Consider the following 115343-nt stretch of genomic DNA (forward strand, 5'->3'; position numbering starts at 1 on the left):
CGCAACACGCGGCTGCTGCAGGAAGCGGTGATGGCAACGCGGATGCTGCCGATGGAAGCAGTGTTCAGCCGCTTCCCGAGAGTGGTGCGCGATCTCGCCACCAAGCTCAACAAGCAGGTGCGTCTGGTCACCGTTGGCGAGCAGACCGAACTCGATAAATCGGTGATCGAGAAGATTACCGATCCGCTCAATCATCTGGTCCGCAACAGTCTCGATCATGGTCTGGAAACAGCGGCCGATCGCATCGCCAAGGGCAAGGACGTCACCGGCACCATTCGCCTCAGCGCGTCGCACCAGGGCGGCAACATCGTCATCGAAGTGTCCGACGATGGCCGTGGTCTGGATCGCGCCCGCATCCTCGCCAAGGCGCAGGAGAAGGGCATTGCCTGCAGCGAGACGATGGCCGATGCCGAGGTCTGGCAGCTGATCTTCGCGCCGGGTTTCTCGACCGCCGAGCAGGTCACCGATGTCTCCGGCCGCGGCGTCGGCATGGACGTGGTCAAGCGCAACATCCAGGCGCTCGGCGGATCGGTGGATCTGTCATCGCCGGCTGGCAGCGGCACGCGGGTGATCATCCGTCTGCCGCTGACCCTGGCCATTCTCGATGGCATGTCGGTCGCCGTTGGCGACGACGTCTACATCCTGCCGCTGGGCTCGGTGATCGAATCGCTGCAGCCGCTGCCGGAGCAGGTCAAGCGCATGGCCGGGCAGGGCACTGTGGTCCGCGTGCGCAACGAATATCTGCCGCTGATGGATCTGCGCGAGTGGTTCGGCCTGCCGGGCCAGCGCCGCCTGCCTTCGGAGGCGATCGTGGTCATCGTCGAATCCGAAGGCCGGAAGCTGGCGATGCAGATCGATGAACTGGTCGGCCAGCAGCAGGTGGTGATCAAGAGTCTGGAAGCGAATTACCGCCGGGTTCGCGGCGTCTCCGGCGCGACGATTCTCGGCGATGGCCGGGTGTCTCTGATCATCGACGTCGGCGCCATCGTGCGGCTGTCCAGCCAGTCCAGTCAGGTGGCGGCTGCGGCCTGAAGAACTTGCGACGCCAGCCTTGGCACTCCACCCACAGCATCCCGAGAGTCATCCCATGAACACTGCAGCAGGCGACTACGCCACGATCAACGCACAGGCCGATGGCAACGGTCAGCCCAATGAGTTTCTGACCTTCACGCTGGGCGACGAGGAATACGGCGTCGACATCCTCAAGGTTCAGGAGATTCGCGGCTACGACACCGTGACCCGCATTCCCGATGCGCCGGATTTCATCAAGGGCGTGATCAATCTGCGCGGCACCATCGTTCCGGTGATCGACATGCGGATCAAGTTCCGGCTCGGCAAGGTCGAGTACAACTCGTTCACGGTGATGATCATCCTGAACGTCGCGCGCAGAGTCGTCGGCATGGTCGTCGACGGTGTTTCCGACGTCATGCAATTGACTCCCGAACAGATACGACCGGCGCCGGAATTCGGCAGCGCGGTGAACGCCCGCTTCATCACCGGCCTCGGCGCCTTCGATCAGCGAATGCTGATCCTGATCGACATCGAAAAGCTGCTGTCCGGCGCCGACATGGCGCTGATGGCCGGCCCCGAAGCGCAGTCGCAAGCACTCCAGTAACACCCCGAACCAGCATCCCAATAAGCCTGTTTCCCGGCACCACGCGCGGGAACCGGAATTGCAGAAACCCGACGACACCTGTCCCTGTCTCTCATTCAGGACCCGACTCATGAAACTCCTCGACTCCCTGTTCTCCCGCTCAGCCGATCGCAAGCGGATCGCCGATTACGCCAGCCGCATCGAGGCGATCGACAAGGTGCAGGCGGTCATCGAGTTCACGCTCGACGGCCAGGTGCTGACCGCGAACCAGAATTTCCTGGCGCTGACCGGCTACCGACTCGACGAGATCGTCGGCCAGCATCATTCGCTGTTCGTGACGCCGGAAGAGCGCGCCAGCATCGACTACCGGCTGTTCTGGGAAAAGCTCGGCAAGGGCAATTTCGATTCCGGCCAGTACCGGCGCATCGCCAAGGGCGGCCGCGAGGTCTGGATCCAGGCTACCTACAACCCGGTCCACGGCCCGGACGGCCAGCTGGTCAAGGTGGTCAAGTTCGCCACCGACATCACCGAGTCGAAGATCAGGGCGGCCGATTACGAAGGCCAGCTGAACGCCATCGGCAAGGCTCAGGCGGTGATCGAATTCACCCTGGGCGGCAAGGTCATCCAGGCCAATGACAACTTCCTGAAAACGGTCGGCTACACGATCGAGGAAGTGCGCGGCCAGCACCATTCGATGTTCGTGACGGCGGAGCAGAAGAGCTCGATCGACTACCGCCTGTTCTGGGAAAAGCTCGGCCGTGGCGAGTACGACGCCGGCCAGTATCGCCGTGTCGGCAAGGGTGGCCGCGAGCTGTGGCTGCAGGCTTCCTACAACCCGATCTACGGCCCGGACGGCAAGGCCTTCAAGGTGGTCAAGTACGCCACCGACATCAGCGAAGCCAAGCTGAAAGCCGCGGACTACGAAGGCCAGTTGTCGGCCATCGGCAAGTCACAGGCAGTGATCGAATTCTCGACCAGCGGCAAGATCATCCACGCCAACGACAACTTCCTGAAGGCGGTCGGCTACACGCTCGATGAAGTGCGCGGCCAGCACCACAGCCTGTTCGTCACCGCCGCCGAAAAGGACAGCGAGACCTATCGCAGCTTCTGGGACAAGCTCGGCCGTGGCGAGTACGACGCCGGCCAGTACCGGCGGATCGGCAAGAACGGCAGGGAAGTCTGGATCCAGGCCAGCTACAACCCGATCCTCGATCCTTCGGGCAAGCCGTACAAGATCGTCAAGTACGCCACCGACATCACTGAAGCCAAGATGCAGGCGGCCGATTTCCATGGCCAGATCGCGGCGATCGGCAAGGCCCAGGCGGTGATCGAATTCACGCTGGACGGCCGCATCCTCAACGCCAACGACAACTTCCTGGCGGCCACAGGCTACCGGCTGGACGAGATCAAGGGCCAGCACCATTCGATGTTCGTCGATACCTCCGAGCGCAACGGTGCGGAGTACGCGGCGTTCTGGGTCAAGCTCGGCCGTGGCGAGTACGACGCGGGCCAGTACCGGCGGGTCGGCAAGGGCGGCCGCGAACTGTGGCTGGAAGCCAGCTACAACCCGATCCTCGATCCGGCCGGCCGGCCGTTCAAGGTGGTCAAGTACGCCACCGACATCACCGATGCCAAATTGCGCGCCGCCGATTACGCCGGCCAGCTGAACGCCATCGGCAAGGCCCAGGCGGTGATCGAATTCACCCTGGACGGCAAGATCGTCCAGGCCAACGACAACTTCCTCGACGCACTCGGCTATCGCGCCGATGAAGTGGTGGGCAAGCATCATTCGATGTTCGTCGAACCGCTGACCCGCGGCAGCGCGGAGTACGCGAACTTCTGGGCCAAGCTCGGCCGCGGCGAGTATGACTCGGGCCAGTACAAGCGCATCGGCAAGGATGGCCGTGAAGTCTGGATCCAGGCCAGCTACAACCCGATCCTCGATCCGTCCGGTCGGCCGTTCAAGGTGGTCAAGTACGCCACCAACATCACCGCCGCGAAGATGCAGGCGGCCGATTACGAAGGCCAGCTGAACGCGATCAGCAAGGCTCAGGCGGTGATCGAATTCACCCTCGATGGCAAGGTGGTGCACGCCAACGAAAACTTCTGCAACGCGCTCGGCTATCGGCTGGACGAGATCAAGGGTCAGCATCATTCGCTGTTCGTCGATGCCGCTTCCCGCAACAGCCCGGAATACACGCAGTTCTGGACCAAGCTGGGCCGCGGCGAATTCGATGGCGGCATCTACAAGCGCATCGCCAAGGGCGGCCGCGAAGTGTGGATCCAGGCCACCTACAACCCGATCATCGGGCCGGACGGCAAGCCGCTGAAGGTGGTCAAGTACGCCACCGACATCACCGAAGCCAAGCTCAAGGCCGCGGTCTACGAAAGCCAGCTCGACGCCATCTCCAAGACCCAGGCGGTGATCAAGTTCACGCTCGACGGCAAGGTCCTCGACGCCAATCAGAACTTCCTCAACGCCACCGGTTATGCGCTCGACGAGATCGTCGGCAAGCATCACGGCATGTTCGTCGACCCGGCGCTGCGCGGCTCCTCCGAGTACAAGCAGTTCTGGGAAAAGCTCGGCCGCGGCGAAGCCGAAACCGGCCAATACCGCCGCTACGGCCGGGATGGCCGCGAGATCTGGCTGAACGCGTCGTACAACCCGATCGTCGATGCCGCCGGCCGTCCGACCCAGGTCATCAAGTACGCCACCGACATCACCGCGCAGAAGGTCAAGGACACCGATGCCGCCGGCCAGATGGCCGCCGTCTACCGCGCCCGCTGCGCGATCCAGCTGACCCTCGACGGCACCATCACCCTCGCCAACGACAACTTCTGCCGCGCCACCGGCTACACCGCCGAAGACCTGATCGGCCGTCATCACGACATGCTGCTGGAGCAGACGCCGCAGGCGCTCGCCGAAGGCCGCGAGCTGGTGGCCCGGATCAATCGCGGCGACAGCCCGAACGGCCAGTTCAAGCGCATCGGCAAGGACGGCAAGGTGGTCTGGTTCCAGGCCAACTACAACTCGATCCTCGATCTCGCCGGCAAGCCCTGCAAGGCGGCGATCTTCGCCACCGATGTCACCGATCAGGTCAATGCCCAGCTGGCGCTGAACCGCGCAGTGGAGCAGACGCAGGCGGTGGCGATCGCCGCGAAGGAAGGCGATCTCACCCAGCGCGTGCCGCTGGACGACAAGTCCGGCCAGATCCGCGAACTGTGCGGCGGCGTCAACGCGCTGGTCGAGAACATGGCCAGCGTCGTCACCCGGATCAAGGATTCCACCGAAGCGATCAACACTGCGGCACGGGAGATCGCCAGCGGTAACAGTGACCTCTCGGCGCGCACCGAGCAGCAGGCCGCTTCTCTCGAAGAGACCGCCAGCTCGATGGAAGAGCTGACCTCGACGGTCAAGCAGAACGCCGAGAACGCCCGCCAGGCCAATCAGCTGGCGCTGGGTGCATCGGATGTCGCGCTCAGAGGCGGCAAGGTGGTCGGCGAAGTGGTCGGCACGATGAGCGATATCCAGGCGTCGTCGAAGAAGATCGTCGACATCATCAGCGTCATCGATGGCATCGCTTTCCAGACCAACATCCTGGCACTTAACGCCGCGGTGGAAGCAGCACGCGCCGGTGAACAGGGCCGAGGCTTCGCGGTGGTGGCTGCCGAAGTGCGTAGCCTGGCCCAGCGTTCGGCCGGTGCCGCGAAGGAGATCAAGAGCCTGATCGGCGATTCGGTCGAGAAGGTCGGCAACGGCACGCGCCTGGTCGAGAACGCCGGCAAGACGATGGAAGAGATCGTCACCAGCGTTAAGCGGGTCACCGACATCATGGCCGAGATTTCCGCGGCTTCGCAGGAGCAGAGCCAGGGCATCGAGCAGGTCAACCAGACCATCACCCAGATGGACGAAGTGACCCAGCAGAACGCCGCGCTGGTCGAGGAAGCCTCGGCCGCCGCCCGTTCGCTGGAAGCGCAGGCCAATGGCTTGAGCGAAGCGGTGGCGGGCTTCCGGGTCAACGAGCGCGATGCGGAAGTATCGCCACGCGCATCGGCCCCGATGACCACCACCGTGCCGCTGCGGGCCGCTGCGCGACCGAAGCCGGCGCCGCGTCGTACGGCTGCTGCTGCGGCACCGGCACGAGCCGCCGGTGGCGAACAGTGGACCGAGTTCTGAGACGCCTGCGATGAGCCTTGCAGCCAGTCATCTCGATAGCGTTGAAGCCACGGACGATCGTGACTTCAACTTCACCGCCCGCGATTTCGATCGCGTGCGGAGCTTGATCCACGCCAAGGCCGGCATCGCGCTGTCGGAATCGAAGCGCGACATGGTCTACAGCCGCCTGGGCCGGCGGCTGCGGGCCTTGTCGCTCGACAGCTTCAAGACCTATCTCGATCAACTGGAAGCACGCAACGATGCCGATGAATGGCAGGCGTTCACCAATGCGCTGACCACCAATCTGACCTCGTTCTTTCGCGAGGCGCATCACTTCGAAGTGCTCGCCGAACTTTTGAAGGCGCGTGGTCGGCAGACGCCGATCAAGATCTGGTGCGCGGCGGCCTCGACGGGCGAGGAGCCGTATTCGCTGGCGATCACCGCCGCCGAAGCGCTGGATTCGCTGACGCCGTCGGTGAAGATCCTGGCCACCGACATCGACACCCAGGTGCTGGAAACCGCGCAGGCCGGCGTCTATCCGGAGGAGCGTGTCGACAAGCTCGACGATGCCCAGAAGCGGCGCTTTTTTCGCCGCGGTGCCGGCGCCAATGCCGGCCGTGTGCGGGTCATCGACGAGCTGCGCGAGATGATCAGCTTCCGGCCGCTGAATCTGCTCGATGCCCGTTATCCGATGCGCGGCCCGTTCGACGCGATCTTCTGCCGCAACGTGATGATCTATTTCGACAAGCCCACGCAGCGCGACATCCTCGGCAAGATCGCGCCGCTGCTGAGCCCGGACGGCCTGTTCTTCGCCGGCCACTCGGAAAGCTTCTTCCACGCCACCGACATTGTCACGTCGATCGGCCGCACCGTGTACCGGCGGACAGCCCGCTAGCCATGTACGCGATCCGCAAGGTACGCGACAAGGTGCAGGCGATCGCCGATCCGACGACCTATTTCGACCCCAAGTTCGGCGCCCACGCGATGAAGGTGCTGCCGGGCGAATACGTGGCGACCGATCGCGACGTGATGCTGGTGACCGTGCTCGGTTCCTGCGTCTCGGCCTGCATTCGCGATCCGCTGGCCAAGGTCGGCGGCATGAACCATTTCATGCTGCCGGACATCGAGAACGCCGGCGCCGCCAATGAAAGCGCGCGCTACGGCTCTTACGCGATGGAAATGCTGATCAACGAACTGCTGAAGCGCGGTGCCGCGCGCAGCCGTCTGGAAACCAAGCTGTTCGGTGGCGGCGCGGTGCTGGCCGGCTTCACGGTCTCCAATGTCGGCAAGCGCAACGGCGAGTTCGTGCTGCGCTATCTGGCCACCGAAGGCCTGAGCGTCGCGGCCCAGGACTTGTACGACACCTGCCCGAGGCGGGTTCACTACTTTCCGCTCACCGGCCGCGTGATGGTCAAGCGCCTTGCTTCCGCCAACGACACCGAAGTGCTGGCCAGCGAGCGCTTGTACCGCCACAAGCTCACCGAATCCCCGAACACTGGCAGCGTGGAGCTTTTCTGATGCCTGCAATCCCGAACAAGATTCTCAAGGTGCTGATCGTCGACGACTCGGCGCTGATGCGTCAGTTGCTGACCGAACTGCTGTCCGGCGACCGCGAACTGGAAGTGGTCGGCGCCGCGCCGGATCCCTACATCGCCCGCGATCTGATCAAGGCGCTGAATCCCGACGTGCTGACGCTCGATGTCGAGATGCCGCGCATGGACGGCCTGAGCTTCCTCGAGAACCTGATGCGGCTGCGGCCGATGCCGGTGGTGATGGTGTCGTCGCTGACCGAGAAGGGCGCGGAAGTGACCTTGCAGGCGATGGAACTCGGCGCGATCGATTTCGTCACCAAGCCGAAGATCGATGTGCAGGCCGGTCTGCGCCTCTATGCCGAGGAGCTGGTCGCCAAGATCAAGATCGCGGCGCGCGCCAAGGTCCGCGGCCGGATGCCGGCACCGAGCGGCTCGCGCACCGCTGCCGCAGGCGGGTCGCGGATCTTCCGCACCACCGAAAAGCTGATCGCGATCGGCGCCTCGACCGGCGGCACCGAAGCGATCCGCGAAGTGCTGGAACGGATGCCGGCCGATTCGCCGGCCATCGTCATCACCCAGCACATTCCGGCGCTGTTCTCCGGGCCATTCGCGGCGCGCATGGATCGGAGTTCGGCGATGTCGGTCTGCGAAGCCAGGGATGGTCAGCAGATCGTCCCCGGCCACGCCTACATCGCGCCCGGCGATCGCCATCTGGAAGTGCGCCGCGATGGCGCCCGCTACATCTGCAAGCTCACCGATGCGCCGCCGGAAAACCGCCACCGGCCGAGCGTCGACGTGCTGTTCAAATCAGTGGCCCAGCACGCCGGTGCCAATGCCGTCGGCGCGATCCTGACCGGCATGGGTGACGACGGCGCGCGCGGCTTGCTGGAGATGCGCAAGGTCGGCGCCTCGACCGTGGTGCAGGACGAAGCGAGCAGCGTGGTCTGGGGCATGCCCGGCGCCGCGTTCAAGCTGGGCGCTGCCGATCGCGTACTGCCGCTCGATGCGATCGCCACCGAGTTACTGCGTCAATGCAGCACTGATCGACGGGCCGCTTGAGAGTGCTTGGCGGCGCTCCAGTCCTGTCCTCTACGGCCGATAACCCTGCAATGAACCTTTCGTTGAATTCTTGATTCCGCTCACCTGGACCCTCCGACATGAACACCCTCGATCAACAAGCCTGGCTGCTGCCGTTATCCGGCACCGTGGTGGGCGCTGCGCTGCAGATGGTGGCGACGCCAGCGGCAAGCTGGATCGGCGGGGCGCTCGTCGTCGCCGGCTGGGCTGCATTCGCCTGGCGCAATCGGCGCAGCACCGGCAACCAGCGCCAGCTCGCAGCGATCCACGACGGCCAGTTGCAACACCATCGGCAATTGCTTGAGGAACTGCGCAGCGGCCTGGTCAACGAATCGGCCGGCGTGCAGCACGAAGTCGAACGAGTGCGGACGCTGATCCTCGAATCGGTGCGCACGCTCGGCAGTGCCTTCGAGCAGATGAACAAGCAATCCCGCGCTCAGGAAACGGCCGTCGGCCGCATCCTGAGTCGTGCCGAAAGCGGCGCCGGCGGCAATGGCGTCGACGTGCAGCACTTCGCCCGCACGGCCAGCCAGTTGATGGAAGGCCTGGTCGACATCCTCGCTGGCGTCAGCAAGCAGAGCGCGAACTCGGTGCAGCACATCGATGCGATGGTCAAGCATCTGGATGCGATCTTCGAATTGCTCGGTGATGTGAAGACCATCGCCGATCAGACCAACCTGCTAGCGCTGAACGCAGCGATCGAAGCGGCACGCGCCGGTGAAGCCGGACGCGGTTTCGCCGTGGTCGCCGAGGAAGTGCGCAACCTGTCCGAGCGCTCGACCAGCTTCAACGAACAGATCCGCAAACTGGTGTTCAGCTCCAAGGATTCGATCGCCAAGGTCCGCGAAGCGGTCGGCGAGATGGCGACCCGCGACATGGGTGCGAGCCTCCACGCCCGCAACGAAGTCGGCCGCCTGATGGCCCAGGTCGAAGAGATCAACGTCGCCGTTGCCGGCAGCGCCCGCGAAGCCCACGCCGCCGGCGAACAGATCGGCATCGCCGTCGGCCAGGCCGTGCGCTGCCTGCAGTTCGAGGACATCGCCACCCAGGCACTCGGCGCGGCCCTGGTCCACGTCCGCCACCTGCACCAGATCGGCGACGAAACCCGCGGCCTGCAGGCCGTGCTGGTCAACGAAGCTCGGCCGGAGCCGATCCGCCAGCCGCTGCCAGCCGCAGCACCCAGCTATGTCGCACCGAAGCCTGCTCCGACGCCAGTGGCTGAAGCCGCCAACGATGATTGGCGAGTGCCGGCCCACAAGCCGGTGGCGCAGTTGTCGATGCAGGCGGGGGCGGTGGAGTTGTTTTGAGCCGCTGAAACAGCCAATCGGTTCAATGCCAGCGGCGTGGCAGGAACGCTCCCGTCGCGTCGCGGTACCGGGCGTAAGCCGCTGCCAGCACGCTGGTCTCGAACTTTCCTTCCTCGACCCGCGCCGCCGACACATAGATCGCACCCATCGCCAGTAGCGGCATCAGCATCAGCGGCTGAAGTGTGGCGACGGGAACGGCGAGCCAGGCCAGCAGGTAGGCGCTGTAGAACGGATGGCGAATCCAGCGATACGGGCCGGTGCTGACCAGGTGACTGGGTTCGTCTTCGGAGAACGCGAAGCTCAGCGGGCGGGTCCGGTTGGCGCGGATGGCCCACCAGAACAGGGCGAGGCTTGCGGCACAGAGCAGCAAGGCAGTCAGGCCGCCGAGCGCCGAGGCGATGCCGAACAGGGGAATGCCACTCAGGCTGATGAAACCCAGCGCGGTACCGAGCAGCTTGATGGTGTCGATGCCGCTGTTGCTGCCGCTGGGTTCGGTGAAGAAGCGGTACATGCCCCAGTTGAAGCTGAGCAGGCAGGTGGCGAAGGCGATCAGCAGGCTGACCGTCCAGATATCGAAAGTGAATAGTTCGGCCATCATGCAGTCCTCCGTCGCGTGCGGCGGTTACGGCTCATCAGCGCCAGCATCGAGGCGCGCGACAGGGCGGTGCCGATCTGGGCCGGGGTACGGGCGATGAAGATCAGGCGGTCTTCGCGGGCTTCATCGATGTCGAGCTGGGCGAACAGCCCGAACTGCTTGCGTTCGACGATCCGGGCGATGCGTTCGCGCTCTGCGCAGGAGTAGCGCGTGGAGGTGGCGATGCCGCGCAGGGCGAAAGGGTGTTCGCCTTCTGCAGCAGCCGGTGCGCCGAGGCGTTCGCGCAGCCAGTGCGCAAGGCGGGCGCCATCGCTGCTGTAGCTGCCGTCGCAACGTGGCTCGACGTTGGCGAGGTAGCGCGATACGCCGAGATAGATCGTCGGTGACGCAGTGGTCGACCACAGCAGCGCGCTACGGCCCAGTTTGTGTTCCCAGACTTGGGTATCGACGATGCAGCGTTCGAACAGCGCCATCGTCGCACCGCTGTTCTTCAGATCATTCCGACAGGCGCTCCAGCCGACATGGACCAGCGCCAGGTCCAAGGGCAGGCCGTGGACGGCGCTCAGATCTTCGCGGCTGGTCATGAAGAAGCCGGCAAGCTGTCCCTGGCCCTCGCGGCCGATGTAGAGGTGGCTGCAGGCGGCGACTTCGCGGGCCAGGATCGCGCTGGCGTCGTCGTAGCTCGGTGCGGCGAGCAGGGCCAGTTCGGTGCGTAGCCAGGCGTTGCGACGCAGCTCGTCGCCGCTGATCACTTCGATGGCGAGCTGGGTCATGACCGTGCCTGGCCGCTTCCGCCTGTGTCGTCGTCTCTCGGGGGCGGGAGCGGCGTGGTGTCGTTCGGCGCCTGCTCTGGTCCTGGTTTCGGCGCTTCGGTCGTTACCGGCTCGCTGCCCGGGGGAGGTGGCGACGGCCACCACTGGACGCCGCTGTCGGTCGGCGACGGCAGCCAGTTTTCGTAACGGATGGCGGAAGCGCCCATGACCACGCCCTGCTGGAAGGTGTGGGGCAAGGCTCGGGTCCGGACTGGCTGGCAGTCCTAACGCAGTTCCATCGGATTGCTAACGAATTCGCATTGCCGTTGCGAGCGATTGAAAACAAGGCGTTTCTTCGTGCCGAGCCCTGCGGGTGTGATTTTCGGCATCGGCTCCGAGCAGATATCCCGGGGCCGTATAGGGGCGCGCCTTCATAGCGTTCGGGCCAACGGCTCGGCGATGATTCCGCTTGCCACCCAGCGGGTTCGTCGTGAACCGGCACGGCAGCGATGATGACGAGGAGAACGCCGATGGCCGATGGACGCTTCGATGACCGACAGATCCAGTGGAGCCGCCTCGACGGCATCGCGCATCTCGAATACACCGTGCTGAGCATCGATCCGCCACGCCAGACGGCCGATGTGCTGTTCCGCTTCGCTGCCAACGAGCAGATTGTCCTGCACCGGCACCTGGCCCTGAATCACACCTTCGTCGTGCAGGGAGAACATCGCCTGTACGAGCCCGACGGCCGCATCAAGGAAATCCGGCCGACCGGCAGCTACACGATCAGCCCGCCCAATCCGGAACCGCATCGCGAAGGCGGTGGTGCCGAAGATGTCATCGTGCTGTTCAGCATCCGTGGCAGCGATGGCTTGCTGTACGAATTGCTCGACGATGCCCGCAACATCATCGGTACCTTGACGATGCAGGATCTGACGGCGCTGTACGCCGCGCAGCGCGGCTCGAGATAGCCGCGGCTTATTCTTGGGCGGCGACCAGTTCGAGGAATTTTTCCGGCGTCACCGTCGGATAGAACAGCCAGCCCTGGGCGTAGTCGACGCCGATCTCGCGCAGCGCGGCGAGCTTGCGCGGATCGTCGACGAACTCGGCGACCGTGCGCTTGCCGGTGGCGTGGGCGACCTGGTGGATGGCGCGGACGATTTCCTGCGAGGCGCCGCTCTGCGCCACTTCCTTGATGAAGCAGCCGTCGATCTTGACCTCGTCGACCGGCAGCCGCTGCAGGTAGCCGAACGAACACAGGCCGGAGCCGAAGTCATCGAGGCTGAAGCTGACGCCTGCGGCGCGGAAGGTGCGGATCACGTCGGCGGCGATATCGAGGTTCTCGATCGCCGCAGTTTCGGTGATTTCGAAACAGAGTTTTCCCGGCGGCAGGCCCGCGTTCTTCACGTCGCGCAGCAGCTCGTCCATGAAGCGGCCGTCGACGATCGAGCGCGCCGACAGGTTGATCGACACGCTCTGCAGGCGACCGAGCGCGCCGCGGTTGTCGGCCAGCCAGTCGAGGATGAACTGGGTCGAGAAGCGATCGAGTTCGTTGATCAGGCCGAAGTATTCAAGTGTTTCGATGGTGCCGGCGGGCACCGGCATGAAGACGCCTTTCTTTTCCATGCGGAGCAGGAACTCGGCCTTGCGCAGGCGCGGCTCGCCGCGGCGGATATCCATGATCGGCTGCGGATGCAAGGACAGCCGGCCGGCGGCCATCAGCTTGCGGAACTGGGTGACGTCGCCGGCATTGACCGGCGGCTTGCGCAGCGCCGTGCCACTCGCGTTATGCAAGGCGACCTGATTCAGACCGAGATGCTTGCTCTGCTCGCAGGCCTCGCCAGCCTCGCTCAGTGCTTCGATCCAGTTGATGCCCGGGCGCACGACCCGGACGCCGATCGATACCGAAACCGGGCTTTCGCCGAGCGGCGCGCGGAAGCGCAGCGCGGTCAGTCGATCACGCAGATCGATGGCATCGTCGATCGCCATCTGCGGGTGATCGATGATCCGCGCGGCGACGAACTCGTTGCTCCACAAACGGCCGGCGATGCCGTGCTTGCCGATCCATTCATGCAGCAGTTGTTCGACCTGGGCGATCACCGCATCGCCCTCGGCCGCACCAGCGATGCGATTCACCGAACGCAGATGGCGGATGTCGATCACGAACAATGCGGCGCAGGGCTCGCAGGACCAGGCACGCAGGCGCTCGATCAGCGTGTCGTGGCTGGACGGGGTCATGGCGAAGCGTGGAAGAAGGCTCATCCACCGCTATCGGCACCGCCATTCGCTTTCTGCAACCGCCTGGCGGTCGTCGGCAGCCTTTGGCGCCAACGACCACCGACAGCAGACTCAGACGTTGAAGCGGAAGTGCATGACGTCGCCTTCCTTGACGATGTATTCCTTGCCTTCCAGACGCCAGCGGCCGGCTTCCTTGGCGCCCGGTTCGCCCTTGTATTGGACGTAATCGTCATAGGCGATGACTTCGGCGCGGATGAAGCCGCGCTCGAAATCGGTGTGGATGACGCCGGCCGCCTGCGGGCCGGTGGCACCGACCTTGACCGTCCAGGCGCGTACTTCCTGCACGCCGGCAGTGAAGTAGGTCTGCAGGCCGAGCAGCGCATAGGCGCTGCGGATCACGCGGTTCAGGCCCGGTTCTTCAAGGCCGAGGGATTCGAGGAAGTCCTTCTTGTCGGCGTCGTCGAGCTGGGCGATTTCGGCTTCGATCTGGGCGCAGACCACGACCACGGTGGCGCCTTCCTTCGCCGCAAGCGCCTTGACCCGATCGACGTACTCATTGCCGCTTAAGCCCGCTTCATCGACGTTGGCGATGTACAGGCCCGGCTTGGCGGTGATCAGCTGCAGTTCCCTGACGATCAGTTTCTCGTCGGCATCCAGCGTCATGCCGCGCACCGCTTCGGCATTGTTCAGGTGCGCCTGCACGCGGGTGAGGCAAGCGCTGCGGGCGATCGCTTCGGCGTTGCCGGACTTGGCCAGCTTGGTCGAGCGCTCCAGCGCCTTGGTGACGCGCTCGAGATCGGCGAGGGCGAGTTCGGTGCCGATCACTTCGATGTCGCGGATCGGGTCGACGCTGTCCATCACGTGGATGACGTCGTCATCGACGAAGCAGCGAACGACGTGGGCGATCGCATCGGTATCGCGGATGTGCGACAGGAAGGCATTGCCCTTGCCCTTGCCTTCGGCAGCACCTTCGACCAGTCCGGCGATGTCGACGAACTCGACGGTGGCCGGAAGGATCTTCAGAGGCTTGACGATCTTCGCCAGCGCCTCGAGACGCGGATCAGGCACGCCGACCACGCCGACGTTCGGATCGATCGTGCAGAACGGATAGTTCTCGGCGGCGATCTGCGCCTTGGTCAGCGCGTTGAACAAGGTCGACTTGCCGACGTTCGGGAGACCGACGATGCCGCATTGAATGCCCATGGTTTCGAATCCTGTGTGCGGCGTGATGACTAGTTGGAAGGGGGCTTGGAAACGGGCGCGGCTGGCGGCGCGCTGTGCAGCTTCTGCATGGCTTTTTCCAGCGTCTGGTCGAGCCAGACCGGTACTGCATTCATGGCGTCGATCAGACCGTCGCGGATCAGCTTGTCATCGGCACTGTTCGGCCTGCCGAGCACATAGCCGAGCACCTGATCCTTGGTGCCTGGATGACCGATGCCGATACGCAGGCGCAGGTATTCCTCGCCCAGATGCTGATGCACGCTGCGCAAACCGTTATGACCGCCGTGACCGCCGGCGCGCTTGAGTTTCATCGTGCCGACCGGCAGATCGAGTTCATCGTGGGCGACCAGGATGTCGCCAGGCGCGATCTTGTAGAACGCCGCCAGCGGCTGGATGGCCTCGCCGCTCTTGTTCATGAAGGTCATCGGCTTGAGCAGCAGCACCTCATCGTTGCCGATGCGGATGCGCGCCACTTCGCCCTTGAACTTCGGTTCGCTGCGAAAGCTGCCGCGATACGCCGACGCCAGCGCATCGACGAACCAGAAACCGGTGTTGTGTCGCGTGCGCTCGTATTCCGCACCCGGATTGCCGAGTCCGACGATGGCACGCAGGCGCTGTTCCGACATCGCTCTCGTCTCACTCGTCTCATGAAAAACCCGCCCGTTCGGCTGGCGAACGGACGGGTCGGTTGCTGCCGGGACGGGGACCGTCCCGAAGCCTTACTTCTTCTTCGCTGGGGCGGCCTTGGTGGCAGCCGCCGGTGCTGGCGCCTTGGCGGCAGCCTTGGCCTTGCCGACCGCGGCCGGCGTTGCGGCAGCAGCCTTGGCGGCGTCTTCAGCCAGTTCTTCTTCGGTCGGCAGACGCGGCAGATGCACGGCGGCGACCGAGATGTCGTTGCCACGCACCAGTTCGACGAACTGCACGCCTTCGCCCAGGCTCAGCTGCGACAGATGCACGGCGTCGTTGAGGTTCAGCTCGGACAGATCGACTTCGATGAACTCCGGCAGGTCCTTCGGCAGGCACTCGACTTCGACTTGGATCTGCTGATGTTCGACGATGCCGCCGCCGGTCTTCACGCCAGGGGCCACGTCGCCGCCCTTGAAGTGCAGCGGGATGTGCATGCGCAGCAGCACATTGGCGAGCACGCGCTGGAGATCCATGTGCATCACGTCGTTGCGCACCGGGTGGCGGTGCAGATCCTTCAGCACGGCCTTTTCGGCCTTGCCGGCGATTTCGACGTTGAGGATCGCCGAGTAGAAGGCCTCGTGCTTCAGGCTCTTCATCAGCTCGTTGGCGCTGACCTGGATGGCCTGCGGATTCTCGGTGCCACCGTAAATGATGGCGGGTACCTTGCCCTCGCGACGCAGGCGGCGGCTCGCACCCTTCCCGTGCATCGTGCGGACTTCGGCACTGATGGCAAATGACTGTTTCATGTGAATCTCCGGGTATTACAACAAAAGCCGCGTCCGCGACCAGACGCAGCGAGCCGCGCACTATACAGAGGCCGGGCGCGGCCTGCCAGATGAGTGGACAGACCGGCTGGAAGAGGGTCAAGCCGGACTTGCCCGGCGCCGATCAGGCCACTTCGATGATCAGTTTCCCGAAGTTCTCGCCGCGGAACAGCTTCAGTAGCGTGTCTGGAAACTGCTCGATGCCTGGCACGATGTCCTCGCGCGACACATAGCGGCCTTCGCGCATCCAGCCGGCAATCGCTGTGATCGCTTCCGGATAGCGATCGGCCCAGTCGAAGACGACGATGCCTTCCATCCGCGCCCGGTTGACCAGCAGCGACAGGTAGTTCTTCGGCCCGGCGATCGGCGTGGTGTTGTTGTACTGCGAGATCGCGCCGCAGACGATGATGCGGGCACGCATGCGCAGACGCGCCATCACCGCGTCGAGAATGTCGCCGCCGACATTGTCGAAATAGATGTCGACGCCGTCCGGACAGTGCTTGGCCAGGCCGGGGAAGATCGGCCCGCGCTTGTAGTCGATGCAGGCATCGAAGCCGAGTTCGTTGACCACGAAATCGCACTTCGCCTCGCCACCGGCGATGCCGACGACCTTGCAGCCCATGATCTTGGCGACCTGGCCGACCACCTGGCCGACGGCGCCAGCCGCCGCCGACACGACCACGGTTTCACCGGCTTTCGGCTGGCCGACGTCGAGCAGGCCGAAGTAGCCGGTCATGCCCGGCATGCCGAGCGCGTTCAGCCAGGTCGGCAGCGGTGCGGCGGTCGGATCGACCTTGTTCAAGCCGCGGCCGTCGGAAATCGCATAGGCCTGCACGCCCTGCGTGCCGGTGACCCAGTCGCCGACCGCGAACCCGGCATGCTTGGAAGCGATCACTTCGCCGAGCGTGCCGGCGCGCATCACTTCGCCGATCGCCACCGGCTTGATGTAGCTCTTGCCCTCGTTCATCCAGCCGCGCATCGCCGGATCGAGCGAGATGTAGCGGACCTTGATCAGCAGTTCGCCGTCCTGCGGCGCCGGCACGGCAACTGTTTCGTACAGCCAGTCGCTGGCCTTGGGCAGACCGAACGGGCGCGCGGCGAGTTTGTAGAGACGGTTGACGAGATCGGGCATTGCAGAAGACATCGGGCACCTCGGAAGATCGCAAGAACGTGGGCCGGATTGTCCACGATCCGGCGCGAACCTTGCTCGTTTGAATCATTGGTCATGCTGTTGGCAGCCGTAGACTCCAGCCACCCTTCTTATTAATAGAGACGCTCATGCCCCTGCCTGTGTCCCGGTGGACTGCGGCTGCTGCCGTACTGCTGATGTCCGTTGCTGCTACTGCGGTGGCTGCCGATGAAGAACCGTCGGCGACCCAGGGGCGCATCGCGGTGCTGGCCGATCTGCGCGATGCCGCACTGCGCAGCGATTACGCGATGGATCAACTGACCGTGCTCAGCGACACCATCGGTCCGCGCCTGACCGGATCGAAGCAGGCCGCCGCCGCCGTGACGATGGTTGCCGACGCGATGCGGGCGCTCGGTGCCAAGGTGAGCCTGCAGCCAGTCAAGGTGCCGCATTGGGTGCGTGGCGAGGAACGCGCGGAGCTCGTCGAATATCCGGGCCGGCCGGAAGGCATCAGTCAGCGCATCGTGCTGGCCGCGCTCGGTGGCTCGGCGGCGACACCGGGCAAGGGCCTGAAACGCGAAGTGCTGGTGATCCACAGTCTCGCCGAGCTGAGCTTGAACGAAGCCCGGGTGCGCGACCGCATCGTGCTGATCAGCGTGCCCTTCGACCAAAGCCTGGCCGACAACGATCAGGCAGGTGCCGCGTACGTGCAGGGTCTGGTGCCTCGTCTACGTGGCCCGGCGGCCGCAGCCAAGCTGGGGGCAGCGGCAGTACTGGTGCGCGCGATCGGCGGCGCCCACTACCGCCAGGTGCATGCCGGCGACACGCGCTGGGAAGAAGGCGGACGGCGGATTCCGGCGGCGGCGGTGACCGTCGAGGACGCGCTGCTGATCGAGCGTCTGGCAGCAAAAGGCCCGGTGACGATGCAACTGCTGTTGACGCCGAAAACTTTGCCGGACGCCGACAGCTACAACGTGATCGCCGACTGGCCCGGCCGCGAGCGGCCGGACGAAGTGGTCGTCGTCTCTGGCCATCTCGATTCCTGGGATCTCGGCACCGGCGCGATCGACGACGGTGCCGGCGTCGTCGTGGCCATGGCGACCCTCAAGCTGATGAAGGATCTCGGCCTGCAGCCACGGCGCACGATTCGCTTTGTCGCCTTCATGAACGAAGAAAACGGCCTGCGCGGAGCGGCGGCCTATTCTGCTGCCCGCAAGGACCAGCTTGCCAATCAGATCGCGGTGATCGAAAGCGACACCGGGGCAGGGCGGCCGCTCGGCTTCGATGCCAGAGTTACGCCGGCCTCGATGGCGCGTCTGGAACCGCTCCGGCAGGTGCTGGGTTCGATTGGCGCACCGGTGATCGATCGCAGCGATCGTTCGCTTGGTGCCGATATTTCACCGCTGCAGGATGCCGGCGTGCCCGGCTTCCAGCCGAAACTCGATACCCGTCATTACTTCGACTACCACCATAGTGCTGCCGATACGCTCGACAAGGTGGAGCCGGAGAATCTGCGCCGCAATGTGGCGGTGACGGCGGCGTTGGCTTGGTGGCTGGCTGACATGCCGGAGCCGCTGGAGCGTTTGCCGGTGGCTCCTTAGTGGAGTCCTGAGCCGGCCCTACCGTGTGCTGCGAGCGTGCCAGCGCCGCAGCGTTTCAATATTGGCTTGAGTCGCCGTGCCGGCATCACCGGCAATGCAGTGGAAAGCGGCCGTCGGTGTGCCGAGATCGGACAGCACGATCTCGGCATCGCCGAAATCCTGATCTTCGGTGTAGGGATTGACGGTGACGATGGTCGTCAGCCCCGCACCTCGTGCGGCGCGCAATCCATTTTCGGAGTCCTCGAACGCCAAGCAGGCCGAAGCCGGCAATTGCAAGCGTTCAAGCACCCATTGATAGATGTCCGGTGCCGGCTTCTTGGCCGGCACGACATCGCCGGCGCCGATCACTTCAAACCAGGCGCTGCTGCCCGGCGCCAGTGAATGCTCGAGCAGGATTGCGACGTTTTCCGGCGTCGTTGTAGTGGCGATCGCCAAGCGCAGGCCAGCAGCGCGAGCTTCGGCAATCAGCCGGGCAACGCCGGGCCGCAGCGGCAGAGCGCCGCCCGCCACGAGTTTCGAATAGAGCGCGGTTTTCGCCTTGTGCAGCTGGGCGATACGCTCGTCAATACCCGCTTCATCCAGCAGGGCCGGATAACTTTGCGTCAGGTAATAACGGATGCGTTCCTTGCCGCCGGTGACTGCAAGCAGTTCGCCGTAGCGCGCCACATCCCAATGCCAGTCCAGTCCCGCTGCCTCGAACGCTCCATTGAAAGCGATCCGGTGCCCGTCTTGTTCGGTGTCGGCCAGCGTGCCGTCGACATCAAAAATCAGGGCCTGCAGCGGGACTGGAGTCATCGCATCAGCTTCTGCCGGAGAGACGGCTCAGGTCGTCGATGACCGACTTCAGAATGCTCGACACCGGACCTGGCAGCGAGCCGGCCAGCTGGTTCAGCACCATCAGCTTCTCGTCGACCTTGTCGATCGGCGCGAGGCGCGCCATCAGCACGCCGAGTGCGCCCTTCAGATCGCCAGCAGCCGGAGCAGCGGCATTCTTGTTCTTGCTGCCGGCCTTGCGGCCCGGCTTCTTGCGAATCTTGCCTTCGCTGGCAACCACGACGCTGCCTTCGCTGGCAGCGGCACCGGTGAGCGTGTAGCGCACCGAACGGCCTTCACGAGTGGTATCGACCACACCTTCCGACTTCAGCGCCTTCAGATTCAGATACAGCGAAGCCGGCGAAAAGCCGCCGCGCTCGAGAATGTCCTGGGCGAGCATCGGGCCCGTGCCGAGCATCTCGACAATCCGACCGCGAACTCCACTCTGACGCTTGCGACGAGGGGAGGAGGTTTCCGATGTCATTACTTTGCCTGCCTTTTTGGAACGGGTTTTGGTTTTCAAGCTTGACTCCATGGGATGGACGCAACACGGTGCGTGCCTATTCGATTTCGAGCATCCGCGTTGAATGGTATCTCACTCCAAACATAAATATTGCCGATGGCTATTAAATGTGCTTGGGAAAAAGATCGGATTGATCAGTGATCAGGGGCGCCGAACGCGGGTGTCAGACTCTCTGACTGAACATCCGGAGCATCCGTTCAGCAGCTTTGTCGTTTTTTTGCACAGCGCTTGCGCAGGGAGCTTTGTCAGGCCATGACCCGCGGGCAGGCCCTAAGTCGGGGGTCGTCGACGCTCCCTGTGCTGTAATAAGTGCGGATGGCAGATGTGGCTGTGCCTGGTCGCGTCACAAGCCTGTCCAACGATCCACAACAGAAATCAAAGGGACTCAAAAAGGACTATGTCCATCCGCAAGCTGCTGGTCGCCAATCGTGGCGAAATCGCGATCCGGGTGATGCGCGCTGCCGCTGAAATGGGTGTGCGCACGGTATCGATCTACGCCCACGAGGATCGCTTTGCGCTGCACCGTTTCAAGGCCGATGAAAGTTATGTAGTGGGCGCGGGGCAGAAGCCGATCGCCGCCTACCTCGATATTCCGGACATCATCCGGATCGCCAAGAATGCGGGTGTCGATGCCATCCATCCGGGCTACGGCTTCCTGTCGGAGAACCCGACGTTCGCCGAAGCCTGCGCGGCCGCCGGCATCCTGTTCGTCGGCCCGAAGCCGGAAGTACTGCGCGCGCTCGGCGACAAGGTGGCGGCGCGCGCTGCCGCCGAGGCCGCGAAGGTGCCGGTGCTGTCGGCCTCTCAGGCCTTGCCGCGCGACATCGAGGAAGTGAAGAAGATCGCCGCCGCGATCGGCTATCCGGTGATGCTGAAGGCGAGCTGGGGTGGCGGTGGCCGCGGCATGCGGGCGATCGAGAACGAAGCGGAGCTGCCGTCGGCGGTGGAATCGGCGCGCCGCGAATCGCTGGCCGCGTTTGGCAACGATGAAGCCTATTTCGAGAAACTGATTCGCCGCGCGCGCCATGTCGAAGTGCAGGTGCTCGGCGACCAGCACGGCAATCTGATCCATCTGTTCGAGCGCGATTGCTCAGTGCAGCGCCGCAACCAGAAGGTGGTGGAGCGCGCGCCGGCGCATTACCTGACGCCGGAACGGCGAGTGGAGCTGTGCGATGCGGCGGTGCGCCTGTGCAAGCAGGTGGGCTACACGCATGCCGGCACCGTCGAATTCCTGATGGATGCCGACACTGACAAGTTCTACTTCATCGAAGTCAACCCACGCATCCAGGTCGAGCACACGGTGACCGAGGAGGTCACCGGCGTCGATATCGTCAAGGCGCAGATCAGAGTGTCCGAAGGTGCCGAGATCGGCGCCGACGATGGCCTGCTGCCAGCACAGGACAAGGTCAAGCTCGATGGTTTCGCGCTGCAGTGCCGCGTCACCACCGAAGATCCGGAGAACGGCTTCACGCCGGATTACGGCCGGATCATGGCCTACCGCAGCCCGGCCGGTTTCGGTCTGCGTCTCGATGGCGGTACCTCCTATTCGGGGGCGGTGATCACGCCGTACTACGACTCGCTGCTGGTGAAGGTGACGGCCTGGGCGCCGACCGCGCTGGAGGCGATTGCGCGCATGGATCGTGCGCTGCGCGAATTCCGCATTCGTGGTGTTTCGACCAATCTGCAGTTTCTCGAAAACGTCATCCTGCATCCGCTGTTCAAGTCCGGCGATTGCACCACGCGTTTCATCGACACCACACCGGAACTGTTCCGCTTCACCGCCCGCCGCGATCGCGCCACCAAGGTGCTGCGCTTCATCGGTGATGTCGCGATCAACGGCAATCCGGAAATGAAGGGCCGCAAGGCGCCGGAAGGTGTGCTGGCGCTGCCGCTGAAGCCGAAAGTGGATCTGATGACGCCAGTGCCGAAAGGCCTGCGCGATGAACTGAAGACGCGTGGCCCGAAGGGCTTTGCCGACTGGATCAAGGCGCAGCCGAACGTGCTGCTGACCGACACCACGATGCGCGACGCGCATCAGAGTCTGTTCGCAACTCGCATGCGTACGCGGGACATGGTCGACATCGCGCCGTATTACGCGCGGCTGGTGCCGGGCCTGCTGTCGCTGGAATGCTGGGGCGGTGCCACCTTCGACGTGGCGATGCGCTTCCTCAAGGAAGACCCCTGGCAGCGTCTGGCGATGCTGCGCGCCGCCGTGCCGAACATTCCGTTCCAGATGCTGCTGCGTTCGGCCAACGCGGTGGGCTACACCAACTATCCGGACAATGTCGTCGAATACTTCGTTCAGCAGGCGGCGAAGAATGGAATCGACATCTTCCGCGTGTTCGATTCGCTGAACGCCGTCGACAACATGCGGGTGGCGATGACTGCGGTCATTGCCAGCGGCGCTGTCTGCGAAGGCACGATCTGCTACACCGGCGATCTGTTCGACAGCGCGCGGCCGAAGTACAACCTCAAGTACTACGTCGACATGGCGAAGCAGCTCGAGAAGGCCGGCGCGCACATTCTCGGCATCAAGGACATGGCCGGCATCTGCAAGCCGCGTGCGGCGCGCGAGCTGGTCAAGGCACTGAAGAACGAGATCGGACTGCCGATCCATTTCCATACCCATGACACCAGCGGCATCGCTGCTGCCAGCGTGCTGGCTGCGATCGAAGCCGGTTGCGATGCGGTGGATGGCGCGATGGACTCCATGTCCGGGCTCACCTCGCAGCCGAATCTCGGTGCGATTGCCGCGGCGCTGTCCGGTTCCGAGCGCGATCCGCGGGTCGATTTCGACGCCATGCAGTCGCTCTCCGATTACTGGGAAGGCGCGCGTCGTTACTACGCGCCGTTCGAGGCCGATATCCGCTCCGGCACCGCGGATGTCTATCGTCACGAAATGCCGGGCGGCCAGTACACCAATCTGCGCGAGCAGGGCCGGGCGCTCGGTCTCGAAGCGCGCTGGCCGGAAGTGTCGCGTGCCTACGCGACGGTGAATCAGTTGTTCGGCGACATCGTCAAGGTCACGCCGACTTCGAAAGTGGTCGGTGACATGGCGCTGTTCATGGTCGGCAACGGCCTGACCGCGGACGACGTCAACAACCCGGATCGCGACATCGATTTCCCGGAATCGGTGGTGTCCCTGTTCAAGGGCGAACTCGGCGTGCCGCCGGATGGCTGGCCGAAGGCGCTGCAGACGAAGATCCTCAAGGGCAAGCCGCCGCTGGTGGGACGACCGGGTGCGTCGATGCCGCCGGTCGATCTGGTGACCGCCAAGATCGAAGCCGAGAAGCTGGTCGGCGAAGAGATGAGCGATGCCGATCTCGCGTCCTATCTGATGTATCCGAAGGTGTTCCGCGACTTCGCCGAGCATCGCAAGCTGTACGGCGATGTCTCGACCTTGCCGACGCCGACCTTCTTCTATGGTCTGAAGGACCAGGAAGAAATCAGCGTCGACATCGACACCGGCAAGACGCTGGTGATCCGTCTGCAAAGCCGCACCGAGTTCGAGGACGAAGGCATCGTCAAGCTGTTCTTCGAGCTGAACGGCCAGTCGCGACTGGTGCGCGTGCCGAAGGCCGGCGCGACCGCGCAATTCGAGACGCCGAAAGCCGATGAGGGCGATACCAGCCACGTTGGCGCGCCGATGCCGGGCATGGTGGTCCGGGTCGCCGTGCAGAAGGGGCAGGTGGTCGCCAAGGGCGAGCCGCTGCTGGCGCTCGAAGCGATGAAGATGGAGACCGTGCTCGGCGCGCCGCGCGACGGCAAGGTCAAGGCCATCCACGTCAAACCGGGTGCGACGGTGAACACTCGTGACCTGCTGATCGAGCTCGAATGAGACTTCTTGATGCCTCAGCGATCCTCGGCCGCACGGTAAACTTGCTTACATGACCTACTCACGCATCGTCGGTACCGGCAGCTATCTGCCGAAGCGCATCGTCACCAATCGCGAACTCGAAGACCGGATCGAGACCAGTGACGACTGGATTGTCAGCCGTACCGGCATCGAGGCGCGCCACGTTGCCGCCGACGATGAGCTGACCAGCGATCTGGCGCTGCACGCCGCGCAGGCCGCGATGCTCGCGGCCGGCGTGACCGCCGACGATATCGATCTGATCATCGTCGCGACGACGACGCCGGACATGGTGTTCCCGTCGACGGCCTGCCTCGTGCAGGCCAAGCTCGGGGTCACCAAGGGCGCGGCTTTCGATGTGCAAGCGGTCTGCACCGGCTTCATCTACGGGCTGGCGATCGCGGACAAGCTGGTGGCCTGCGGGCAGCACAAATGCGCGTTGGTGATCGGCGCCGAAGTGTTCTCGCGGATTCTCGACTGGAACGATCGCCGCACCTGCGTGCTGTTCGGCGACGGTGCCGGTGCGGTGGTGCTGAAGACCTCGGAGGCGCCGGGCATCCTGTCCTCGCATCTGCATGCCGATGGCAGCTTCAGCCACATCCTGAAGGTGCCGGGCGGCATCAGCGGCGGCCAGCTGCGCGGCTCGCCGTATCTGGAGATGGACGGCCAGGCGGTTTATCGCGTCGCCGTGAAATCGCTGACCGAGTGCGCGCAGGAAGCCTTGGAAAAGAACAACCTCAAGGCCTCGGCGCTCGACTGGTACGTGCCGCACCAGGCCAATATCCGCATCATCAACACGCTGGCCGACAAGGTCGGCGTGCCGAAGCACAAGGTGGTCATCACCGTGGCCCAGCAGGGCAATACCTCGGCGGCTTCGGTGCCTTTGGCGCTGGACGCGGCGGTCAAGGACGGCCGCATCAAGCCCGCCGATCTGGTGATGCTGCAGGGCGTTGGCGGCGGCATGACCTGGGGTACGGTGCTGCTGCGCTGGTAAGTCAGAACAACTGACGTCCGATCATGATCGCCGTCAGCACGCCGAGACTGACACTGAGCAGGCCTATTGCGATCGTCAGCAGCCGATGCAGGCGCAGCATCGAACCTGCCGACAGTCGCAAAGGCACCGCGATCAGAGTCGACAGCACGGCCATGCCGGCCATCGCGCCAATCCCGAACAGCAGGATGTAGAGCAGGCCGGCGGCCAGCGATTCCGCCGCGCCGATGCTGAGCGCGATCAGCGCTGCGGAGCCGGCCATGCCGTGCATCATCCCGACCAGCAATGCCCGCAGCGGCAATAGCGGAGGATGACGGTGCACATGCGGCAGCGCTTCATGCGGCCGGGCGGCGAGCGGCCTGAACTGCATCGCTGCGAAGGACGCGCTGCCATCGCCGCCGAGCGACTGGCGATGACTGTGCTCATGCAGATGCGCCGGCTCACCGGGTGCATGGCGATGCGCGTGGAAATGCGGGCGCTCGATGAAGGTGCGGCGCAGCACGTCGGCGCCGAGTACGACCAGCATCAGACAGACCCCCAGCTCCAGCACTTGCTCGAAGTGCGGCGGCAGCGCCTGTTCCAGCACCAGCACGATGCTGCCGATCAGCAGCAGGGTCAGCGTGTGACCGAGGCCCCAGGCCAGGCCTTGGCGCAGCGCTTCCGGCAAGGTGCCGTGGCGAGTCGCCAAGGTGGCGACGGCGACCAGATGATCGGGCTCGGTCGCGTGGCGCAGGCCGAGCAGGAAGCCGAGAACGAGAGTTGAAGTACCAGTCACGGTTTGGGGAATCGTTCGGCAGCGAAGGGGCGGCTCCTGCGGCTTGCTGCCGTAATGACCGTGAGCCGCAGCATAGCGTCAATGTCGGCCGGTTCCGGGCGACGGCGGCAGATTGGATGAGGACAGATCCGGGTTCAGGATGTCCCGATCTTTCCGGCCTGTTTGACCTCTCGAAGCGGCAAAACTAGAATGCCGGGTTCACGGGGCTGCTCGCGTTGGCGTGTCGTTGCGTTCGAGCCTTACAAAAGCAAATAGACAGTCGCAATTTTCTTTGGAGTATCAAGCATGTACGCAGTCATCAAGACTGGTGGCAAGCAGTACCGGGTCACCCCGGGCGAGTCCCTCAAGGTTGAAACGATCGTCGCCAACGTCGGCGATACGATCAGCTTCAGCGAAGTGCTGATGGTTGCCGATGGCGAAGCCATCACGATCGGTGCGCCAATCGTCACTGGCGCCATCGTCAAGGCGGAAGTCACGGCCCACGGCCGCGGCGACAAGATCCGCATCATCAAGCACCGCCGCCGCAAGCACTACCACAAGGAAATGGGCCACCGGCAGAATTACACGGCGATCACGATCACGGAGATCGTCGCCTAAGGGCGGCGCTCTCGAAGCAGGAGTACAGCAATGGCACATAAGAAAGCAGGCGGATCAACCCGTAACGGTCGCGATTCGAAGTCCAAGCGCCTCGGCGTCAAGCGCTTCGGCGGCGAAGCGGTGATCGCGGGCAACATCATCATTCGTCAGCGTGGCACCCAGGTGCACCCGGGCGTGAACGTCGGTATCGGTACCGATCACACGCTGTTCGCGAAGGCGGATGGTCATGTGAAGTTCGTTACCCGTGGTCCGAACAGCCGCAAGTTCGTCGACATCGTCGCGGCCTGATCCGCACCGGTGTTGCGACAAGGCCCCGCACGACGGGGCCTTGTCATTTGCAGCACCTGAAGCTGCATCCCCAAGCTGAACCATAGATACCTGCAGACATGAAATTCGTTGACGAAGCCACCATCCGCGTCGAGGCCGGCGATGGCGGCAACGGTTGCGTCAGCTTCCGGCGCGAGCGGGCCATCCCGTTCGGTGGCCCGGACGGCGGTGACGGCGGTGACGGCGGCACGGTCTGGGTGATCTCCGAGCCGAACCTGAATTCGCTGGCCGATTTCCGCTTCAATCGGACGTTCAAGGCCAAACGCGGCGAGAACGGCACCGGCTCGGACTGCAAGGGCGCTGGCGGCCCGGACATCGAAATCCCGATGCCGCTCGGCACTCAGGTATTCGATGTCGATACCGAAGAATTGATCGGCGAGCTGACCGTCAAGGGCCAGCGGATCAAGGTTGCCGCCGGTGGTTTTCACGGCCTCGGCAACACCCGTTTCAAGTCGTCGACCAACCGCGCTCCGCGCCGTGCCAGCCCCGGCTCGCCGGGCGAGCGCCGTGAACTGCGCCTGGAACTGAGCGTGCTCGCCGATGTCGGTCTGCTCGGCATGCCGAACGCTGGCAAGTCGACCCTGCTCGGCTCGGTTTCAGCCGCGCGTCCGAAGATCGCCGATTACCCGTTCACGACGCTTTACCCGCAGCCCGGCGTGGTGTCGGTCGGCATGAATCGCAGCTTCGTGATGGTCGACATCCCGGGGATCATCGAAGGCGCTGCCGAAGGCGCGGGTCTCGGCATCCGCTTCCTGAAGCATCTGCAGCGCACCCGCTTGCTGCTGCATCTGGTCGACATCCTGCCGCCGGACGAAGGCGACATCGTCGAGCACATCGAAACGATCAACAACGAGCTGAACGAGTTCAGCGAGGAACTGGCCGGCCGCGAACAGTGGCTGCTGTTCAACAAGATCGATCTGATGACCGACGAGGAGTCCGACGCGCTGATCGACGACGCCCTCGAACGCCTCGGCTGGACGGGCCGTCATTACCGCATCTCGGCCGCCGCGCGCCGCAATCTGGACCCGCTGTGCAAGGACGCGATGGAGTGGGTGGAAGCCCACGCCCCGGTCCGCACCGTGCCCGATTACACGCTGCTGGAAGACGCGCCGCCTGCCGCAGCAGAACCCGATCTCGAAACCGACGCTGACGACGACAACGCCGCAGGCTGAATCCATGACGCAGAACAAGAGCCGTGAGGCGCTGAACACCAGCCGTCGCTGGGTCATCAAGGTCGGCAGCGCGATGGTCACCGCGCGCGGCCGTGGGCTGGATCGGGAAGCGATCGCCGACTGGTGCGCGCAGATCGCCGTGCTTCGGGCCCAGGGCCGGCAGATCGTGCTGGTGTCTTCCGGCGCCGTCGCTGAAGGCATGGCGCGGCTCGGTCTACCGAAGCGGCCGACCACCTTGCACGCGCTGCAGGCCACGGCCGCAGTCGGCCAGATGGGTCTGGTTCGAGCGTATGAAACCGAGTTCGAGAAGCACGGCATCCGCGCCGCACAGATCCTGCTGACCCATGAGGATGTCTCCGATCGCGGCCGTTATCTGAACGCGCGCGGCACCTTGAACACCTTGCTGGAGCTTGGCGTAGTGCCGGTGGTCAATGAGAACGACACGGTCGCCACCGACGAAATCCGCCTCGGTGACAACGACACGCTGGGCGCCTTGACCGTCAACCTGATCGAAGCCGATCTGCTGGTGATCCTGACCGACCAGCAAGGCCTGTACGACTCCGATCCGCGCAGTAATCCGGATGCCAAGCTGCTGTCCGAAGCCGATCTGTCCGACCCCAACCTCGGCGGCATGGCCGGCGACAGCAAGGGCGAACTTGGCCGCGGCGGCATGCGTACCAAGCTCACCGCGGCACACTGGGCGGCGCGCTCGGGTGCTTCGACGGTGATCGCCTATGGCCGCGAGCCGGACGCGCTGCTGAAGATCGCCGGCGGCGTGCCGATCGGCACCCTGCTGAAACCGGCGCAATCGGTGATGGCCTCGCGCAAGCGTTGGATCGCCGGACAGCTGCAGGTCCGCGGCCGCCTGACCCTGGATGATGGCGCCGTGAAAGTGCTGCGCGAACAAGGGCGCAGCCTGCTGCCGGTCGGCGTGCGCCATATCAGCGGCGAGTTCGATCGGGGCGATCTGGTGCTCTGCCTCGGTCTCGACGGCCGCGAGATCGCTCGCGGCCTGAGCAACTACGGCGCCAGCGAAGCGACCCGCATCATCGGCGCACCGAGTACCGAGATCGAAAGCCGCCTCGGTTATCCGGGCGAGCCAGAGCTGATCCATCGCGACAATCTGGTGCTGACTGCCTGAGATCGCAGGAAATTCGGCCTCTCAGGCTTCTGCGATACGCTGGATCAAACCCAGGCAGCGGTTGACGCATCCAAGGCGCATTGTTGCTGCATCTTAAGTGCAGCTAACCCACCATTGTCTGATCGGCTGCGCGCCTGAAAGGCTGTGCGCCGAATGGGGCCACTCAGGGAATCCTTGCATGAGCGTCATTACCCACAACCGCCACGCCGACAGCGCCGGCGGGAAACTCAAACTCTTGCTGGTGATCCTGCTGATCGTCGCTGCGTTCGCCGCGATCTTCATGGCCACCCGTGGCGGCTCTGCCGAAAAGCCGGCTGACCCGAACGCCAAGGCGTACACCGGACCTTACGAACTGGCGGCGGCCGATGTCGCGACGGTCGAGCAGCGTGCCCTGTCGCGTTCGCTGCCGCTGTCCGGCTCGTTGACGCCGCTGGTGCAGGCGACCGTGAAATCCCGCGTCTCCGGTGACGTGCTGGAAGTGCTGGTCCGCGAAGGGCAGGTAGTGAAGAAGGGTGAGGTGCTGGCGCGCATCGACATCCGCAACCTAGGTGCCCAGTTCGACTCCCAACGCGCTTCGCTCGACAAGGCACGCGCCGATCTCGCGCTGGCGAAGATCAACAGCGAAACCAATGCGCTGATGCTGAAGGAAAAATTCATCTCCAAGAACGCCTACGACTCGGCGCTGAGCGCGTATGACGCCGCCGCCGCCAGCGTCAAGGTTGCCGAAGCGCAGGCGCGGCTGGCGCAGATCGGTCTCGACGATGCCGTGGTCCGGGCGCCGATTGCCGGCATCGTTTCGCAGCGCATGGTGCAGCCGGGTGAAAAGGTGTCGCCGGATTCACCGCTGCTGGCGATCGTCGATCTGGGCCTGCTGGAACTCGAAGCACCGGCACCGGCGTCGGAGATTCCGTCGGTGAAGATCGGCCAGACCGGCAGCTTCAAGGTCGGCGGCTACGGTGAGCGCGTGTTCACTGCCAAGGTCGAGCGGATCAATCCGTCCACCGATGCCGGCACGCGGTCGATCAAGCTGTATCTGTCCGTCGACAACGCCGATGGCGCCTTGCGCGGCGGCATGTTCGCGCAGGGGCAACTGGTGCTTGATCAGAGCGCGCCGTCGCCGACGGTGCCGACCTCGGCAATCCGCAGCGACAGCGGCGTGACCTATGTGCTGGCCGTCGAACAGGACAAGCTGGTGCGCCACACGGTGACCCTGGGCCTGAAGACCGACGACGCGTCGTTCGTCGAAGTGCGTGACGGAGTCAGTGTCGGCAGCCAGGTGCTGGCGGCGAAGATCGACGCGCTTCACGACGGCTCGACCGTCAAGCTCGCACCGTCGGCCACCGCGAAGTAAGCGCCATGTGGATCACCAAGACCAGCGTCAATCAGCCGGTATTCGCGACCATGGTGATGGTCGCGTTGCTGGTGCTCGGCGTGTTCTCGTACCAGCGCCTGCCGGTCGAGAAACTGCCGGATGTCTCGGTGCCGGTGCTGAGCATTTCCATCGAGTATCCCGGCGCCTCGCCGGAAGCGGTCGAGAACGATCTGCTCAAGCCGCTGGAGGAAGTGGTCAACTCGGTCGAAGGCGTCAAGCGCATCTATGGCACCGCTCGCGAAGGCCTGGGCTTCATGCAGATCGAGTTCGATCTGTCGGTGGACGCCGCCCGCGCGACCCAGGAAACCCGTGACAAGGTTGCGCAGGTCCAGCCGACTTTCCCGCGCGAAGCCAAGCCGCCGCTGATCACCCGCACCAACAACGATGAGAACCAGCAGCCGATCATCAATCTGGCGCTGTTTTCCGATACCCGCACGCTGCGCGAGGTATCGACCCTGGTCGATCAGGTCGTGGTCAAGCGGCTGCAGAACGTGCTCGGCGTCGGCAGCATCCAGGTCAACGGCCAGTCCGAACGACAGATCCAGATCTTCCTGAAGCCCGATGCGCTGGAAGCCTGGCGAGTCGGCGTCGATCAGGTGATCACCGCGATCCAGGCCGCGAATCAGGATCTGCCGGCCGGCGCGATCAGCCGCGGCGCGACCGAACAGCTGGTACGCATCGAAGGCAAGATCAAGGAGCCGGCCGCGTTCGCGCGCATCGTCGTTGCTACCCAGAACGGCACCTCGATCCATCTCGATCAGGTGGCCGAAATCGTCGACGGCGAAGCCGAAGAAACCTCGATTTCGCGAGTCGACGGCAAGCGTTCGGTCGGCATCGACATCTTCAAGGTGCAGGGCGCCAACATCGTCAGCGCGGCACAGGGTGTGGCCAAGGCGATCGAGCGCTTGAAGGCTGAACTGCCGGCCGACGTGCGGATCGTGAAGATCTACGCGACCGCCGATGACATCACCGCTTCCGTCGAACAGGTCAAGGAAACGATCATCGAAGGCGGCCTGCTGACCGTGCTGATCGTCTTCCTATTCCTCCATTCCTGGCGCTCGACGATCATCACCGGCCTCACCTTGCCGATCTCGGTGATCGCGACGTTCATCGCGCTGCACGCCTTCGGCTTTACGCTGAACTTCCTGACCCTGATGGCGCTGAGCCTGTGCATCGGCCTGTTGATCGATGACGCGATCGTGGTCCGCGAGAACATCGTTCGCCATCTGGCGATGGGCAAGAGCCATGTCCGAGCGGCACTCGATGGCACCCAGGAGATCGGTCTGGCGGTGATGGCGACGACCTTCGCGATCCTGGCCGTGTTCGTGCCGGTGGCGTTCATGAGCGGCATCATCGGCCGCTTCTTCTTCCAGTTCGGCATCACCGTTGCGGTCGCGGTGCTGGTCAGCTTGTTCGTCAGCTTCACGCTCGATCCGATGCTGTCCGCAGTCTGGCGCGATCCCCCGCAGGATCGCTTCAAGTACGCGCCCTGGCTCGGCCGGCTGATGGAGAAGGTCGAGCACGGTGTGGAGTTTCTGCATCGTGTCTACGGCCGGGTGCTGGCCTGGGCGCTGCGCACCGAGCGCCGCCGGGTCTGGTTGCCGATCTTTGGCCTGGCCCACGCCGCGCGCAATCTGGACTGGCGGCAGATCGGTACCGTGTCGAATCGCGGCATCGTGTTGTGGATCGCGGCGTTCACCTTCTTCGGCAGCTTCGCGCTGCTGCCCTTCATCGGCAGCGAATTCTTCCCGCGCGGCGATGACGGTTTCACGTCCCTGCGTATCAACACGCCGCTCGGTTCGAGCCTGGAATACACCGATGCCAAGGCGCATCAGGTCGAAGCGATCCTGCATGAGTTTCCGGAAATCGAAACCATCGCCACCGAGGTCGGCACCGAGGAAGGCAAGAATTACGCGCGCCTGAACCTGCGTCTGACCGACCGCCAGAAGACCCATCGCCGCCCGCAGAAGGAGGTCGAAAAAGCGGTACGCGAGCGGATCAAGGGCGTTGCCGGCATCGATCTCACGGTGGGCTTCGGCGGCTCGATCTTCATCTCGCTGCTCGGCCCCGATGCGACCAAGCTGACCGAGATCACCAAGGGCGTGATCGTCGAGATGGCCAAGGTCAAGGGCATTTCCGATCTCGAAAGCAGCGAGAAGGGTGAAAGCCCAGGCATCGCGGTGCGTATCAATCAGGAACTGGCCGGCGATCTGGGCTTGAGCAATGCCCGCATCGGTGCGGCGCTCCGGCCGCTGGTCGCCGGTGATCAGATCAGCTACTGGCTGGCGCCGGATGGCCAGAACTATGAAGTCATCGTTCGCCTGCCGCGTGCCAGCCGCGAGATCGCCAGCGATCTCGGCAATCTGGCGCTGACCAGCACCCGGCTCAATGCCGATGGCACGCCGATGCTGGTGCCGCTGCGCCAGGTCGCCGATCTGGTGCCGACCACCAGCCCGCAGCAGATCAAGCGCCAGAACCTGCAGCGCCGGGTGTCGATCTATGCGAATGCCGAAGGCCGTCCGGCAGGCGATGTCGGCGAGGACGTCAAGAAGATCATCAACAACTGGCCGCTGCCGCCGGGTTATCGCTGGGATATCGGCGGTCAGCAGGCAGACCAGGACGAGTCCGGCAAGGCGGCGATGGCCGCGCTCGGGCTGGCGGTGATCTTCATCTATCTGATCCTCGCTTCGCAGTTCGGCAGCTTCCTGCAGCCGATCGCGATCATGGTGTCGCTGCCGCTGTCTCTGGCCGGTGTGTTCATCGCGCTGCTGGTCACTGGCACGACCCTGAACATGTTCTCGATCATCGGCTTCATCATGCTGATGGGCCTGGTGACCAAGAACGCGATCCTGCTCGTCGACTTCGCGAACCAGGGGCTGCGCGAGGGCAGGAGTCTGCGCGAAGCGCTGCTCCTGGCTGGTCAGGTGCGCCTGCGGCCAATCATCATGACCACGCTGGCGATGATCTTCGGCATGTTGCCGATGGCGATCGGCGCCGGAGCAGGTGGCGAAACCAATGCCGCGATGGGCCGCGCGGTGATTGGCGGCGTGATCACTTCGAGCCTGCTCACCCTGGTCGTGGTGCCGGTGCTGTTCACCTATCTGCAGCGCATCGGCGAGCGTGCGACGCGCTGGTTCGGAGCGCCCGAAGGTGACGGATCTGACGATAGTCATCCGCCCTCGAAATCGCTTGGCGGTGGTGCGCCGCTGGCGCAGCCGATGGCCCCGCGTCGCGACGACTGAGAAGGGGCGCTCGGCGCCAACTCGAAACATCCTGAAACGAAAAACGCGACCCGAAGGTCGCGTTTTTCGTACTGCCGATGCGATTTAGGCGAGTGCCTGAATGTGCGCCAGCAGACGGCTCTTGTGGCGAGCAGCCTTGTTCTTGTGGATCAGGCCACGGTTCGCGTAGCGATCGAGCACCGGCACCATTGCCGAGTAAGCGGTTTCCGCTTCGCTCTTGGTCTTCGCTTCAATGGCGACGACGACCTTCTTGATGGTGCTGCGGATCATCGAGCGCTGGCTGGCATTGCGCTCGCGGTTCTGTTCGGACTGGCGTGCGCGCTTGCGCGCCTGCGGGGTGTTGGCCAAGGTAAAGCTCCTGAAGCGGTTCGGTGTGACGGGAATTGCGACCTGTCGGCACCTGAAACGGCGACTGACAAAATCGAAGCGCGCTAGTATCTTCGCGGACCCGCTCCCTGTCAACGCACCCGTTCCGGGCGCAGCCTGACGCCAGAACGCTCTGCCAGTTCCGCCAACGTCTCCCGAATGTCCAGAAGCCTGCTCAAATCCAGCGGCGTCGTCAGCCTGCTGACCCTGCTGTCGCGCCTGCTCGGTTTCGTTCGCGAAATCATGCTGGCCACCGCTTTCGGCGCCGGTGCGGCAATGGACGCCTTCCTGGTCGCGCTGATGATCCCGAATTTCGGCCGCCGCATGTTCGCCGAAGGCGCGTTCAGCCAGGCCTTCGTGCCGGTGTTCACCGAGGTCAAGACCACCGGTACGCACGACGAAGCGCGAGACATGGTCGCCGTGGTCATGGGCACGCTCGGCGGCGTGCTGAGCATCGTCACGGTGATCGGCTGCCTCGGTGCGCCAGTGCTGGTCTGGCTGTTCGCCTCCGGCTTCACCAAGGATCCGGCGCAGGCGGCGCTGGGCACTGAACTGCTGCGCTGGACCTTCCCGTACCTGATGTTCATCTCGCTGACCTCGATGGCCGGCGGCGTGCTCAATGCCTACGGCAAGTTCGCGGTACCGGCGTTCACCCCTGTGATCCTCAACCTCTGCCTGATCGCCACTGCGTTCATCGATGCGAATTCGGTGCAGGTACTGGCCTACGCGGTGTTCGTGGCCGGCGTGCTCCAGTTCCTGTTCCAGCTGCCGCTGATGGCGAAGCTGCGCCTATTGCCGAAACCGCGTTGGGCCTGGGGCGATCTGCGCGTGAAACGCATCCTCGGCCTGATGATCCCGGTGATGATCGGCTCCTCGGTGGCGCAGATTTCCCTGCTGCTGAACACCAATCTGTCGACCCACATCGGCAACGGCTCGGTCAGCTGGCTGTACTACGCGAACCGGCTGATGGAGTTTCCGCTCGGCATCTTTTCGATCGCGGTCGGCACCGCGATCCTGCCGGCGCTATCGGCCCAGCATGCGAAGAAAACGCCGGAAGCATTCTCGGCGACCCTGGACTGGAGCCTGCGCGTGATCCTGCTGATCGGCCTGCCGGCGGCGTTCGGCATGATCCTGCTGGCCGGGCCACTGGTGTCGACGGTCTACGGCCACGGCGCGTTCAATGCCGATGACGTGCGGATGACCACCTATGCACTGTGGGCCTACGGCGCCGGTTTCATGGGCTTCTCGTTCGTCAAAGTGCTGGTACCCGGTTTCTATGCACGGCAGGAAACAAGGATTCCGGTGCGCTACGCGATCATCAGCCTGGTGATCGGCATGGCGCTTAGCCTTGGCCTGTTCACGGCCTCGAAGTTCTACGCGTTCGAAGCCGCCCACGTCGGCCTCGCGGCCTCGACCTCGCTGACCGCCTGCATCAACGGTGGCCTGCTGTTCTGGCGTCTGCGCCGCGATGGCATCTATCGGCCGGACAGCGGCTGGGGTCTGTTCTGGCTGCGCCTGATCATCGCCAACCTGCTGATGGGCGCGGCGGTGCTGTGGCTGGCCGGCGATCTGTCGAGCTGGCTCGCGGCAGGCGAATGGGCGCGCGGCGGGCGGATGTTGCTGCTGGTTGCTGCGGCGATCGCGGTGTACTTCGGCGTGCTCGCGGCGAGTGGTCTGAGGGCGAGCCATTTCCGTGCCGCCCGCCGCTGACGCGGCCTTTATAATCAGCGTTTTCCGAGTATCGACAAGGCCATGGAGCTGATCCGCGGATTGCACAACTTCGCGCCGCGACATCGCGGCAGCGTGGTGTCGATCGGCAATTTCGACGGTCTGCATCGCGGCCACCAGGCGTTGATCGCCCGGCTGCGGACGCTGGCTGTCCAGCATCGGGTGCCGGTCACCGTGGTCTGCTTCGAGCCGATGCCGCGCGAGTTCTTCCAGGGTGCGGCGGCACCACCGCGCATCGCCGATCTGCGCGGCAAGCTGCGTGATCTCGCGCTGTTCGGCGTCGAGCGGGTCGTGGTGCTGCCGTTCGGCGCGCGGCTGGCGGCGATGTCCGCGCAGGCTTTCGTGCAGCAGGTACTGGTCGACGGCCTCGGCGCGCGGGCGGTGATCGTCGGCGATGACTTCCGTTACGGGAGCAAGCGAGTCGGCGATCTGGCGTTGCTGAAGGCCATTGGCGCCGTCGAAGGATTCAGCGCCGAAGGCCTGGGCACCGTCGAGCTGGAAGGTGAGCGCTGCAGTTCCACGGTACTGCGTGCTGCACTTGCGCAGCCCGATCTCGACAAGGTCGAGCGCCTGCTCGATCGCCGCTACCGCATCGTCGGCCGCGTGCGTCACGGCCTGAAGCTGGGTCGGCAGCTCGGCATGCCGACCGCCAACGTCCATCTGCGCCGGCCGCCGGCGTTGGCACACGGCGTCTATGCCGTGCGGCTCGCCTGGCCGGGTGCTCCGGAAGGTTTGCCGGGGGTGGCCAGCCTCGGCGTGCGGCCGACCCTGGGGCTGACGGCCTGCCTGCTCGAAACCCACGTCTTCGACCTCAAGCCGGACTTGTATGGTCAGGAAGTGGTTGTCGAATTCCACAAGTTCCTGCGTCCGCAGCTGAAGTTCGATGACCTCGACACGCTTGCCGCCCAGATGCAGGCCGATGGCCTGGCGGCGCGCGCCCATTTTTCTCAAGACCTGATTCCCTCGTGAACGACTCCGTGCAAGACCCGGCCGCGGCGCCGGCCATCGACTACAAGCAGACGCTGAATCTGCCGCAGACCGAGTTCCCGATGCAGGCCGGTCTCGCCGTGCGCGAGCCGAAGATGCTCGAGCAGTGGGAAGCCGAGGGCCTGTACGCGAAGATCGATGCCGCTACCGCCAGCCGCCCGGATTACTGGTTCGTCGACGGCCCGCCGTACGCGAACGGCGATATCCACATCGGTCACGCGGTCAACAAGGTGCTCAAGGACATGATCGTCAAGGCCGCGCGCCTCGACGGTTTCCATGCACCGTTCACGCCGGGCTGGGACTGCCACGGCCTGCCGATCGAGCTGCAGGTGGAAAAGAAGTTCGGCAAGGTCGGTGACAAGCTCAACGCCGCCGAATTCCGCGCCGAGTGCCGCAAGTACGCCAACGAGCAGATCGCCCGCCAGAGAGTCGATTTCAAGCGCCTCGGCGTGCTCGCCGATTGGGAAAAACCCTATCTGACGATGCAGCCGAAGTTCGAGGCCGAACAGCTGCGCGTGCTGTCGCGCATCGTCGCCAACGGTCACGTGACGCGCGGCTTCAAGCCGGTGCACTGGTGCCTGGATTGCGGCTCGTCGCTGGCCGAAGCGGAAGTCGAGTACCAGGACAAGACCAGTTTCGCGATCGATGTCGGCTTCACGTCGACTGACTCAGCGGCGCTTGCAGCCGTGTTTGGTACAAGCGGCGACGCATCGATCAGGTTTCTGATCTGGACGACGACGCCGTGGACGATCCCGGCCAACAAGGCGACCTCGGTCAATCCCGAACTCGACTACGTGCTGGTCGAGATGGGTGAATACGGTCGCGTGATCGTTGCCGAAGGCCTGCTCGAAGCCTGTGCCAAGCGTTACGGCGTTGTGTCGCCGAACGTGCTGGGTCGCGTGAAGGGCGCAGCACTCGAGCGCCAGACCTACACCCATCCCTTCGATGCCGAAGGCGCGGCCAAGCCGATCCTCTGCGGCGATCACGTCACGCTCGATGCCGGCACCGGTCTCGTCCACACCGCACCTGCGCATGGCGTCGACGATTACAACATCGGCATCGCCAACGGCATCCCGGTCGAAAGCCCGCTGATGGGCACGGGCGTCTATGTTGTCGGCACGCCGGTGGTCGGCGGCCTGTATGTGCGCAAGGTCGATGAGCCGGTCATCAATGCGCTGCGCGAAGCCGGTGCCTTGATCCACGTGACCAAGTTCGATCACAGCTATCCGCACTGCTGGCGCCACAAGACGCCGTTGATCTTCCGCGCCACGCCGCAGTGGTTCATGTCGATGGATGGCAACGGTCTGCGCCAGCAGGCGCTGGTGGCGATCGGCAAGACCGAGTGGATTCCGGGCTGGGGAGAGGACCGCATCCGCGGCATGGTCGGCGAGCGTCCGGACTGGTGCATCTCGCGCCAGCGCACCTGGGGCGTGCCGATGGCGATCCTGGTCGACAAGCGCAACCAGACCCTGCATCCGGATTCCGCGGCGCTGCTCAAGCGCGTTGCCGACGCCGTCGAAGCCGATGGCCTCGAAGCCTGGTTCGGCTCTTCGGTCGGCGACTGGATCAGCGCCGACGCCGAGCACTATGAGAAGTGCCCGGACACGCTCGACGTCTGGTTCGATTCCGGCTCGGTGCATCAGTGCTCGTTCGTCTCCGTGCATCCGGACAAGCTCGATGCCGACGGTCTGGCGCCGCAGGCCGACATGTATCTCGAAGGCTCGGATCAGCACCGCGGCTGGTTCCAGTCGTCCCTGCTCACTTCGGTGGCGATGCGTTCGCGGGCGCCGTACAAGGCCGTGCTGACGCATGGCTTCACGGTCGACGAGAAGGGCAACAAGATGTCGAAGTCGCTGGGCAATGTCGTCGCCCCGCAGACGGTGACCAAGACGCTCGGTGCCGACGTGCTGCGCCTCTGGGTTTCGGCCAGCGATTACTCGGGCGAGATCGCGATCAGCGACAACCTGCTGAAGCGCATCGCCGACGCCTATCGCCGTATCCGCAATACCGTGCGCTATCTGCTGTCGAACCTGCATGGCTTCGATCCGGCGCGGCACGTGGTCGCGCCGGATCAGCTGCTGTCGATCGATCGCTGGGCGCTGTCCGAGCTGCTGCGCACCCAGGACGAGATCAAGGCGGCCTACGCGGCCAAGCAGTTCCACCAGGTCTACCAGCTGCTGCACAACTACTGCGCGGTGGACCTCGGCAGCCTGTACCTAGACGTACTGAAGGACCGTCTCTACACCCTGCAGGAAGCCAGCCCGGCGCGGCGTTCGGCGCAGACCGTGCTGCTGCACATCGCCGAAGCGATGACCCGCTGGATCGCGCCGATCCTGTCGTTCACGGCTGACGAAATCTGGAAGCTGCTGCCGGGCGATCGCGCTCAGAGCGTGTTCATCCAGATCTGGTATCCGGTGCCTGTGGCATCCAGCAATCCGGTGGCCGGCGATGACTGGGCGAGCTTGCTGGCCGCTCGCGAAGCCGTGAAGAAGGAACTGGAAACCCTGCGTGCCGCCGGCACCATCGGCTCGGCACTCGACGCCGATGTCGCGATCTATGCGGACGGCGCAGCCTTCGATGCGCTGAGCACACTGGGTGATGAGCTGCGTTTCTGGTTCATTACCTCGGGCGCGTCGGCACAGCCGCTGTCGCTGAAGCCGGCAACGGCCAGCGTCGCCAAGCTCGAGAACGGCCAGACGATCTGGATCGCGGCGACGGCGACCACGGCCGACAAGTGCGGCCGCTGCTGGCACCGCCGTCCAGATGTAGGCTCGCATGCCGCGCATCCGGCGCTGTGCGGCCGCTGCATCGAGAACATTACTGGGATGGGCGACGGCGCCGGCGAGGTTCGACTTCATGTCTGAGCCCCAGGTGAAGCCGCCGTTCGACAATCTGCGCCTGCTGTGGATTTCCGCATTCGTCATCGCGGTGGATCAGATCAGCAAGTATTTCGTCGGCGAGGCGCTGGTGCTGTACGACTCCATTCCGGTGATCGAGCACTTCAACCTGGTGCGCCTGCACAACACCGGCGCCGCGTTCTCGATGATGAATCAGGCGCCGGCGGCGATGTTCATCCTGCTCAGTGCGGCAGTGAGCATCGGCATCCTGTGGTGGCTGAGAGTCAACCGTCACGGTCAGGTGCTGAATGCGCTGGCCTTCGTGTTCGTGCTCGGTGGTGCGCTCGGCAATGCCATCGATCGGGCGACACGTGGCTATGTGCTCGACTTCATCCAGTTCTTCGTCGGCGACTGGCATTTCGCCGCGTTCAATGTCGCCGACATGGCGATCACGCTCGGTGCCGGTCTGATGATTCTCGATCTGCTGGTGCAGGCGCTGAGCCGGACCAAAGCGGACAAGGCGAGCTAGTCGCGCGGACTTACTTCGCCCAGCACTGCTTGTACATCTGATCGGCGTCGACCGGCGAGGTCGCACCGCGCTGGCCGGTGGAATACAGGCACAGCGTGCCGCAGACGAAATCGCCGGCGACCTGCGAGTTCTGCGGCTCGGCGATCAGCACCCAGGAAAACCGGGTCGACGCCGCGGCGTTGGTCGAACAGCGCGAGAACGCGCCGGTACCTACCCCGGCCAGGCTGACTCTATAGATGCTGCTGGTGGTGGTACCGGTGTGCATCTCGCCGGACGAATCGATGTACAGCGCATCGGCCGGATAACCGAGCAGGCTCAGGCGTGAGGCGTAAGTCTTGCGATCGCTGAACCAGGCTTCCTGCTGCTGCGAAATCTGGCTCAGCACGGTCTTCGCGACGACCCGATTGGTGCGCACCGAATACTGTCGGAAAGAGGGCAGCGCCACCGTCGCCAGAATGGCGACGATGACCACGGCAACCATCAGCTCAATCAGCGAGAAGCCGCGCGTCTGCGACATGAGTGACCGGGGCCTGTGAATCACGGTTTGTAGGGCGTCATTGTGCCACCGGACGCTCTTCATCCTCACGGCGTTCGCGCCAGAACGTGCGATAGATCAGCGGAACGGTCGTACTGAGCGTCTCTGCGTTGATGATCGTGAGCTGTGGCGTCAGCGCGGTCGCTTCGCCAGCGATGCCCGGTGCCTTCGCCAGCGCACTGCGAGGGTAGCCGTCGCCATCGTTGATGAACTGCGTCACCGACGGCCGACCATCGATCAGGTTGATGCCATAGAGACGGCTGCTGCCTTCGTTGGGGCTGCAGCTGGTGCCACCGGCCGGAGGCGGCACGAAGGTCGAGAAGCTCACCGTGCTGCCGACGGTCACTGGTGCCGATATCGCTTTCTCGCCACTGTTCGGCAGTTGCAGGCGCCAGCCGTTGGCGGCATTCGCGCCGACGGTGCAAGCCGCGCTGCTGGCGGTCGCACAAGCGGTGGTGATGTCGGTGAGGTTGCTCGGCTTGATCAGCCGCGCATCCGCTTCGCTGGCGATCACGCCATTGACGCTGGTGGTATCGGTGAGCGACTTGCCGCTGATCGTGTCGCGGTCGCGGATCGTGTACAGCGCGTTGACGGTGCCGGTGTTGAACGGATCTTCGCGATCGCCGCTGCCGATCACCACGGCGTCGAAGCCGCCGCTGGCATCACGGCCCGGCGCGTAATCCGGAGCATGGAAGAAGCGGCGGTCGCTGGCATTGGTCAGATCCGGCGCGGCGGCGCCGATCGGATGGCCACGGCCGAGGCTGGCGATCGGGCCGATGGTCCAGGCGCTGCGGTCGGTACCCGGGAAATCGGCGCGCCAGACTCTGCCGCCGGTATCGCCGACATAGAGACGATCGGTGATGCCGTCGCCATCGGTATCGAGGGCAGAGACATCGGACGCGATGCTGTCCTGCAGCAGCGGATGGCGGAAGGTCTTCGAGGTCGAGTCGTAGGCGGTGATGCTGGTGCCGGCGCTGCGGTTGGCTTTCCAGATCAGCTCGCCGGTCACCGCATCGACGATGAATACGGCGTTGCCGCTGCTGTCGTCGACGCCGACCTGGGCGGTGACCACGGCATTGCGGCTGTTGTTCAGATCCTTGCCGCTGCGCACGCCGCTGGCGTTGACGCCGCCGTTGTAGCCGCCACCGAACAGCAATACCGGCCGTGTCACTTCCGTACTTGCCGCTGTGCCGGTGCGATAGCGGATGCGGCCGACGACCGGAGCACCGAAAGTCATCGCCAGTTCGGCGAACTGCGTCGCCGAGCCGCTGACCAGGCCGGGTGAGGACGCGGTGGCGCTGTACAGGCCATCCGGGCCGATCCGCCACATCAGGCTCGGCACATCCGGGTTGGTGATGTCGAGGCCATAGTAGGTGCGGCCGCCGCGGCGCAGGCCGAAGAAGGCGTAGGCGTGATCGTTGGCATTGCTGGCGTTGATGACGCCATCGCTCGGGCCGCCTTCGGTCAGGGTGCTGCTGGTGCCGCGATCGATGATCAGCACCGACGGCGCGCCGTCGACGCCATACGGAAACTGTGGCGTGTACTGATCGTCGCGCAGGATTTTCAGGCTGGGCATCGTCGCGCGCGGCATGAACGCCCAGGTCTCCGCACCGCTCGGGGCGGCGGCGGTACCGTTGCGCACCGAATGCAGGAAGCCATCGCTGGAACCGAACAGCACGCGGACATCCGGTGCTGCCGCGGTATAGCCGCTGCGGGCGCCGTAGTTCACTGCCACCGGTCGTGAATGCATGACTGCGCCGAGCAGCCACGGCCGACCGGTAACGCCGGTCAAGCTGGCGCCGGTGCCGACCGGATTCGCCGTGGTGCCGACATTGAAGCCGCGCGCGTGTAGCAGCAGTCCTCGGCGCAGGGTTTCGTCGGCAGCCGTGGTGCCGGTGACGCCGAGATCGGTTTTCAGCGCATCGCGCACCGTCTGGCTGTCGGCATCGAGCGCGGCGAGGGACGGCACATTGCCGGCGCTGAGCGAGTCGTAGAACAACTGGCGCCGGCCGTCGGCATTGATGCGGCCCGGATTGCCGCCGCCGCCGAACTGGTAGCCAGGGATGTTCTGGCCGGCGCCGCCCAGCTGGGTGTTGCGGCCGTCGGCACTGGCGGTGCCGAGCTGGCTGCCATTGGTCCAGACGGTCAGGGCGCTGCTGAGGATGCGGCCATCGCTGGCGATCGCCGCCGTGCCGCTGGCGTCGCGGAAAGCCAGCACGCCAGCGCTGTTCTTCGCGTACTGCAGGCGTTTGACGTTGCCGGTCCAGCCCGGCTTCTGGGCGGCCTTCGGCTGGAACTGGGCGAAGAAGCTCGGTTCGAGCAGGCCGTTGGCCGAGACCCGGCTGGTGGCGACCACCGCCGAGACCAGCGAGGCGTCGACGACCAAGGTCGGCTTGAGCAGAGAGGCGAAGGTCTGCCCGAGCCCGAGCAGCCCGAGGCTGTTGGCATAGCCCAGCACCGTGGCGCCGGCATTGGCAAGCGCCGCCGTGCTGGTCAGCAGGTTCTGGATCAGGAAGAACGAATTCAAGGTGATGTCGTTGTTGTCCTTGTCCTTGAACGAGTTCGGGCTCGTGGTCAGGCGCACGACGTCGCCGAGTGTCGACCCGCTGGCCGGAAGGCCCGGCAGATAGGCGCGCAGGGTCGCGTCGGACTCGCCATCGCGGACGTTGTTGGTCAGCATCACGTTGAGCACGTTCGCCGTCCGGCATTCCAGCGCCGGCTTCAGGTAGTTGCCGTCGGCCTGTTCGATGGTGGTGTCGCGGGTCAGCAGGGCGGTGAGCCCGTCCCAGCGAGCCAGCGGGGCGTTGTAGACGTCCTTGCCGCCGAGGTAATGCATCAGCTCGGCATAGGCCTCCTTGCCTTGATACGGCGGCAGCAGCTGGGTCGGCGTGGTCACCGCCGTGCTCAGGATCGCGGTGACCGAGTTCAGCAGGTTGGTCGGATTAAGAGTGTTGGTCAGCAAGCTGCCGACCTTGTTCAGCAAGGTGGTGATCGATCCTTGGCTCACCAGCGGCGTGAAGCCGACCAGCATGTAGGCGCCGTTGCTGCAGCCGGCCGTGGTTCGGCGCACGCCGGGAATAGTCGCTACCTCGGCGAAGCTACAGGTACTGCCCGGCGAGCCGGTCGCATTGCTGCGATCGGCGTGCGACACCATGACCGCGACGTTGGTGTTGATCAGGTTGTTGAGGATCGCTTCAAGCAGCGAGATCAGATTGACCTGCCCGGCGCTGAGGATGCCGCTGAACGTGGTGTTGAGCAGACCGATGACCGCACCCGGAAGCTGTCCAACCACCGTCGTCAGCAACGGGCTCAACAGGCCGGCAACCAGTTGCCCGACGAAGCCGCTCAGCAGCGGGTTGAGAATGGCGCTGAGCGCCGGCAGCCCGAGCAGGAAATTGAGCGTGCCGCAGGTCAGGGTCGATACGCCACCGAGCAGCAACTGGAGCACGAGGCCGACCACCGGCAAGGCAACCACCGGCGAGGCAATGCCCAGGATGCCGTAGAGATTGCACAGCGCCTGAGCGCGGGTAGCGTCAGTGGTGCCGCTGCCGAGCAGCAGGGTGCTGAGGAACTGGCTGGGATTGCTGGTGATGCCGGCGAGCAGATCGCTCAGGACCACGCTGCTGGAGATATTGAGGCAGAGCTGTGGCGCATCCGGGTTGTTCGGATTGCTGGTCTGGGTCAGCACGCTGTTGCAGATGCCGAGCAGGTTGAGATCGAGCACGATCACCGTGTACGGCGGCTGCAGTGTGTTGGCGAGCGGGTTGTTGTAGATGTCGATGTCGTCGGCGCGCGAGGGCAGGCCGGCGCATAGCATCATCAGGGTCACCATGAACGCCGGGAACCAGCGCACCAGCTTCATGGACCGTACTCGTGACAGGCTCATTGGTAGCTCACTCCTGTCGGTTTCGCATGCAGCTTCAACACGCCTTGCACGACCTCGGCGGCGCCGAAGCCATTCACCGAATGGTCGTAGCCGCCGGTCACCGTGAAGCGCGCGTAGTCGTAGGAACGGCCGCTGTTGCCGGCGCCACGCAGCGCCGCGGCGCTCAAGAATTCAGGGTCTTCGCGCAGCACCCGGGCGTAGGTCCAGGATTGCAGCGCGGTGTCGCCGGGAGCAGCGAGACCCGAGGTCGTGCAGGTGAACGGCAGGCTGTCCGGTGCCGAGCCACTGCTGCTCGGTACATAGCAGGCGCTGAAGCCGGGGCCGTTGCCGATGGTCAGATTGCCGTCGTTCTGGGTGACGCCGTCGGCGATCGCCTGCGCCGACTGCAGCGCGTTGACACGGCTTTCGGCGTTCTGCGACAGGCGCAGCTCGGTCTTGCTGCCACGCATCGCGGCGAGGCCGAGCAGGGTCAATACGGTGAGGATCAGCAGCGCTGTGGCCAGCGCAGCACCAGACTGCCGATGCTTGATCGGGTGCTTCATCGCGTTGCTCCTGCGGTGCTCGCACTGCAGGGACCGAGATCACCGACCGGATTGCGCAGCTGCACGGTCGTCGAATAGACCCGGCGATGGAAGCTGTCGGCCTGCGCCTGGGTACGCTGGTAGTCGCCGAAGTTGAAAGTCTTGTCGTCGGTGTAGCCACCATCGATATCGGTGCTGCGCACCAGCAGCCAGACTCTTGCGGTGATCGCGGTCTGGGCCAGCGCGTCGGCATCGGGGTTCGAGGTGTAGGTATCGACGACGCAGTCGTTGTCGGAATCCAGACCCCATTCGATCTGCAGGTTCTCGACACCATCGGCCAGGCATTCGACCGCCATCGAGGCACCCGCGACCTGCTGCAGTTCCATGCGGCATAACGTCGGAATGCCATCGCCCACCGTCTCGGCATAGCTGCGGATGAAGTAGACGCGTGGCTGGTATTTCCAGAACGTCACCGGCGCCTGCAGCGGCGCATCGGTGCTCGTGGACATCTGATAGGTCGCGCTGTTGCCGTTCTGGATCAGCGAGCCGACCGTGCCATTGGTCTTCAGATAGAAATTCCCGGCGCGCAGTTGCACGCTGGAGCCACTGCTGATGTCGGCGGTCGCCTGGCCGGCGACCCGGCGGATCGCGACGATGTCGGTGTTGGCGGCCACCGGCGTGGTCGCGGTGCCGAGGCAGGGAAAAGCGGTGCCGACCGTGGTCGCCGAGGTGTGATTGCGGAACTCCACCCGCCGTTGCAGCTTGAAGGCCCACCAGGGTGAGGTGGCGTCGGAGCCACAGTCGTTGGTGGGTTGTGTGCCGATCGCCACCGTGATGTTCGAGGCGCCGTAGATGCCGCCGTAAAAGCCGGCCATGCTCAGATCGCGGGCCAGGCTGTCGAGCGCGAAGCGGGCACTGTCCTGCATGTGGGCGACGGTTTCGGTTTGCCGGAAGCTGCGGCTGTTCTGGCTGAACACGGCGAGGATCGCCACCAGCACGATCAGGCCGAGGGTGATCGCGATCATCAGCTCGACCAGCGACAGGCCGCGCTGCGTCGTCCGGGCAATCATCGAAATTCTCATGGTGTTGCCGCCGCGATGCACTGGCCGCTGTGATCGTCGATCACGGTGCGCATGACGATGATCCGGCGCAGGCGGGTGTCGGTGTCCGTGGTCGTGATGTCGTCATAGGAGGCATTGCCGCTGCCGCAAGCATTGTTCGCCGGATCGCTGGCGTCGTTGGGATCGGCCGGCGGTAGCGGCGTGATACCGCGCCAGGCGATGGCGATGGTGTAGACGCCGCAGGGCGCATTGCTGTTGGTGATGCAGGCCGTCGGTTCGCTCAGGCCGCCGCTGGCTGCACCGGCGCTGACCTCGACGCCACCGAACAGCGCCCGTGACCACTCGTAGCGATCGAAGGCGACGACCTGCGCCGGCGTGCAGGCCGGGGTTCCGCTGCTGCCGCTGGTGGTGCAGGCGGTGCCGGGGGATGAAGGTGCATTGGCGAGGCTGATGCCGTTGCTGGCATCGGTAAGGTAGTCGGCGCCGCGGCTGGGATTGGCGCGGATCCGTTCGATCAGATCCTGGGCCAGGGCCGCGGCCTGGGTGCGCTGCACGGCATCGAAGTTCGATTTCTTCGCATAGGCCTGCAGGCCGGCGACACCGAGCAGGCCGACCGCCACCACGAACACCGTGATCATCACCTCGACCAAGGTGAAGCCGCGTGCTGCGCGCTGGCTGGAGGCGGATTGCATCAGACGCTGCAGCCGGTGTCGCGAGCAAGCCGGATGCGGCCGTTCGGATCGATGCTGACCCGGCGGCCGTCGAAGCTGCTGTCGCCGGTCTTGCACAGCCGCAGGTTGACCCGCGAGCTGGCGCTGAGCCGGCCGGACGGTTCGAACTGGACGACGCTGGTCGAGGCGGGATCGACGAGGTAATTGAGCACGCCATCGATCGGCTCGCCGATCGAAAGAATGTCTGCGGCCACGGTTGGCTTGCTGCCGGTGGTGTTTGGTGCGCTGTCGCGATAGGTCACCCAGCCGTTGGCCCAGCTCGCGGTGCTGCCGCTGGCGCACTGCGGATAGCTGGCGCTGGTGCCAGCCGCACGCGGGCACAAGGTGACGGTGTTGTTGCGGCTGATCGCTTCCGCGCGGGCCTGGACCATCGCGCCGTAAAGTGCCGCTGCTGCATCGCCCCGGGCACCGGCCAGGAAGAAGCTGCGCAGCCCGGGACCGGCAAGCGCCATCAGCACCGAGGCTATCGCCACGACGATCATCAGCTCCAGCAAAGTGAAACCCCGTTGTGCGGACATGACCTGAACGGCAGCGGAAAGTCGTCGGACGTTAGCCTGATTCCCGTCGCACCGGAATTGCGGTGCCGCCCCGCCGGACCAGCGGCCCCGGCGCGCGGATGAAGGGCGTACAGGCAATGGTTGCAGCGTTCAGCGCGTCCAGCAATCGCCCCCGGCAGCACTGCCGGCAACGGGCAGGCGCCTGCCGGCCGAGTCGATGCTCAGGCTGGCACAGGCGGCATCCCCGGCCTGGCCGTTGACGGCGGTGGCGACCAGTTTGAAGCGGCGCACGGTGGCTGCGGCATCGCTGGTTTCGAGACTGATCTCGTACAGGCTGCGGTCATCGCGCGCCGCCTGCACCTCGCCGCTGGCGGTGATCGCGTAGCGGCTCAGATCATTCATCGCGACGTCGCCGCCGGCAAGATGAAAATTGAAGTTGACCGGATAGGCGCCGGTTTTCAGCACCTCCACTTCCATCTTCGCCGCGAGATCGACCAGCGCCGCGCGGGCGACGGCGCGATGGGTGCGCAGCACGTGGCCGCGGTAGGCGGGCAGGGCGAGGGTGGCCAGCAGCGCCAGGATCGCGACCGCGATCATCAGCTCGATCAGCGTGAAGCCTCGCTCGCGCGTCCGGGAACGCATCAATGCCCCGGCTTGAAGACCCAGCCCGGCAGCACGGTGCCGTCCTGGCGGCGATGACGCTTCTGCAGATGCTCGTCCGGATTGACCTGGCCGGGATCGACGTCGAGCAGCAGATCGCCATCGTCGGCCTGGCTGCCGCGGGCGGTAGCGGTCAGCGTGTAGCGGACCGGATCGCGAGCCATGACCAGGCTCAGGCGATAGAGATCGTCGCCATCGCAGCGCTGCGGATCGTCGGCGTAGCCGAGCACGGTCAGGCTCGCGCCGATCGGCGGATAGCGGCCCGTGCGGGCAAAGAGGCTTTCCATGCGCTGCTGGGCGTCGATCAGGCAGGCAGCGCCGGTATTACGCACCGACTTCTGCCGATAGGACTGGTAGGCCGGCAACGCGATCGCGGCCAGCACGCCGACGATCGCCACCGCGATCAGCAGTTCGATCAGGGTCATGCCGCGCGGTAGGCCGAAGTTCACGGATTTCATTGATTCCGATGCGTCTGTCGCCAATCGATCTCGCCGGAACGAACCCCGCCCGACACCCGCACATCTTGCTGCACCACGCTGCCGCGCGAGGTCTGTACGTTGACCGTGACCACAGACAGACCGCTGCCATCGCGGTCGTCGACATGCAGCGACGGCGCCGAACCGAGCCCGAGGCCGAGATCGAAGATGCCGGCGCTGCTGTCGATCTCGGCATTGCTGACGGTGACCCGGCGAACACCGAAGGCCGGCCGCTGCGCGCGCGGCGCACCGGTCAGATAGTTGAACCCGAACAGGCGGCTGTTTCCGTCGCCCGAGCACAGCGATGCCGATGGCGTGTAGCTGCTCGCGAACAGCAGGCCATCGATCAGCGCCGTGCGGCTGATGTTGCGTTCGGCTGCCGTGGTCGGCGAGGTGCTCAGCATGTAGCGCCAGCCACCGGCGGCGGCGGCCGTGCTGGTCAGCTCGATCTCGCTGCTCACACCGCTGACGCCGGTCACCGCGCCGGACGGCGTGACCACCGCGCTGCTGGTGTCGACCAAATTCGCGAACGCCGGGCTGGCGCTGGCCGGAGCGTTGTCGATCAAGCCGAACAGCGCCTGCTCGGCACTGCTGGTCTTGTCGCCCGGCGCCAGGAAGCGGCCGGTGCCGGACAAGACCCAGCGGCGGCCGCTGCGATCCTGGGTCAGCGACGGTGCCGTCAGCAGTGGTCGCCGGGTATCGAGCAGCACCGCCGGCGTGCGCCAGCCGGAAGGATCGTTGCCTTCGCTGTCGGCGAGGGCGGCCAGGTTGAAATCGAGCTTGAACAGCTTGCCGGTCGGCGCTGCCGTGCTGCCGCCGGCAGTACCGAAGTACAGGGCATCGGCGCGGAAATTCAGATCCCAGTCGACGGCCACCGGATCGCCGACCAGGCTCAGCGGCGCGCCGGACGCGGGGCCGTTGCCGAGATCGTAGGGGCCGTTGTAGATCAGCGTGTCCGCCACCGGGATCGAACTCAGCAACAGCCGCTTCAGATCGATGCCGAACAGAAAGCCGTCCTGGTTGCTGGTAGCGCTGGACAGGCTGGTCGGGCCGCTGCCGAACACCAGGTACCAGCGGTCTTCGGCCGGCGGTGCGGCGCTGCTGGCGTTGCGCCGGGCGAATGCCGCGACGGCCGGGTTCGAGGTGGTGTAGCCGAGCCGGCCGTTGCGATCGCTGTACTCGGCGATCAGTACCGGCGGCTGTTCCGGATCGGTGACGTCGAGCACCACGAACGCCGAGCGCGTGCTCAGCGTGCTGCTGCTGCCGAGGCCAACGGCGAAATCGCTGACGGCGTCGCGGTTGCTGCCGCCGGCATCGACATTCGGAATCGTCACCGGCCCGCCACCGAGCCGCATGCCGATCACCAGCAAGGTGCCCCAGCCATTCGGGTGCGTTGCATCGTTGGCGAACGCGCGAACATCGAAAGCGCGCGGTGAGCCGTCCATCGTCCACAGATGGCCATAGCGGGGATCGGCCAGCCAGCCCAGTTGCGGCAGCAGATTGAACGGCGCATAGGCCCACAGCTCGCTGCCGAGCGGGTGCGCGGTCACACCGCCGCTATCGCTCGGCGTGGTCAGGAAGCGCTTCGTCGATGCCTGATAGAAGCCGGCGTTGAAGGCGTGCAGCAAACCGTCGTTGGCGCCGACATAGACGACATTGCGCCGGCCGCGATAGCGATTGAAGAACTCGGCGTAGGTCCGGTCGCCATAGATCAAGTCATAGGATTCCGCGGGTGCGGCCACCGTCAGCGGCACCGAGTTGACGATGTCGCCGAGGCGTAGCACTTCGGGCCGGCCGTCGCCATCGTCGTCGACCGTGCGGTTGCGCAAGCTGGGGAATTCTTCGCCGCGCGTGTAGCGGATCAGCTTCTCGGCCGCCGCCGCGCTGCCGACATTGAGCAGGCCGTAGCGGCCGGCGCCGAAGTTGGCAGGGGTCAGCGCCAGTTGTTCGCCGGCTTCGGCGCGGCCATCGAGATCGAAGTCCACGAAGGTGAACAGGTAGCGGCCACTGGATGCCGGCGTCGAGTAGTCGCGCTGGGTGGCGACATCGCCGACCGCCGACAAGGCCCGCCGCGCGTTCCAGATCGTCCGCAGCGTGCTCAGATCGTCGATCACCGTGAACGAGTCCGGCGCGCTGCCCGGTTTTGCCGAGTAACGGCGGAAGCGGCTCAGGCGCTGTTCGGCGTCGTAGTAAAGCTCGACCACCGGATCGCCAGCCGCCGAGTAATCGGCTTCATCGAGCTGGGCGTTGCCATTGCCGTCCTCGCGCAGGCGGCCGTCGCTGTCGACGAACAGGGCCTGCAGGTTGCCGACCCAGACCAGCTTGCGGCCGGCACTGTCGCTGCGGCTGACGTTGTAGCTGGTCTGGTAGACGGCGCCCGGGCCGGCGCCTGAGCCGGACAACACCGCCGCCACGCCACCGCTGCCGCTGCGCCGGAGGATGCTGTTGAACACCGCACCAAGCCGGTCCTTGAGCCGTGCCGGATTGGCGAGTGCGAAGTAGTTGTCGGGAATGCAGTCGGCACCGCCGGCGTCGCTGGCATTGTTCAGATGATCCCAGGCGGTATCCGTGCAAGTGCTTGCGCCGGTGCCGGGCGATGGCAGCGCTGCTGCGGCGCCGGCCGGGTAGTCGTAGCCGCCGTACTTAGCAGCGTAGAACAAGGGTGATTCCAGGACTCGGCCTGGACCGGCGCCGGGCGTGTAGCTCGAAACCTTCGGCCGGGACCAGCGCTCGCTAGCATCCTGCGCATGAGCAGCGGCCAGAAGATTGCCGTTGTCGCCGCGCTGGCGGCGGACCAGTCGCTGCACGCCGTTGCCGGTCACGGCACCGGAGATCGTATAGCCGAGCAGCGCGGTGTCGGCATCACGGCCTGCAATCAACTCGACACGTACCAGCACTTCGTCCTCGCCGGTGCTGCGGGCGAGTTGGCCTTCGGCGGTGCACAGCGCAGTCGAATCCGAACCTGCGCAGATGTCCGGTCCAGCTGGCGCCTGCAGGTCCTGCGCGCAAGCGGCGCCAACGCACCAGCTGAGCATCTGCAGCAGATCGCGCTGCTGGCTGCCGCCGTAGCTGGCGTCGTTCCAGGCGATCAGGAAGCTGCCGGCGCGGCCATCGGCGCTGAGCGCGCGGCCGTATTGCTGGCCGGCTGCACTGCGGATCGCGCCCGGCGTCATGCTGCCGTAGCTGCAGCTATGCCACTGGCTGTCGTCGAATGTGGGTGTTGGCAGCGGATTGGCTTCGCAGGCCGGCGTGATGATCAGCTGGCCAGCCGACGTCAACACCGGTATGCCCGGCAGCGCGCCGCTGAACTGCAGGCCGTAGTTGCGCGCCCGCTGCTGGCCAGCCGAGGCCGGAGCGGCGCCGTTGTCCGGGCGCAGATCGCCGGTCCAGGCGCGATGCGCGAGGCCGGCGATCAGATAGCTGCCTTCCTGCGCCGGTGCTGCGGGGCAGATGCCGCGCGCCTGCGACAAGGCACCGAGCGTCTTCACCGAGCAGCGGTCGGCATTGGTCGTCGGGCTGTTGCCGAGCGGCGTCAGGCCGATGCGGCCGAGCAGCGCTGGACCGGCCAGCGATTCGTTGCTGCCGATGGCATCAGTTGCCGTGCCGGCGATCGCGCCACCGAGTGCCGCCACCGGCGGGATCTCGTCGCTGTCGAAGGAGTTGCTGCCGCTGGCCAGCATCACCACGCTGCATTCGGCGCAGTGCTCGGTGTGGGCGTAGGCATCGCGCCAGGTGGCGGTCGGCAGGCCGGGCAGGCTGCGGGCATCGTCGCCGGTGAAGGCGGTGGTCGGCGCCGGTTCGCCGGCGATGTAGCGGAGGATTTCTCCGTAGATCTCGGCCAGCGGATTGCCCCAGCCGGTGCAGGTGTTGCTGCCGCTGCCCGGGTTGTCGAGCACCGGCCCGCTGCTGCCGCGATTGATCGTCTTGCCATCGCAGTCGCTGTAACCGGCGTCGCCATCGGTCGAGCGGTAGCGCGCGATGCGCAGGCGATCGACCGTGTTGACGATGCCGGCCGCGCCATCGGCGCTGATGCAGAACTGCCCGGTAGCCAGATTGATCTCGTCACCGGCCGCGCAGTTGCCATCGCCGTTGCCGACCAGTGGCCCGGCATTGCGCCGCAACTGGCCACCGGAGCGCGGCTTCGCGTAGCTGCCGGACAAGAGACCAAACTGCAGCTGGCCGTCCTCGCCAAAACGCTGCAACTGGCCGGCCGGCTTCAGGCCGTTCGGATACTGGCGGCAGAAAGCTTCGCGCTGCGTTGCCGGTGCTGCCGGATCGCAGACTTCGGCACGGACCAGGTACTCGCCTTCGCCGAGGCTGGCCGCTGCACGGGTCGGCTGATCGGCCGAGCCGGATTCCTCGTTCCACAGGCATTCGCGCGTCTCGGCTGCTGCCCACAGCCGGAAGCTGCCGCGTGCCACGCGCAACTGCGGCGCGGCGGTAGAGGACGCCGAATCAACATCGCCACCAGCGACGAAACTGACATTGCAGAACGACAGGCCGGGCGCGCCGGCGTCCTGCGTGAACGGCGTGTAGAGGTTGGCGTCGGCGCCGTCGTAGAACTTCGCCCAGGCGTGGAAATCGGCCGGCACGTAGCTGCGTTCGAGCACCGTGACGGTCGAGCTGTCGGTGCTGCGGCGGCCGCCGTAAAGTGCTGCGCGCAACACATCGAGCCGACTCATGCTCAGCCAGTTCAGAAAGTTGCCGCTCCAGTTGCCGGCGGCGGCAGCGAGGCATTGGTGGCGGGATTCGCCGCTGGCCGCGACAGCAGCCTTGTAGCGTCCACCGGCGTAGGCGTAGCAGAGCGCGGGATCGAAATAGCCGAGGTAGTCGAGCGTGTTGCGATAGCCGGTATCGAGCAGGCCGTCGCCGTCGAGATCGCTGACGTCGTCATAGGCGCGCCGGTAAAGCTGTTCGTCGATGGACAGGCCGAGCATCACGACCGGTACCGCGCTGGTGCCCGAGGTCAGCGGCTGGGCGACGTAGCTGGCGGCGGTTTCGTTGGACAGGCTGGCCATGCTGACGGCGCCGTCCTGAGCGACGATCGCGCCGGGCAAGCTGGCGGCGCCGATCAGGCCCGTCAGCCAGGCCGCAACTCGCAGACCTCGCGCCAGCCGGCTCATCGGTCTGTTCATCGCCGGATCACGTAGCGATAGACGGCGGCGGTGTCGGTGCTTGCTTCGGCACCGTCGCCGCGTTCCGTGCCACGGCTGCGGACGTAGAAGAAGGTCTGGCCACCGCCGCCGGCAACTCCGATGCCGGCGCTGGAATAACCGGCGGCCTGGGCCTGGCCGGCACCGCTGCCCGTGCTGGTATACAGGCGCCGCACCGCGACTTCGCCATTGATCTGCACGCCGAGCGTGCTGCGCAGATCGCGGCTGTAGACAGCATCGGTATCCATGGTTCGCGGGTCGAAGACCAGTTCGCTGTCCGGCTCGATGCACCAGTTGTCCGGGCCGTTGGCGCCATCGCGATTGTTGATCGTGATCCCGGCCGGCAGCGCCGCCGTGAACTCGGCATTCGGTACCTGACCGCCGATAGCCGCCGGCCAGCCGCCGTTGCGGCACAGGCGTTCGATCAGGGAGCCGACTTGGGTGCGCGCCGTTTCCGAGGCTTCGAAAGCTTCGGCGCGCAGCGCGCTGTTGCTGCCGGATTTCACTTCCAGCCCGGTGCCGCGGATCGCCGCCAGCGCGACCAGAGTCAGCAGCACCAGGAAGACGATCGCCGTGACCAGCGCATAGCCACGGCTCGGCTGCGAACGCGGCTTCATCCGCGCACCCGGTTGCGCAGCTGGATGTCCTTGACCACCAGGCGCCGCTGGAAGCGCGCGGCCGCATCGTCGTACTTCAAGCTGCAGGCCGAGCTGGCCGGGCCGTAGCAGCGATCGGCGGCGATCGGGTACTGCTGCGTGTCGGTGTAGCGGTCCAGCTCATCGCCACGGGCGATGAAGGCGACGCGGATGCTCTGCACCTGTTGCCAGTTGCTGACTTCGCCGGCATTGCGATAGGCGTCGACCTGGCCATCGTCGTCGCTGTCGATGCCGTAGCTGAAGGTCAGCATCTCGATGCCGTCGACCAGTTGCTCGGCCTGCAGGCTGTCGCTCTGCAGGCGCAGCATGTTCAGGGTCGGCACCGGGCCGCGGCCGAAATCGATATTGCGCAGGTAGAACAGCAGCGTCTGGTACTGGTAGCTGAGCACGCCGTCCTCGGCGACGCCGGGGATGTCGACGCTGATCGCACGCAGGCGGTTCGCGTCATTGGTGACGTCGAACAGCACCGCCCGCTGGCCGACCTTGGCGCGCAGGTAGTACTTGCCGTTGGTCTTCAGCGCGTTGGCGGCACCGCTGGCGCCGAGCTGGGCAGTCGACACATAGGCATCGGGATTGGCATAGCGCACGGCCAGCACATCGCTGCCGGACACGTAGTCGCTGAGGCAGCCGGCGGGCAGGCCGACCGGGGCCGCCACACCGCCGGCATAGCCGCGCACGCCGCTGGCGGTATCGAGTATCCAGGCGTTTTCGCAGCCGCCCGGGCCGTTGTAGACCGGCGCGCCGATCAGGCTGACCTGGGCTGACTCGACGCCGCCCCAGAGATCGGCCAGACGCAGGTTGCGGCCGAAGTAATCGACAGCGATGCGGATGTTCTCCTGCATGCGGCTGGCGCTTTCCTGCACCCGGTAGCCCTGCTTGGAGTTGATGAACACCTTGGCCACGCCGGCCAGCACCAGCGCGCCCAGCGCCAGCGCCACCAGCAGCTCGACCAGCGAGAAGCCGGCTGCGCGCGAATGGCGGCTGGCGTTCATGGCAGGTAGCCGAGCCGCAGGCAGCGCAACTGGCTGCGGCTGTCGCTGCAATCGGTGCCGGTGGCGCCGCTGCGGGCGGCATCCCAGTAGATGGTGACGATGCGCAGCGCGGTGTCGCCGCAGCCGGCTTCGCAGCTCACCGACAGCCGACCGCCGGGCAGGATCGCCCTTGGCCCGTTCTGCAGATTGGTGATGTTGGCATCGGCCGATAGCTGCGCGTAGAGCATCGCCAGATCCCACTGCGCCTGCTGGCGCGACGAGCAGCGTGCGCCGCTGGCACCGCAGTCGGCGCTGGCACTCGGCGCCGAGGCATTGGCGGCCAGCAGGTAATCGCCGGCGATCACGGCCTGGCGATTGGCGCGCATCCGTTCGATCAACGCCTGGGCCAGGGTCGAAGCCTGGGTGTACTGGTAGGAGATCAGGTTGTTGGCCAGCGCTGCCGACTGCAGGCCGGCGATGCCGAGCAGGCCGATCGCCAGCACCAGCACGGCGACCATGACCTCGATCAGGGTCAGGCCGGCCATGGCGCCTGGGCTGCCGTGCTTCACAGAATCGGACAGGCAGTGCCGCCGCTGCCCGGCACCAGCGCCGGATTGCAGATGCGGGGCCGGCCGCCGGGGCTGATCACCACGCGCCGCTCGTACGAGGAATCGCTCTTGGCGACGACCTTGAAATTGCCGAGCTTCGAGGCGCGGCCAAGGCCATCGTAGGCCAGCGAGTTGACGTAGCCGGCGGTGCCGCCGCTGATCGACGCGCAGGTCGACAGCGGCAGTTCGACTTTCAGCAAGGGCTCGGCGGCATCGCGCCGGCCGTTGTCGTTGTCATCGAGATACATCAGATAACCGCGATCCCAGCCGATCGCCGCAGCCGTTGTGCAGGTCACACCGTCGACGGTCTTGCACAAAGCCACCGAACGGTCGCGCTTCAGCGCTTCGCTGCGCGCGGCGAGCAGCACGGTCAGCAGGGTATTGGCGCTGGTCACCGTGCAGTTCTGGCGCGCCATCGCGCCGAAGCTGGGCAGGCCGACGGTGACCAGGATCGCGACCACGGTCAGCACCACCATCAGTTCCAGCAAGGTGAAACCCTTGTTGTGAACCGCTGATTGCATGGGCTGAGCGGATTCCGGCAGGTCGATCCGTCAATTCGGATCGCGACCGCGAATCATAGCCGGGCGCGGCTCGCAATCAACGGCCGCGCCTGCGGAACAGATTTACTGGCGCTGCCTCAGGCCAGCAGCCTGCTCGCCTTGTGCAGAGCCTTGGCCAGCTGCTCCAGATCCTCGCGATTGTTGTAGACCGCGAGCGAGGCTCGCACCGTTGCCGGCACGCCGAAGCGCGCCATCAGCGGCATCGTGCAGTGATGGCCGGTGCGCACGGCGACGCCGTACTGATCGAGGATGGTGCCGATGTCCTGCGCGTGGCCGACGGTCATCACGAAGGACATCACGCCGCCCTTGTTCTTCGCGGTGCCGATCATCCGCAAGCCGGGAATTTCAGCGAGCAGCGCCGTGCCTTCGAGCAGCAAGGCATGTTCGTGGGCAGCAATGGCTTCGAGACCGACCGAGGCGATCCAGTCCAGCGCCGCGGCAAAGCCAACTGCGCCTGCCATGTCCGGCGTGCCGGCTTCGAAGCGATACGGCGCTTCGTTCCAGGTGCTTTCCTCGAAGCTGACGGTGCGGATCATGTCGCCACCGCCGTGCCAGGGCGGCATCGCGTCGAGGTGCTCGCGTTTGGCGACCAGGCAGCCGAAGCCGGTCGGGCCGTAGGCCTTGTGCGCCGAGCAGGTGAAGAAGTCGGCACCCAGGGCCGGGAAGTCGATCGCGATGTGAGCGACCGACTGCGCACCATCGACCAGCACCGGAATGCCGCGCGCCTTGGCCGCCGCGATCATCTGCTCGATTGGATTGACCGTGCCGAGCGAGTTCGAGACATGGACCACGGCGATGAACTTGGTCCGCTCGTTGAGCAGCGCCGTCCAGCCTTCGAAGTCGAGCGAGCCGTCATCGAGCACCGGCGCAGCGACGATCTTCGCGCCCTTTTCCTTGGCCACCAGCTGCCAGGGCACGATGTTCGAGTGGTGCTCCATGCCGGTCAGCAGGATCTCGTCGCCGGCTTGCAGACGCGGGCGCAGGAAGCTGTAGGCGACCAGGTTGATCGCTTCCGTGGTGCCACGGGTGAAGACGATTTCCTCGCGGGCGACGTTGAACCATTGCGCGATGCGATCACGCGCGCCTTCGTAGGCGGTGGTCGCGCGTTCGGCGAGATCGTGCACGGCGCGGTGCACGTTGGAATTCTTGTGCCGGTAGTAATCGTCGATCGCTGCCAGCACGCTTTCCGGCTTCTGCGTCGTCGCCGCGTTGTCGAGATAAGCGAGGCGGCCGCCACGCACCGGCTCCGACAGGATCGGAAACTGGGCGCGGATCGCATCGATATCGAAAGCCAGCGCAGGCTGGCCGGTCACGGGCGCGTTCATGCCTCGAAGTCCACGGTCAGTTCGGACGGCAGATGCAGCGCCGATTCGATGCGCGTGCGCAGTGCCGGCCATTCGATGCGATCGAGGATTTCCAGCGCGAACGCGCGCAGCAGCATGGCTCGGGCCACGTCCTTGGCGATGCCGCGGCTGCGCAGATAGGCGAGAGCCACTTCATCAAGCTGGCCGACTGTCGCGCCATGCGCGCACTTGACGTCGTCGGCGTAGATCTCCAGATCCGGCTTGGCGTTGACCTCGGCCTTGCGGCTGAGCAGCAGGTTGGCGATGCGCTGCTCGGAATCGGTCTTCTGTGCGCCTGGCTGAACCACGACCTTGCCGTTGAACACCGCCTTGGTCTTTTCGTCGACCAGACCGCGATAGGTCATCCGGCTGGTGCAATGCGGTGCTGCGTGCACGGCACGCACGTGGTTGTCGATGTGTGAATTCTTCGCCTGCGCGTACAGGCCGGCGACGATGGTTTCGGCACCGGACTCGGCAAGCACGACATCGAGATCGTGACGGATGAAGCCGCCGCCGAGGTCGACGGTCAGCGCTTCGAACTTCGCATCGCGCGACAGCTTGACGTCGATCCGCGTCACCAGGGTGCCGCCCACGGTTTCATTCTGGATGCGATACAGCGTCAGCTTGGCGCCGCGACCCAAACGCACGTCGAAGAAATGCGTGGCCAGCCGCTCGCCGCCATCACCGCTGAAATCGAGCAGCACGGTCGCTTCGGCCTGATCGCCGAGTTCGATGCGATGGCGCTGATGGCTCATCGATGCCTGCGCTTCGGCGCGGCTGATGAACAGCACCTGCAATGGCTTCTCGAGCTTGGTGTCGCGATCGAGGCGAAGACGCAGGCCGCCAGAGGCGAATGCCGCATTCAGCGCATCGACGCCGGTGGCCGGCGGCGGCAGTTCGCAGGTATCGCTGTGCCAGCGCGAGGTGCTCGGCGCATCCTGCAGATGGCCGTTGATGTAGACCAGCGCATCGGCGTCCGGCAGCAACGCGATCGGCGAGACATCGGCAGTCGTGACGTCCGGTTCGTAGTTGCGTTCGTTGAGCGCGCTCAGATCGCTGTAGCGCCAGTCTTCCTGATGCTTGTCCGGAAAGCCGGAGGCCAGGAAGCGCGAAAACTGCACGCTGCGCGGCGCGCGTTCGGCGGCGGTCAGGGCGTTGGCGTAGCGCTCGAACTGCGCGCTATAGGTCGCCAGTTCATGGGGCTGGGCTGACACTTACGCAGCCTCCAGCCAGCCGTAGCCTTTCTCTTCGAGTTCCTTGGCCAGCTCCGGGCCGCCGCTCTTGACGATGCGGCCGCGCGCCAGCACGTGCACGTAATCCGGCTGCACGTAGTCGAGCAGGCGCTGGTAATGGGTCACCAGCACAGTCGCGCGTTCCGGGCCACGCAGCGCGTTGATGCCGTCGGAAACGACCTTCAGCGCGTCGATATCGAGGCCGGAATCGGTTTCGTCGAGGATCATCAAGCGCGGCTGCAGCACCAGCATCTGGAGGATCTCGTTGCGCTTCTTCTCGCCACCGGAGAAGCCTTCGTTGACGCCGCGCGACAACATCTTCGGATCGATCTTCACCAGCTTGGCGCGATCGCGCACCCAGCTGAGGAAATCGTTCGGCGCGATCTCGGCTTCGCCCTGGTGCTTGCGGCGCGCATTGATCGCCGCCTTGAGCAAGGTCATGTTGCTGACGCCGGGAATCTCGACCGGATACTGGAAGCCGAGAAAGATGCCTTCGCAGGCACGAACTTCCGGGTCCAGATCGAGCAGATTCTTGCCGTCGAAGAGCACGGTGCCTTCGGTGACTTCGTAGCCTTCACGGCCGGCAATGACGTTCGACAGCGTCGATTTGCCGGAGCCGTTCGGGCCCATGATCGCGTGCACTTCGCCGGGTTTGATCGACAGGTTGAGCCCCTTGAGGATTTCCTTCTCTTCGACGCGGGCGTGGAGGTTGTTGATTTCAAGCATGGACAGTTTGCTGCTCCAGATAGCCCCAGTCGGCGAACTGCCGCTGCAGGCTGGGCTCATGCGCAAATGCGCGGAAATACAGATATTCGGGGGCGAGATCGAGATCGCCGTGCCAGTGCAGCGTGCCGTGTTCCAGCCGGAACTCGGCGAACACGGCCGGATCGAGCAGGCTTGCGAAGACCGGAGGCAGACCCGACTCGATCAATGCTGTGAAATCCATCCGGCCGCGACGTCCGTCGCTGAACGTCAGTTGCAGGACGTAATCGGCAGCCTGACAGGCCTCGCTGATCTCCGGCATGGCGTCAGCCAACCGCCCCTTCGAGTGATACGGCGAGCAGCTTCTGCGCCTCGACGGCGAACTCCATCGGTAGTTCCTTGAACACGTCCTTGCAGAAGCCGTTGACGATCATGCTGACCGCTTCTTCCTCGCCGATGCCCCGGGCGCGGCAGTAGAACAGCTGGTCGTCGGCGATCTTGGAGGTGGTGGCTTCGTGCTCCAGGGTCGCGGTCGGGTTGCGCACTTCGGTGTACGGGAAGGTGTGGGCGCCGCACTGATCGCCGATCAGCAGGGAATCGCACTGGGTGTAGTTGCGCGCGCCTTCGGCCGATTCGAGGATGCGGACCAGACCGCGATAGCTCTGCTGGCCGCGGCCGGCAGCGATGCCTTTCGAGACGATCGTCGACTTGGTGCGCTTGCCGATGTGGATCATCTTGGTGCCGGTATCGGCCTGCTGCCGATGATTGGTCAGCGCCACCGAATAGAACTCGCCAACCGAGTCATCGCCGCGAAGAATGCAGCTCGGGTATTTCCAGGTGATCGCCGAGCCGGTTTCGACCTGGGTCCAGCTGATCTTCGAGCGCGCGCCACGGCAGTCGCCGCGCTTGGTCACGAAGTTGTAGATGCCGCCCTTGCCGTCTTCGTCGCCGGGATACCAGTTCTGCACCGTCGAGTACTTGATCTCTGCATCGTCGAGCGCCACCAGTTCGACGACCGCGGCGTGCAGCTGGTTCTCGTCGCGCTGCGGCGCGGTGCAGCCTTCGAGGTAGCTCACATGCGAGCCTTCCTCGGCGATGATCAGGGTGCGCTCGAACTGGCCGGTGTTGCGTTCGTTGATGCGGAAATAGGTGCTCAGTTCCATCGGGCAGCGCACGCCCTTCGGGATGAACACGAACGAGCCTTCGGTGAACACGGCAGTGTTCAGCGCGGCGAAGAAGTTGTCGGCGAATGGCACCACCGAGCCGAGATACTTCTTGACCAGTTCCGGATGGCTCTTCACCGCTTCCGACAGCGGGCAGAAGATCACGCCGGCTTCGAGCAGCTTCTTCTTGAAGGTGGTGCCGACCGACACCGAATCGAACACCACGTCGACGGCGACGTTCTGCACGCCGGCAAGCATTTCCTGCTCGCGCAGCGGAATGCCGAGCTTCTTGTAGGTCTCGAGCAACTTCGGGTCGACATCGGCCAAGGTCTGCGGGCCGTCCTTCATCGACTTCGGCTGCGAGTAGTAGGAAATCGACTGGTAGTCGACCTTCTGATAGTCGACATGCGCCCACTCCGGCTCGGTCATCGTCAGCCAGCGGCGATAGGCCTTGAGACGGAAGTTCAGCAGCCACTCGGGCTCGTCCTTCTTCGCCGAGATCAGACGGATCACGTCCTCGGAAAGACCGGGCGGGACCTTGTCGGCCTCGATGTCGGTGATGAAACCAGCGCTATAGAGCTTTCGGCTGGTGACCATCGCGGTCACATCGCGGACGTTTGCTGCGGCGCTGGTCTGGGGGTTGGCTGCCATGGTGGTTGCTGGTCCCTGGTTCAATTCGAAAGTCGGTTCATTCGTGGCTATTCATTCGCGGCGTTTCACTCGCGGGCGGCGACGGCATGCAAGGGCACGGTCTTGCCGTGCAGGCGCGCGCTATGGATCTGGGCACGCGGCGCGGCCATCTGCGCCAGGGTGACGGCGGACAGGGCCTGACGCACGGCCTCGTCGATCAGACGCCAGTTCGAGCGCGAGGTGCAGCTGCCTTCGATCGTGCAGCCGCCGCCGTGCTGCGCACAGGCGGTAATAGCGATCGGCCCTTCGAGTGCGGAGACGACATCGGCCACAGTGATCGTTTCGGCGCCGCGGGCGAGGCGGTATCCGCCGTGGGTACCGCGCGTCGACGCCACCAGCCCGCCCTTGACCAGCAACTTCAGCAGCTTGGCGACGGTCGGCGCCGCCACGTGCGAGCGCGCCGCCAGCTCCTGCGCGTTCAGGCAGGCGGCCGGTTCCAGCGCCAGCGTGGTCATCACGAGCGTGCCGTAATCGGTGAGCTTGGCGATCTTGAGCATGGGGCGGAATCCGATGTTGGCCCGATAGGGGACCGAACTGGTGCGGATTATATCAGCCACGGCCGCGTCGTTTTTTCCGCGTCCACCTGCGCGACAATGAATGGCCGATCACCGACTTACGACAAGAACGAATGAGCGAGACCTGGGCCAAAGAATGGGACATCGCCCCCGAGCACGTGCACCAGCTGCCGGTAACCGTGCAGCCGGCCGATACCGACGAGATGGGCCATACCAACAACGTCGTCTATCTCGGCTGGCTGGAACGAGTGGCCTGGAGCCATTCGCATGCGCTGGGCATGAACATGGAGCGCTATCGCGCGCTCGATGCCGGCTGCGTCGCCCGCCGTCACGAACTCGACTATCTGGCGCCAAGCTTTGCCAGCGACGAGCTGCTGCTCGGCACCTGGATCATCGACAACGATCAGCGCATCACCATGTGGCGCGGCTACCAGATCATCCGGCCATCCGACGGCAAGACGGTGATGCGCGCGCGCACTTTGTGGGTCTGCGTCGACATGAAACGTGGCCGGCCGCGTCGTCAGCCGCCGGAGTTTCTGGCGGTCTACAAGGCCGTCGGCGACGGCAGCACGCCCGCCTGATTCAGCGCAGCCAGCGCAGTTCCGGCGGCGCACCGAGCACGGCGCGGACGATCGCGTTCTGGCGGAACTCGCGGCCCAGCGCTTCGGCGAAACCGGGTTGCGGATCGCAGAGCAGCACGCCGACTTCGGCCGGCCAGACGCCTTCAGGATCCAGCGCCACGCTCGGCAACCTGCGGACGCCGGCCGCATCGAGCCGGCCCTGCAACTCGGCCATCGCTTGCGCGTTGTCTTCGTCCCCGGCGATTTCGCCGAGCGGGTTGCAGGCGGTGACGATCGCCCAATTCGAATCGATGTCGCAGCGGGCGGCGAGCAGCCTTTCGGTCGCCGCATCGACCTCGCCGATGCGCACTTCGACCGGGCCCGCCGGCGTGCTGACCACATAGCGGGCCAGGCGATACGCGGCGTGCAGCTTGGCGACTTCGAGCAGCTCGCGCAGCACGGCCGAAAGTTCGGGAATGCGCGCGTTCAGCGTGTGATCGCCGTTGAGCATGGTCAGCTGCGCCTTGTGCGTATGGGCAAAGCGCAGCGCCGCTTCCGGTGACACCACGTCGTCGTCCCAGCCGTGAACGACGCGGGTCAGCGCCGGCGGTGGTGGCGGTTCGCGGTCGTAGCCGGGGAAGTACAGCGCCGGAGCGATCAGGAACAGGCCGTCCGGCTCCAGGCCGCCGGCCGCCATCGCCGACACATAGCCGCCCATGCTGGAGCCAGCCAGCACCAGCGCGCCGCGCGCTTTCGGCGCCAGTTCGAGTAGCTGCTCGACCCGGCGGTCCGGGTCCATCGTCTGTCTATAATCTGGCGAGATCACCATGTAGCCGCAGGCCTCGGCAACCTTGGCCAGCTGGCTGATCTTGATGCCCCAGGGACCGCTTTCCTTGCCGTGGGCGAATACCAGAAGGTGGTTTGGTAGTGGGGCGGGCAGCGTTTTAGCAGCAGTCATGGAGACGGAACGTGGGCAAGAAAGAAGACCCCGATAGCGTAGACGCCAAGCCGCGCCGCCGTCGCCGCAACGAGCCGCTGGAAGTGAAGCTGACCCTGCGCTACCGCTTCGGCGACGAGCCGGACGACACCGTGACGATGATGAACGACCGCGCGATCCCGATGGTCGACAGCGTGTTCAAGAACCGCGACCGCATCGTCCGCGCATTCGCGATGACCCTGGTCCGTGCCGGCATCAGCAAGCCGAAGGTGGTCAGCGAACTGGTGCCGGGGCTGGGTCTGCTGAGGAAGATGACCGGGCAGAAAGCGAAGAAGCGTTGAACCTATGGACTCGCATTGATGGAAACCCTCACGCTCTACCGTCCTACCGGCCCAGCCGAGTTAGAACTTGTTAAGGAGAGTGGTTATCTGCGCTGGCCACCACGCCTTCCAGAACAGCCGATCTTCTATCCCGTGACCAACGAGCAATATGCGGTAGAGATCGCGAGCCGCTGGAACGTTAAAGATAGCGGCGTTGGTTATGTCACCCGGTTTCTGGTTCGCGCCGACTTTATGAAGCGTTACGAGATTCAGAATGTGGGTGCCGCGCACCACACCGAGTGGTGGATTCCTGCTGACGAGCTTGAACAGTTCAACGAAAACATCGTCGGCGTAATCGAGGTTATTGCCGAGTTTCGCGGCGAAATCTAATCCGCGATTCAAGCAACGATCCAGCTTTTAGCCCGGCTTCCAGCGACTCGGCGCAACGCCGGTCCAGCGCTGAAAGGCGTGGGTGAAGCTGGACGTATCCGAGTAGCCGAGCAGGTACGTGATCTCGCTGATCGAATGCCGCGCTTCGCGCAGATAGGACAGCGCCAGTTCGCGGCGCGCATCGTCGAGCACGGTCTTGTAGCTTGTGCCTTCGTCGGCTAATCGCCGCTGAAGGCTGCGGCTGGACAGGTGCAGTGCTTCGGCGGCGCGATCCTGGCTGGGCTCGCCACGCGGCAATTGTTCAATCAGTACTGCGCGCAGGCGCTCGCGGACCAATGATTTGCCGAACCGCGCCAGATAGCGTGCCGCCACTTCATCGTTCTGCCGCGCCAGTTCCGGATTCGCGGTTTCCAGCGGCACATCGAAGGCGGCGGCGTCGAAGATCAATTCGTTGCGATCGGCGCCGAACACGACCGGCGCTTTGAACGCGCGCAGCCATGGGTCTGGATTGGCCGGTTGTGCGCGGCGCAGCCGCACTTCGAGCGGCGCGTGATCGCGTGCATACAGACCCCGGCAAAGACGGACGACGACGAACGCGAAAGCATCGACGGCTTCCGGAATCGGCGCATGGCCGTCAGCGGTCGGCGCGATCTCGTAGATGCACTGCGCGCCGTCGCAGCGAAAGCGCAGCTCGGCGCCATCGCTGACCACGCGGAAATAGCGCAGCAGCCGCTCGAAGGCTTCGCGCAGGGTCGCCGAGGCCGACAGCGAATAGCCGAGCGCGTGGAAGGTCAGCAGTCCGGACTGGCGGGCCACGGTCAGCGCGAAGGCCGGATCGCCGGTGGCCTCGACCGCAAGCTGCCAGAGCCGGTTGGTCCGGGTGACCGGGTAGCGCGCCTGGGCATCGGCGAGTGCGGCGATATCGAGCCCGGCTTCGGCGAACAGGGCCGCGCTGTCGACACCGGCGGCATCGAGCGCCTTGCGGATCGCCCGGGCCCAGCTGGTCAGCGTGGTCGCCGTGGTGGCCCTGACTATTGGAATCGGCAGCTTGTCGTGCACGGACAACATCGTGGCGTCGGCGATCAGGCGGGCGTGGCGGGGCGGGACAACAATGCATCGCATCGTAATCCAGCGATCGTCCGGAAACTCACCATGAGCACAGCAGTCATCGACCCCAGCCGCATGAGCGACGAGCAGAAGGCCGCGCACATCAAGGCCGTGGTCACTGCCGAAGGCCAGCGGCTGCGCGAGGCGCATCCGATCCTCAAGCATCAGAACGCGATCGGTGCGGCGATTCTCGCGATCTCCTGGCTCGGCATCATCGCCTGCGGCCGGGCGTACTACGAGGGCGCGCTGTCGGCCTGGCTGTGCATTCCGCTGGTCGCGATCTTCGCCTCACTGACGCATGAGCTGGAGCACGACCTCATCCACTGGATGTACTTCAAAAAGACCCCCTGGGCGCATCACACGATGATGGCGCTGGTCTGGCTGGCACGGCCGACGACGATCAACCCCTGGGCGCGGCGCACGCTGCATTTCAACCATCACAAGTTCTCGGGCCAGCAGAACGATCTCGAAGAGCGCGCGATCACCAATGGCGAGCGCTGGGGCATCAAGCGCCTGCTGATGACCGGCGACAACGTGCTGTCGGTGGCGCTGCGCATGGGCAAGGTGCCGGCGCACAAGCGCGCCAAGCTGTTCCTGAGCGCGGCGGCTGGCTATTTCCCGCTTGGCTGGCTGCAGATCGGCATCTGGTACAACTTTCTGGGCTTCCACGCGATCAATGGCGCTGCGCAGCTGGCCGGTACCGAGATCGTCTGGTGGTCGTGGATCCTGACTGCTATGCAGGTGATCAACTTCCTCACCGTGACCTGGATCGCGCCGAACGTGCTGCGCAGCTTCAGCCTGCACTTCGTCAGCTCGAACATGCATTACTTCGGTGACGTCGAGCCCGGCAACGAGCTGCAGCAGTGCCAGGTGCTGAACGCCTGGTGGATGACGCCGTTCCATCTGTTCTGCTTCAACTTCGGCTCTACCCATGCGATCCATCATTTCGTGGTCAAGGAACCGTTCTACATCCGCCAGATGAGCGCGCCGGTGGCCCACAAGGTGATGCGCGAGATGGGCGTGCGTTTCAATGATGTCGGCACCTTCGGGCGAGCCAATCGCTGGACCCAAGCCAAAGCCTGATCGCGAGGCGTCGGCCACGAAAAAGCCCGAGGGCGGATCTTCCGCCCTCGGGCTTTTTCTTGTTGCTGAAGACGACTAGAGGATCGTTGGATTCGGCGCGTCGCCGTAGACGGCCTTCGGGTCGAACATCTTTTCGCTCTCTTCGAACTTCAGCACGCGAGAGAAGTCACCTTCGCCGGTCGGGATCGAGCGATAGAAGCAGGAGCGGTAGCCGACGTGGCAGCTGGCATCGCCGGGAATTTCGACCCGCAGCCAGACCGCATCCTGATCGTCGTCGATACGCATCTCGACCACCTTCTGCACCAGGCCAGAGGTCGCGCCCTTGTGCCACAGCACCTTCCGCGAGCGGCTGTAGTAATGCGCTTCGCCGGTGGTGATCGTCAGCTTCAGCGCTTCGGCGTTCATGTAGCCGAGCATCAGCACTTCGCCGGTATTCGCCGCCGTGGTCACGCAGGCGATCAGGCCGTGTTCGTCGAATTTCGGCGCGAGGTCGTGACCTTCCTCGACCTGTTCGATGGTCTGGCGGGCTTCGAAACGGACATCTTGATTGGCGGCAGTCATGGCGGCTCAGCAGATCAAACGGGTCTGGCGGGCGGCGATTATAAACGCGCCGGCTGAACTAGCCGGCGCGAGTGCCATTTGAAGATCAATAAGCCGCCGGACCACGGGGCGGGCGACGGCCGCCGCCGCGGTTGTCGTCATCGTCCCGAGGCGCCCGCTGCGTCGGCGCCTGTATCGGCGGACGCTGCGCCGGTTCGGGCTGTTGACGCTGCGGCGCGGAGTAACGGCTCGGCGCGTCGTTCCGGTCGTTGCGGTAGTCGTTGCGACCGTCGCGACCATCGTTTCGAGCCGTAGGACGCTGACCAGGGACCGTCGGCGGCTGACGATTCTGATCGCGGCCCTGGTCGCGTTCCGATGAATCACCGCGCTGACCCGGCGGCAGCGGCGGCGCAACGACCGGCGGACGATGATCGCCACCGTAGCCGTTGCCGCGATCCGGATCGCGTGGCCGCGGGCGGCCCGGATTCGGGTCGGCGTAGATCGGCGGCTCGGAATTGCGCGGCCGACCATTGCCATCGCGGTCACGACCGCGGCCGTCATGATCCCAGTTGCGGTCGTCATCGCGGCGGCCGTTGTAGCCGGGCGGGTAGTAACGCTGGCCGCGGTAGTAACCCTGGCCGTTGCCGTAATAAGGCCGGCCGTCGTAGTAGCCGCCGCCATAGTAGTAGCCGCCGTACCAGCCCGGGTTGTACCAGCCGGCGCCGTAATAGCCGGGGCCGTAATAGGAATCGGGGTAGCCGTAGGATTCGTAGCGCACCACCACGTCGCGCTGGCTGCGGCCGCCGTAGTCATCGTCGTAGGTTTCGAGCGGCGTGCAGGCTGCGATCGTGGCAGCGATGCCGATCAGGGACAGAACACGAACGATGATTTTGACGGGAGCCTTGTTCATGGCCGAACTGTACGCCGCCGATCTGAATTGCCGCTGAACGAAAACCGACTTTCGCCCGCGCTCAGCGCAGACGCCGGGCGATCGCCCCTTTCATCACGCCTTCGTAGGCGCGCACGGCGATGTCCCGGCCCGGCCGAGCAGCAGCAGCCAGGCCGGCGAGGTGGTCGGCAATGCATTCTACCGTGGTGTCGGTTTCAAGCAGATCGCAGCGCTCGGCCGGCAGTTCCATCGCGAACGCGCCTTCGGCCGAGGTGTACTCGTAACGCTGGCGGGCGTTGGCCGTCGACACCCGATCTTCGCGGGTGCCGAGGTAGATGTCGGCCCAGCGCGCGGCCTGCTCGGCTTCGAGTGCGGCATCGCGAACGCCGTCAACCAGGATCTCGATCCGCGAGCGATGGCCGTGGGCGATGCGCTGGCAATGGCCGGCATGCTTCTTCAGGCCGTGCGTGTAGTGGTAGTACGGGCCGCTGATCGCTTCGCTGCGCAGGTTCAGAACCAGTTCGGCGACGTTGGCCGGCACCACGGCCGCCAGCACCGGCTTCAGATGTGCGGTCAGCGCCTCAGCGGTCACGCTTTCGGCATCGAGCAGGGTCACGGCGATCGCCGGCGAGCTGTGCTCGATCGCGCCCGCCGCCGGGCCACGGAATTCCAGATCGACTCTGCCGCCGGCTTCATGCACGGATAGCCCGGCGTGGCGGCGCGGCACGATCAGCGTGTGATCGGCGCTGTCATCCAGCGCGCGCTTCAGGCCCTTCTTGACCTCGCCGAAGTCCAGCACCATCGACTGCGCGTCCAGCTCGCCGCGCAGTTCGATGTCGACGATCCAGCTTTCGCCAACCACGCCGCGCTGCGCATCGAGATAGGCGCAGTCGATGACGGTGAGTTGTTCGACGAACAGGCTGGACAGGACGCGGGACATGGCGGAACGCGAGGATGCTTGGGGATTTTCGGGGGATTTGCGGCGCACAGTGTAGCGCCGCGTCATCTGCTGGCCGGACAATCAGGCCCCGTATCGGAGCCGAACCATGTCTTGTTCTTCACGTTTGACCATTTTCGTGTCGCTTGCCTTGAGTTCGCTGCTGCCGCTGAGCGCCATTGCCGAGGTGGTCAAATCGAGCGAACAGGGCTTCCTCGCCCGCAACCGGCTGATCATCGCCGCGCCGCCGGCGAAGGTCTGGGCAGCGCTGATCGAACCCGCGCGCTGGTGGAACCAGGAGCACAGCTGGTCCGGCAAGGCGGCCAACTTCAGCCTCGATGCGCGGGCCGGCGGCTGTTTCTGCGAACGCCTTGCCGACGGCGGCAGCGTCGAGCATCAGCATGTCGTGATGGTCACGCCGAATCACCTGCTGCGACTGACCGGCGGCCTTGGTCCGCTGCAGGCCGAGGCGGTCAACGCAGTGCTGAGCTGGGAGCTGAAGGCCGATGGCGAGCGCACCATCCTCAGCCAGACCTACGTCGTAAGCGGTCAGGCCGCGGGCGGTCTGGCCGGTTGGGCGACGCCGGTCGACGGGGTCATCCGCGAGCAGCTGGAACGCCTGCAGAAACTGATCGAAACCGGCAAGCCGGACTCTGCAGCGGCCACGAAGTAGGGCAGGAGCGATGGTTTAGAATCGCGGCCTTCCAAGGATTCGCCGTTCTCACGCCATGTCTGTCACCACCCGCTTCGCTCCGTCCCCGACCGGTTTTCTGCACATCGGCGGCGCGCGCACCGCGCTGTTCTCCTATCTGTACGCGAAGCGCGACAACGGCAAGTTCCTGCTGCGCATCGAGGACACCGATCGCGAGCGCTCCACCCAGGAAGCGGTCGACGCGATCTTCGAAGGCATGGCCTGGCTCGGTCTGAATGGCGACAACGCCGAGCCGATCTACCAGACCCAGCGTTTCGATCGCTACAAGGAAGTGATCGCCCAGATGCTGGTTGAGGGCACGGCTTACCACTGCTATGCCAGCAAGGAAGAGCTCGACGCGCTGCGTGCCGAGCAGATGGCCAACAAGCAGAAGCCGCGCTACGACGGCCGCTGGCGTCCGGAGGCCGGCAAGGTATTGCCGGCGCCGCCGGCTGGCGTCGCGCCGGTGGTGCGCTTTCGCAATCCGACTGAAGGCGAGGTCGTCCTCGATGACCTGATCAAGGGCAGGATCGTGTTCGCAAGCGACGAGCTGGACGATCTGATCATCGCCCGCAGCGACGGCACGCCCACCTACAACTTCTGCGTCGTCGTCGACGACTGGGACATGGGCGTCACCCACGTCATCCGCGGTGATGACCACGTCAACAACACGCCGCGCCAGATCAACATCCTGCGCGCGCTTGGTGCGACGCCGCCGGCCTACGCCCATGTCTCGATGATCCTCGGCAGCGACGGCGCCAAGCTGTCCAAGCGCCACGGCGCGCTCGGCGTCATGGAATACCGGGCGATGGGCTTCCTGCCGGAAGCGCTGCTGAATTACCTGGTTCGCCTCGGCTGGAGCCACGGCGATCAGGAGTTGTTCACCCGCGAGGAAATGATCGCCAAGTTCGACTTCGACCATGTCTCGGCAAGCCCGGGACGTTTCGACATGGAGAAGGCCTGGTGGGTCAATCACCAGTACCTGAAGAGTGTCGATCCGGCCGTCGTGGTGCCCGAGTTCACCTGGCATCTGGAAAGGATCGGCGTCGATGTCGCCACCGGCCCGAGCCTGACCGCGATCATCGAGCAGCAGCGCGAGCGCTGCCGGTCGCTGGTCGAGATGGCGGAGAAGTCGAAGTTCTTCTTCGCCGACCTCGACGGCTACAACGAGAAAGATGCCGCCAAGCACTTCAACGCCGATTCGCTGGCCCTGCTCGGCGAACTGCGCACCCAGCTGGAAGCGCTGCCGGAATGGACCACCGAAGCGCTGCATGCGGCGGTCAACGGCTTTGCCGAAGCCAAGGGTCTGGGTCTCGGCAAGATCGCCCAGCCGATCCGGGTTGCCGTCTGCGGCATGGCGGTGTCGCCGCCGATCGACGCAACGCTGTTCCTGCTCGGCCGTGAGCGGACGCTGGCGCGGCTGGCCGCCGCCGTCGCCCGCGCCTGAAGCTGCTGCCGCTCTTTACTGAATACGGAACACCGAACATGTCTATTTCCATCACCTTCCCCGACGGCAACGTCAAAGCCTTCGATGTCCCGCCGACTGGCCTCGCGATCGCCACCGGCATTTCACCGGGCCTGGCCAAGAAAGCCGTCGTCGTTCGCGTCAACGGCGAGTTGTGGGACCTGAACCGGCCGATCGATCGCGATGCCGCGTTCGAGATCGTCACTCGCGACAAGCCCGAAGCGCTCGAAGTGCTCCGCCACGACGCCGCCCATGTACTGGCGCAGGCGGTGCAGGAGCTGTTTCCTGGCACCCAAGTGACCTTCGGGCCATCGACCGAGTACGGCTTCTATTACGACTTTGCCCGTCCGGAGCCGTTTACCGAGGCCGATCTGGCGACCATCGAGCAGCGGATGCGCAACATCGTCAAGCGCGACCTGCCGATCGTCCGCGAGGTGTGGTCGCATGCAGAAGCGGTCAAACACTTCGAGAAGGCCGGCGAAAGTTTCAAGGCCGAGTGGATTCGGGATGGCATCGCGGCCGACGAAGAGCTGACCATCTACAGGCAGGGCGATGCATGGCTGGACATGTGCCTGGGCCCGCATCTGCCATCGACCGGCAAGCTCGGCACCGCGTTCAAGCTGACTCGCGTGTCCGGCGCCTACTGGCGCGGCGATGCCAACAACGCCCAGCTGCAGCGCATCTACGGCCTGGCCTTCGCCAACGATGCCGATCTCGAAGCTCATCTGAAGATGGTCGAGGAAGCCGAGAAGCGCGATCACCGCAAGCTCGGCAAGCAGCTCGATCTCTATCACCAGCAGGAAGAAGCGCCGGGCATGGTGTTCTGGCATCCGAAGGGCTGGGCGATCTGGCAGGCGGTCGAGCAGTACGTGCGCAAGGTCTACAAGGCCGGCGGCTATCAGGAAGTGCGCGGCCCGCAGATCATGGACGTCAGCCTGTGGAAGAAGTCCGGGCACTGGGATAACTACCAGGACAACATGTTCTTCACCGAAAGCGAGAAGCGCACCTACGCGATCAAGCCGATGAACTGCCCGGGCCACGTGCAGATCTTCAATGCCGGCCTGCGCAGCTATCGCGATCTTCCGGTGCGCTACGCCGAGTTCGGCGGCTGCCATCGCAATGAACCGAGCGGTGCGTTGCACGGCATCATGCGCGTGCGCGCCTTTACCCAGGACGACGGCCACATCTTCTGCACCGAAGCGCAGATCGAACCGGAAGTGACCGCGTTCCATCAGCAGGCGATGCAGGTCTACGCCGACTTCGGTTTCACCAATCTCGACGTCAAGCTGGCGCTGCGTCCGGACAAGCGACTGGGCGATGACGCCACCTGGGATCGCGCCGAAGATGCGCTGCGCTCGGCCCTGCGCGCCGCCGGCGTCGCCAGTTGGACCGAGCTGCCGGGCGAGGGCGCGTTCTACGGCCCGAAGATCGAATATCACCTGAAGGATTCGATCGGCCGCGCCTGGCAGGTTGGCACCATGCAGGTCGATTTCATGATGCCCGAGCGGCTGGGCGCGACTTATGTCGACGAGAACTCCGCGCGCCAGCATCCGGTGATGCTGCATCGGGCGATCGTCGGTTCGATGGAGCGCTTCATCGGCATCCTGATCGAGCATCACGCCGGCGCGCTGCCGTATTGGCTGGCGCCAGTGCAGGCCGTGGTCACGCCGATCGTGTCGGACGCCGATGCCTACGCGACCGAAGTCGCCGCGGAACTGAGCAAGCTCGACGTCCGTGTGCAGACCGATCTGCGCAACGAGAAGATCAACTACAAGATCCGCGAGCACTCGCTGCAGAAAGTGCCGGTGATCATCGTCGTCGGCCGCAAGGAAGCTGAAGAGCGCACCGTGACGTTGCGTCGCCTCGGTTCGGAACGGCAGGAAACCCTGTCGCTGGCCGATGCACTGCTGCAGTTGCAGACCGCCTGAGTTCGCCCATGCGCCTGATCCGTGTTGCCGCCGCCGGCCTGTTGCTGGTTTCTGCGTCGGTCTTCGCTGCCGAGGCCGCAGCGCCTTACACGCTGCTCAAGGGCGAGTGGGAGCAGGGCGGCTTGCTGATCGGCAAGGCGGCGCCGGGCAGCAAGCTCAGCTTCGAGGGCCAGACCTTGAAGCTCAGCGACGATGGCCGTTTCGTGATCGGCCTCGATCGCGATGCCAAGCCCGAAGTCGAACTGCGGATCACCCCGCCGGGCGGCGTTGCCATCGTCGAGACGCATGACGTTGCCAAACGCGAATGGGACGTGCAGGCGCTGACCGGCATCGAGCCGAAGTTCGTCGACCCGCCGGCCAAGGTGCAGAAGCGCATCGCCGCCGAGCAGGTGATCATCAAGCGCGCCCGAACCCGAGATACCGCGATCGACGATTTCGCCACGCCATTCATCTGGCCGGCGAAGGGCCGCATCAGCGGCGTCTTCGGCAGCCAGCGCGTGCTCAATGGCAAGCCGAAATCGCCGCATTACGGTGTCGACGTTGCGGTGCCGGTCGGCACGCCGCTGGTCGCCGCGGCGGGCGGCATCGTCAGCCTTGCCGAGCCGGATCTCTACTTCACCGGTGGCACCGTATTCATCGACCACGGCCACGGCCTGCAGTCGGTGATGGTCCACATGTCGAGGCTCGATGTGAAGGTCGGCGACCGCATCGAGCAGGGGCAGCAGGTCGGCCTGAGCGGCGCCACTGGCCGTGTCACCGGCCCGCATCTGCACTGGGGCCTGTACTGGTTCGAGCAGAAGGTCGACGCCCAGAAGCACACCGGGCCGATGCCGGCGAACTAGATCGCTCGGCCGCGCAGTTCAGCCAGTTCCGCTTCAAGTCTGGCAATCCGCTCGTACAGGGGCTCCACGGCGCCGCGCAGCTGCGTTTCCGTGTAGCGCGGCGTGATGTGTTGCGAGCAGTTCCAGTCGTAGGCTTCAACCGCAATCATCGCGATCCGCTCCATCGCCGCGCGATACGGGTAAGGCCGTAATGCCGCCACCAGCGTTTCATCGGCTTCGGCCACATCGACCAGCTTCATCCGGCCGAGAATCTTCAGCCGGCGGCGGTTCTGGTAGTCGACCAGGAACAGCGCCACGCGATCGTTGCCCACCAGATTGCCGGCCGAGATGTACTGGCGGTTGCCGCGGAAATCCGCGTAGGCCAGTCGCCTGGCATCGAGCACTTTCAGGAAGCCCGCCGGGCCGCCGCGATGTTGCAGGTAAGGCCAGCCGGTTTCGGAAACGCTGGCCTGATAGAAACTGTCGCGGCGGGCGATGAAGTTCGCCTCGGTTTCGCTGAGTCTGTCGAACGGCCCGTTGTCATCGCGGTAGCGGGCCATGTCCAGCGCCGCACTGTAGTGCGTCTGCATCGCCAGCACGTCGGGCGTGAACATCAGTTCGGCATAGCGGTGCGGCATGGCGGTGTCCTTGCGAGCGCTTGTGACGAGAGTGTCATCACCCTGACTTAATCTGAACGATCTTGACTTGATCTGGAGCCGTTCATGCAATTCGATCATCGCACCGGCCGCTGGCAGCGGCGTAGCCAGCACCTCGACCGCCGCAGCGTGTTGCGTGGTGGCCTGCTGGGTTTGGGACTGGTCGCTGTCGGCGGTGGTCTGGCGTCTTGCCAGGGCGGCGGTTCGGCGGATGGCGGCACGCGTGGCGATGGCGTTGGCGGGCGCGGTGCGCTCGCCGATCTAGGCCCGCTGTCGACGACGCCGGACGTCAATGATCTATTGCTGCCAGCCGGCTTCACCGCCCGTGTCATCGGCCGCGCCGGCGAAGCCGTGCTGGGCACCAGCTTCCGCTGGCATACCGATCCGGACGGCGCCGCCGTGTTCGCCAAGCCGGATGGCGGCTGGGTCTATGTCTCCAATCGCGAGCATCTGCCCGGCGGCGTCAACGCTATCGCCTTCAATGCCCAGGGCGTGATCGAACGCGCCTACGAAATCCTGCCCGGTGCGCTCAGCCGCACCAACTGCGGTGGTGGCGTGACGCCGTGGCAGACCTGGTTCAGCGGCGAGGAATTCGATCGCGGCCTGATCTGGGAATGCGATCCCTTCGGCGTCGCCGAGCCGCAGAACTGGCCGCTGCTCGGCCGCTTCAAGCACGAAGCGGCGACGGTCGATCCCGCCGCGAACATCGTTTACCTGACCGAGGACGAACCGGACGGCCGCTTCTACCGCTTCCTGTCCGACGCCCCGAACATCGGCGGCCGCGCCGATCTGAGCCGTGGCCGTTTGCAGGCGCTGCGCATCCTGGCCGATGCAATGCTGATCAACACGCCCGGGCAGGGCAGTCGCTATCCGGTCGAGTGGCTCGACATCGCCGAGCCGAATCCACGCCTGGGCCTGCTGTCATCGGCGGTCCCGACTCGCAAGCAGCAGCCGGACAGCTTTGCGTTCAACGGCGGTGAAGGCATCTGGCAGCAGCGCGGTGTCGTCTACTTCTCGACCAAGGGCGACCGCCGGGTCTGGGCGCTCGATGTCGCTGCGCAGAGTCTGCAGGTGATTTACGACGATGCCGCGTTCGCAACGCCGCCGCTGACCAGTGTCGACAATCTGGTGATGACGCCGGGCGGCGACGTGATCGTCGCCGAGGATCAGAACAGCGAACAGATGGCTGTCGCGATCCGCCCGGATGGCCGCTTCCAGCCGCTGGTGCAACTCGGGCCCAAGCATGTCGGCTCCGAAGTCACCGGCCCGGCGTTCTCGCCGGATGGCCGTTTCTTCTATTTCAGCTCGCAGCGCGGCACCAGCAATCTGGTCGGCACCGACGGCGTGACCTATGCGGTGGAAGGGCCCTGGTGGAAGGTCTGAGCTAGTCGGGTCGGGCCGGGAGGCGAAGCCCGCCCAGCGAAAAGGCGGAGCCGCTTGCGCGGCCCCGCCCGGTTTTCGACGTGCTGCGGTGTCGCGATCCGGCTTACGGTGCCACTTCGTCGTTCTCGCGGAAGTTCACGGCGCTGCAATCGGCGATCACGTTGCGGAATACCAGATGCGGGCCGCCGGTCGTCGAGGAACCGCCGGCTTCGTTGACGCGATTGAAGGTGTTCTCGACGACGTTGTTGCCGTCGTTGTCATCGAGGTCGATGCAGCCGAACGGGAAGTCGCCGGTGATGATGGTGTTGTTGATCGAGAAGCGCATGCCTTCGCGGGCCAGCATGCCGAGGCGGTCACCGGCTGCCGGCAACGGACGAGCCGACGGCCCGAGCACCGTGATGTTGGCGAGCAGCGGGAAAGTGGTCGGCGTACGGGCAAAGCGGCCGTCCATCTCGAAGCCCGAGTTCGGCAGATCGTTTTCCTGGATCACCAGGGCAAACTGCACGCCGCCGGTGAAACCGTTGTCGAGATCGATCGAGTCGTCCTGCGCGCCGGTGAAGACCATGTGGGTCGCGAAGGCGTTGCCGCCGAAGAACTCGATGCCGTCATCGTTCGAGCGGTGCACCTGCACGTAGTCGATCGAAGTGCCACGGCCGACGCCGCCCGCGGTGATGCCCTGCAGTTCGTTGCCTTCCGCGATGATCGAGCCGGTGGCGCGGACGATCACGTAGCGAAGGGAGCCCGAGCTGTCGTTCGGCGAGTTGCCGCCGTAGCGGCCGACATTGCCTTCGATCAGCACGTCGCAAGTATCGAAGTTGGTCGGTGGAGTGCCGGCGCATTGGCTGTCCTGCGCACGGCCGAGCAGCGCGAGGCCTGCCCAGCCGCCAGCCGGGGCGTCGGTCGGCGTTGCGGCGCTGCCGTCGAAGCGGTTGGCGATCTGGGTGCGCGAAGTCAGCACGATCGGCGCTGCCGCGGTGCCGTTGGCGATGATCTGCGCGCCGCGGCTGATGACCAGGGCCGAACGGCCGGAGGCATAGACCAGCGTACCCGGCTCGATGACCAGCACCGACGGCGTTTCGGCATAGCCGACCGCTGTGCGTTGCAGATCGCCGTTGCCGATGACCGCGCCCGGGAAGCTGTCGGCTTCGATTTCGTAGACGTTGTCGTTGGTCAGGGTCAGCGCGCCCGCGGTGTTGAAACGGGCCGGCAGGCGGCAGACATCGTAGTTGCCGGTTGCAGCAGTACCGGTGAACAGGCCGGTTTCGTCGCGCGACAGCGGGCCGAACAGCGCCACGAAGTCGCCGACCAGGGTGGTGCCGGCCGGGCAGGTGCTGGTGGCCTGGGCCACCGAAGCGCCCGACAGCGCGGTGCCGGCGGTGCCGCCGAAGAAGCGCCAGATGTCGTCGTTGCCATTGACTCTCACGGTCCAGCCGGCGGTCCAGGCGTTCGCGCGGGTCACTGCCGGATCGAAGGCGCCGATGTAGCTGGTGCTGACCACGGTGGACGGCACCGGCAGCGAGATCGCATCGGTCGCCGTAGCCGGCGGCCAGACCGAGGGGGCCGCGAAGGCGGCGTTGAGGCCGGTGGTGCCGGTGATCGGGTAGCCGGTGGCGTCGATGCGGCCGGCCACGCTCTGCGTGTTGTTGAAGCCCGGCAGCGCGAAGTAGGTGGCGATCGAGAACGGATCCATCAGGCCGGTACCAACGAGCGTCGTGCCGGTGCCTGAACCGAGAGAGCCGCTCAGCGCGCCGGCCGGGGGGGTGTTCGGGTCGGTGCTGCCACCGGTCGTGGTGCCCGTGGTTCCACCGGTCGTGCCGCCGCCGGTACCGCCCGTGGTGCTACCGGTCGTGCCGCCGCCGACGTTGATGATCGTGGTGTTGGGATTCAGATCGGTGCCTTCGCAGGCGACGAGAAAGCCGCTACCGATCAGGGTCGCCGCGATGACTGCGGTTTTCTTGAAATGCATCTCTAATCTCCAGATGGGTTCGTGTTGCTGATGTTTCATGGCTGCTGACTGCTGCGGCCGCCGAAGAGGGCCGGCGACGCTCTCTTCAACTCAGAATTGGTACTGCACGCTGATCTGCCCGGAACGGCCGAGCTTGTAGCTGCGCTGCAGCGCAGCCTGGCCGTTGAACTGGCCTTGCTCGATGTCGATGCGCGGATCAAGAAGGTTTCGGGCCTTGAGCCCGATCTGCCAGTGCTGGCCGATGCCCTGCCGGATGTTGAAATCGAGCACCGGGTAGGACTTTTCGGTGGAGTTCGGCAGATCGTTGATGCCGACTTCGGCCAGGCGGTCGCCGAAGATGTTGAACAGCAAGGTGGCGTCGGTGCGGCTCGCTGGATTCGAATAGCCGAGCGTGGCGTTGGCGAGATAGTTCGACTGGCCCTGCAGCTGGCGCGTCGAGCCATTCGGCAAAGTCACTTCCGATTCGATCCGCGAGAAATTGCCGGCGACATAGGCGAACTGCAGCTGCGGGGCGATGGCCTGGAGGATGCCGAGGTCATAGCGGGCATCGAGTTCGATGCCGTAATCCTTCGCGCTGTTGGCGTTCTGGAACGAGCGCACCACCTGGTTGCCCGACGAAGCGTCGATGTTGAATTCGATCGGGTTCTTGATGTCCTTGTAGAACACGCCGATCGACGCCGCCTTCGAATTGCTCCAGTACTGCTCGAAGCGCAGGTCGTAGTTGGTCAGCTTCGCCGAACGCAACTGCGAGTTGCCGACCGTCAGGAAGCGCGTTTCCGGATCGAGGAAGTCGACTTCCGCCAGTTCGCGGAACTGTGGACGGTTCAGCGACTGCGACACGCCGATACGCACCTGCGTCTGGCGGCTGATGAACCAGGTCGCGTTGAGGCTGGGCAGGATGTCGCTGTCGGTGAGACGCGAGTTCACCGTTGCGCCGCCGGCCGGATCGCCGGTTTCGACGTCGATGGTGGACTTCTCGAGGCGGCCGCCGGCCTGCACTTCGAACTGCTCGCCGACGAACACGTCGGTCATCACGTAAAAGGCGTTGACGTCCTGGGCACCGTCATAGACGTTGGCGTTGCCGCCACCCCGGATCGAGATGTTCAGATCGGTGAGATCGAAGCCGCCCGGCCCGAAGAAGGTCGGGGTCAGCACGTTTTCGAGCGAGGGCACCAGTTGCAGCGTCCGGAACAGGTCGCTGCGCTGCGTCGCCAGGGAGGAGTAGGCGAAGCGCACCGATTCGAAATCGCGATCGCGGCGGGTCCCACGCGCGCCCCACTTGAAATCACCGCGGAGGTTGTCCGAGGCCTCGAACGGCAGGCTCAGATCGACGCCGAGATCGAGCGTCTTGTCCTGCAGGAATTCCCAGGTGCGACGCGGCTCCGAAGCTTCGCCGGACTGGCCAAAGCCGATCAGGAACGGATCGTCGGTGCCGACGGCGCGGAAGCGGCCGTAGGTGCGGCGGTCGAGCACGTCGCGATCGGCGATCGAGTAACCCGCCTGCCACTTGATCTTGAGTCCACCGGCATCGGTCAAGGTGTGCTTGCCGGTGAGCTGGTTGGTGATCAGCTGGCCTTCGACGTAGTCGAGCGTGATGCGTTCCTGATCGGTCGCGAAGCCAGCATCGCTGGCCACCGCGCGGCCGAAGAAAGCACCCTTCTGGGTCTGGCGGCTGAGCAGCGTGACGAAATCGACCTTGTGCTGCTTCGAGTATTCGTAGCCGAGGCCCAGGGTGCCGCCGGTTTCGAAGGTCTGCTCGGAACGCTGCAGTTCCTCCACGTCCTGGCGCGACACGTCCTGACCGCCACCACCGCCCGCCGTGAACACGCCGCGCTGTTCGCGCCGGAAGCGGTAGTTGGTGTCGTACAAACCGGTGACCTGGAAGCCGAACTTCTGGGTGCCACCGAGCTTGAACACGTTGCCGTAGGTCAGGCTGCCGCCGAAGTCGGCCGGGGCCTTGTCGATGCGCTGCAGATCGAACAGGTTCGGCAGCGTTTGCAGCAGTTTCAGACGGTCCGCGAGCGTTGCGCCGCCCAGCGTGTTGGCGCCGTTGTTGGTGATGTCGCGATAGCTGCCGGGCAGATCGCGCTGGCCGCCGTCGGTGCCGAGGTAATCGAAATCCGAACCTTGATAGGTCAGCACTGGCGAGAACGTGGTCTGCGTATTACCGCCGACGTTGACTCTGATCGCGCCGGTTTCGAAATCCGGCGTCGGCCGCGTCTCGATCAGCGCCACACCGCCGGAGAACTCGCCCGGCAGGTCGGCGCTGTAGGTTTTCTGCACCGTCAGGCCACCGAGGAATTCGCTCGGGAAGGCATCGACGGCGACCACGCGACGGCTCGGGTTGAAGCTCGGGATTTCCGCGCCGTTGACCAGAGTCGTCGAATAACGATCGCCAAGACCGCGCACGACCACGACATTGTTCTGCACGCTGACGCCGGTCACGCGGCGGATCGCTTCTCCGGCATTGGAATCGCCAGCTGCGGCGATTTCTTCCTGCGAAACCGAGTCGATGACCGACGTGGCGACTCTTTCCTTGGTCGCCGTCGACTGACGACGGACTACGCCTTTGACGGTAACCGTGCCGAGTGCAGCCGCGCCCCTGCCCGAGGTGCCGGCCTTGGTCGTGGCGGCCGCCGGCGCCGGTGCATTGGCACTGACGCTGACCGCCAGCGAGCCGCCCAGCAGCGGCGAGGCACGAACGCCCGGAATGTCCTGCGGTGCCGAGCCTTCGGCGGCGACCTGCACGGTGTATTCGCCGCGCGGCACATCCAGCTTGAAAGCGCCGCTGGCGTCGGTCGTGGTGTTGACGGCGGTGTCGGCGGCCGAGACTCTGGCGCCCGCGAGCGGCTTGCCGCTGTTGTCGGTGACGGTACCGGCGATCGGCGTGACCGCGGCTTCGCGGGCATTGAAGATGTCGCGTTCGACCTTGGCGTCGCCAGCGTCGGCGGGCAGGTTGACGGCGACTTCGGCAGCATCGGTATCGCCGAGACGGATTTCGGTGAACGCGACATTGGTGGTTCCGCGGGTCAGCACGATGCGATGCAGGCCGCTGGTGGTTCTGAAACTGATGCGGCCACCGGCATCCGTGGTGCCGATCGACTGGCCGTCGACCGATACGGTCAGCCCGGCCACACCTTCAGCGCCCCGCACCACAGCGACAGCAACCTCTCCCGGCGAAACCTGTGCGGCCTCGACCTGGCCGGCGACCGCAATGGCAAACAGTGACGTGGCAAGACGTGCACGCGTCATAAGAAAATTTCCCCGATAAGTAGATCAATGCCCACGGCGGCGCCGTTTGGAATGGCGGCAACGTACTGACCGGATATGACGGATTCGTGAAATTGTCAGGGGCTTGGCGCGATCCTCCAGCAGTGATCATTTGAAGACGCAAGTTATTGTAAAAATTATGTTTTTTTATTGATTTACAAATGTAAATTCAATGGCTTGCGAGCGATACGCGATACCGTCATAAAGCCTTGCTCCGTCACGGAAATGTCGCAATCGGACGTCCGAACCGAAATGCTCACAGCCTGACGACTGCCTCCGTTCGTCACCTGATGTTCGGCGGCGTCGGTCGTGCGGGAGCCCGGTGGGTCTTTGCCGCAGAGCGGGCTTCTGACGCGGCTTTCGTCGGCTGACTCAGCCCGCCGCCGCTGACGGTCCTTGCGATCGCTCGAGACCGGTGCCCGGCTGTTTTTGTTGCATTGCGGCGTAATCGTCCTTTCGCTATCATGCGCGACCCCAAACCCCGGCCCGGGCTAGGGCCCGGGCGTTCGCCGCTGCATGTCATGTGATTCGACGCATGACAAAAGCGCAGCGGCTCACCCAAGAATGGCAGCGGAGTCTCGGATGAGTGCAGTGGAAGGCGTTGAAATCACGGGCGAAATTCGTCCTGCGTACAAGAAGATCCTGACCAGGGACGCGATCGAGTTCGTCGCCAAGCTGGTGCGCAAGCACCGCAGCCGGCGGAGCGAGTTGCTGGAGCTCCGCAAGGAGCGTCAGCTCGCCATCGATGCCGGCAAGTTGCCGAAATTCCTGGCCGAGACCAAGGACATCCGCAGTGGCAGCTGGAAGATCGCCGGCATCCCGGCCGATCTCCAGGATCGCCGCGTCGAGATCACCGGTCCGGTCGACCGCAAGATGGTCATTAACGCGCTGAACGCCGGCGCCAAGTGTTTCATGGCCGACTTCGAGGATTCGGCATCGCCGACCTGGGAGCTGATGCTCGACGGCCAGATCAACCTCCGCGACGCGGTCAACAAGACCATCAGCTACACCTCGCCGGAAGGCAAGGAATACAAGCTGAACAAGGAAGTCGCGACGCTGATCGTGCGTCCGCGCGGCTGGCATCTCGACGAGAAGCACATCCTGGTCGACGGCGAACCGGCCCCGGGCGGCATCGTCGACTTCGGCCTGTACTTCTTCCACAACGCGGCCACCTTGCTGAAGAAGGGCTCGGGCCCGTACTTCTATCTGCCGAAAATGCAGTCGCATCTCGAAGCGCGGCTGTGGAACAGCGTGTTCGTCGACGCCCAGAAGGCGCTCGGCATTCCGAAGAAGACCATCAAGGTCACCGTGCTGATCGAAACGCTGTGGGCCGCGTTCGAGATGGACGAGATTCTTTATGAGCTGCGCGACCACATCGTCGCTCTGAACTGCGGCCGCTGGGATTACATCTTCAGCTGCATCAAGACGCTGAACGCGCATGGCGACTGGATGGTGCCGGACCGTCATTCGGTCGGCATGGATCGCCACTTCCTCGACAGCTACTCGAAGCTGCTCTGCGAGACCTGCCACAAGCGCGGCGCGATGGCGATGGGCGGCATGGCCGCCTTCATCCCGATCAAGAACGACAAGGCGAAGAACGACGCCGTGTTCGCCAAGGTGTCGGCCGACAAGCTGCGCGAAGTGCGCAATGGCCACGACGGCACCTGGGTCGCGCATCCGGGTCTGGTGCCGGTCGCCCTGGCCGTGTTCGACGAACACATGCCGGAGCCGAACCAGCTCGCCAAGCAGTTCAACTACAAGATCAAGGCGGCGGATCTGCTCAAGCAGCCGATCGGCGAGATCACCGAAGGCGGCCTGCGCAACAACATCAATGTCGGCATCGGCTATGTCGAAGCCTGGATCGGGGGCAACGGCTGCGTGCCGCTGCACAACCTGATGGAAGACGCGGCGACTGCCGAAATTTCCCGCACCCAGGTCTGGCAGTGGTTGAAGTACGGCGCAACGCTGTCCGATGGCCGCAAGGTCACCAAGGATCTGGTGCTGAAGACCATCGACGAAGAGCTGGCCGCCTACAAGGCGCAGCTTGGCGACGAGCGCTACTACCAGGGTCGTTTCGCGGAAGCCGCCGGCATCATGGCGCGCATGTCCACCGCCGAAAAGTGCGCGGACTTCCTGACCCTCGCCAGCTACGACTACCTTGATTGATTGGCGACTGATTCCGTTTCAACTTAAGCACTCTGCCGACAGCGTCGGAGTGCTTTTTCGCTGCAACCCACACCAACCGGGTCAAACCCCAAGAGGATGCTGCAATGACGAGCCGTGAAGACCAGATCAAGGCCCTGGAAAAAGACTGGGCAACCAACCCCCGCTGGGCGCTTGTCAAGCGCGGTTATTCCGCCGCTGACGTCGTCCGTCTGCGCGGCAGCGTCCAGCTTGATTACACGCTGGCGAAGAACGGCGCAGAGAAGCTCTGGGCCAAGGTCAACGGCGGCGCCAAGAAGGGCTATGTGAACGCGTTCGGCGCGATCACTGCCGGTCAGGCGATGCAGCAGGCGAAGGCCGGCCTCGAAGCCGTGTATCTGTCCGGCTGGCAGGTTGCTGCCGACGGCAACACCAGCGAAACCATGTACCCGGATCAGTCGCTGTACGCGTACGACTCCGTGCCGACCATGGTTCGCCGCATCAACAACACGTTCAAGCGCGCTGACGAAATCCAGTGGTCGCGTGGCATCGAGCCGGGCTCGAAGGAATTCATCGACTACTTCCTGCCGATCGTCGCTGACGCGGAAGCCGGTTTCGGTGGCGTGCTGAACGCTTTCGAACTGATGAAGAACATGATCGTCTCCGGCGCCGCCGGCGTTCACTTCGAAGATCAGCTCGCTGCGGTCAAGAAGTGCGGCCACATGGGCGGCAAGGTTCTCGTCCCGACGCAGGAAGCGATCGAGAAGCTGATCTCGGCCCGTTTCGCTGCCGACGTGCTGGGCGTGCCGACCATCGTGCTCGCCCGTACCGATGCCGAAGCCGCCAACCTGATCACCTCCGACCATGACGCGAACGACAAGCCGTTCCTGACGGGCGAGCGCACCCCGGAAGGTTTCTACCGCGTCAAGAACGGCCTCGAGCAGGCCATCTCGCGCGGCGTTGCCTACGCGCCGTACGCCGATCTGGTCTGGTGCGAAACCGGCGTGCCGGACATCGGCTTCGCCCGTGAATTCGCGCAGGCCGTGCACGCTGCCTGCCCGGGCAAGCTGCTGTCGTACAACTGCTCGCCGTCGTTCAACTGGAAGAAGAACCTCAACGACAAGCAGATCGCCTCGTTCCAGGAAGATCTGTCGGCGCTGGGCTACAAGTACCAGTTCATCACCCTGGCGGGCATCCACATCAACTGGTTCAACACCTTCCAGTTCGCCCATGCCTACGCCCGCGGCGAAGGCATGAAGCACTACACGCAGATGGTGCAGGAGCCGGAATTCGCGGCCCGCGACCAGGGTTACACCTTCGTCAGCCATCAGCAGGAAGTCGGCGCCGGTTATTTCGACGACGTGACCACCGTGATTCAGGGTGGTTCGTCGTCGGTCAAGGCCCTCACCGGCTCGACTGAAGAAGAGCAGTTCCACTAAGCAGCATGCGAGGGGCTGGATGCATCGGCCCCTAGCCTTGAAAAGAGCGCCCTCCGGGCGCTCTTTTCTTTTGCGGATTCGGATCCGCATCCCGGCTTGCCGGCCGCGAGCTTGTGGCGTACACCGTCGCGATACTCGCCAACGGAGCCATCGCCATGAAACGTTCGTTTCCGATCCTCGCGGTGCTGATTCTCGCCTTCGGTGCGGGCTTGTGGCTGGTCAGGCAGCGCTTGCCATCGAGCCCGGTGGGGACTGCGGCAGAAGCGCCACTGACACCGGTTGGCGCGACCCTGCTGCCCGGCCTCGGGCCGGTCGCCGGCAACCCTCCGTTCATCATCACCAGCAGCCAGCCCGCCGTGCAGCGCTGGTTCGATCAGGGCCTGGCGCTGACCTGGGGCTTCAATCACGAAGCCGCCGAACGCTCCTTTCTGAAAGCCGCTGAACTCGATCCCGCCTGCGCGATGTGCTGGTGGGGTGCAGCGCTGGTGCTCGGCCCCCATGTCAACGCGCCGATGGATCCTGCCAACAATGCCAAGGCCTGGCAGCGCAGCCTCAAGGCGCTGTCGCTGGCCGCCACCACCACGCCGCGCGAACAGGCCTACATCAAGGCGCTGGCCGCGCGCTACGCCGAACAGCCGCCGGCCGATCGCAAGCCGCTGGACGAAGCTTGGGCCGCCGCGCTCGGTGAGATGGTCAAGGCCTCGCCGGACGACGTCGACGCCGCCGTCTTTCACGCCGAAGCCCTGATGGACCTGCAGCCCTGGAACTACTACGACCTCAAGGGCCAGCCGAAAGGGCATATCGACGAAGTGGTCGCGACGCTTGAGTCGGTGATGCAGCGGCAGCCCGAGCACGCCGGTGCGCTGCACCTCTACGTGCACGCAGTCGAAGCGTCCAATATTCCGGAGCGGGGTGTTGTCGCCGCCGATCGACTGCGCGCGCTGCTGCCAGGCTCCGGGCATCTGGTGCACATGCCGGCGCACATCTACACGCGGGTCGGCCGCTATCACGACGCGGTGCTGGCGAACCGGCTGGCGGTCGCCGCCGACGACAGTTTCCTCGCGACCTGCAAGCCGGGCGCGGCGGTCTATCCGCTGGCCTATGTGCCGCACAATCATCACTTCCTGTGGTGGGCGGCGTCGATGGAAGGCGCCAGCGCCGAAGCGATCGCGTCCGCCGACGAGACCGCGAAGCGCGCCACTGTCGACGCGCTCATCCGCCAGCCCGGCTTCATCTTCCTGCAGGACTTCATGGTCACGCCGCTGAAGGCGCGCACCCAGCTCGGCCGCTGGGACGAGATCGTCGCCACGCCGAAGCCGGCGGAGGACCTCGCTTATCCGACCGCGATCTGGCATTACGCCCAGGGCATGGCGGCCCTGCATCAGGCGCGGCTCGACGATGCCCAGGCGCATCTGACGGCACTCGCCACTGCGGCCGCCGACCCGGTCTGGGAGCAGGCCTACATTGGCCCTCAGCACACGCTGTCCAGTACTTTGAAGATTGCCGAGCGGATGCTGGCCGGCGAATTGGCGGCGGCGCGCAAGGACTATCCGGCAGCGCTCGCCGCGCTCACGCAGGCAGCAGCGCTGGAAGATGACATCGCTTACTACGAGCCGCCGGTCTGGCACCAGCCGGTACGTCAGACCTTGGGCGCCGTGCAGCTCGCGGCCGGGCAGGCGACGGCGGCCGAAGCGAGTTATCGCCAGGATCTCGCGCGCTTCCACGACAACGGCTGGTCGCTATTCGGGCTGGCTCAGGCGCTGCGCGCACAGCAGAAAAGCGAGGAGGCCGATGTCACCGAGCTACGCTTCCAGCAGGCTTGGCAGCATGCCGATATCAAGCTTGCGGCTTCGCGCCTGTGAAGCAGCACGGTCGCGGCCAGACGGGCCTGCGGCGTACACTCGGCCGGCGCGTGAACTCGCGTCGAAGAACCCCAAGAGTTCGTCGCAAACATAACCAGGGAGGAGTGCAATGCGTCTGCTGATCCGCGTCGTGGTGTTTGTGTTGGTGTTGCTGGTCGGTCTGGTCGGCATCGGCTTCCTGCTGGCGGACAAGGTCCATGTCGAGCGCAGCGCGAAGATCCTGGCTTCGCCAAGCACGCTGTACACCGTGCTGAACAGCTTCGAGAAGTTCGACCAATGGTCGCCCTGGGCGGACCTCGATCCGCACGTGAAGGTCGAGCGCAGCGGCCCCGCCTCCGGTGTCGGTGCCCGTTACACCTGGCACGGCAATGCCGATGTCGGCGCCGGCAGCCAGGAGATCATCGCCACCACGCCGGACCGCGAGATCAAGATCGAACTCGATTTCGAGGGTTTCGATCAGCCCAGCACGACCACCTTGGCGATCAAGCCGGACGGCAACGGCAGTCTGGTGACCTGGTCGATGGATTCCGAGCTGGGCAGCAACCCGATCCATCGCTATTTCGGCCTGATGATGGACAAGTACATCGGCCAGGATTACGAGAAGGGCCTGAGCCGCCTGAAGGTGCTTGCCGAAAGCCTGCCACCGGTATCGGCAACGCCGGAGGCCGCTCCGGAATCGGCACCTGCCGCCGATCCCGCGGCTGCGCCGGAAGCGTCTCCCACCAGCTGAGCTGCTGTTTCTGATACCGGGCGGCGCAATGCCGCCCGGTAGGCTGATCTGCTGTTTGCAGGCCTTGCGTTCCAGGTCTGCCGTTGCACCGGCCACGCCGGTATCCTTCGCGCGATGAGCGAACCGCTTCCTTCCCCGTTTGACTCCCGGGCCTTCCTGTCGCAGCTGACCAGCTCGCCCGGCGTGTATCGCATGTACGACGTCGGCAACGAGCTGCTGTACGTCGGCAAGGCGCGCAATCTGAAGAAGCGCGTATCGAGCTATTTCCTGCGCGCCAGCGGCAATCCGCGCATCGAATCGATGGTCGATCAGATCTCGCGTATCGAGGTGTCGCTGACCCACACCGAGGACGAGGCGCTGCTGCTCGAAGCAACGCTGATCAAGGAGCAGAACCCGCGTTACAACGTCAGTCTGCGCGACGACAAGAGCTACCCGTACGTGAAGATCACGAATGGGCATGACTACCCCCGCATCGGCTTCCATCGCGGCGGCAAGGACAGCGAGGCGCGCTACTTCGGCCCGTTCCCGAGCGCGACCGCGGTGCGCGAAACGCTGTACACGCTGCAGAAGCTGTTCCGCTTGAGGCCCTGCAACGACAGCTTCTTCGCCAACCGCCGCCGTCCCTGTCTGCAGCATCAGATCCGCCGCTGCTCGGCACCCTGCGTGAAGATGATCGCGCCGGAGGATTACGCGCTTGATGTCGCGCGCGCGGTGCGTCTGCTCGAAGGCCGTGGCGACGAGCTGGCCAAGGAGATCGGCACCGAGATGGAAGCTGCCGCCGAAGCGCTGGAGTTCGAGCGCGCCGCCAAGCTGCGCGATCAGATCGCAGCACTCGCCCGCGTCCGCGAGAACCGTGCGATCACCGGCGGCGCCGACGAGATCGACGTCATCGCCGTGGCCCAGCATCCGTCGGCGAGCTGCATCGTCGTCACTTCGGTGCGTGACGGCCTGAACCTCGGCCACGGCAGCTTCTTCCCGAAGCATCCGCATGGCATCGAGATTCCTGAATTGCTCGGCAGCTTCCTCGGCCAGTACTACCTGAACCGGCCGGTACCACCCGAAGTGCTGATCAGCCATCAGCCGGACGACCTCGACTGGATCGAAACCACGCTGGCCCATGCGGCCGGCCGCAAGGTCAAGATCACCGAGCCGCAGCGCGGGCCGAAGCAGCGGCTGATGGAGATGGCGATCAACACCGCCAATCAGGCGCTGTCGACGCGGCTGGTCGAGGCCGCAAGCATGGACAAGCGCCTGCTCGAACTGCAGCAGGCGCTGGATCTGGATGCGCCGCCGCGGCGGCTCGAATGCTTCGACATCAGCCACTCGATGGGCGAGCTGCCGGTGGCGTCCTGCGTGGTGTTCAACGAAGAAGGGCCGCTGAAGATCGCCTACCGCAAGTTCAACATCGAAGGCATCACGCCGGGCGATGACTACGCGGCGATCAAGCAGGCGGTATCGCGGCGCTTCGCCCGCGTGAAGGCCGGCGAAGTGCAGGTGCCGGACGTGCTGTTCATCGATGGCGGGGCGGGGCAATTGGCCTCGGCCGTCGAAGCGCTGGCCGAGCTGAACTTCGATGGCGTGCGCATCGTCGCCATCGCCAAGGGGCCGACGCGCCGGCCAGGCCTCGAACAGCTGATCCTGCCGGAACGCGATCAGCCGATCGTGCTGCCGCCGGATTCGCCAGCGCTGCACCTGATCCAGCGCATCCGCGACGAGGCGCATCGCTTCGCGATCACCGGCCACCGCGCGCGCCGCGACAAGGCGCGCATCACCTCGGGTCTGGAAGCGATCGAAGGTCTGGGGCCGACCCGGCGCCGCGCGTTGCTGAATTCTCTCGGCGGACTTGGCCAGATCAAGCGCGCCGGCATCGACGAACTGGCGAAGGTCGAGGGTATCAACCGCCGGCTTGCCGAGCGCATCTATGCGCACTTTCATTGACGAGCAAAGACTGATGGTCAGTATCGCGTGGTCAGGCAAGCAGCTTGCAGATGGAATGCAGCCATTTGCGTCTGCTTTTGCTGGAAACTAGTCACAGACCACGGGACACTGCTTCACCCATGCGGATCAATTTGCCAACTGCCCTGACACTCGGCCGTGTCGCCATCATCCCGGTCGTGCTCGGCCTGTTCTATGTCGACTGGCAGCACGCCCGCCAAGCCTCGGCCGTGCTGTTCGTCATCGCCGCGTTCACCGACTGGCTGGACGGCTGGCTGGCCCGCCGCTGGAACCAGACCTCGAACTTCGGCGCCTTCCTCGATCCGGTCGCCGACAAGCTGCTGGTCGCAGTCGCGTTGGTGATGCTGCTGCGCGATCACTCGACCGGCCTGATGGGCGTGCTGGTCGCCGTCATCATCGGCCGCGAGATCACCATCTCCGCACTGCGCGAATGGCTGGCCGAGATGGGTGAGCGCAAGCGCGTCGCCGTCGGCATGCTCGGCAAGATCAAGACCGCGTTCCAGATGACCGCGATCAGCCTGATGCTGTGGAAGCTGCCGGTGGGGCCGATCCCGGTCTACGAGCTCGGCTACGGCCTGCTGTTCGGCGCTGCGGCGCTCACCTTGTGGTCGATGGCGGTCTACATGAAGGCTGCCTGGCCGCTGATGAGAGACGGCCTCCAGCGGCCGGCCTGAGCGCCTCGGCGGGCTGCCGAAAAATAGTCGTCGTTTGGCTTGACAGCCCGTCGGCAATCACTAGAATACGCGCCTCGGAACACGGTGCGGGAATAGCTCAGCTGGTAGAGCGCAACCTTGCCAAGGTTGAGGTCGCGAGTTCGAATCTCGTTTCCCGCTCCATCGGTTTCGACAGACAGAACCTCGTTTAACGACGAGGTTTTTTCGCTTCAGGGCTCGAAACAGGCCCTGCGCTGCAAGCGGTTCGCGCAATGCGACCGACGCTGGCTCGATGGCAGAGTGGTGATGCAGGGGACTGCAAATCCCCGTACGTCGGTTCAATTCCGGCTCGAGCCTCCACCTCTGAAACCCTTGGTTGGCAAGGCTTTCAGCAGTCCACGGAATCGATGGGCGGGTCCTTCGGCCGTGTGTTTCCTTCAATGATTGCCCCAACGCCGCGCCGGCCTTGTCGTCTCGCGGAAGTGCCAGCGTGGGCGACGCCCCGAGCGAGCGGCGCTGCCACGCGCAGTTGAACGCCGCTAGATCAGCGACTGGAAGAAGTCGATCAGCAGTCGATTGGTCTCTTCCGGCCGCTCCTGCTGGATCCAGTGACCGCAGCCCGCGAGCATGTGGGTGCCGTGATAGTTCGGCATGCGTTCGTGGGCGCGAGCGATGGCCTCGTAGCCCCACATCGAGCCGACATCGAACTCGCCGCCGATGAACAGGGCCGGTGGCGTCAGCGGCTTTCCGGACTGCTCGGCGAGATCCTGCCAGCCGGCGTCGAGGTTGTGATAGAAGCTCAGCGGCCCGCCGAAGCCGGAGCGCTCGAACTCGGCGGCGAAGAAATCGAGATCGGCGTCGCTCATCCACACCGGCATCGTTTCGGGATAGACGAAGGCGTCTTTCATGCGGGCGCCGGTCGGCATGCACAGCGGCCCGTTGCGCAGCGTTTCCACGGGGTCCATCGGCGCCAAGCCGGCGGCAACGGCGGCGGCAACCTGTGGCGCAATGGCATCGCCCGACACGGTCCAGATCAGGCCCTTGAGCCAGCCGCGCACGTCCTCCTCGATCTCCGTGATGATCCCGTCCTGCTCGGCGAAGTAGTCCTGGTAGAACTGCTTGCCGGGCCCCGCGAGCTCAAGGTGGTAATCGTTTGGCCGGTGCTCGCCGAACGGGCTGCCGGGCAGGCCGATCAGCGCACGATCGGCAAACGGCACGCTGATGCCGACCACACCGCGACACTTGTCCGGATGCAGCCAGGCGAAGGTCCAGGCCACCGGCGCGCCCCAGTCATGGCCGATCACGAATGCCGACGAGACGCCGTAGCTGTCGATGACGCCGGCGATATCGTCGACCAGCTTGCCGATCCGGTAGGCCTCCTGCACGCGAAACTTCGAGGATTGTCCGTAGCCGCGCTGATCGATAGCCACGGCCTTGAAGCCGGCCGCCGCCAGCGCGGTCAGTTGATGTCGCCACGAGTACCAGGACTCGGGAAAGCCGTGGATCAGCACCACCAGCGGACCCTGGCCTTCCTCGACCGCGTGAATCCGCGCGCCATTGACCTTGAGCATCCTGTGCAGTCGTGTCATTTGTTTCTCCTTGTCGATTCATGAAGGGCGGCAGGCTCAGCGCGGCGCGGTCTGAACGTGTGGCAGCTCGCTGGCCGGCGCGGCAACCGTCGTGCCGAAATTTCGCTCGATGAGGCTCTTCCGTCCTCTCAGCCGGATCAGCAGCCATTTGCCGATGACTCTCGCGATCATCGGCGGCGTCATCAGGATCAGCGGCGGCTTGACCAGATGGATGACGGCGAGAAATTTCCGGTACGAGGCGAGATCGTCATGGACCAGTTCGACGAGACGGTCCATGTACCAGTTCAGCGCGCGGAAATAGAACGGCCGCTTCTTGTCGACGTCCTTCACCCAGGGGAAGCGCAGCGTCTGTTCGCGGATCACGAACCAGGCACCATCGGCGATCTTGCTGATCGCGCGGTAGTAGCGCTTCGGCAACTCCGCGCTTTGCGGCGCGTGCTTCGCGAGCAGTTCACGCAGCCGTGCCACTTCCTGCAGGGTGATGGTCATGCCGAGGCCGGCGACCGGATCGGTGCTGGTATAGGCGTCTCCGATCGCGACCAGTGCATTGGGTAGCTTGCGCAGCTTCTCGTAGCGATAGCGCTGCATGCGCGGGCTGCGGAAGTTGTAGACCGGCGACGCCGGCTCCAGTCCGTCGATCAGTTCCGCGACCACCGGCGACTGCATGCGCTTGGCGAAAGCCTGGAACTCCACCGCATTGCGCGGCGGCGAATAGCAGTTGTATTCGATCAGCGACGTCGACAGGATCGTCCGGCTGCTGTCGGTGTAGTACTGGGCCGCATAGGTCTGTTCGTTGGGCCGGTAGGCGTAGCAGATCACCATCACCTTGTCGGTCCAGCGCCGCTCCGGCGGCACGTGGTGGCGCATCGTCGAATAGAAGCAGTTGAGGATGTCCTGCTCCAGTTCCGGCGCTCCGGTGCCCATCCGTTCGAGGAACTCCGGCAGCCGCGTGTTCTTGCCTGAAGCGTCGACGACGAACTCCGCCGGGATCACCTGCAGGCCATCCTGGTGATCGACGGCGACGCCGATCACCGTGTTGGTCGTCGGGTCGTAGATCAGGTCCTGCATCTCGGCGTTGTAGCGAAAATCGACTTTCGGCTCGCTATCGAGCCGGCGCCGCACGCACCATTCCAGCAGCGGCCTGCTCGCGCAGACGATCTCGATGCCGCTCTTGCAAGCCTTCTTCCAGCTGCCGGCCAGTCGTAGCTGGTACTGCTCGGCCATGTCGACCTTGAACGCGCCTTCGCGAACCATGTCGTCGATGATGCCGGGGAAGATGCGTTCGAGTTCCTGCTGGCCGGCGGTCAGCAGGTGATGCAGATGCCAGCCCTGGGCGGCGCCCGGCCGGCCTTCGCGGCGATCGTGCTGGCCGTCTTTCTCCAGCACCACGACTTTGTTGAACTGATCGCTGAGCACTTTCGCGGCCGAGATGCCGGCGATGCTGCCGCCGATCACCACGGCCGTGCCGCGTCCCGCACGGGCTATCGCGGCGAGGTCCAGAGACTTCACGTCGACTTGCCGCGCAGCGCGGGAACGCAGGCCGGCGCCGCTGGCGACGAACTTCTCGTAATAGAGCCCGGCGCGCTGAATGCCCGCGCGCGTCAGCCAGTCTCGCGTGGCTTCGACCATCGCCGCCGGCCCGCAGAGGTAGATGTCGACGTCACCGTCATTGAGCGCAGCCGCATCGAGCAGATCGGTGACCACGCCGACCGGTCCGGTCCAGCGTGCATCGGGGCGCGCGACGATGGTCCGGATGCCGAGCTTCGGCTGACGTCGTGCAAGCTCGCGCAGCTCATCGAGCTTGCACAGCTCATCGAAGTGGGTGACGCCGTAGAGCAGGGTCACCGGCTGCGCAAGCGTCATTGCGCCCAGGCTCTCGGCCATCGCCAGGATCGCCGACAGCCCGGTGCCGCCAGCCATCAGCACCACCGGCCGCACCACCGGCCGCAGAAAGAAACCCCCCTTGCTGCAGCGCAGGGAAATGGCGTCGCCAGGTTTTGCGACGTCACGCAGATAGTCCGACATCGCGCCGCTCGGCAGCAGTCGAACAATGAACTCCAGTTGATTGCCAGCGTTCGCCGGATGCGCATACGAATAGCTGCGCCATTGCTCGCTGCCCGGCACCTTCAGCTGCGCGAACTGGCCCGGTTTGTAGCGGATCATGTCGCCGATGCCTGAAGCATCGATGCGCAGCAGCGCCGTGGTCGGCGATAGCCGTTCGACGTGGGTGACACGTCCTTCGCCGCTCAGCAGCTGCGCTGCGTTGTCGCCGAGCGGGTACTGCAGTTCCAGCACGCAGTCTGAAGTCACCGTGGTCTGGCAGGTCAGCAGCTTGCCGGCTTCGCGCTCGACATCGCTCAAGCCTTCGACTCTGCCCATCTCGAAGCTGCCGGACGTGCAGGCACCGATGCAGGTCCCGCAGACGCCGCTCTGGCATTCGCTGACGATCGGCAGGCCGGCTGCTTCGGCGGCTTCGAGAATGGTCTGATCCTGCGCAACGCGCATGCGCTTCTCGACGCCGCCGAGATAACGGATGGTGACTTCATGATTCATGGCGACACTCCCGAACAACACGATTCGTCGACGCAGCTTCAGCCGCGCAGGCCAGGCTCGCCATCACCCGAACCGGGGATCGCTGCGGCGCGCTCAAGGTGCAGTCTCCGGAGCGCCGTCGCGGAGCGCGGCACTCGCCGCCAGCTCGGCGCGAATCATTCCGCGCAGCACGTCCTTGCGTATCTTCCCGGCGGCAGTGCGCGGCAGCTCGTCGAGCACGCGCACGTGCTCCGGGCATTTCTGTCGCGCGAGGCCGGCGCTCAGAACGTGCGTGGCCAGTTCTTCAGCGGAAAGCTGCGCACCATCGCGAGTACGCAGATAGGCAGCGATGCTCTCGCCCAGTCGCGCGCTCGGCGCCGACACCACCGCGGCCTCGGCGATCAGCGGATGCTGGTGCAGCACGTCCTCGATCTCCTTCGCGGAGATGTTCTCGCCGCCGCGGATGATCAGATCCTTCTTGCGACCGGTGATGGTCAGCGTGTCGTCCACGGCACGGAAGCCAATGTCGCCGGTGCGGAAGTAGCCGTCGCCAGTGAACGCTTCGAGTGTTGCCGCCGGATTGGAATAACCGAGGAAAAGCCCTTCGCCGCGGACCAGGATTTCGCCTTCGGTGCCCGGTACGACTTCATGGTCCTGAGAGTCGACGATACGAACGTCGTAGCAGTTCAGACGCCCATCGGTACGCGCGCCGATGGCTTCGGAATCTCCCGGCTTGCGCCCGAAGGTGATGAACGGCGATTCAGTCGAACCATAGCCTCGGCAGGCATAGCCGGCGAAGCGTTTGCCGGCGCGAACGATCAGCTCGGAAGGCACGGCTGCGCCACCGCAGACGAACACTTTCAGCGGCAGGATTCCGCGGCCCGTCGTGCGGCTGGGGGCGTCCATCGCTTCGAGCAACTCCTGCAGGAACGGCGTGGCACCGACCGCCGCAGCGATGTGGTGCTGCTCGATCAGATCAATCGCTTCCTCGGCGTTCCAGCGTTCCATCAGCACTGTGGTCAGGCCCAGCGTGAACGGCAGTTCCAGGCCGACCGTGTAGCCGGTCGCGTGGGTCACCGGCGAAGGCATCAGCAGTGCATCGCCACGCCGCAAACCCCATTGCCGGACGGCCGAGATCACAGCCACCGGCAGGCTGCAATGGCTGTGCAGCACGCCTTTCGCGGGGCCGGTGGTGCCCGAGGTGTACATGATCAGCTTCACGGCATCGGGCGAAACTTGCGGCAACTCGACGCGCTGCTTCGCGCCGGCCGCGATCAGCTCGTCGTACCGATAGCGGCCGTCGCTGCGAACGCTGATGACCAAGGCCAGCGACGGCAGCTTTGCGGCAAGCCGCTGGGCCATCGCGCCGTAGTCGATGCCTCGCCATACGCCAGGCACGAAGAACGCGCGACTGCGGCAGTCGGCGAGGATCGCGGTCAGCTCGGCATCGCGATAGATCGGCACGATCGGATTGCAGACATAGCCTCCGAGACAGGCCGCGAGATTGATCACCGCAGTCTCGGACCAGTTGGGCAACTGGAAGCTCAGTACATCGCCCGAACGCAGACCGAGCTTCCACAGCGAAGCGGCAAGGCTTTGCGCTTCGTCGAAGATCGCCGCGAAGCTCAGCGTGCGCAGGCCGTCGATGAAGGCGATGGCGTCAGGTGTTTCGCGGGCCGCTGTGTGTGCAAGCTCAGCCAGCGTGGTCGCGGCCGCGCGAAGGCCCGCAGCGATGGGTACCCGCTGATGACCAAGACGCTCCCAGTCGAGATTGTCCACGGCGGCTACTTGCCGGTGAAGACCGGCTTGCGCCGCTCGCGGAACGCGTTCAGCCCTTCCTGATGATCCGCGGTCAGGTTCGACAGGTTCTCGTAAGCCAGGCCCATGTCGAACAGGGAATGGGCGATGGTCTTGAGCGGAATATTGGTGACAACTTTCGTCCAGCGGATCGCCTTGGTCGCGCCTTCCGCGAGTTCCTGGGCCAGGCCGTAGACCGCTTCGTCGAGCTGTTCCGGCGGCACCACCTTGTTGATCAGGCCGATGCGTTCCGCTTCTACCGCCTTGGCCATTTTGCCGGTCAGCAGATATTCCTTGGCGCGCGCATAGCCGACCAGCTGCGGCCAGATGATCGCGCCACCATCGCCGGCAACGAAGCCGACCGAGACGTGGGGATCGCCGATCGAGGCATTGCTGCTGGCGATGATCATGTCGCAGAACAGCGCGATCGAAGCGCCGAGTCCGGCGGCTGCGCCGTTGAGGCGGCAGATGATCGGTTTCTCCAGATCGAGCTGGCCGAACAGGATGCGCTTGGCTTCGCCAGCAGTGTTGAGGAACACCGCCGGATCGTCGATCGCCCCTTGCAGCCAGACCAGATCACCGCCGGCACAGAAGGCCTTGCCTTCGCCGGTCAGCACCAGCACGTCGGAGTCGGAATCGTCAGCCAGGTCATAGAACAGCCGCGACAGTTCCTCGTGCAGTTCGCCGTTGACGGCGTTCATCGCTTCCGGCCGGTTGATGCTTGCGGTCAGGATGCGGCCCTGGCGGCTGAACTTGATCGTGGTGTAGGTCTTGTCTTCGATGCGCATGTCTTTCTCGTCGTCGTGCGGGGGTAATGGAGTCGGGTGGGGCCGTTAATGAAATTCACTGAGGGCTTCCAGCGCCCAGTCGGCCGTGCCGTGAAGGCTGTCGAGCATCAGCGCGCGCTTGTAGTAGCGGCCGATGCGCAGCGCCTGGGTCACGCCCATGCCGCCGTGCAGCTGGACCGCCTCACGGGTGGTGTGGCGCAGCGCGCGTGACACCTGCACGCGCAGCACCAGCAACTGCCGATCGAGATCGGGTGCCTGGTCGTCGAAAGCCTCGGCCACCGATGCGACCAGGGCCTCGCATTCGTGCTGGCGCATGTGCATCTCCACCAGCCGGTGCTGCAGCGCCTGAAAGCCGAGCAGGGCCTGGCCGAACTGCTTGCGCTCGCGCAGGTATTCGGTGCTGTCGCGATTGGCGCCACGCATGATCCCGAGCGATTCAGCGGCGGCGAGAATTGCGCCGCGTGCGTTTGCTCGCTGAATCGCGGGGGAGCCGCTGCAAAGCCTTTCCGCTGGCGTGTGGCTGAAGCTCAGATCGGCGGCGACGAGATCGTCGAGGGTCCGGTAGCGCTGTGCGCCCAAGCCCTGCGCACGAGCTTCGACGAGAAACAGCGCGGGAGCCTGCGTCTCCAGATCGATGGCCGAGACGAGGAACGCAGCACAGGCGGCATCGCCGATGACCATCGTCTTTCGGCCATCGAGCGTGTAGCCGGCCGCGGTCTTCGTCGCCGTCGTCACGATGGCATCGGACCAGCCATCGCCCGGTTCGCGGTGCGCGTAGGCCAGCGGCCATTCGCCGGAGATCAGGCCTGCCTGCAGTTCGCGTCGGCGCTCGCTGTCGTCCATCGCTGCAATCGCCGCAACAGGCTCGGCGAGCACGTTGCCGATCGGTTCGCGCCACAAAGCCTCGCCGGCAGAGGCGTATAGCGGCAGCAGGTCGGCAAGCGGTGCGGCTGCCCGGCCGTCGTCCGGACGCAGCAACTCGAACCAGCCCATCGTCTGCATCTCTGACCACTGCGCTGGCGCATAGCCTTGTGGCGACAGTCCGTATTCGGACCACTGGCTTGCGTCGTAGTGGTCGCGGTTGTAACGGTCCAGCATCTCCGCGAACAGTGCTTGCGATTCGGCGTCCATCAGACGCGCAGCTCCGTCTTGGCGATGATGCCGCGCTGAATCTCATTGCTGCCGCCGTAGATGCTCGCGGCGCGGCTATGCAGATGCTCGTGCAGCAGGCCGGGCAGGCGAAGATCGCCGTGCCGATAGCCGCTGATGTCAGCGCTGATGCCCTCGGTCTGGAACGCGAGGCCGCTGCGGGCGAGCAGATCGGTGATCGCATCGTGGATCGCCTGCTGCAGTTCCGAGCCGCGAATCTTCAGCAGCGACGCGTCGATGGCATGTTCTCGTCCGGCCTCGGCTTCGATCACTGCTGCGTAGGCCGTCGCGCGCAGCGTGCGGTACTGCACTTCCAGATCAGCGGCGCGGCGGCGGAACGCGGCTGTATCGCTCAAGCTTTGCGTGCCTGCGCTCATCGTCGCCGCGAGTGAATGCAGCTCGCCCAGCAGATGAAAGGCCTTGCCGATCTCGGTGACCAGCAGGCGCTCCCGGCTGACGATGAACTTGGCGATCGCCCAGCCTTCGCCTTCCTGGCCGACGAGGTTGGCGAGCGGTACTTCGACGTCGTCGAAGAACACCTCGTTGACGTGCTGACCACCGTCGAAGGTTTCGATCGGGCGCACCGTCACGCCGGGGCTTCTCAGATCGATCAGCAGGAAGGAGATGCCTTGCTGTGGCCGGCCGCCGGCTTGCGTGCGGACCAGGCAGAAAATCCAGTCCGCCCATTGCGCCATCGTCGTCCAGGTCTTCTGACCGGTGACGCGATAGTGCGTCTCGCCGCGATCCGCGCGCAGCTTCAGCGACGCGAGATCGGAACCCGAGCCCGGTTCTGAGAAGCCCTGGCACCACCATTCCGTGGAGTCGCGGATCGGCCCCAGAAAGCGTGCGCGCTGGGCATCGTTGCCGAACGCGCAAAGTACCGGGCCGAGGAAGGAGGTGCCGAAATGAGTCAGCCACGGCGTGCCGGCGCGCTCCAGTTCTTCGATGAAGATGAAGCGCTGCAGCTGCCCCCAGCCCTGGCCACCGTGTGCCTTCGGCCAGTGCCCGACGAACCAGCCCTGAGCCTGCAGCAGACGCTGCCAGCGGATGCGCTGCTCGCGCGAGAAGTACTGATGCTTGCCGATCTGCTCGTGGATGTCGGCCGAAACCTGATCGCGGCAGAATCCGCGCACTTCGGCACGAAACTTCGCGGCATCGAAGCCCGCCATAACTGCGGCGCGTTGCACCGCGCCGCGCTCCGGTTCGAAGCCCGCCGCTTCCCTGTGCCGTCTGTCTGCCGAATCTCCGAACACCCCATGCCTCCCCTTGCGAGCCTGAGCCATTGTTCGGCTCGGCGACGAGGCGGGGAATCACGCAATCCAGTGCTGGCTGCGTCCCATTCGGGGGAGGGCTTAGTGCGTTGGGTCTCTAGGCAGTCGTGCGCAGATGACGCCAGACGCCGAGCAGACCCAGCCCGAGCATGATGTGCACGCCGATCACCGGCGGCCAGCCGAACAGATAGATGATGTCGTTGGCGAGACCGCCCTTGAACGGCGCGCCGCCGAAAGACAGGCCTCGGGTGCCGAACAAGGCATTGAAGATCGCCGGCACCGTGAACAGCCAGGCGGTCACCACGGCCGACCAGAAGAACCAGGTGAACTGTCGCGCACGCAGGCGCAGGAAGCGTCCGCCGGCGCCGAAGGCCATCAGGATCAGGCCGTGCGTGATGCCTTCCATGTGGGCCATGCGCCAGGCGCGGCCGTCATCGGGCACCGAGATGGTGATGTCGATCGGCAAGGGCCAGAGCACGATCTTGCCGAGCAGCGTGAAGAACCAGACCCAGCCGATCAGGATCGCCAGCACCAGCAGGCCCACCCCGTTCAGGAACAGCAGGGTGCGCATGCGCTCGCTCATGCTGGCTGCGTCGTCGATCACTGATTTGGCGTTCATGCCTGGGCCGGTCTTTGGAGGGAGCGTGCCGATGAATCTAGCCCAAGCTTCGTCCCCCGTATGTGCGGACCAACCCGCTGCCCCCACTCGGATCATCCGGGAATTCTTTCCCAGATGAACACGGACGATGCCTCCTTGCCATCCGCGCGCTTGCTCGGCGGCGTCGCCAGCGACAGATGGCCCCGCGCATCGAAGCTGTAGTAGCGCTTGGCCGCTTCACCGATGCGGGCTTGATTCAGATTGCCGTCCTGGTGATGGACCATGCAGCCTTCTGCCGGCAGCAACTCCCAGCGACCGAAGTAGCTGCTGAAACCATCGGCAGTACCTGCGGGCAGTTGCTCGCGACCGGTGCGGACAATCTGCACCGACAGGCGGCCATTGGCTGCATAGACGAGCTGGCCATCGGCGGCGGCGCGCTCAGCCGGTGTTTCCACGCCGGTCCTGGGATCACGATCGGCGATCGCGACCAGCTTCCAGGTACCGATGAACGTCGAGGCGAAGCTGTCCTTCAGCGGCGGCGTGGTCGGTGGCGGCACGCGATGATGCGTGGCCTGTTCGAAGCCATAGCCGATCTCGAACAGGGTGGCTTCGCTCCAAGGCCGGCCGAAGAACTGCATGCCCATCGGCAGGCCGGGATCGACGAAGCCCATCGGCACCACGAGCGCCGGAAAGCCGGTAATCGACGAGTACATGTTCTGATCGCGGCCTAGCGGCGTGTAGGTGTCGCCGTTCTTCTTCGGCGGGAAATTGAACTGCGGATAGATGATGGCGTCCAGCTTCGCCCCATCGAAGGCTTTCAGGAACAGCTGGCGTATCTCTTCACTGCGCTGCTGCTTCGCAGGCGTGGTCGGGTCCTTGTCGGCTGGATATTCGTAGTTGGCCTGGTTGGTGAACGCCGTCTCGAAGCGCGGCGCCAGGTACTTCTTCGAGGCGACGATGTCCTTGAACGATTTGTAGGGCGCGGTCGGATGCTTTGCCAGATAGCCATCGAAGTCATCGCGCAGACGGGTGAAGCCTTTCCAGTCCTTGGTCAGTTCCGGCAGCTCCGGGATCGCGAAGGGATCGATGATTTCCGCGCCGGCCTTTCTGAGATCGGCGATGGCCTGATCCATGAGCGCAACGACTCTTGGATCGGAGTTGTCGGCCGGCACGATCTGCCGCAGCACACCGAGCCGCTTGCCTTTAAGCGATCCCGGCTTGAGCCCGGCGGTATAGCTCTTGGGAACATGGCCCTTGCTTTTCTGGCTGATCGGATCCCGCGCATCGGGGCCGGCGATCGCCTCCAGCAAGGCAGCCGTATCGCGCACCGTGCGTGCCATCGGCCCGACCGTATCCCAGAAGACATTGAGCGGCATCACGCCATCGAGGCTCACCAGGCCATGCGAAACCCGCAAGCCGACCACGCTGTTGATCGACGCCGGTGCCCGCACCGAAATTCCGGTGTCGGTACCCAGGCCGACCACCGCGAAATTGGCCGCCATCGCCACACCGGTGCCGCCGGATGATCCACCCGAGGCATAGGCGGTGTTGTAGGGGTTGCGGACGTAGCCAGGCGAGCGCGAATTGATGCTGTCGAAGCCACCGTTGGCGAACTCCGCGAGCGAGGCCTTGGCGATCAGGATGCCGCCGGCCTTGCGAATGCGTTCGATCGAGGTGCCATCGCGTTGCGGCTGAAAGTCCGCCAGCGAAGCCGAGCCGCCCGAGGTCGGCAGATCGCCGGTGTCGATGTTGTCCTTGGCGACGAAGGGAATGCCGTGCAGCGGGCCGCTGAGCTTGCCGGTCGCCTTGAGCCTGGCATCGAGCGCATCGGCCTGCGCCAGCGCCTGCTGGTTGACGGTGATGATGGCGTTCAGCATCGGCCCCTGCTGATCGTAGGCCTCGATGCGCGCGAGGTAGGCCGCGGTCACCTCGTGCGCCGTGGTCTTGCCGCTGAGGTAGGCCGCGTGGATCTGTTCGATCGTCGCTTCTTCGACCGCGAACTCTGCCCATGCAGCAGCAGGCGTGATGGCTGCGGTAACGATCAGCCAGCAGACGGAGGTGATCGACAGCGGATGGCGTGGGCGCATGGGGGACGATCCGGCGAGTGGGGATGTCCAGTTAGACGAGAAATCGTCCCTGGGACCCTACGCCCGGTGCGTGATGTCGCAGACTGCGGATCGCTCCGGCGCTAATCTGCGAGTCCACCGAACATCGTTTCCTGAACTCGCCAGCCACGCATGAAAGTCCTGATCGTCTACGCCCACTCGCAACCCACTTCATTCAACGGTGCGCTGCTGCGCACGGCGGTCGAGACGCTGGAGGCGGAGGGTCACGAGGTGCAGGTCTCGGATCTCTATGCGATGGGTTTCAATCCGGTCGCATCGGAGGCCGACTTCAAGGCTCGTCGCTTCGAAGGCCATCTGCAGTACGACCGCGAGCAGAAGGCCGCGGTGGCAAGCGGCAGCTTCAGCGATGACATCGCTGTCGAGATCGCCAAGGTCCAGTGGTGTGACTTGCTGATCCTGCAGTTCCCGCTCTGGTGGTATTCGGTGCCGGCGATCATGAAGGGCTGGTTCGACCGGGTGTTCGCCAACGGCCTGATGTACGGCCAGTTCGGCCGTTTCAACAAGGGCGGCATGCGCGGCAAGCGGGCGATGGTGTCGACGACCACCGGCTGCTTCCCGGGCATGGTCGCCGAGGGCGGGGTGATGGGCCATCTCGATGCCATCCTCTGGCATCTGCAGTACGGCACCCTGGCCTATGTCGGTTTCGAGGTGCTGGAGCCGTTCGTGACCTGGTCGGTACGTTACGAGGACGATCAGGCTCGCGCCGACTACCTGGCAGCACTCGGCGAGCGTCTGAAGCATCTCGATCAGGTGCCGGTCCAGCCGCTGCACGCCGTCGAGGAGTTCGGCGAAGACTGGAAGCTCAAGGCCGGTATCGAGCCGAGAACCTACGCGCATCAGCCTTGCGAAGCTCGCAGGCGCTGAGTCGCAAGCAGCACCCAGAACAACGATAACGAGCGGCGAGGATAGGTCATCGGCGGCTATCATCTGGGTATCTAAGCGCATCGGCCGTCGTGCTCTATCGCGATGGTGCGGGCTACGATCAGACTCAGCCGGCCGCAGCGATCAGTGTGCTGGTCGGGCTTGGTTTCGTCTTCGCGGGGCGGCATCTTTTGCTGCTCAGTGCCGGCCGCATCAGAACTGTCGCCGTCGCCTGATCTTCACTCCACCACCACTCCCCAAACCATGTCCACGACTGCTACCGCACTGACCGTCGAGAACGGCATCGCGCGCCTGCGCTTCACCGATCCCGAGCACGGCAACCCGATCAACCGCCGGCTCTGTGACGAGATGTGCGACCGCGCCATCGAACTGTCCTGCCGCAACGATGTACGGGTGGTGCTGGTCACGGCCGAAGGCAAGAACTTCGGCTTCGGCGGTGACATCGCGCACTTCGTCAGCCAGGGCGACCAGCTGCCGGCCGAGATCAAGCGGATGACCGCGACGATTCATAGCGCCATCGCCCGCCTGCAGCGGATGGATGCGCCGATGGTGGTCGCCGTGCAGGGCGTCTGCGCCGGTGGATCGGCGGCCTTTGCCGCGGGTTGCGATGTCGTGGTCAGTGCAGACAATGCGCGCTGGGTCGCCGCTTACACCGGCATCGGCTACAGCACCGACGCCAGCGCCACGGTGATGTTCTCGCGCCGCATGGGCCTCGCCCGCGCCCGCAATTTCCTGCTGCGAAATCAGACGCTCGATGCGCAGGCCGCGCTTGCGGCGGGTCTGGTCGATGAAGTGGTGCCTGCCGAGCAGTTGCTGGCCAAGGCCGAGGCGATCGCACTGAAATTCGCGGCAGGGCCGACCAAGGCTTACGGCGAAGTGCGCCGCCTGCTGTTGTCGGTGCAGGACCAGCCGCTGGAAACGCAGCTGGAAATGGAAGCGCAGGCGCTGTCACGCGTTGCATCCACCGAGGACGCGCGCGAAGGTCTGGTCGCGTTCAACGAGAAGCGCAAGCCGCGCTTCACCGGCCGCTAGACATGTCGATACCGCTGCCACCCGGCCAGATCGAGCGCCCGCAGTTCCCGCGCTTCGGTCTCGGCAAGTTCGCGCGGCGGTTTCCCGCCGAACCGGACCGCATTCGCTTACAGGTCGGCGGCGATGTCGAGCGCAAGCTGAACGTCGAGGCGCTGCTGCAGGCCTTGCCGAGGATCGAGCAGCAGAGCGATTTCCACTGTGTCACCACCTGGTCGATCATCGGGGCGCGCTGGAGCGGCTGGCGCTTCGCCGATTTCTATCGGCAGATCGTCGTGGCCGAGGCTCGCCCCCTGGCACAAGCCGAGTTCGTGGTCCTACGGGGTGAGGATGGTTACTGCAGCTGCCTGCCGCTGGAAGATTTGCTGCGAGATGACGTGATGCTGGCCGACCGTCTCGATGGCCACAGTGTCGGACATGGGCTCGAGCACGGCGCGCCGCTGCGTTTGATTGCGCCGGCGCATTACGGCTACAAGAACGTCAAGCATCTGGTCGCGATCGAATTCTGGCGCGATCGCCGCGCCTACCGCTTTCCGCTTCCGTATCCCACGTTCATGGATCATCCGCGGGCGCGCGTCGCCTTCGAGGAGCGCGGACGGCTGTTTCCAGGGCAGATCCTGCGCTATCTGTATCGCCTGATTATTCCGCTCAACGTCTAAGTATTCGCCAAAGCGCTGGCAGCACATCGGCGCAAGCAGGCTCGCTGAATTCAGCCGATCAGCTGTTGCCGCAAGGCGATCGCCACTGCATGCGCCCGGTCCGCTGCGCCCAGCTTTTCGTAGATCTTCTTGAGATGGGACTTCACCGTCTCCTCGGTGATCGACAGCGTCTTGGCGATCATCTTGTTGCTCAGGCCGTCGGCCAGGGCTTCGAGGATGTGCATCTCGCGGACTGAAAGTGCGCCGCGATCGTCGGCGGTGCGGGCGTCCTGCACCAGGCGCTTGAGCAGCGGCATGGTGATCTCGGCTTGCAGGTAGGCGCCGCCGTGGGCCACCGAGCGCACGGCGCGCAGCAGGTCGTTGCCGGAGGCGCTCTTGAGCAGATAGCCACGCGCGCCGGCGTTCATCGTGCTCCAGACATAACCGGGGTTGTCGTACATCGTGAAGACGATGATCCGGGTTTCCGGATGCGCGGCCATGATTTCGGCGATCGCGCTCATGCCGCTCTGGCCGGGCATCTTGAGGTCGATGACGATGATCTCCGGATAGGGCAGCAGCGTCTCCATCATGGCGATGCCGCTCTGTGCGTCGCCCGCCTGTCCCACCACGGTGATGTCGGTTTCCTGATCGAGCATGCGGGCGATGGCCTGGCGCAGCACGTGGTGATCGTCGATCAGGAAGACATGGGTCTGGCCGTTCACGATTCGGTTCTCGGCAGACGCACTTCGATGCGAGTACCACGACGCCCGTTGCCAGCCTCGACACTCAAACGTCCGCCGGCAGCCTCGGCGCGTTCGCGCATCGTCATCAGGCCGTAGTGGCCGATCGGGACCTTGCCGGGATCGAAGCCCAAGCCATCATCGCTGATGCTCAGCAGCACTTCGTCGCCGCCCTGAGGTTCGAGCACTACTTCGACAGAGCTTGCATGAGCGTGTTTCTGGATGTTCAGCAGCGCTTCCTGCAGCAGCCGGAACAGCATCGCGTCCTGCCGCGAGCGCCAGTCGCGCAGTCTGGGATCGATGCGGCAGCTCAGGCGGTAGGCGGCAATCTCGGAGTGGCGGGCGAGATGTTCGCTGGCGGCTTCATAAAAGCCCAGCTCGTCGAGTACCGTCGGGCGCAGCTCGTTCATGATCGAGCGCACGTCGTGCGTGCAGGCGCGCACGGTGATTTCCAGTTCGCCAAGTTTTTCCCGCAGCGCTTCGCGGTTGTCGAGCCCGTCCTGGCATTGCTCGATGCCCTGCCTCAAGCCGAACAGGTGGCCGCTCATGCGGTCGTGCAGTTCGCCGGAGATGTTGCGCCGTTCTTCTTCCTGTACCTGTGCGAAGCGGCGCAGCACGGCCTGGTAGCGGTCGCCGGATTCACGCAGCGTGCGCGCGTGTTCGAGGATCAGGCTGGCGTGCTCGCGTGCCCACTCGGCGAGGATCGCGCCCATGAATCCCGCGAAGCCAAGCAGGAAGAACTTGGTGGTCAGCATCAAGTAGGTTTCGCGGCCGGCGTCGCCGCCGTACAGGCTGCTGTACTGCGGCTCGGTGAAGAAGATCAGCAAGGTGACGAAGCAGTTGAAGCAGGCGATGCCGAGCGATTCCCAGACGCCGAAGCGGATCGCCACCGACATCTGCGTGAAATAGAAGAACGGGTAGAGGATCGAGTCGATGCCGCCGGTGACCAGACAGATCATGCCCGCGAGCAACGGATCGCTGAACGTGGTGATCACGGCCGTGCGGCGGATGTTGCGAGTGCGCGCGGCTTCGAAATGCGCCCAGATGCCGTAGACGACGCCAGCCGTGTACACCGCCCAGACCGGTGTCAGCCCCAGCGCGTAGCCGTGGCCGCGCAGCACGATGAACCAGCCGACCAGGCCGATGTTGCGCAGCCAGCGGATGTCCTTCTCGGCGCGGCGCAGGCGATTTTCGTCCTGTCCGGCTTCGACCCAGAGCCGCTCGCGATCAAGCCGCAGCACTTCGGGTGATGCAGACCACAAGCTCGTCATGGGCAGCCACCGGCGTCGCGGAGAGAATTCAGCATACTCCGCGCTGGTTCCGCTTCGGCCTCGATCTCGACGATGTTCAGAGCTAGAGCTTCATGCCGCTTTGCCGCTCGAAATCGGCGAGATCGAAGTAGTCGCTGAAGCGGGTGATCTTGCCGTTGCGGATCTCGAACACGCCGGTCACCGGCAGCGCGATACGGATGCCGTTGCGCATCAGGAAGTGATCGATGCGTTCCGCGATCACCAGCCCAGGCTCGGCGGCGAGGGTGATGACGTCGAGGCTTGCCAGTTCGAACGCGTCGAGGAAGGCGACGAAGATCTGCCGGATGCCGGCGATGCCCTTGATCGGCGCCACCGGCACGTTGTGGTAGACCGCGTTGTCCGCGAAGCAGCCGCACAGGGTTTCGAGGTTGCGGCCGGTCCAGGCGCCGAGGAAATGGCGCACCAGCTTCTCGGAAGCTTCTTTGGTGTCGTTCATGTGCTCATCCTTGGAAATGCCTACTGCGCGATGTGGCCGCCGTCGACGGCCAGATGGGTGCCGGTGATGTAGCCCGAGCGGCTGGAGCCAAGGAACAGCGCGGCCTCGGCCACTTCTTCGCAGCTGGCGTTGCGGCCCATCGGGTTCATCGCCTTGAGTGCCTCGCGGATCGCGGCATCGCCGCCGAACAGTCGGTCCAGCATCGGCGTATCGACCATGTGCGGGCACAGGGCATTCACGCGGATGCCGTGCTTTGCCACATTCAGCGCGGTGGACTTCACGAGGCCGAGGATCGCGTGCTTGCTGGCGACATAGGCGGCAAGTCCCGAAGCGCCGACCAGCCCGGCGACCGAGGCGGTTGCGACGAGGACGCCGGACTTGCGCTCGATCATCTTCGGCAGCGCAGCCTTGAAAGTGCGCCAGGTGCCGACGAGGTTGATGTCGATGTGGCGCTGGAAGTCCGCCTCGGACTGCGCCCAGACGTCTGCTGGCTGGCCGAGGATGCCGGCGTTGGCGTAGACCACGTCCGGATGGCCGAAGCCCGCTGCGCTCTTCGCGAACAAGCTGTCCAGATCGTCCTGGCTGCGCACATCGCAGCAGGCGGAGATGACTTCAATACCCTTCAATTCGGCCGATGCCAGCGTTTCGTCCAGACCCGCTGCATCGACATCGCCGAGCACCAGTCGCGCGCCTTCGCGAGCGGCGGCAAAAGCGATGGCGCGGCCGATGCCAGCGGCTGCGCCCGTGATCAGCACGGTCTTGCCGGCGAAGTCGGCAGTCATGAACTCTGCCCGCTCGATTTGCGAATGAAGCCGTAATACTGGTTCGACGGCTTGCCGCCAGCGGCCAGGTACTCGGCCTTGGCCTGGGCCAGCAGATCGCCGCGCCATTGCTTGGCGGCCATGTCCTTGTGCAGATTGAACACGCCAGCAGCGTTGGTCGCGAAGATGTCCGACTTCACCTTGCCATCCGCCGGGCCCAGCGGCGCGAAGCCGTGCGCCTTCTGCATCGCCTGCGGAATCTCGATGCGCCGGAACGCTTCGATCTGCCATTGCGGCGAGCCATACCAGACCGAGTCCGTGCCCCAGACCACGTGATCCGCACCCATGCCCTTGATCAGCGTGCCGAGCACCGCTGCGGCCAGCTTCGGGTGGGTGACCGCGCAACTGCCGAAGGTGGTGCCGAGTTCGGCGTAGACATTGCTGACACCGAATTTCGCCGGCACTTCGGCGAGCTGGGTTACCCAGTCGATCTGGCCGGTCTTGTCGAACTCGGCAAGCACCGGGTCCGGGCTCGACAGGAAGTTGCGGAAGCCCGAGTGGTAGATGACGAACTTCAGGCCCGGCCAGTCCTTCGCAGCCTTGCCGACGTCGTCGACCATGGCGTTCTGCCAGTGGGTCATGGTCCGCTTGTAGTCGTCCGGCAGCAGGCCCTTGTGGACGCAGACGGTGCGAATGCCGGACTTCATCATCTTCTCGTAGGCCGGATACATCAGCTTCTCGTCATCCATGCGCCACGGGTACTGCGAGTTCTCGAACGGATCGCCGAGCGTGTAGCCCTTCCAGCCGTCCGGCTTATACAACTCGATGGCCTTGTCGATCTCTTCGAGCCAGCCTTTCTGGCCAGGTGCGATGACGCTGTGGCAGAGCATGCGGCGCGAGCCGGCGGCCTCGTTGACCAGACGACGTGCCTGCTCCAGCCCGGCATTGCCGACGATGACGTTGTCGCCCTGCTCGGACGGTGCGGCGCTGACCAAACCGATGGTGGTGTCGCTATCGAAGAACACCTCTTTCAGGAAGTGATCGAACTTGTAGCGTTCGATGCTGACGCCTTCCTTCGCCATCACCGGATTCCAGTTCTTGGCGTACTCGCCGAGCGACAGCACGATGTTCTTCTTGTAGTCGTCGCGGACGAAGTGCAGCTGCACGTCGATGATGGTCTGGTCGAGCAGTCGCTTGCGCAGCGCATTGGCCACGTCCGGATCGAGCGCGGCGGCGTTGGCATCGTTGAAGTAGCTGCCGAAGACGGTGTTCATCGCCGCGAACGCGGCGGTCATGCCGACGCTGCTGCGCAGAAAATCGCGACGACTGACGCCGAGCTTGCGGCTGTGAATGGTGGCCAGTTGCCCGAGTTCGTGCTCGACTCTTTTCTGCTGTTCGGTCTGCGCGATCGGCAGGAATTCGCCGTTGGAAATCATCTGCGTGGGCACCGGCCAGCCGGTCTTGCCATCGTCCAGCGAGCTTATTTCCTTGATCTGCCGTTCATCGAGCCACATGCGCGTCTCCCCCTCCGTTCGTTCGATCGGCATGGGCGAAACGGGAGGCGCGAACACCCCGCTACCGGCTCATGCACCTGGACGGGTCTGGATCGGTCGCTTGAACGACGGCGGCTGGAACGAAAGCCGGCGCCCGGCCGCATGGCCCGCCCTGACATGGATCATGTTGGGCGGGCGATGCGGCGGGTATCACGCGACTCAGGGGTTGTATCGGCTCATTCGGGGGGCGTCGTGACGGTGAGCCGTCAGGCGGTTTCAGGGGCTGTTACTGATCGCGCCGCTCGGCAACCTCCGCCGGGCTGACCTTGCCCTGCTTGTTGCCGAACTGCGCGACGACATAGTTCGCCAGTTCGGCGATTTCGGTATCCGAGTAGGTGGCGGCGAAGCCGGGCATGTAGATGTGCTGGTCGCCGACATGCATGTCGATCCCTTTCAGGATGATCTGAGTGACGTTGTGGGCTTCGGCATCGTTGACGCCGCGATTGCCCAGCAAGCCGGCGTGCTGGGTCTGCTGACCATTGCCGTTCCACTGATGGCAGCTGGCGCAGGCGCCGGCAAACAGTTTTTCGCCTGACGATGCGACATCGCCATCACGCTGGCCCGGCAACAGCGCACTCGATGCCAGCGCCCGCGCAGGCTGCGGATCGACCGTGATCGGGTCCTTGCCCTTCTGTGCCGGCACGCTGCGCAGATAGGTGACCAGCGCGGCGACGTCCGGCTTGGCGAGGTGCTGCAGGCTGTACTCGACCACTTCGCCCATCGGCCCCGCAGCCGAGGCATGTCCGTCGGCATGTCCACTGGCAAGGTAGCTGGCCAGCTCGCTGTCGCTCCAGGCGCCGATGCCGTGTTCCTTGTCCGAAGTGATGTTGTAGGCGCGCCAGCCCTGCAGCGATTCGCCGGCCAGTGCCTGCCCATGCTTCAGGCCGAAGCCGAGATTTCTCGGCGTGTGGCATTCGCCGCAATGGCCGAGTGCCGTGGCCAGGTAGGCGCCGCTGTTCCACTCGGGCGATTGCTTGTCATCGGCGACGAAGCGCTGGCTCTTGAAGAACACCGCGTTCCAGAAACCCATCGCCCAGCGCTGGTTGAACGGGAAGCCGAGTTCGTTCGGCTTGTCGGCCTGGGCGATCGGTGCAAGGCTGAACAGATAGGCCTTGATCGCCAGCACGTCGTCGCGGCTCAGCAGCGTGTAGGACGTGTAGGGGAAGGCCGGATAGATGCGCTGGCCATCGTTGCGGATGCCTTCACGCACGGCGCGCACGAACTGATCGTCGGTCCAGGCACCGATGCCGTGCTCGGGATCGGCGGTGATGTTGGTCGAGTAGATGGTGCCGAACGGCAGCTTGAAGGCAAGGCCACCGGCGTAGGGCTTGTCGCTGCCCGGCACGGTGTGACAGGCGATGCAATCGGCGGCCTTGGTCAGGTATTCGCCACGCGCCAGGATATCCGTCGAGGCCGCGACGCCGGCCAGCGCCGGTGCCTGGCCATCGGCGGAATCGCTGCGGTTGAGCAGCACATAGCCGCCAGCGCCGACCATCAGCAGGACCACGGCAACCACCAGCAGACGTTTCATGACGCGCTCCGGATCTGCGCCTGCTCGGCGGAGACGACTTTCTTCAGCGCCTTCGCGTCTTCGACCAGCCGCGCGCGATCGACCGGCAGCTCATGCAGCCGCACGCCGGTCGCCGCGAAGATCGCATTGGCCAGAGCCGGCGCCGCGATCGCGGTGCCGACTTCACCGAGGCCACCGGGCGGCTCTGCGCTTTCGACGCGATAGAGCTCGATTGGCGGCGTCTCGTGAATACGCAGCGTGCGGTAGTCGTGGAAGTTGCTTTGCTCGATCGCACCATCCTTGATTGTGATCTTGTTGAACAGCGCAGCACTCAGGCCGAACACCAGGCCGCCCTGCATCTGCGCTTCGATCGAACTGGTGTTGATGGCTATGCCGCAATCGAGCGCGAGCACCGCACGCAGCAGCTTGACCTCGCCCTGCGGCGTCACTTCGACTTCGATGATCGCGCAGACCCGGCTGCCGAAAGGCTCGCCGAGCGCGATGCCACGGCCGACTCTCGGCGGCAGCGGTTTGTCGCCCCAGCCGATCTTTTCGGCCGCGAGATTGAGCACCGCCAGCGAGCGCGGATTGTTCTTCAGCATCGCCCGTCGATAGTCGAGCGGGTTCTGCTTGGCGACCACGGCCAGCTCGTCGATGAAGCTTTCGAGCACGAACAGATTGTGGGTCGGCCCGACGCCGCGCCACCAGCCCACCACCAGGCCTTCCGGCATATCGTGGCGGACCCATTCGATCTTGGTGTTCGGAATGCCGTACGGCGTTTCCTCGAGGCATTCGACGGCATCGGCGTCAATGCCGTTCTTGCGCATGCCACCCGGCGCCCAGCGGCCGAGCACGGTGCCGCCGCTGGTCCGGTCGCCGAGCCACTGCGGCAGGCCGTCATCGCCGAGCACCGCGGAAATGCGGTCGTGATACATCGGCCGCACGCGGTCGTGGCGGATGTCTTCTTCGCGGCTCCAGACCACCTTGAGCGGGTAGGGCACCTGCTTGGCGAACATCACCGCCTGCTCGACGGAATCGGTCTCCAGGCGCCGTCCGAAACCACCACCGAGGTACTGGTTGTGCAGCTCGATCTTTTCCGGCGCAAGCCCGGTGATCTGAGCGGCTGCAGCGACTGCACGCGTTGGAACTTGCGTGCCGACCCAGATCTCGCACTTGTCAGCCGTGACATGCACCGTGGTGTTCAGCGGCTCCATCGTCGCGTGCGCCAGCATCGGCAGCTGGTAGGTGGCTTCAACGAGCTTGCCGGGCGGGCGGGTGCCGACTTCCTTGGCGATCAGCGATGCACCGTCGAGCGAGCTTTTCGCCAGCGCATCGCGGAGCTTCTGGGTGGTCAACTCGGCGTTGCTGCCGAGATCCCATTCGATCTTCAGCGCATCGAGGCCTTTCTTCGCGGCCCAGAAGTGCTCGCCGACCACCGCTACCGCATCGGCGATGCGCAGCACGGCGATCACGCCGGGGATTGCGAGTGCCGCTTTGTCGTCCACGGAGCGGAGCTTGCCGTTGAGCGTCGGGCAGGCCTTGACCGTGGCCACCTTCATGCCCGGCACGCGGACATCGAGTCCGAACTGCGTTGCACCGATGACCTTGTCGGCGGAATCGACACGGCGCAGCGGCTGGCCGATCAGCTTGAAATCCTTGGGGTCCTTGAGCTGCACCTTGTCCGGCATCGGCAGCTTGCCGGCGGCAACGGCCAGCGCCGCGAAGCTGAGCTGGCGAGCGCTTGCAAGGTGATAGACCACACCGCGCTCGACCGTGCAGGTCGCAGGCTCGACTTTCCACTGGCTGGCCGCCGCGCTGACCAGCATCGTCCGGGCCACGGCGCCGGCTTCGCGCAGCACCTGCCAGGTGCCGCGGGTGCTGGTCGAGCCGCCGGTGATCTGGCCGCCGAGCAGGGGCATCGAGTACAGCTCTTCGCTGGGCGGTGCGTGGGCGACCTTGATCTGGTCGATGCCGACGCCGAGTTCCTCGGCCAGCATCATGCTGGAGCCGGTATAGATCGCCTGACCCATTTCGACGCTCGGCATCACCAGCCGCACGCTGCCGTCGGCATCGATGCGGATGAAGGCGTTGGGGGCGAACGGCGGGTTGCCATCGGCCAGCGCGGCGGCCGCGTCGCCGGGCTGGCGCCGGGCATTGAGTGCGGCAGCGGCTTTGCCGACTCCGCCGACGAAGACGAAGGCGATCGCCAGACCGCCGGTCTTCAGCACTCGTCGCCGCGCAGGGTTCTTCAGCGCCTGAGCGCCCGTGGTTTCGGCAATGACGGCCTTCATGAGGCGTTCGCCGGTGCGGAGGTCAGCGTCGTCTGCGGCACTTCGTGCTTGCCGGTCGCCGCCTGCTTGATCGCCGCCCGGATGCGCGGATACGTGCCGCAGCGGCAGATGTTGCCGGACATCGCGGCGTCGATATCGGCGTCGCTGGGATTCGCGGTGTGCTTGAGCAGCGCGGTGGCCGACATGATCTGCCCGGACTGGCAGTAGCCGCATTGCACGACATCGATATCGAGCCAGGCTTTCTGGATCTTCTGGCCGCTGTCGGTCTTGCCGATCGCCTCGATGGTGGTGATGGCGCGGGTGCCGACGGCGCCGACCGGCAGCACGCAGGAGCGCATCGGCTGGCCATCGACATGAACCGTGCAGGCGCCGCATTGGGCGATACCGCAACCGAACTTGGTGCCGGTCAGCCCGATGACATCGCGCAGCACCCAGAGCAGCGGCATGTCGCTGGGGACATCGACCGCGCGCGATTCATCGTTGACGAGTAACGAAAGCATGGCTGACTCCTGACAGTGGCTGCGCTTACCGTAGCTTGAATCAGGCCAACACGGGGAGATTGAATTGCCGGGCTGTTTCGTCAGCCCAGCTCAGCGCCTCACTTCAGCTGGTGCACCCAGGGTGCGTGCTCGAAGGCGCGGTAGTCGCAGCTCAGTTCCTCGCCGGCGGCGATGTCCCGGGCGGCGATCGTTCGTGTGTCGTCCTCGTAACAGTTCGGATCGTTGTCGTGGTTCATGAACTTGCCGTTGTCGCCGCAGAACATGTAAACGCCATCGACATTCAGATAGCTGTAATGACGAATGCGGGTGCGGAACGGTTCCGGGAACGCTTCGAGTTCGGCCGGCGTGATCGCCCAGTCGATGTCCGGGTTCAGATCCCAGACCACGGTGCCGGCGGCAATCGCCACCGGCGTGAACACGCCGAGGCCGTGGATGGGGCTGGTCGCGAGATAGGTGGGCACCAGAAACATGCGGACTCCTCAGTCTGCGTTTCTCGAACGGTGGGAAGGCGTCAGAAGCCTGGCGGCGGTGACGCGCTGGGGCTGTGCTGCTCGGACTGTGCCTGGGTGATATTGCTGCCGGGTGGCACGCTGCGGGTCAGCCAGACGTTGCCGCCGATGCTCGAACCCTTGCCGATGGTGACTCGGCCCAGAATCGTCGCGCCGGCGTAGATCACCACATCGTCCTCGACGATCGGATGGCGTGGCTGGCCCTTGATCAGGCTGCCGTCCTCGGCGGCTGCGAAGCGCTTCGCCCCGAGTGTGACGGCCTGATACAGGCGCACGTGATCGCCGATCACCGCGGTCTCGCCGATCACCACGCCGGTGCCGTGATCGATGAAGAAGCGGCTGCCGATCTGGGCGCCGGGGTGGATGTCGATGCCGGTGGCCGAGTGCGACAGCTCGGCGATGATCCGCGCCAGCAGCGGCGCCTCGAGCCTGTAGAGCTTGTGGGCGAGACGGTGATAGATCACCGCCATCACGCCCGGATAGCAGAGCAGCACTTCGTCGACGCTGCGCGCGGCCGGATCGCCTTCGTACGCGGCCTCGACATCGGTATCGAGCAGGCCGCGTGCAATCGGCAGATAGGCTGCGAATGCGTCGGTGATGTCGCGCGCCTGCTGCGGCACTTCGGCGACATCGCGACCCTGCTGGCGCGCTGTGTAACTCAGTTCCAGTTGCACCTGGTTGTAGAGCGCATTGAGCGCGGTATCGAGCGTGTGGCCGACGTAGTAGTCCTCGCTTTCCGCTCGCAACTCGGCCGGACCGAGGCGCATCGGGAACAGCGCGCCGCAGAGCTGATCCATGATCGTCTGCATGACATCGCGAGCCGGGAATTCGCGGCCGCCGGAATCGAGACTGCGATGACGCGCCTCGCGCCAGCGCGCCCGCTGCTCGCGCAGGCCTGCGACCACTTCATCGAGATTCCAGTGGGACTGCGCTGCCGGCTTGGTGGTCATGATCGTCATCGGGTCAATGCGGGCGCAGCGAACGGGCGGTCCAGCGCTGCAGCAGCACCTGCAGCACCGACATGGCCAGCAGGACCAGGCCAGTCTGCAACCAGGATTTGGCCAGATTGCTATCGCGATTCATGTCAGCTTCCACTTCGGCACGCACGCCTTCGCGCAGCTTCGGCAGCTCTTCGGCCGGTGGCTGGCGATCAGGCGGGATGCGGGCGAGATCGAGGCTCAGATTCAGCTCGGTCGCCAGTTCCAGATCCTTTTCGCTGTAGACCGGCATCGTCTGCAGGCGATAGCCGCCATACAGGCTCAGACCGAGACCGGCGACGGCGAACAGCAGGGCAACGTACAGGCGGATATTGCGACGCATGGATTCGGGGCGCTGGGCGCCAGCCGGGGCGCGTGGTGCAGTGGGAATTTTCCTGCGTAGACTGAAGCCATTGCCGGCCATCACAGGAGTTGTCCCATGCTGATTGGCGTCCCGAAAGAAATCAAGGTTCATGAGTACCGCGTCGGCCTGACCCCGGCCGGCGTCCGCGAGTTGAAGGCGCATGGTCACGAGGTGATCGCGCAGGTGTCGGCCGGTGTCGGCATCGGCATTGCCGACAGCGCTTACACCGCAGCCGGTGCCAGCCTGGTCGACACGGCGGCGGAAATCTTTGCCCGTGCCGAGATGGTGGTGAAGGTCAAGGAGCCGCAGGCCGCCGAGTGCGCGATGCTGCGCGAGGGCCAGGTGTTGTTCACCTATCTGCATCTGGCGCCCGATCCGGAGCAGACCAAGGCGCTGGTGGCC

At 64.9% G+C, this 115343-nt stretch carries 97 protein-coding genes, 2 tRNA genes and 1 pseudogene (2 of these 100 only partly in view); 43 read left to right on the forward strand and 57 right to left on the reverse strand.

From position 1 onward, the window contains the following. From G513_RS0101530 to G513_RS26170, 7 genes are all read left to right on the forward strand, one after another. Positions 1-1032 carry the 3' portion of a chemotaxis protein CheW gene (locus G513_RS0101530; RefSeq protein ID WP_028475008.1) on the forward strand. The gene continues 993 nt to the left of window position 1, outside the view, so only the last 1032 of its 2025 coding nucleotides appear in the window; the start codon falls outside the window, past its left edge; it ends in the stop codon at positions 1030-1032. Between the two features lie 55 nt (positions 1033-1087). Then, positions 1088-1615 (forward strand): chemotaxis protein CheW, encoded by a 528-nt coding sequence (locus G513_RS0101535; protein WP_028475009.1) that lies wholly within the window; start codon positions 1088-1090, stop codon positions 1613-1615. Between the two features lie 109 nt (positions 1616-1724). After that, a complete protein-coding gene (locus G513_RS26165; RefSeq protein WP_022975068.1) occupies positions 1725-5771 on the forward strand; it encodes a methyl-accepting chemotaxis protein in 4047 nt (1348 codons plus the stop codon). A gap of 10 nt (positions 5772-5781) precedes the next feature. Next, positions 5782-6645, forward strand: coding sequence for a CheR family methyltransferase (locus G513_RS0101545; protein WP_022975069.1), 864 nt, complete (start codon positions 5782-5784; stop codon positions 6643-6645). A gap of 2 nt (positions 6646-6647) precedes the next feature. Next, complete coding sequence (gene cheD, locus G513_RS0101550) at positions 6648-7268, forward strand: chemoreceptor glutamine deamidase CheD (protein WP_022975070.1); 621 nt, start codon at positions 6648-6650, stop codon at positions 7266-7268. Beyond that, the gene (locus G513_RS0101555; protein WP_022975071.1) at positions 7268-8341 is read left to right on the forward strand and encodes a protein-glutamate methylesterase/protein-glutamine glutaminase; all 1074 of its coding nucleotides are present in this window, start codon (positions 7268-7270) and stop codon (positions 8339-8341) included. Before cheD ends, G513_RS0101555 begins: the two co-directional genes overlap by 1 nt. Before the next feature lie 98 nt (positions 8342-8439). Further along, positions 8440-9666 (forward strand): methyl-accepting chemotaxis protein, encoded by a 1227-nt coding sequence (locus G513_RS26170; RefSeq protein ID WP_022975072.1) that lies wholly within the window; start codon positions 8440-8442, stop codon positions 9664-9666. A gap of 22 nt (positions 9667-9688) precedes the next feature. Here G513_RS26170 and G513_RS24570 read toward each other — a convergent pair whose 3' ends face one another. Beyond that, on the reverse strand, positions 9689-10264 hold the full coding sequence (locus G513_RS24570) for a methyltransferase family protein (protein ID WP_084711288.1): 576 nt from the start codon (positions 10262-10264) through the stop codon (positions 9689-9691). Further along, positions 10261-11034 carry a hypothetical protein gene (locus tag G513_RS0101570; RefSeq protein WP_022975074.1) on the reverse strand — a complete coding sequence of 258 codons (774 nt, stop codon included), beginning with the start codon at positions 11032-11034 and terminating at the stop codon, positions 10261-10263. The genes G513_RS24570 and G513_RS0101570 overlap by 4 nt, the downstream gene beginning before the upstream one ends. A 509-nt stretch (positions 11035-11543) precedes the next feature. Here G513_RS0101570 and G513_RS0101580 point away from each other — a divergent pair. Beyond that, positions 11544-11984 carry a cupin domain-containing protein gene (locus tag G513_RS0101580; RefSeq protein ID WP_022975076.1) on the forward strand — a complete coding sequence of 147 codons (441 nt, stop codon included), beginning with the start codon at positions 11544-11546 and terminating at the stop codon, positions 11982-11984. 7 nt (positions 11985-11991) lie between these two features. Here G513_RS0101580 and G513_RS0101585 read toward each other — a convergent pair whose 3' ends face one another. The 5 genes from G513_RS0101585 to G513_RS0101605 form a co-directional block, all read right to left on the reverse strand. Then, positions 11992-13251, reverse strand: coding sequence for an EAL domain-containing protein (locus tag G513_RS0101585; protein WP_022975077.1), 1260 nt, complete (start codon positions 13249-13251; stop codon positions 11992-11994). Between the two features lie 111 nt (positions 13252-13362). Continuing rightward, positions 13363-14454 carry a redox-regulated ATPase YchF gene (gene ychF, locus G513_RS0101590; RefSeq protein ID WP_022975078.1) on the reverse strand — a complete coding sequence of 364 codons (1092 nt, stop codon included), beginning with the start codon at positions 14452-14454 and terminating at the stop codon, positions 13363-13365. Positions 14455-14483: 29 nt separating this feature from the next. Further along, on the reverse strand, positions 14484-15098 hold the full coding sequence (gene pth, locus G513_RS0101595) for an aminoacyl-tRNA hydrolase (protein WP_022975079.1): 615 nt from the start codon (positions 15096-15098) through the stop codon (positions 14484-14486). Positions 15099-15191: 93 nt separating this feature from the next. Further along, positions 15192-15905, reverse strand: coding sequence for a 50S ribosomal protein L25/general stress protein Ctc (locus tag G513_RS0101600; RefSeq protein ID WP_022975080.1), 714 nt, complete (start codon positions 15903-15905; stop codon positions 15192-15194). Between the two features lie 142 nt (positions 15906-16047). Beyond that, entirely contained in the window at positions 16048-17067 is a 1020-nt protein-coding gene (locus tag G513_RS0101605; RefSeq protein WP_028475013.1) for an NADP-dependent oxidoreductase, read from the reverse strand. Positions 17068-17249: 182 nt separating this feature from the next. On the opposite strand from G513_RS0101605, the gene G513_RS0101610 reads away from it, so the two are divergent. Continuing rightward, positions 17250-18653, forward strand: a complete 1404-nt coding sequence (locus tag G513_RS0101610; RefSeq protein WP_245563051.1) for a M20/M25/M40 family metallo-hydrolase — start codon at positions 17250-17252, stop codon at positions 18651-18653. A gap of 18 nt (positions 18654-18671) precedes the next feature. On the opposite strand, the gene G513_RS0101615 is transcribed toward G513_RS0101610, so the two are convergent. Together G513_RS0101615 and G513_RS0101620 are read right to left on the reverse strand one after the other, a co-directional pair. Next, complete coding sequence (locus G513_RS0101615) at positions 18672-19448, reverse strand: HAD family hydrolase (RefSeq protein ID WP_022975083.1); 777 nt, start codon at positions 19446-19448, stop codon at positions 18672-18674. Between the two features lie 4 nt (positions 19449-19452). After that, entirely contained in the window at positions 19453-19884 is a 432-nt protein-coding gene (locus tag G513_RS0101620; RefSeq protein WP_022975084.1) for an ArsR/SmtB family transcription factor, read from the reverse strand. 502 nt (positions 19885-20386) lie between these two features. Here G513_RS0101620 and G513_RS0101625 point away from each other — a divergent pair. Both G513_RS0101625 and G513_RS0101630 read left to right on the forward strand, forming a co-directional pair. Next, positions 20387-23827, forward strand: a complete 3441-nt coding sequence (locus G513_RS0101625) for a pyruvate carboxylase (RefSeq protein WP_022975085.1) — start codon at positions 20387-20389, stop codon at positions 23825-23827. Between the two features lie 49 nt (positions 23828-23876). Further along, positions 23877-24836, forward strand: a complete 960-nt coding sequence (locus tag G513_RS0101630) for a beta-ketoacyl-ACP synthase III (RefSeq protein ID WP_022975086.1) — start codon at positions 23877-23879, stop codon at positions 24834-24836. Between the two features lies 1 nt (position 24837). Here the strand turns inward: G513_RS0101630 and G513_RS0101635 are convergent, their stop codons facing one another. Continuing rightward, positions 24838-25608: an urease accessory protein gene (locus G513_RS0101635; RefSeq protein WP_022975087.1), complete on the reverse strand. Its 771-nt coding sequence runs from the start codon at positions 25606-25608 to the stop codon at positions 24838-24840. Positions 25609-25893: 285 nt separating this feature from the next. Between G513_RS0101635 and rplU the strand changes: the two genes are divergently transcribed. From rplU to G513_RS0101665, 6 genes and pseudogenes are all read left to right on the forward strand, one after another. Then, a complete protein-coding gene (gene rplU, locus G513_RS0101640) occupies positions 25894-26205 on the forward strand; it encodes a 50S ribosomal protein L21 (protein WP_022975088.1) in 312 nt (103 codons plus the stop codon). Between the two features lie 30 nt (positions 26206-26235). Then, complete coding sequence (rpmA, locus tag G513_RS0101645; RefSeq protein ID WP_022975089.1) at positions 26236-26493, forward strand: 50S ribosomal protein L27; 258 nt, start codon at positions 26236-26238, stop codon at positions 26491-26493. Positions 26494-26591: 98 nt separating this feature from the next. Continuing rightward, a pseudogene (gene cgtA / locus G513_RS0101650) lies at positions 26592-27596 on the forward strand (Obg family GTPase CgtA); the annotation flags it as partial. Positions 27597-27708: 112 nt separating this feature from the next. Next, entirely contained in the window at positions 27709-28845 is a 1137-nt protein-coding gene (gene proB / locus G513_RS0101655; protein ID WP_022975091.1) for a glutamate 5-kinase, read from the forward strand. A 178-nt stretch (positions 28846-29023) separates the two neighbouring features. Continuing rightward, positions 29024-30196, forward strand: coding sequence for an efflux RND transporter periplasmic adaptor subunit (locus G513_RS20820; RefSeq protein ID WP_022975092.1), 1173 nt, complete (start codon positions 29024-29026; stop codon positions 30194-30196). Positions 30197-30201: 5 nt separating this feature from the next. Next, the gene (locus G513_RS0101665; RefSeq protein WP_028475016.1) at positions 30202-33459 is read left to right on the forward strand and encodes an efflux RND transporter permease subunit; all 3258 of its coding nucleotides are present in this window, start codon (positions 30202-30204) and stop codon (positions 33457-33459) included. A gap of 84 nt (positions 33460-33543) precedes the next feature. Here G513_RS0101665 and rpsT read toward each other — a convergent pair whose 3' ends face one another. Continuing rightward, positions 33544-33807, reverse strand: a complete 264-nt coding sequence (gene rpsT, locus G513_RS0101670; protein WP_022975093.1) for a 30S ribosomal protein S20 — start codon at positions 33805-33807, stop codon at positions 33544-33546. A 177-nt stretch (positions 33808-33984) separates the two neighbouring features. Here rpsT and murJ point away from each other — a divergent pair, with 177 nt between their 5' ends. The 4 genes from murJ (at position 33985) to lspA (ending at position 39906) form a co-directional block, all read left to right on the forward strand. Continuing rightward, complete coding sequence (gene murJ, locus G513_RS0101675) at positions 33985-35535, forward strand: murein biosynthesis integral membrane protein MurJ (protein WP_022975094.1); 1551 nt, start codon at positions 33985-33987, stop codon at positions 35533-35535. 42 nt (positions 35536-35577) lie between these two features. Further along, the gene (locus G513_RS0101680) at positions 35578-36522 is read left to right on the forward strand and encodes a bifunctional riboflavin kinase/FAD synthetase (RefSeq protein ID WP_022975095.1); all 945 of its coding nucleotides are present in this window, start codon (positions 35578-35580) and stop codon (positions 36520-36522) included. Positions 36523-36602: 80 nt separating this feature from the next. Beyond that, positions 36603-39404 (forward strand): isoleucine--tRNA ligase, encoded by a 2802-nt coding sequence (gene ileS / locus G513_RS0101685; RefSeq protein ID WP_051144333.1) that lies wholly within the window; start codon positions 36603-36605, stop codon positions 39402-39404. Then, positions 39397-39906, forward strand: a complete 510-nt coding sequence (gene lspA / locus G513_RS20825) for a signal peptidase II (protein ID WP_051144307.1) — start codon at positions 39397-39399, stop codon at positions 39904-39906. Before ileS ends, lspA begins: the two co-directional genes overlap by 8 nt. Before the next feature lie 10 nt (positions 39907-39916). On the opposite strand, the gene G513_RS24575 is transcribed toward lspA, so the two are convergent. The 19 genes from G513_RS24575 to G513_RS0101785 form a co-directional block, all read right to left on the reverse strand. Then, positions 39917-40423, reverse strand: a complete 507-nt coding sequence (locus G513_RS24575) for a type IV pilin protein (RefSeq protein WP_022975098.1) — start codon at positions 40421-40423, stop codon at positions 39917-39919. A 37-nt stretch (positions 40424-40460) separates the two neighbouring features. After that, positions 40461-44303, reverse strand: coding sequence for a pilus assembly protein (locus tag G513_RS0101700; protein ID WP_022975099.1), 3843 nt, complete (start codon positions 44301-44303; stop codon positions 40461-40463). 20 nt (positions 44304-44323) lie between these two features. Continuing rightward, positions 44324-44869 carry a PilX N-terminal domain-containing pilus assembly protein gene (locus tag G513_RS24580; RefSeq protein ID WP_022975100.1) on the reverse strand — a complete coding sequence of 182 codons (546 nt, stop codon included), beginning with the start codon at positions 44867-44869 and terminating at the stop codon, positions 44324-44326. Further along, positions 44866-45918: a PilW family protein gene (locus G513_RS0101710; RefSeq protein WP_169560478.1), complete on the reverse strand. Its 1053-nt coding sequence runs from the start codon at positions 45916-45918 to the stop codon at positions 44866-44868. Before G513_RS0101710 ends, G513_RS24580 begins: the two co-directional genes overlap by 4 nt. A gap of 8 nt (positions 45919-45926) precedes the next feature. Further along, positions 45927-46601, reverse strand: coding sequence for a type IV pilus modification protein PilV (gene pilV, locus G513_RS20840; RefSeq protein ID WP_051144308.1), 675 nt, complete (start codon positions 46599-46601; stop codon positions 45927-45929). Then, entirely contained in the window at positions 46601-47158 is a 558-nt protein-coding gene (locus G513_RS26030; protein WP_084711291.1) for a GspH/FimT family pseudopilin, read from the reverse strand. Before G513_RS26030 ends, pilV (G513_RS20840) begins: the two co-directional genes overlap by 1 nt. A gap of 129 nt (positions 47159-47287) precedes the next feature. Next, complete coding sequence (locus G513_RS0101725) at positions 47288-47779, reverse strand: type IV pilin protein (RefSeq protein WP_022975104.1); 492 nt, start codon at positions 47777-47779, stop codon at positions 47288-47290. Further along, positions 47779-48255, reverse strand: a complete 477-nt coding sequence (locus tag G513_RS20845; protein WP_022975105.1) for a type IV pilin protein — start codon at positions 48253-48255, stop codon at positions 47779-47781. Before G513_RS20845 ends, G513_RS0101725 begins: the two co-directional genes overlap by 1 nt. Beyond that, positions 48252-53408, reverse strand: coding sequence for a pilus assembly protein (locus tag G513_RS24585; RefSeq protein WP_022975106.1), 5157 nt, complete (start codon positions 53406-53408; stop codon positions 48252-48254). Before G513_RS24585 ends, G513_RS20845 begins: the two co-directional genes overlap by 4 nt. Next, positions 53405-54043, reverse strand: a complete 639-nt coding sequence (locus G513_RS0101740; protein ID WP_022975107.1) for a PilX N-terminal domain-containing pilus assembly protein — start codon at positions 54041-54043, stop codon at positions 53405-53407. Before G513_RS0101740 ends, G513_RS24585 begins: the two co-directional genes overlap by 4 nt. Next, positions 54040-55074: a PilW family protein gene (locus G513_RS0101745; RefSeq protein ID WP_022975108.1), complete on the reverse strand. Its 1035-nt coding sequence runs from the start codon at positions 55072-55074 to the stop codon at positions 54040-54042. The genes G513_RS0101740 and G513_RS0101745 overlap by 4 nt, the downstream gene beginning before the upstream one ends. Next, positions 55071-55598 carry a type IV pilus modification protein PilV gene (gene pilV, locus G513_RS24590; RefSeq protein WP_022975109.1) on the reverse strand — a complete coding sequence of 176 codons (528 nt, stop codon included), beginning with the start codon at positions 55596-55598 and terminating at the stop codon, positions 55071-55073. Before pilV (G513_RS24590) ends, G513_RS0101745 begins: the two co-directional genes overlap by 4 nt. Positions 55599-55618: 20 nt before the next feature. Beyond that, a complete protein-coding gene (locus tag G513_RS24595) occupies positions 55619-56182 on the reverse strand; it encodes a GspH/FimT family pseudopilin (protein WP_022975110.1) in 564 nt (187 codons plus the stop codon). 116 nt (positions 56183-56298) lie between these two features. Then, positions 56299-57546, reverse strand: coding sequence for an aminotransferase class V-fold PLP-dependent enzyme (locus G513_RS0101760; protein ID WP_022975111.1), 1248 nt, complete (start codon positions 57544-57546; stop codon positions 56299-56301). Continuing rightward, the gene (gene sufD, locus G513_RS20865) at positions 57543-58778 is read right to left on the reverse strand and encodes a Fe-S cluster assembly protein SufD (RefSeq protein ID WP_022975112.1); all 1236 of its coding nucleotides are present in this window, start codon (positions 58776-58778) and stop codon (positions 57543-57545) included. The genes G513_RS0101760 and sufD overlap by 4 nt, the downstream gene beginning before the upstream one ends. Beyond that, positions 58779-59522: a Fe-S cluster assembly ATPase SufC gene (gene sufC / locus G513_RS0101770; RefSeq protein ID WP_022975113.1), complete on the reverse strand. Its 744-nt coding sequence runs from the start codon at positions 59520-59522 to the stop codon at positions 58779-58781. After that, the gene (locus G513_RS0101775) at positions 59515-59832 is read right to left on the reverse strand and encodes a DUF2442 domain-containing protein (RefSeq protein WP_211219590.1); all 318 of its coding nucleotides are present in this window, start codon (positions 59830-59832) and stop codon (positions 59515-59517) included. The genes sufC and G513_RS0101775 overlap by 8 nt, the downstream gene beginning before the upstream one ends. Next, positions 59825-61312 (reverse strand): Fe-S cluster assembly protein SufB, encoded by a 1488-nt coding sequence (gene sufB / locus G513_RS0101780; RefSeq protein WP_022975115.1) that lies wholly within the window; start codon positions 61310-61312, stop codon positions 59825-59827. The genes G513_RS0101775 and sufB overlap by 8 nt, the downstream gene beginning before the upstream one ends. A 65-nt stretch (positions 61313-61377) precedes the next feature. Then, on the reverse strand, positions 61378-61848 hold the full coding sequence (locus G513_RS0101785) for an SUF system Fe-S cluster assembly regulator (protein ID WP_022975116.1): 471 nt from the start codon (positions 61846-61848) through the stop codon (positions 61378-61380). Positions 61849-61979: 131 nt separating this feature from the next. Here G513_RS0101785 and G513_RS0101790 point away from each other — a divergent pair, with 131 nt between their 5' ends. Then, entirely contained in the window at positions 61980-62447 is a 468-nt protein-coding gene (locus G513_RS0101790; protein WP_022975117.1) for an acyl-CoA thioesterase, read from the forward strand. Position 62448: 1 nt separating this feature from the next. On the opposite strand, the gene G513_RS25280 is transcribed toward G513_RS0101790, so the two are convergent. Next, a complete protein-coding gene (locus tag G513_RS25280; protein WP_022975118.1) occupies positions 62449-63384 on the reverse strand; it encodes a DUF3293 domain-containing protein in 936 nt (311 codons plus the stop codon). 11 nt (positions 63385-63395) lie between these two features. Here G513_RS25280 and G513_RS20875 point away from each other — a divergent pair, with 11 nt between their 5' ends. Together G513_RS20875 and G513_RS0101805 are read left to right on the forward strand one after the other, a co-directional pair. Then, on the forward strand, positions 63396-63704 hold the full coding sequence (locus G513_RS20875) for a hypothetical protein (protein ID WP_022975119.1): 309 nt from the start codon (positions 63396-63398) through the stop codon (positions 63702-63704). A gap of 18 nt (positions 63705-63722) precedes the next feature. Next, positions 63723-64073, forward strand: a complete 351-nt coding sequence (locus tag G513_RS0101805) for a hypothetical protein (RefSeq protein WP_022975120.1) — start codon at positions 63723-63725, stop codon at positions 64071-64073. Positions 64074-64100: 27 nt separating this feature from the next. On the opposite strand, the gene G513_RS0101810 is transcribed toward G513_RS0101805, so the two are convergent. Beyond that, positions 64101-65141: an AraC family transcriptional regulator gene (locus G513_RS0101810; RefSeq protein WP_051144335.1), complete on the reverse strand. Its 1041-nt coding sequence runs from the start codon at positions 65139-65141 to the stop codon at positions 64101-64103. Between the two features lie 84 nt (positions 65142-65225). On the opposite strand from G513_RS0101810, the gene G513_RS0101815 reads away from it, so the two are divergent. After that, positions 65226-66263: a fatty acid desaturase gene (locus tag G513_RS0101815; RefSeq protein WP_022975122.1), complete on the forward strand. Its 1038-nt coding sequence runs from the start codon at positions 65226-65228 to the stop codon at positions 66261-66263. 75 nt (positions 66264-66338) lie between these two features. On the opposite strand, the gene hisI is transcribed toward G513_RS0101815, so the two are convergent. The 3 genes from hisI to G513_RS0101830 all read right to left on the reverse strand — a co-directional run bounded on the left by hisI (position 66339) and on the right by G513_RS0101830 (position 68632). Next, positions 66339-66824, reverse strand: a complete 486-nt coding sequence (gene hisI, locus G513_RS0101820) for a phosphoribosyl-AMP cyclohydrolase (RefSeq protein WP_022975123.1) — start codon at positions 66822-66824, stop codon at positions 66339-66341. Positions 66825-66909: 85 nt separating this feature from the next. Further along, on the reverse strand, positions 66910-67713 hold the full coding sequence (locus G513_RS24600; RefSeq protein ID WP_022975124.1) for a hypothetical protein: 804 nt from the start codon (positions 67711-67713) through the stop codon (positions 66910-66912). A 61-nt stretch (positions 67714-67774) separates the two neighbouring features. After that, positions 67775-68632 carry a 6-carboxytetrahydropterin synthase gene (locus G513_RS0101830; RefSeq protein WP_022975125.1) on the reverse strand — a complete coding sequence of 286 codons (858 nt, stop codon included), beginning with the start codon at positions 68630-68632 and terminating at the stop codon, positions 67775-67777. Between the two features lie 106 nt (positions 68633-68738). Here G513_RS0101830 and G513_RS20885 point away from each other — a divergent pair, with 106 nt between their 5' ends. From G513_RS20885 to G513_RS0101850, 4 genes are read left to right on the forward strand one after another with little or no spacing between them, the layout of a single operon-like run. Further along, positions 68739-69302, forward strand: coding sequence for an SRPBCC family protein (locus G513_RS20885; protein ID WP_033417091.1), 564 nt, complete (start codon positions 68739-68741; stop codon positions 69300-69302). Between the two features lie 55 nt (positions 69303-69357). Beyond that, entirely contained in the window at positions 69358-70767 is a 1410-nt protein-coding gene (gene gltX / locus G513_RS0101840; RefSeq protein WP_022975127.1) for a glutamate--tRNA ligase, read from the forward strand. 38 nt (positions 70768-70805) lie between these two features. Beyond that, the gene (thrS, locus tag G513_RS0101845; protein ID WP_022975128.1) at positions 70806-72713 is read left to right on the forward strand and encodes a threonine--tRNA ligase; all 1908 of its coding nucleotides are present in this window, start codon (positions 70806-70808) and stop codon (positions 72711-72713) included. Between the two features lie 8 nt (positions 72714-72721). Next, positions 72722-73555: a M23 family metallopeptidase gene (locus G513_RS0101850; protein ID WP_022975129.1), complete on the forward strand. Its 834-nt coding sequence runs from the start codon at positions 72722-72724 to the stop codon at positions 73553-73555. On the opposite strand, the gene G513_RS0101855 is transcribed toward G513_RS0101850, so the two are convergent. Continuing rightward, on the reverse strand, positions 73552-74172 hold the full coding sequence (locus G513_RS0101855; protein ID WP_022975130.1) for a pyridoxamine 5'-phosphate oxidase family protein: 621 nt from the start codon (positions 74170-74172) through the stop codon (positions 73552-73554). The two genes, G513_RS0101850 and G513_RS0101855, sit on opposite strands and share 4 nt — an antisense overlap. An 84-nt stretch (positions 74173-74256) precedes the next feature. On the opposite strand from G513_RS0101855, the gene G513_RS0101860 reads away from it, so the two are divergent. Beyond that, positions 74257-75573, forward strand: coding sequence for an alkaline phosphatase PhoX (locus G513_RS0101860; RefSeq protein WP_022975131.1), 1317 nt, complete (start codon positions 74257-74259; stop codon positions 75571-75573). 103 nt (positions 75574-75676) lie between these two features. Here G513_RS0101860 and G513_RS24605 read toward each other — a convergent pair whose 3' ends face one another. Both G513_RS24605 and G513_RS0101870 read right to left on the reverse strand, forming a co-directional pair. Further along, positions 75677-77539: a beta-helix domain-containing protein gene (locus G513_RS24605; protein WP_022975132.1), complete on the reverse strand. Its 1863-nt coding sequence runs from the start codon at positions 77537-77539 to the stop codon at positions 75677-75679. A 90-nt stretch (positions 77540-77629) separates the two neighbouring features. Then, positions 77630-80791: a TonB-dependent receptor gene (locus G513_RS0101870; protein ID WP_022975133.1), complete on the reverse strand. Its 3162-nt coding sequence runs from the start codon at positions 80789-80791 to the stop codon at positions 77630-77632. A 600-nt stretch (positions 80792-81391) separates the two neighbouring features. Between G513_RS0101870 and aceB the strand changes: the two genes are divergently transcribed. The 8 genes from aceB (at position 81392) to G513_RS0101910 (ending at position 89951) form a co-directional block, all read left to right on the forward strand. Next, positions 81392-82975 (forward strand): malate synthase A, encoded by a 1584-nt coding sequence (gene aceB, locus G513_RS0101875; protein ID WP_022975134.1) that lies wholly within the window; start codon positions 81392-81394, stop codon positions 82973-82975. Positions 82976-83079: 104 nt separating this feature from the next. Then, a complete protein-coding gene (aceA, locus tag G513_RS0101880) occupies positions 83080-84390 on the forward strand; it encodes an isocitrate lyase (protein WP_022975135.1) in 1311 nt (436 codons plus the stop codon). A 155-nt stretch (positions 84391-84545) separates the two neighbouring features. Further along, positions 84546-86252: a tetratricopeptide repeat protein gene (locus tag G513_RS0101885; protein WP_033417212.1), complete on the forward strand. Its 1707-nt coding sequence runs from the start codon at positions 84546-84548 to the stop codon at positions 86250-86252. 109 nt (positions 86253-86361) lie between these two features. Further along, complete coding sequence (locus tag G513_RS20895) at positions 86362-86982, forward strand: SRPBCC family protein (protein ID WP_022975137.1); 621 nt, start codon at positions 86362-86364, stop codon at positions 86980-86982. 114 nt (positions 86983-87096) lie between these two features. Next, complete coding sequence (gene uvrC, locus G513_RS0101895) at positions 87097-88920, forward strand: excinuclease ABC subunit UvrC (protein ID WP_022975138.1); 1824 nt, start codon at positions 87097-87099, stop codon at positions 88918-88920. Positions 88921-89039: 119 nt separating this feature from the next. Further along, entirely contained in the window at positions 89040-89612 is a 573-nt protein-coding gene (gene pgsA / locus G513_RS0101900; RefSeq protein WP_022975139.1) for a CDP-diacylglycerol--glycerol-3-phosphate 3-phosphatidyltransferase, read from the forward strand. Positions 89613-89698: 86 nt separating this feature from the next. Beyond that, positions 89699-89774: transfer RNA gene (locus tag G513_RS0101905), tRNA-Gly, on the forward strand. Positions 89775-89877: 103 nt separating this feature from the next. Further along, positions 89878-89951 (forward strand) — tRNA-Cys (locus G513_RS0101910). Positions 89952-90130: 179 nt separating this feature from the next. Here G513_RS0101910 and G513_RS0101915 read toward each other — a convergent pair. The 8 genes from G513_RS0101915 to G513_RS20905 form a co-directional block, all read right to left on the reverse strand. Further along, positions 90131-91180 carry an alpha/beta fold hydrolase gene (locus tag G513_RS0101915; RefSeq protein WP_022975140.1) on the reverse strand — a complete coding sequence of 350 codons (1050 nt, stop codon included), beginning with the start codon at positions 91178-91180 and terminating at the stop codon, positions 90131-90133. Between the two features lie 36 nt (positions 91181-91216). Further along, entirely contained in the window at positions 91217-93733 is a 2517-nt protein-coding gene (locus G513_RS0101920) for an FAD-binding oxidoreductase (protein ID WP_022975141.1), read from the reverse strand. Positions 93734-93826: 93 nt separating this feature from the next. Continuing rightward, the gene (locus tag G513_RS20900; RefSeq protein ID WP_022975142.1) at positions 93827-95491 is read right to left on the reverse strand and encodes an AMP-binding protein; all 1665 of its coding nucleotides are present in this window, start codon (positions 95489-95491) and stop codon (positions 93827-93829) included. A 5-nt stretch (positions 95492-95496) separates the two neighbouring features. Beyond that, on the reverse strand, positions 95497-96297 hold the full coding sequence (locus G513_RS0101930; protein ID WP_022975143.1) for an enoyl-CoA hydratase/isomerase family protein: 801 nt from the start codon (positions 96295-96297) through the stop codon (positions 95497-95499). A 45-nt stretch (positions 96298-96342) separates the two neighbouring features. Continuing rightward, on the reverse strand, positions 96343-97428 hold the full coding sequence (locus G513_RS0101935; protein WP_022975144.1) for an acyl-CoA dehydrogenase family protein: 1086 nt from the start codon (positions 97426-97428) through the stop codon (positions 96343-96345). Then, complete coding sequence (locus tag G513_RS0101940; protein ID WP_169560479.1) at positions 97428-98633, reverse strand: acyl-CoA dehydrogenase family protein; 1206 nt, start codon at positions 98631-98633, stop codon at positions 97428-97430. Before G513_RS0101940 ends, G513_RS0101935 begins: the two co-directional genes overlap by 1 nt. A 181-nt stretch (positions 98634-98814) precedes the next feature. Continuing rightward, positions 98815-99336, reverse strand: a complete 522-nt coding sequence (locus G513_RS0101945; protein WP_022975146.1) for a styrene oxide isomerase — start codon at positions 99334-99336, stop codon at positions 98815-98817. A 92-nt stretch (positions 99337-99428) separates the two neighbouring features. Continuing rightward, complete coding sequence (locus G513_RS20905; protein ID WP_022975147.1) at positions 99429-101402, reverse strand: amidase family protein; 1974 nt, start codon at positions 101400-101402, stop codon at positions 99429-99431. Between the two features lie 150 nt (positions 101403-101552). On the opposite strand from G513_RS20905, the gene G513_RS20910 reads away from it, so the two are divergent. The 4 genes from G513_RS20910 (at position 101553) to G513_RS0101970 (ending at position 104011) form a co-directional block, all read left to right on the forward strand. Continuing rightward, positions 101553-102305: an NAD(P)H-dependent oxidoreductase gene (locus tag G513_RS20910; RefSeq protein ID WP_022975148.1), complete on the forward strand. Its 753-nt coding sequence runs from the start codon at positions 101553-101555 to the stop codon at positions 102303-102305. 89 nt (positions 102306-102394) lie between these two features. Beyond that, a complete protein-coding gene (locus tag G513_RS25920; RefSeq protein WP_022975149.1) occupies positions 102395-102538 on the forward strand; it encodes a hypothetical protein in 144 nt (47 codons plus the stop codon). Between the two features lie 28 nt (positions 102539-102566). Beyond that, the gene (locus G513_RS0101965; protein WP_022975150.1) at positions 102567-103355 is read left to right on the forward strand and encodes an enoyl-CoA hydratase/isomerase family protein; all 789 of its coding nucleotides are present in this window, start codon (positions 102567-102569) and stop codon (positions 103353-103355) included. Positions 103356-103357: 2 nt separating this feature from the next. Continuing rightward, positions 103358-104011 carry a molybdopterin-dependent oxidoreductase gene (locus G513_RS0101970; protein WP_022975151.1) on the forward strand — a complete coding sequence of 218 codons (654 nt, stop codon included), beginning with the start codon at positions 103358-103360 and terminating at the stop codon, positions 104009-104011. Positions 104012-104061: 50 nt separating this feature from the next. On the opposite strand, the gene G513_RS0101975 is transcribed toward G513_RS0101970, so the two are convergent. The 11 genes from G513_RS0101975 to G513_RS0102025 form a co-directional block, all read right to left on the reverse strand. Further along, positions 104062-104712 carry a response regulator gene (locus tag G513_RS0101975; RefSeq protein ID WP_022975152.1) on the reverse strand — a complete coding sequence of 217 codons (651 nt, stop codon included), beginning with the start codon at positions 104710-104712 and terminating at the stop codon, positions 104062-104064. After that, positions 104709-106001: a sensor histidine kinase gene (locus G513_RS24610; RefSeq protein ID WP_084711296.1), complete on the reverse strand. Its 1293-nt coding sequence runs from the start codon at positions 105999-106001 to the stop codon at positions 104709-104711. Before G513_RS24610 ends, G513_RS0101975 begins: the two co-directional genes overlap by 4 nt. 82 nt (positions 106002-106083) lie before the next feature. Continuing rightward, a complete protein-coding gene (locus G513_RS0101985; RefSeq protein ID WP_022975154.1) occupies positions 106084-106476 on the reverse strand; it encodes a limonene-1,2-epoxide hydrolase family protein in 393 nt (130 codons plus the stop codon). Positions 106477-106496: 20 nt separating this feature from the next. Continuing rightward, complete coding sequence (locus G513_RS0101990; RefSeq protein WP_022975155.1) at positions 106497-107258, reverse strand: SDR family NAD(P)-dependent oxidoreductase; 762 nt, start codon at positions 107256-107258, stop codon at positions 106497-106499. Further along, positions 107255-108751 (reverse strand): amidohydrolase family protein, encoded by a 1497-nt coding sequence (locus tag G513_RS0101995; protein ID WP_022975156.1) that lies wholly within the window; start codon positions 108749-108751, stop codon positions 107255-107257. Before G513_RS0101995 ends, G513_RS0101990 begins: the two co-directional genes overlap by 4 nt. A 265-nt stretch (positions 108752-109016) precedes the next feature. After that, positions 109017-110321 (reverse strand): c-type cytochrome, encoded by a 1305-nt coding sequence (locus G513_RS0102000; RefSeq protein ID WP_022975157.1) that lies wholly within the window; start codon positions 110319-110321, stop codon positions 109017-109019. Then, a complete protein-coding gene (locus G513_RS0102005; RefSeq protein ID WP_022975158.1) occupies positions 110318-112591 on the reverse strand; it encodes a xanthine dehydrogenase family protein molybdopterin-binding subunit in 2274 nt (757 codons plus the stop codon). Before G513_RS0102005 ends, G513_RS0102000 begins: the two co-directional genes overlap by 4 nt. Next, the gene (locus G513_RS0102010; RefSeq protein WP_022975159.1) at positions 112588-113091 is read right to left on the reverse strand and encodes a (2Fe-2S)-binding protein; all 504 of its coding nucleotides are present in this window, start codon (positions 113089-113091) and stop codon (positions 112588-112590) included. The genes G513_RS0102005 and G513_RS0102010 overlap by 4 nt, the downstream gene beginning before the upstream one ends. Before the next feature lie 98 nt (positions 113092-113189). Further along, entirely contained in the window at positions 113190-113561 is a 372-nt protein-coding gene (locus tag G513_RS0102015; RefSeq protein WP_022975160.1) for an SET domain-containing protein, read from the reverse strand. Between the two features lie 41 nt (positions 113562-113602). Beyond that, positions 113603-114550, reverse strand: coding sequence for a serine O-acetyltransferase EpsC (epsC, locus tag G513_RS0102020; RefSeq protein WP_156891442.1), 948 nt, complete (start codon positions 114548-114550; stop codon positions 113603-113605). 13 nt (positions 114551-114563) lie between these two features. Next, the gene (locus G513_RS0102025; RefSeq protein WP_022975162.1) at positions 114564-114920 is read right to left on the reverse strand and encodes a hypothetical protein; all 357 of its coding nucleotides are present in this window, start codon (positions 114918-114920) and stop codon (positions 114564-114566) included. 96 nt (positions 114921-115016) lie between these two features. On the opposite strand from G513_RS0102025, the gene ald reads away from it, so the two are divergent. Continuing rightward, positions 115017-115343 carry the 5' portion of an alanine dehydrogenase gene (gene ald / locus G513_RS0102030; RefSeq protein WP_022975163.1) on the forward strand. The gene runs 813 nt beyond the window's last position, so the window shows 327 of its 1140 coding nt (coding positions 1-327); its start codon is at positions 115017-115019; the stop codon falls past the right edge of the window.

The organism is Nevskia ramosa DSM 11499 (assembly GCF_000420645.1).
Taxonomy (GTDB): domain Bacteria; phylum Pseudomonadota; class Gammaproteobacteria; order Nevskiales; family Nevskiaceae; genus Nevskia; species Nevskia ramosa.

Coding starts and splice junctions, on each gene's coding strand:
- G513_RS0101585 (WP_022975077.1), bottom strand. CDS start 13,251: ATGACCCCGTCCAGCCACGACACGCTGATCGAGCGCCTGCGTGCCTGG.
- G513_RS0101535 (WP_028475009.1), top strand. CDS start 1,088: ATGAACACTGCAGCAGGCGACTACGCCACGATCAACGCACAGGCCGAT.
- G513_RS0101920 (WP_022975141.1), bottom strand. CDS start 93,733: ATGAATCATGAAGTCACCATCCGTTATCTCGGCGGCGTCGAGAAGCGC.
- G513_RS0101815 (WP_022975122.1), top strand. CDS start 65,226: ATGAGCACAGCAGTCATCGACCCCAGCCGCATGAGCGACGAGCAGAAG.
- thrS (WP_022975128.1), top strand. CDS start 70,806: ATGTCTATTTCCATCACCTTCCCCGACGGCAACGTCAAAGCCTTCGAT.
- G513_RS0101990 (WP_022975155.1), bottom strand. CDS start 107,258: ATGACTGCCGACTTCGCCGGCAAGACCGTGCTGATCACGGGCGCAGCC.
- G513_RS0101725 (WP_022975104.1), bottom strand. CDS start 47,779: ATGCGTTCCCGGACGCGCGAGCGAGGCTTCACGCTGATCGAGCTGATG.
- G513_RS0101610 (WP_245563051.1), top strand. CDS start 17,250: ATGTCCGTTGCTGCTACTGCGGTGGCTGCCGATGAAGAACCGTCGGCG.
- G513_RS0101710 (WP_169560478.1), bottom strand. CDS start 45,918: ATGATTGCCCGGACGACGCAGCGCGGCCTGTCGCTGGTCGAGCTGATG.
- uvrC (WP_022975138.1), top strand. CDS start 87,097: ATGAGCGAACCGCTTCCTTCCCCGTTTGACTCCCGGGCCTTCCTGTCG.
- G513_RS24570 (WP_084711288.1), bottom strand. CDS start 10,264: ATGATGGCCGAACTATTCACTTTCGATATCTGGACGGTCAGCCTGCTG.
- G513_RS0102005 (WP_022975158.1), bottom strand. CDS start 112,591: ATGAAGGCCGTCATTGCCGAAACCACGGGCGCTCAGGCGCTGAAGAAC.
- G513_RS24575 (WP_022975098.1), bottom strand. CDS start 40,423: ATGTCGCAGACGCGCGGCTTCTCGCTGATTGAGCTGATGGTTGCCGTG.
- G513_RS0102010 (WP_022975159.1), bottom strand. CDS start 113,091: ATGCTTTCGTTACTCGTCAACGATGAATCGCGCGCGGTCGATGTCCCC.
- pth (WP_022975079.1), bottom strand. CDS start 15,098: ATGTCGGAACAGCGCCTGCGTGCCATCGTCGGACTCGGCAATCCGGGT.
- G513_RS26165 (WP_022975068.1), top strand. CDS start 1,725: ATGAAACTCCTCGACTCCCTGTTCTCCCGCTCAGCCGATCGCAAGCGG.
- G513_RS26170 (WP_022975072.1), top strand. CDS start 8,440: ATGAACACCCTCGATCAACAAGCCTGGCTGCTGCCGTTATCCGGCACC.
- hisI (WP_022975123.1), bottom strand. CDS start 66,824: ATGACTGCCGCCAATCAAGATGTCCGTTTCGAAGCCCGCCAGACCATC.
- G513_RS0101760 (WP_022975111.1), bottom strand. CDS start 57,546: ATGAACGCGCCCGTGACCGGCCAGCCTGCGCTGGCTTTCGATATCGAT.
- rplU (WP_022975088.1), top strand. CDS start 25,894: ATGTACGCAGTCATCAAGACTGGTGGCAAGCAGTACCGGGTCACCCCG.
- G513_RS0101965 (WP_022975150.1), top strand. CDS start 102,567: ATGTCCACGACTGCTACCGCACTGACCGTCGAGAACGGCATCGCGCGC.
- G513_RS0101995 (WP_022975156.1), bottom strand. CDS start 108,751: ATGTGGCTCGATGAACGGCAGATCAAGGAAATAAGCTCGCTGGACGAT.
- G513_RS25280 (WP_022975118.1), bottom strand. CDS start 63,384: ATGACTGCTGCTAAAACGCTGCCCGCCCCACTACCAAACCACCTTCTG.
- rpmA (WP_022975089.1), top strand. CDS start 26,236: ATGGCACATAAGAAAGCAGGCGGATCAACCCGTAACGGTCGCGATTCG.
- G513_RS0101860 (WP_022975131.1), top strand. CDS start 74,257: ATGCAATTCGATCATCGCACCGGCCGCTGGCAGCGGCGTAGCCAGCAC.
- sufB (WP_022975115.1), bottom strand. CDS start 61,312: ATGGCAGCCAACCCCCAGACCAGCGCCGCAGCAAACGTCCGCGATGTG.
- G513_RS0101600 (WP_022975080.1), bottom strand. CDS start 15,905: ATGAAACAGTCATTTGCCATCAGTGCCGAAGTCCGCACGATGCACGGG.
- G513_RS20895 (WP_022975137.1), top strand. CDS start 86,362: ATGCGTCTGCTGATCCGCGTCGTGGTGTTTGTGTTGGTGTTGCTGGTC.
- G513_RS0101785 (WP_022975116.1), bottom strand. CDS start 61,848: ATGCTCAAGATCGCCAAGCTCACCGATTACGGCACGCTCGTGATGACC.
- G513_RS0101970 (WP_022975151.1), top strand. CDS start 103,358: ATGTCGATACCGCTGCCACCCGGCCAGATCGAGCGCCCGCAGTTCCCG.
- pgsA (WP_022975139.1), top strand. CDS start 89,040: ATGCGGATCAATTTGCCAACTGCCCTGACACTCGGCCGTGTCGCCATC.
- G513_RS24610 (WP_084711296.1), bottom strand. CDS start 106,001: ATGACGAGCTTGTGGTCTGCATCACCCGAAGTGCTGCGGCTTGATCGC.
- pilV (WP_022975109.1), bottom strand. CDS start 55,598: ATGGCCGGCCTGACCCTGATCGAGGTCATGGTCGCCGTGCTGGTGCTG.
- gltX (WP_022975127.1), top strand. CDS start 69,358: ATGTCTGTCACCACCCGCTTCGCTCCGTCCCCGACCGGTTTTCTGCAC.
- murJ (WP_022975094.1), top strand. CDS start 33,985: ATGTCCAGAAGCCTGCTCAAATCCAGCGGCGTCGTCAGCCTGCTGACC.
- pilV (WP_051144308.1), bottom strand. CDS start 46,601: ATGCAATCCGCCTCCAGCCAGCGCGCAGCACGCGGCTTCACCTTGGTC.
- G513_RS0101885 (WP_033417212.1), top strand. CDS start 84,546: ATGAAACGTTCGTTTCCGATCCTCGCGGTGCTGATTCTCGCCTTCGGT.
- G513_RS0101985 (WP_022975154.1), bottom strand. CDS start 106,476: ATGAACGACACCAAAGAAGCTTCCGAGAAGCTGGTGCGCCATTTCCTC.
- lspA (WP_051144307.1), top strand. CDS start 39,397: ATGTCTGAGCCCCAGGTGAAGCCGCCGTTCGACAATCTGCGCCTGCTG.
- epsC (WP_156891442.1), bottom strand. CDS start 114,550: ATGACCACCAAGCCGGCAGCGCAGTCCCACTGGAATCTCGATGAAGTG.
- G513_RS20885 (WP_033417091.1), top strand. CDS start 68,739: ATGTCTTGTTCTTCACGTTTGACCATTTTCGTGTCGCTTGCCTTGAGT.
- G513_RS0101810 (WP_051144335.1), bottom strand. CDS start 65,141: ATGTTGTCCGTGCACGACAAGCTGCCGATTCCAATAGTCAGGGCCACC.
- ychF (WP_022975078.1), bottom strand. CDS start 14,454: ATGGGCATTCAATGCGGCATCGTCGGTCTCCCGAACGTCGGCAAGTCG.
- G513_RS0101740 (WP_022975107.1), bottom strand. CDS start 54,043: ATGAAGCCGCGTTCGCAGCCGAGCCGTGGCTATGCGCTGGTCACGGCG.
- G513_RS0102000 (WP_022975157.1), bottom strand. CDS start 110,321: ATGAAACGTCTGCTGGTGGTTGCCGTGGTCCTGCTGATGGTCGGCGCT.
- G513_RS20910 (WP_022975148.1), top strand. CDS start 101,553: ATGAAAGTCCTGATCGTCTACGCCCACTCGCAACCCACTTCATTCAAC.
- G513_RS0101615 (WP_022975083.1), bottom strand. CDS start 19,448: ATGACTCCAGTCCCGCTGCAGGCCCTGATTTTTGATGTCGACGGCACG.
- G513_RS0101570 (WP_022975074.1), bottom strand. CDS start 11,034: ATGACCCAGCTCGCCATCGAAGTGATCAGCGGCGACGAGCTGCGTCGC.
- G513_RS0101620 (WP_022975084.1), bottom strand. CDS start 19,884: ATGCTCGGCACGGGCCCGATGCTCGCCCAGGACATTCTCGAGCGCGGC.
- G513_RS0101555 (WP_022975071.1), top strand. CDS start 7,268: ATGCCTGCAATCCCGAACAAGATTCTCAAGGTGCTGATCGTCGACGAC.
- G513_RS0101630 (WP_022975086.1), top strand. CDS start 23,877: ATGACCTACTCACGCATCGTCGGTACCGGCAGCTATCTGCCGAAGCGC.
- G513_RS0101935 (WP_022975144.1), bottom strand. CDS start 97,428: ATGGACGCCGAATCGCAAGCACTGTTCGCGGAGATGCTGGACCGTTAC.
- G513_RS0102025 (WP_022975162.1), bottom strand. CDS start 114,920: ATGCGTCGCAATATCCGCCTGTACGTTGCCCTGCTGTTCGCCGTCGCC.
- G513_RS0101790 (WP_022975117.1), top strand. CDS start 61,980: ATGAGCGAGACCTGGGCCAAAGAATGGGACATCGCCCCCGAGCACGTG.
- G513_RS0101700 (WP_022975099.1), bottom strand. CDS start 44,303: ATGAAGCTGGTGCGCTGGTTCCCGGCGTTCATGGTGACCCTGATGATG.
- G513_RS0101745 (WP_022975108.1), bottom strand. CDS start 55,074: ATGAACGCCAGCCGCCATTCGCGCGCAGCCGGCTTCTCGCTGGTCGAG.
- cheD (WP_022975070.1), top strand. CDS start 6,648: ATGTACGCGATCCGCAAGGTACGCGACAAGGTGCAGGCGATCGCCGAT.
- G513_RS0101930 (WP_022975143.1), bottom strand. CDS start 96,297: ATGCGCATCGAAGACAAGACCTACACCACGATCAAGTTCAGCCGCCAG.
- ileS (WP_051144333.1), top strand. CDS start 36,603: ATGCAGGCCGGTCTCGCCGTGCGCGAGCCGAAGATGCTCGAGCAGTGG.
- G513_RS24580 (WP_022975100.1), bottom strand. CDS start 44,869: ATGAAGCACCCGATCAAGCATCGGCAGTCTGGTGCTGCGCTGGCCACA.
- G513_RS24600 (WP_022975124.1), bottom strand. CDS start 67,713: ATGAACAAGGCTCCCGTCAAAATCATCGTTCGTGTTCTGTCCCTGATC.
- G513_RS0101625 (WP_022975085.1), top strand. CDS start 20,387: ATGTCCATCCGCAAGCTGCTGGTCGCCAATCGTGGCGAAATCGCGATC.
- G513_RS20820 (WP_022975092.1), top strand. CDS start 29,024: ATGAGCGTCATTACCCACAACCGCCACGCCGACAGCGCCGGCGGGAAA.
- G513_RS0101545 (WP_022975069.1), top strand. CDS start 5,782: ATGAGCCTTGCAGCCAGTCATCTCGATAGCGTTGAAGCCACGGACGAT.
- G513_RS0101805 (WP_022975120.1), top strand. CDS start 63,723: ATGGAAACCCTCACGCTCTACCGTCCTACCGGCCCAGCCGAGTTAGAA.
- aceA (WP_022975135.1), top strand. CDS start 83,080: ATGACGAGCCGTGAAGACCAGATCAAGGCCCTGGAAAAAGACTGGGCA.
- G513_RS0101870 (WP_022975133.1), bottom strand. CDS start 80,791: ATGACGCGTGCACGTCTTGCCACGTCACTGTTTGCCATTGCGGTCGCC.
- G513_RS24605 (WP_022975132.1), bottom strand. CDS start 77,539: ATGCATTTCAAGAAAACCGCAGTCATCGCGGCGACCCTGATCGGTAGC.
- G513_RS0101605 (WP_028475013.1), bottom strand. CDS start 17,067: ATGTCTTCTGCAATGCCCGATCTCGTCAACCGTCTCTACAAACTCGCC.
- G513_RS0101915 (WP_022975140.1), bottom strand. CDS start 91,180: ATGACACGACTGCACAGGATGCTCAAGGTCAATGGCGCGCGGATTCAC.
- G513_RS20845 (WP_022975105.1), bottom strand. CDS start 48,255: ATGAAATCCGTGAACTTCGGCCTACCGCGCGGCATGACCCTGATCGAA.
- sufC (WP_022975113.1), bottom strand. CDS start 59,522: ATGCTTGAAATCAACAACCTCCACGCCCGCGTCGAAGAGAAGGAAATC.
- proB (WP_022975091.1), top strand. CDS start 27,709: ATGACGCAGAACAAGAGCCGTGAGGCGCTGAACACCAGCCGTCGCTGG.
- aceB (WP_022975134.1), top strand. CDS start 81,392: ATGAGTGCAGTGGAAGGCGTTGAAATCACGGGCGAAATTCGTCCTGCG.
- G513_RS0101680 (WP_022975095.1), top strand. CDS start 35,578: ATGGAGCTGATCCGCGGATTGCACAACTTCGCGCCGCGACATCGCGGC.
- G513_RS24595 (WP_022975110.1), bottom strand. CDS start 56,182: ATGCAATCAGCGGTTCACAACAAGGGTTTCACCTTGCTGGAACTGATG.
- G513_RS0102015 (WP_022975160.1), bottom strand. CDS start 113,561: ATGTTTCTGGTGCCCACCTATCTCGCGACCAGCCCCATCCACGGCCTC.
- G513_RS26030 (WP_084711291.1), bottom strand. CDS start 47,158: ATGTCCGCACAACGGGGTTTCACTTTGCTGGAGCTGATGATCGTCGTG.
- G513_RS24585 (WP_022975106.1), bottom strand. CDS start 53,408: ATGAACAGACCGATGAGCCGGCTGGCGCGAGGTCTGCGAGTTGCGGCC.
- G513_RS0101665 (WP_028475016.1), top strand. CDS start 30,202: ATGTGGATCACCAAGACCAGCGTCAATCAGCCGGTATTCGCGACCATG.
- G513_RS0101830 (WP_022975125.1), bottom strand. CDS start 68,632: ATGTCCCGCGTCCTGTCCAGCCTGTTCGTCGAACAACTCACCGTCATC.
- G513_RS20905 (WP_022975147.1), bottom strand. CDS start 101,402: ATGCGCCCACGCCATCCGCTGTCGATCACCTCCGTCTGCTGGCTGATC.
- G513_RS0101855 (WP_022975130.1), bottom strand. CDS start 74,172: ATGCCGCACCGCTATGCCGAACTGATGTTCACGCCCGACGTGCTGGCG.
- G513_RS0101850 (WP_022975129.1), top strand. CDS start 72,722: ATGCGCCTGATCCGTGTTGCCGCCGCCGGCCTGTTGCTGGTTTCTGCG.
- G513_RS0101945 (WP_022975146.1), bottom strand. CDS start 99,336: ATGAACGCCAAATCAGTGATCGACGACGCAGCCAGCATGAGCGAGCGC.
- G513_RS0101580 (WP_022975076.1), top strand. CDS start 11,544: ATGGCCGATGGACGCTTCGATGACCGACAGATCCAGTGGAGCCGCCTC.